Below are 115,343 nucleotides of genomic sequence, written 5' to 3'. Positions count from 1 at the left end.
AGTATCTTGTTCAGCAATTTCTTTTGAGTATTGCTCTGGGATTTCTTGGATAGCCCCAGCGTCTACCAATTTACCGAGTTGGTCATGTGGAAGTGAGAAGACATCTGCAGCAGTAGAAGCATCTTTAGTCAAGTTTTCTTGGGCATTTGGATCTTCCATTTCTACCATATCAACTTTGTAACCAGATTTCTTTTCAAACTGTGCTACTGTGTCTGAGTAAGATTTCTTAGCTCCAGTTGGTACCCAAAGTTTCAAGGTCTTGCTATCTGAACTTGAGCTCTTGCTTGAGTTTGACCCACAAGCCACCAAGAGCGACCCAGCCACGAGAAGTCCAGCACTACCAAGTAATACCTTTTGCCATTTTTTCATTTCTATTTCCTCCAGAAATTTAGTTTACGATAACCATTATGCAATCGCTTTCATCATTTGTCAAGTATTTTATAAAAAAATTTTAACTTTGTGCAAACGATTGCAAAACTAAATTGTATCGGTTATAATTGTTCTTGTATTTTACGACTATAAATATTTATGAGAATGAGAGGAAAATAATGGCTACAATTAAGGATGTTGCCCAAAAAGCAGGAGTAAGTCCTTCAACGGTTAGTAGGACCTTAAAAGATAATCCAGCCATTTCTGAAGAAACAAAAAACAAGGTGCGGGCGGCTATGGATGAATTAGGTTATGTCCCCAATCTTGCAGCTCAGATGTTGGCAACCGGCTTAACTCATAGTTTAGGTGTGATTCTTCCTCCTTTGGCGCATAGAGAAAATATCAGTCAACCCTTCTATATGGAAATTCTAACGGCTATCAATGAAGAAGCAAGTCGCAATTCTCAGGTCGTCAGTATTGCTACAGGTGCTAGTTTGGATGAATTGGTTAAACAAGTCGAACTCATGCATCGCCAAAAACGAGCTGATGGTTTCATTATTCTCTACTCTGAGAAGAATGATCCTGTTAAATCCTATCTCCTAAATGAAAAAGTTCCTTTTGTCGTCATTGGAGCTGCAGGTGATACAAAAGATAAGGTTACCTACATCGATAATGACAATAAGGCCTTAGGTAAGGAAGCAGTGACTTATTTATCATCTCATGGTCATAAAAAAATAGGTTTTATTACGGATGACCTTTTTGGTCAAGTAGGACAGGAACGTTATCGAGGTTATAAAGAAGCAGCAGATGAACTAGAATTAGAAATCTTACCTGAACTTGTATTTTCATCTAAAACAATCGATAAGCTAAAGAAGGAATTAGATAGATTTTCTCCAACAGCTTTGATTGTCAAGGATGACCTTATCGCCCTTCGTCTCATTCAATGGCTAAACAATGAAGGAATTAGAGTACCTGAAGATTATGCTATCATTTCCTTCAATAATTCTACTTTTGCAGAAATCATGCATCCGTTCTTGACCACTTTTGATATTAATATCCAAGAACTTGCTAAAGAAAGTGTACAAAGTCTTATGGGACTCCTTAAGTCAACTAAGAACAAGTCACAGAAAGTCATCATTCCATTTAAACTTATAGAAAGAGAAAGCGTCTTAACGCATTCATAATATCTTAAGGAGAATCTAAGTAGTTGGTTAGTAAATTAGCCGGCTACTTTTTTATTTTATGTAAGATGACTATTATCCGGAATTCACTAGAAGCATCGGCTTAAAAAAACTCTATCAAATTGTAAGCGTTTGTTTTTCGAACAATTATTCAAGAAAAAATAAAAAAATTTCTATTTTTTTGCTAAAAATTCTTGACTTGTGCAAACGTTTGCATTATAATCATAAGTGTAAAAAATAATTTGAGGTAAACTTTATGAACAAACGAGCAAGCGGTGTATTGATGCACATCACATCACTTCCAGGTGACTACGGGATCGGATCTTTCGGTCAAGCAGCCTATGACTTTGTTGATTTCTTGAAAGAAACAAAACAAACATACTGGCAGATCTTGCCACTTACTACAACAAGTTATGGGGACTCACCTTATCAATCATTCTCTGCGGTAGCGGGGAACACACACTTCATCGATTTGGATTTCCTTATTCGTGACAAGTTTCTAACTAAAGCTGATGTTAAAGGCGCTGACTTTGGATCAGATCCAGAGTTTATCGACTATGCTAAAGTTTATGAAGCACGTCGCCCAATCCTTGAAAAAGCAGTAAAAGCTATCTTGGCAGATAAAAAAGAAGCTAAAAAATTCGAAGCTTTTAAAACTAAAAATGTTAACTGGTTAGCAGATTATGCTGATTTCATGGCTATCAAAGAACACTTTGATAACAAAGCGCTTCAAGATTGGGATGATAAAAAAGCGGTTAAACGCGATGAGGCGACTCTTGAAAAACTTCGCAAAGAACTTGCTGATGTCATCACTTACCACCAAGTAGTGCAATACCTCTTCTTTAGCCAATGGGCAGAACTTAAAGCCTATGCTAACAAAAATGGTATTCAAATCATTGGTGACATGCCAATCTACATCTCAGCTGATAGTGTTGAAGTTTGGACTCAACCACACCTCTTCAAACTAGATGCCGAATGTAAACCACGTTACATTGCCGGAGTTCCACCAGATAACTTCTCAGCTACTGGTCAACTTTGGGGTAACCCAATCTACGCATGGGATAAACATAAAGCTGAAAATTATGCTTGGTGGGTATTCCGTATTCAAGAATCATTCAAACTTTATGATTACTTGCGTATCGACCACTTCAAAGGTTTCTCTGACTTCTGGGAAATTCCTGGTGGAGATGAAACTGCTGAAAATGGTGAATGGGTTCCTGGACCTGGTTATGACCTCTTCAAAGTGGTCAAAGAAGAATTGGGTGATCTTAAAATTATTGCCGAAGACCTTGGTAACATTGATGATAAGACACGTAAACTTCTTGCAGACTGTGGTTACCCTGGAATGAAGATTGTTCAATTTGGTTTCTACGATACTACTGGAAACAGCATTGATATTCCACATGTATACACACAACATTCAGTTGCTTACACAGGTACACATGATAACGAAGTAATCAACGGTTGGTACGACAACTTGACGCAAGAGCAACGTGATTACACTGATGCTTACATTAACCGTCGTCAAGGTGAACCAATTACACGTGCTCTCCTTCGCACACTCTTTGCTACAGTAAGCAACACAGCTATTGCGACTATGCAGGATATCCTTGATAAACCTGAAAATAGCCGTACAAACTTCCCTAACACAGTTGGTGAAAACTGGAAATGGCGTATGCTTCCAGGTGAAATCACTGTAGACAAGAAAGAATTTTTGACAGATATTACAGAAAGATATAATCGAGGTAATAAATAAAATGGCTACATTTACACAATATGTTGAAGCAAAAAACAAAAATCTTAAAGACCTTTCAAACGAAGAAATCTACTATCTTTTGTTGGAATTCGTAAAAGAAGCAGCTGCTCCAAAACCTAAAAACGATAGCAAACGTAAAGTTTACTACATCTCAGCTGAGTTCTTGATTGGTAAACTTTTGTCTAACAACTTGATCAACTTGGGCATCTACAAAGATGTTAAAGCTGAATTGGCTGCTGCTGGTAAATCAATCAGCGAAGTTGAAGACGTTGAACCAGAACCATCTCTTGGTAACGGTGGTTTGGGTCGTTTGGCTTCATGTTTCATCGACTCTATGGCAACACTTGGCATCAACGGTGAAGGTGTTGGGCTTAACTACCACTGTGGTCTTTTCAAACAAGTCTTCAAAGATAACAAACAAGATGCAGAACCAAACTACTGGATTGAAGATCAATCATGGTTGGTACCAACTGATATCTCTTATGATGTTCCATTCAAAAACTTCACATTGAAATCACGTTTGGACCGCTTGGATATCTTGGGTTACAAGAAAGAAACTAAGAACTACCTTAACCTCTTCGATATCAACGGTTTGGATTACGATTTGATTGAAAAAGGAATCACTTTTGATCAAGACGAAATCCAAAAGAACTTGACACTTTTCCTTTACCCAGACGACTCAACTCGTAAAGGTGAGCTCTTGCGTATTTACCAACAATACTTCATGGTATCAAACGCTGCTCAACTTTTGATTGACGAAGCTATCGAACGTGGTTCTAACCTTCACGACCTTCCAGATTACGCTTATGTACAAATCAACGATACTCACCCATCAATGGTAATTCCAGAATTGATCCGTCTTTTGACAGAAAAACATGGATTTGAATTTGATGAAGCAGTAGCTATCGTAAGCAAAATGGTTGGTTACACAAACCACACTATCTTGGCTGAAGCCCTTGAAAAATGGCCTCTTGACTACCTTGAAGAAGTCGTTCCACACCTTGTTGTTATCATCAAGAAATTGGATGCTATCATTCGTGAAAAATACGAAGATCCACGTGTTCAAATTATTGACGAACACAACCGTGTTCACATGGCTCACATGGACATCCACTTCTCTACAAGCGTTAACGGTGTAGCAGCACTTCACACAGAAATCCTTAAAGCTTCTGAGTTGAAACCATTCTACGACCTTTACCCAGAACGCTTCAACAACAAAACAAACGGTATTACATTCCGTCGTTGGTTGGAATTCTCAAACCAAGAACTTGCTGACTACATCAAAGAATTGATTGGTGATGGTTACCTTACTGACGCAACTCAATTGGAAAAATTAGCTGCCTTTGCTGATGATCCAGCAGTTCACAAACGTTTGGCTGAAATCAAATATGATAACAAGTTGTCACTTAAACGTTATCTTAAAGCCAACAAAGGTATTGAGCTTGATGAAAACTCAATCGTTGATACACAAATCAAACGTTTCCACGAATACAAACGTCAACAAATGAACGCTTTGTATGTCATCCACAAATACTTGGAAATCAAAAAAGGAAACCTTCCAAAACGTAAAATCACTATCATCTTTGGTGGTAAAGCAGCTCCTGCCTACGTTATTGCTCAAGACATCATCCACTTGATCTTGTCACTTTCTGAACTCATCAACAATGATCCAGAAGTAAGCAAATACCTCAACGTTCACTTGGTTGAAAACTACAACGTAACAGTTGCTGAACACCTCATCCCAGCAACAGATATCTCAGAACAAATCTCATTGGCTTCTAAAGAAGCTTCAGGTACAGGTAACATGAAATTCATGCTTAACGGTGCCCTTACACTTGGTACAATGGACGGTGCCAACGTTGAGATTGCTGAATTGGTAGGACCAGAAAACATCTTCACATTTGGTAAAGATTCTGATACAATCATCGACCTTTATGAAAAAGAAGGTTATGTACCACGTGATTACTACGAAAAAGATGCTAACATCAAAGCAGCTGTTGACTTTATCGTAAGCGAAGACCTCGTTAAAGTTGGAGATAAAGAACGCTTGGAACGTCTCCACAAAGAACTTATCTCTAAAGACTGGTTCATGACGTTGATTGACTTGGCTGAATACATCGACAAGAAAGAAGAAGTATATGCAGCTTACGAAGATCAAGATGCATGGAACAAAAAAGTTGTTTACAACATTGCTGAAGCAGGATTCTTCTCATCTGACCGTACAATCGAACAGTATGACAAAGACATCTGGCACACAAAATAATAATCTAGTTGCATAGAAGAAGAACAAGATCAGAAATGGTCTTGTTTTTTTGCATGAAAAAAACACAGCCAATAGATAAATTAGCTGTGTTTACATAAATAATGTTATGTTACCTATGAGTGATAATTCAGTATATCATTCATATAGGCTTCTTTATTTGATGAATCATAAGTTTTAGATGTTGAGTATTTTAGATAATGGATTTCATCTTTTGCAGTTCTTGATTTTTCTTGTAGGTAAGAATCTGTAATGGTAATCTTAAAATCCTCGCTCTTCCCTGTTAAATCGAGGCTTAGTGGAAAATTTGTAAATTCATCTGAGTAAAAAGCCATTTTATAAAAGTTGTACCTGTCACCTCTAAATGAATTTAAGTGAGGGAATTGTATATGGTAGATGCCATTCCAATAATTTCCATACTCTCTAATTTCGTAGTCATCGAAGAATTCCTGAATTCTTTCTTTGTTAGCAAAATCCTTATCAAAGGTAACAAAGGGAGCCTGCCAATCCCAGAGTGGGATGTCTCCTTCATTTCCGTAGATTATATAGCTTTGCATTTTTCCTGATTTAGGATTTTTCAACTGAAAGTGGTATTCACTGACACCATCTTTCACAGCCCCAGTTTGGTAGAGGGTATCACCAGGAACTATCATAAATAGGAAGTCCCTTAGATATAACTCGAAGTCAGCATCCATTGTTTTATCATGTAATCCAGGGAAACGCTGAATCATTTGTCTGTAATTCTCTGCATTCGAAAACCATTCTTCATCAAAACCCGGACCAACCTCAAAAACTTTACGGTCAAAATAGCGTTCATAACGGTCGAAAAAGTTTTCAGTAGAAGTTACCTGTCCAAATGGTAAAGTGATTTTGGTCTTATCAGTAAAAGTGATATGCAATAAAAGTCTGCGGGGATCAATTCCTTTATCGATATAATGGCCGACCTTATATGTAGACAGATTATCAGGGAAATCGTCTTTTCCGAAGTGTAGGACCTCAATCTCAATATCTTTGACAACTTTTCTTTGAGGTATTATCTTCTTAACGCTGTAATTATAGGCCTTGTAATAGTAATTGTTTTTATCGTAGAGATAAGGCTTATAAGCTCTTTGGTAGGCATTATAGAGAGACATTCCAAGAGCAACAAAAAGAAGCAGAACAAATGCTATTTTGACCTTTTTATTTATTTTACTGGTTAGCCTCGAGAAAAAGAGACTTAATTTACTAGGATTTTGTATCATTCCAAAACTCCCCATATATTTTTTACTATTATATCATGAAAATCCTTATACCTAAGGCGTCTTCGTGTACTTTGTCACCGTTTTCCTTTATAATATAAGTATCACATTACAAGAGGAGACCTCATGAAATATATTGTAAACACATCAAATGATCCTGCCTATAATATTGCTTTGGAAGCCTATGCCTTTCGTGAATTGGTGAATGAAGATGAACTGTTCATTCTTTGGATTAACCGTCCAGCTATCATTGTCGGTAAGCACCAAAATACCATTCAAGAGATTAACAAAGAATATACAGATGCTCATGGTATCAAGGTCGTTCGTCGTTTGTCTGGTGGTGGCGCTGTTTATCACGATTTGAATAACCTCAACTATACTATCATCTCTAATAAGGCAGATGAAGGGGCATTTGACTTTAAGACTTTCTCTCAACCAGTAATCGCGACACTTGCTGATTTGGGAGTTAAAGCTGAATTTACTGGCCGAAATGACCTTGAAATCGACGGTAAAAAGTTCTGTGGAAATGCTCAAGCTTACTATAAAGGTCGTATGATGCACCATGGTTGCTTGCTCTTTGACGTTGATATGTCCGTTCTTGGCCAAGCCCTCAAAGTCAGCAAAGACAAAATTGAATCAAAAGGTGTTAAATCTGTACGAGCTCGTGTAACAAACATCGTAGATGAATTACCAGAAAAAATCACAGTAAATGAATTCTCAGATAAAATCTTGGAAAAAATGAAGGAATTTTACCCTGACATGACTGAATACGTCCTTTCTGAGGATGAATTGGCTAAGATTCAAGAGTCTTATGAGAAGCAATTCAATACTTGGGACTGGACATACGGTCAATCACCAGAATACACAGTAGAGCGTAACGTTCGTTACCCAGCTGGTAAGATCTCAACTTACGCCAATGTTGAAAATTCTATCATTAAATCTGTTAAGATTTACGGAGATTTCTTTGGTATTGGAGATGTATCTGATATTGAAAACTTGCTGGTCGGTGTACCTTACGAGTACGAAGATGTCTTGGCTAAACTTAAAACCATTGACACAACACATTATTTCTCACGTATGACAACCGAGGACGTTGCAAAAGCTATCGTAGCTTAATCATTATTTGAACAATCTGGAAAACTCCAGGTTGTTTTTTCTTGGGAAAATTCTAAAAGTAAATAATACGTTATAAAGATTTTTAAAAGTCAAAGAACCATAAAGATTTTTTCAAAAGTTGGTTTAGGATTGATTTAGTGTGGTATTTATATATTTGGACATTAAACCTATAAAGTCTTTAAGTGAAAAACATCTTATAGCATCTTTCTGAAAAACTGTAATTTTCTTGAAAGAAAGATAAGGGTGTGATATACTTCTATTAAGTAATTTTGGAGAAAAAAACAAATGAAACGTGAACTCTTACTCGAAAAAATTGAAGAATACAAATCTCTTATGCCTTGGTTTGTCTTGGAGTATTATCAGTCTAAACTATCGGTTCCATATTCTTTTACGACCTTATACGAATACCTAAAGGAATATAAACGCTTTTTTGACTGGTTGATTGACTCAGGTATTTCAGATGCTCATGATATTGCCTCAATTGACATCAAAACCCTGGAAAATCTAACTAAAAAAGACATGGAGTCATTTGTGCTCTTTCTACGTGAACGTCCGTCCTTAAATACCTATTCCAAGAAACAGGGAGTTTCTCAAACAACCATTAACCGTACGCTTTCAGCTCTATCTAGTCTCTATAAGTATTTAACTGAGGAGGTCGAGGGTCCTGACGGTGAGCCATATTTCTATCGTAACGTCATGAAAAAAGTTTCTACTAAGAAAAAGAAAGAAACTCTAGCTGCACGTGCTGAGAATATCAAGCAGAAACTCTTTCTAGGCGATGAAACCATGGAATTTCTTGATTATGTCGAAAATGAATACGAAGTTAAGCTCTCAAATCGCGCAAAATCTTCGTTTTACAAGAATAAAGAACGTGATTTAGCGATAATAGCCTTGCTACTGGCTTCAGGGGTTCGACTTTCTGAGGCTGTTAACCTGGACCTTAAAGATATCAATCTGAAAATGATGGTCATTGATGTTACTCGAAAAGGTGGCAAACGAGACTCAGTTAATGTAGCAAGTTTTGCAAAACCTTATCTTGAAAATTATCTTAGTATCCGTGATAAACGCTATAAGGCTGAAAAGCAAGACCTTGCCCTATTTTTAACGGAATATCGAGGGGTTCCAAACCGTATTGATGCTTCAAGTATCGAAAAAATGGTTGCCAAATATTCTCAGGATTTCAAGATACGTGTGACTCCCCATAAACTACGACACACTCTGGCAACACGTCTTTATGATGCTACCAAGTCTCAAGTTTTAGTTAGCCACCAACTTGGCCATGCTTCCACTCAGGTCACTGATCTTTATACTCATATCGTCAATGATGAGCAAAAAAACGCTCTAGATAATTTATAATTACCCTAGTCTAACCATTCCTATTTGGAGTGGTTATTTTTTATTTTACATAAATTTAATTATGCTAAAATCATTTTATGACCATTCATAAACATAACTAAATTTATGTAAATATTACACACAAAAAACAAACTCTCCTTCATGGAAAGCTTGTTTTACTTATTAATAATCTTTAAGAGCTGATTCAACCTCAGCTTTTTCTTTTTCAATCAAGTCTACGCGTGCAGCAATTGTCTTAATTCCCATCAAGATATTACGTTCTAAGGCTTTATCACTTGTTTGTGGCTCGAAGAAAGCAATATATTGATCAAGACGTTCTTGTGTTTTAAAGATTCCAGCTGGGATATTAACAAAGCTATCAAAGCTCATATCGCCACCTAGAGCTGCCTTAATCCAATCCCAGTTATCTTTCGCCCAGTTCCAAACGGTTTCTTGTGCAAATGATTTGCTGAGGAAATTCATATACCATAGGTACAAATCTTGAGGTTTAACGACATGTTTGTCTTTAAGCTGACCTAGCACGTAGTCGAGACCTTCTTGGTTTTTAAGGTATGAAACTGCTTGAGTCAATTGACGACGGAAATTACTATCATTTGTTGTTACATATGCATTGACATAGTCTTCAACAAGAGTTAGACTGTTTTCTTGTTTCATTTGGTTAATGAGAACGAGACCACGGACACTTGCAGGGATGCTTTCAATGTTCTCTTTATGAGCTTGGAAAACACTTGCGGCCGCAAGGACTGCTGGTTGATAGTCTGCTTGAATCAAGTAGCTAAGAGCTGTTTGACGAACCATTTCGTCTTCATCTGATTCTCCATCTTTGGCATCGAAACCAAGACGCTCAAAGTCGTTTTGGAATTGACGACGTACTAAAGCCTTGTAATGCACTTCTGCTTCTGTATCCTCATCGATAAAGCGTTTCAAACCAGCGAGGATTTGAGACTTAGCTTGAGCAATCAAGAAGCTTTCTTCTTTTTCGACAAGATCAAGAAGAGCGACTAGGCTTTCATACGAGATACGGCCACTTTCAGCAAGAAGACGGCGTTCTTGCAAAATCTGAAGTTTACTTACAGTATCAAGGTTAGCAAATTCCTCTAAGAGGTGGTCCAAGAGTTCACCTTGATAATCTGTGATGTAATGTGCTGTATTTGCTGTATTAAGGCGAAGAGCTCCGTTATTTTCAGCAACAAGCTGGTTATAATTTGGAATCTCAATACGCTCTTCTGAGAGTGTGTCTGGGAGCCCCTTCCAGTTTGTGTTCAATGGAATCTCCCAAAGACGACCTTTATCTTCATGTTCACCAATGAAGAATTGTTTTTGACTAAGAATAAGAGTGTCGTCAACTACTTCTGCACTAACAACAGGGTAACCTGGCTGCTCCAACCAAGTATCCATGAAACTAGAGACATCTTTACCAGAAGCATCAGAGAGGGCATTCCAGAGATCTCGTCCAATAGTGTTGTTGTACTGATGTTTTTCGAAGTAAGCTTTAAGTCCTTTAGCAAAGGCTTCGTCACCTAACCAACGGCGAAGCATATGCATGAGACGGCTACCTTTAGCATAAACGATAGCACTATCAAAGAGGGTATTAATCTCATCTGGGTGATTGACTTCCATGTGGACAGACTGAACACCGTCTGTAGCATCACGTTGGAGGGCATGAGGCACACCAGTTGTTTGGAAATCTTCGAAGATATTCCAGCTAGGCTCAATGGCATCTACTGAAACATACTCCATCATATTGGCAAAGCTTTCGTTAAGCCAGAGATCATCCCACCATTTCATTGTAACAAGGTTACCGAACCATTGGTGAGCCAATTCGTGGGCAACCACAAGGGCTACTTGTTGACGACTTGCAGCTGAGCTATTTTCATCTACAAGAAGGTAAACTTCACGATAGGTAACAAGTCCCCAGTTTTCCATGGCACCTGCTGAGAAGTCAGGAAGTGCGAGATGGTATGACAATGGGATAGGATACTTGACTTGGAAGTAGTCTTCGTAGAAATCAATGACACGAACGGCAATATCAAGGGCAAAGTCAACGCTGTTTTCAGCTTGTGCAACTGTAGCGAAGACACCAACTTCAGTACCGTTTTGTGTTTTCGCTGTCTTACCTTGAAGAGCTCCAAAACCAAAGGCAAGGAGGTATGTAGACATACGAGGGGTTGTCTCAAAAGTCCAAACTCCAGTCTCTTCACGCAAATGGCTATTGATTTCAGGCATATTTGACAAAGCGATATCGCCTTCTTCAGCATCAAATTTCAATGAGAAATCAAAAGTAGCTTTAGCTTCTGGTTCATCAACAGATGGGAAGGCTTCACGCGCAAAATGAGATTCAAACTGCGTTGAAATAATTTCTTTTTTCTCACCATTGTAGGTGTAATATGATGGGTAAATCCCTGTCATATTATCTGTAATACGACCAGAGAATTCAATGACAAGCGTCAAAACACCGGTCTCTGGAAGTTCAATATGGAAGGCTTCGTTAGCATCATCCATTTGGAAGTTTAACGATTCATTATCCAAGAGAACGGAACTAATGGTAAGGTCTTTTTGGTGAAGGGAGATATGGTTATCAAGGGCTTCACCTGTAATGGCAACATTCCCTGTAAAGGTCTTTTCAGAACGATTAATGTCCAAGAAAAGATTGTAATTTTCAGGGATGAAACTTTCGATAAAACGAGCAACAGATGCTGTCATACGTATATACTCCTAATCTAACTTTTCGCATCGAAACAGACTGACAAATGTTTCGATATTAGACTCTTTTACAAAAGAAAAGGGTCTGAATTATTCAATACAAACTCATTATAACATAGATTGGAAGCTTTGCCTACAGTTCAATGATTTTACCAGATTTGAGGTAGACAACCCACTCGCAGAGATTGCGGGCATAGTCACCGATACGTTCCAAATACATAAGTACTTGGAAATATTCTTTGGCAGCGAAGGCAGCATCTGGATTCTTACGAACACCTTCTACTGTCATGGCTTGAATATCACGGAAATAGTTATCAATGATTTCATCTGAAGCTGCGATTTCATAAGCGCGTCGTTCGTCACTGTTCAAGTAAACATCTAGAGCATCTTCGACCATGTGGCGGACTGCTTTCCCCATTTTCTTGATTTCAGCTTCAATTTCAGTTAGACGCTCTTCACCTTTAATGCGGATGGTTGCTTTAGCGATAGCAACGGCATGGTCACCCATACGCTCAACGTCGCTAGATGCTTTAAGTGCGGTGATAACTGTACGCAAATCACTTGATACAGGTTGCTGTAGAGCAATAATTTCAAGTGATTTTTTCTCAAGTTTGGTTTCGTAGTTGTTGACGATTTCGTCATTTTCAATGACTTCCTTAGCCAAATCACGGTCATGGCTGATAAAGGCACGTACAGCTTTCTTAAGCTGAGCTGCAACCTCTGTACCCATAGCGTAAAATTGGTTGTGGAGTTTTTCTAATTCTTCTTCGAAGGGAGTTCGTAACATCATAATTTTTTTAGTAATCTGTCCTTTCTTAACCGAATTTACCGGTAATATAATCTTCAGTTTCTTTATGTTGTGGATTTAGGAACATGTCTTTCGTTGATGAATACTCGATGAGCTCTCCATCAAGGAAAAAGGCTGTTCGTTGTGAGATACGACTTGCCTGCTGCATAGAACGAGTGACTAGCAACAAGGTGTATTGTTCTTTAAGGTTATAGAGGGTTTCCTCAATCTTACCAGCGGATATAGGGTCGAGGGCCGACGTTGGTTCGTCAAGAAGGATGACCTTTGGAGATGTAGCTAGCACTCGTGCAATACAGACACGTTGTTGTTGCCCACCTGAAAGTCCAAGTGCTGAGTCATGGAGACGGTCTTTAACCTCTTCCCAGATTGAAGCACCCTTTAGTGATTCTTCTACTGCTTGATCAAGAACAGCCTTATCTTTGATACCATTGATACGAAGGCCATAAACCACGTTTTCATAGATTGACATTGGAAAAGGATTGGGTTGTTGGAAGACCATTCCGATTTCTTTACGGAGCTCAACGGTATCTGTTCGAGGACTGTAGACATTGTGACCGTTGTATGAAACAGCACCAGTAAGTGTCCATTCGGGATTTAAATCTCCCATTCGGTTGATAGAACGGAGCAAGGTTGATTTCCCGGATCCTGAAGGGCCGATAAGGGCTGTGATTTCATTTGGATAGAAATCCATTGTCACATTATTGAGGGCTTTTTTCTTATTGAAATACACCGATAAATCATTAATTGAAATGATTGGTTCAGTCATAAGTGCTCCTTTCTATCCAAAGCGTCCTGATACATAGTCACTGGTTGACTGTAGGGCAGCATCTTGGAAGATTTTCTTGGTTTTATCATATTCGATAAGATCACCAAGGTAGAAGAATGCTGTATAATCACTAGCTCGCGCTGCTTGTTGCATATTGTGCGTCACGATGATAATAGAGTAATCTTCCTTAAGTTCAAACATGGTCTCTTCGAGCTGCATAGTAGCTACAGGGTCCAATGAAGCTGCAGGTTCGTCCATGAGGAGAATCTGCGGTTTCACGGCAATAGCTCTTGCAATACAAAGACGTTGCTGCTGACCACCTGAGAGGGTGAAGGCAGATTTATGAAGGTCATCTTTAACTTGATCCCAAAGTCCAGCTTGCTTAAGTGATGTTTCAACAATCTCGTCCAAGGTTTGCTTATCTCTTACACCTTTACGTTCGTGAGCAAAGGTGATATTTCTGTAAATAGACTTTGCGAATGGATTTGGACGTTGGAAAACCATTCCAATATGTTTACGCATTTCATAAACATTGATATTACTTGCGTTAACATCGACTCCTTGATAAAGGATTTGTCCAGTAACCTTGGCAATATCAATCGTATCATTCATACGGTTTAGACTACGAAGAAAAGTTGATTTACCGCATCCTGAAGGCCCAATAAGAGCTGTGATTTTATTCTTCTCGAATTGCATGTCAATGCCTTTGATGGCTTCTTTTTGACCATAGTAGACATGCAAGTCTTTTGTTTCAAGAGCGAGCTCCTTCTCTGGGAAGGTGATAATATGACGCTCGTCCCAATTATATTTTGTCATAATAACTCCTTTAAGCGGATGTTAATTTCTTATGGAGGTAAGCTCCCAAACGACGTGCACCAAAGTTGAAAATCAGAATGAAAATCAAGAGCACTGCTGCTGAACCAGCAGATACTGCAGTGGCGTCAGGTGTCGTACCTTCTGAGTTGACCTTCCAGATGTGAACAGCAAGTGTCTCTGCTTGGCGGAAAATCGAAATTGGACTAGAGATGCTAAGCGGATTCCAGTCGCTCCAGTTAAGTGCTGGTGCAGATTGACCTGCTGTATAGATAAGCGCTGCTGCTTCTCCAAAAATACGACCAGAAGCAAGAACGATACCAGTAACAATACCAGGTAAGGCTTCTGGAACAACAACGTGACAGATAGTTTCCCATCGAGACAATCCTAGAGCTAGGCCAGCTTCACGTTGGGTATGGTGAACGGTTCTTAAGCTATCTTCAACCGTACGAGTCATTTGTGGCAAGTTAAAGACAGTTAAGGCCAAGGCACCTGATAGGATTGAAAATCCATACTGAAATTGAACAACGAAAATTAAATAACCGAAGAGTCCGACCACCACTGAAGGTAGTGAAGATAGGATTTCAATACAGGTACGGACAAAGTTGGTAAGTCGTCCTTTTTTAGCATATTCTGATAAGAAGATGCCAGCTCCCATTGAAAGAGGCACAGAAATAATCAAAGTAATAACCAATAGGAAGAATGAGTTGTAGAGTTGAACCCCAATTCCTCCACCAGCTTTGTAGGATGATGATCGACTAGTCAAGAAAGACCAGCTGATGTGTGGTATCCCGCGAACCAAGATATAGAGAATCAAGGCTGCCAGGATTGTTACAATAATGCCAGCAATCACATAAAGTGTGCTGATGGCAATTTTATCAATTTTTTTAGCGTTCATAATTTCTCTTTCTCTCACGGGTAATGAATTTCACCAACATATTGAAACCAAGACTCATCAATAAGAGCACCAAGGCGAGAGACCAAAGGACATTGTTTGAAACAGTACCCATGACTGTATTCCCGATTCCCATAGTCAAGACAGATGTCAATGTTGCTGCTGGTGTCGTTAAAGAAGTTGGAATAACGGCGGAATTTCCGACAACCATTTGGATGGCCAGAGCTTCACCAAAGGCACGGGCCATACCAAAGATAACGGCCGTGAAGATACCTGGTTTAGCCGCATTAAGTGTCACACGCCAAATCGTTTGCCAGCGTGTAGCCCCCATTGCTAGACTAGCTTCACGGTAGTGACGAGGCACTGCACGAAGCGTATCTGTTGTCATAAAGGTTACGGTTGGTAGAATCATGACGAACAAGACAAAGGTACCTGAAAGAATACCAAAACCTGTTCCACCAAAAATTAAGCGAACAAATGGAACCACGACTTGGAGACCAATAAATCCATAAACAACGGATGGAATCCCGACCAAAAGTTCAATAGCGGGTTGTAGGAATTTAGCCCCTTTAGGAGAAATCTCAGTCATAAAGATGGCTGCTCCAATGGCAAATGGGGTTGCAACCAAGGCTGAAAGCAAAGTCACTACGAATGATCCCAAAATCATTGGTAGAGCCCCGAATTTACCTTCAGATGGTGACCAATCACCACTAAAGAGAAACTCGACCAAGCTAACTTTATTGACAAAGAAAGTCGCCAGCCCTTTTTGAGCAACGAAAAGTAAAATCATCGCCACGATGAAAACAATCAAGGCCAGGCAAAGGAAAGTGATTGTTTTACCAAACTTCTCGAGGCGTGAATTTTTAGAGGGTGATGTTAATTGTTTCACCAATTCTTCATTTTTCATGCTTACTCCTCACTCTTCTTTGAGACTTTACCATCAGCATCCTTGGTAACTTTCATGCTATGGATGGAAATGTAACCCATTTTTGCGACGACGTTTTCTTGGACTTCGTCACTCATCATGTAATCTAAGAATTGTTTGGTATAGCTATCCGGTTTTCCCTTGGTATACATATGTTCGTAGGACCAAATCGGCCAATCGTTAGTTGCAACATTTTCAGCTTTGGGTTCAAATCCATTTAACTTCAATGTTTTAACAGAATCATCAAGGTAAGCAAATGATAGGTATGAAATAGCACCTGGTGTCTGAGCAACGATTGACTTAACCATACCGTTAGAATCTTGCTCTTGAGTACGGATTGGTGATTTACCATCCATAATCACTGCATCGAAAGTTGCGCGTGATCCTGAGCTAGCTGCACGGTTAATAATAGTAATCTCTAGGTCTTTACCACCAAGCTGTTTCCAGTTTGTGATTTCACCAGTGAAAATCTTACGCAGTTGTTCTGTTGTCAAGTTATCTACAGAGACTTCTTTGTTTGTAATAACTGCAATCCCAGCAACGGCAACTTGAAAGTCAACAAGCTTACTAGCATCAATTCCCGATTTTTCCTCGGCAAAAAGGTCACTGTTACCAATTTGAACGGCACCGGATTGTACTTGAGAAAGTCCAGTACCAGAACCGCCCCCCTGAACGTTAACGATATTGTCAGGGTTCTTTTCAGCGAACCCATCTGCTGCCGCCTCCACTAAGGGTTGAAGGGCCGTAGAACCAACTGCTGTAATGGACTGGCCACGGTCAATCCAAGAGGCACAGCCAGTTAAAACCAGCATGGCCATTGCCAGTGACAGAATCACTGCAAGGACTTTTGTTTTTTTCATTTTTGTCCTCCGACATTTTGTAACATAAGTAAGAAAGTGTCTCATAGATATGCTGTTAAAAGACACCTATCTAATTATAACAAGTATAGGATAACTAAGTCATATTAAAGTTTGGTTACAGGTTTTTAAATGTGAAATCTTAATCCTTTAGGATAGTAGTTTTTAACCGTATTTCCAACAACTTTAGCAAACCCAAAACCATTGCCGTCCACTAAAAGCTGATACCAACCGTTAGGATGTGTTTGATCTAGAGTAACCACATTACCAGAAACGTATTGGGCAAACTGGTCTTGACTTAGCTCTATACTTGAAACAACTTCATCAGATGTTAAAGCAATTCCAAGAGCAAAACTTGGTTCGAAACGTTTTTTCTTGAAGACACCAAGATGCAAACCGTTACGAGCGATTTTAACTTTAGAAAGGTCTGGGAGCCCTTTTGGAAGCAGGTAGAGATTGTCCCCAAAAACTTGCAGCAAACCATCCAGTCTAGTTTTAAGGTGTTTTTTTGCAAAATCTTCCCAAAGTTGCTTCTGCTCCTTGTTTAGGTTAGATTTTCCCTCTTTGATACGTGTTTGCTCAGGCACGCGCTTATCCTGGAATTTTACCACAAACTGGCCTTCACCTTTGAAATGGTGTGGATACATTCGAGCTGTTTCTGGAAAATCAATTCCATCACTCATGCCATTCAATTTAGGGATTGCCTCCAATTCAAGATCAGGATTATTTTCTAAAATCCAAGCAACAACACCTTCATTTTCTTCAGGAGACCAGGTGCAGGTTGAGTAGATCAATTGTCCACCAGGAGCGAGCATTTTCAAACCGTCTGATAAGATGTCCTTCTGTAATTGTGCCAGTTCACTAGGATACTCCTTATGCCAATATTGGATTGCATCAGGATCCTTACGAAACATTCCTTCTCCAGAACATGGTCCATCAAAGACAATCGTATCAAAATAATTTTTGAAAACTTTGGCTAGTTTATCAGTTGACGTGTTTGTCACAATAACATTTCTCGCTCCAAAACGCTCAATGTTTTCAACCAGAATTTTGCTACGCTTTGGATTGATTTCATTGCTGACAAGCAGTCCTGTATTATCTAGGTAACTAAGAAGATGAGTAGACTTTCCGCCTGGAGCAGCTGCCAAGTCTAAGACACGACTTCCCTTGGATGGAGCTGCCACTTGAGCAACCATTTGAGCAGCTGGTTCCTGAGAATAAACCAAACCAGTTGCATGGTCGGCAGATTTTCCGGAAATTTTACCGTAATGGCCCCAAGGTGTTTCAGGGATAGCATCAGGAAAGTCCTTCTGTTGCTTTTTCAAAGGGTTGGTACGGTAGGCGGATACGGCTTCTTGATCAAAAGATGCAAAGAAGTCCTCAGCTTCATCTCTAAGGAGGTTATTATATTTTTCTATAAAGTCTGATGGAAATTGCATAGTTTCCTTTCTATCAAAAAACTGGACTAACCAAGAGAACTTGCTGTTCTGATTTGTCCAGTATGGTTTTATGTTTCAAATTAATTTTCTGAGCCCATAATATGCTTGATTTCTTCAAGTCTGTCTTTAGGGACAAGCATCACAGCTTGACGACTAGAATAATCCAGTGGTTCTCCAGTAATGGTCTCAAGGTGATAACCCAATTTTTCTCCCATAATACTTGCTGCGGCATAGTCCCATGGGTAAATAACTGAAAAGTAAGCTAAAATTTGACCAGATAGGACTTTTGACATGCTTAAACCAGCACCACCGTAGACACGAACGCCTAAGGTCTTATCAATAAGGTCTTTTAAACCGTGAAAATTTTTAGCATACATAGCTCCATTGCTAGCGACTAGGCAACGGTCTAAAGGTCGGTTTTTATATGCTGGAAGCAACTTGTCATTACAATACACATCAAACTGGCCACCACCATAGAAAAGTTGATCAGCCATGACGTTATAAATGAGGCCAAATTTTCCTTGCCCCTCTTCATAGTAGGCAATCATAACACAAAAATTATCTTGTTGGACAATAAAATTGACCGTTCCATCAATAGGATCCAAGACCCAGACATTTCCATCTTTGATATTATGAACCAAGCCATTTTCTTCAGCGAAAATATTGTCTGAAGGGAAGGAGGATTTAATACGTGCCACGAGTAAATCTTGTGTTTGTTTGTCAATATTAGTTACTAAATCATCAAAAGCCGTCTTTTCTTCGACCGTGATAGTTTTACTCAAACTTTCTTTAATAAAAGCACCGGCTTCTTTGATGATTTCTTTGGCGAAAATCAGTTTATTTTCCAAGTGATACAAATCCTTTATCTTTTGCTTTAGCAGCTTTGACAGCTTGATAGGTTGAAAAACCGCTAGCTTCTTCAAAGGCCTTGTCTAGTTGTTTTTCAGGTGCTTTGCCTGGAACAACGGTTTTAAATGCCTTATAGGCTTGCAAGAGTTGGTCACGGTCAACCTTGCTCTCGTATGCTTTTTCTACCTGACTCAAAAAATGAAGCACTGTGGTAATTTCCTCAGTGCTCCATGATGGATCGAGTGGGTAGGAATAATTTCCTTTAGTCATTGTTACCCTCAATTTCAGCTCGAATGGTCGCTTGGCGCAATTCTTGCTTTCTATAATCACGAGGCAAAAAGGCACGAATTTCATCTTCGTTGAAACCAATTTGCATGCGTTTGGTGTCCATAATGATAGGTCGACGAAGAAGATTTGGGTATTCAGAAATCAATTGAATGAGTTCCTTGATGGTCAAATCATCCACATCGATATTCAGCTTCTGAAAGACTTTTGAACGAGTTGAAATGATATCTTCAGTACCATTTTTCGTGTAAGACAAAATCTTCATTAACTCATCGTGAGTTAATGGGCTCGTGATAATATTGTGTTCGTCAAAAGCAACTTCATGATTGGTCAACCAGGCTCGTGCTTTCCTACAGCTGGTGCAGCTAGGTGATAAAAATAAAGTTACCATGCAAACACCCCTTTCACTTTAACATTCCTAATCATTATACATTATTTGATTAGTTTTGGCTACGCTTTCTTAAAATTTTTCCGCGATTTTTTTATCGGCCTCCAGTTGAGCGCAAAGTTCCTCTATATTATTGAACTTAATCATATCACGGATATAATCTAGCCAAAAAACTTCGATTGTTTTTCCATAAATATCGCCTTCGAAATTAAAGATATTGGCTTCAAGGCGGAGTTCTGTTCCCCCAAAGGTAACGTTTTTACCTAGGCTAGTCATGGAACGATAGCGTTTACCATCAATCACCACATCAGCAACATAGACGCCATCAGCAGGGAGAAAAGTTCTGTCGATTGGTGCAAAATTAGCAGTTGGAAAACCAATGGTACGCCCACGGGCATCACCATGTACCACGATGCCACGTGTCGAGAATTCGTGGCCAAGAAGTTTATTAGCTTCTTTAACCTTACCTTCCCGAATTAATTGGCGCACACGTGTTGATGAAATTTTTTCGCCACCACTCTGCTGCTCCTCAATCACATGGACGGTACCTGAAAAATTACGGGCAAGATAGTCCACATCTGTTCGATGATGTCCAAACTTGTAATCAAAGCCCACAACAACCTCTTGAGCTTTTAAACGATCAATATAACGAGCAATAAAGTCATCCGAACTCGTTCGGGCAAAATCACTATTGAAATCTGTTAAATAAAGCTGATCTGTTCCATAGGCTTCAAAAAGATCACAACGTCTCTTGGGTGCTGTGATATGAAGGAGGAGATCATCCGTATACCGTTGAAAAGTCAGTTGAGGACTTTCATTAAAGGTAAGGACTGCTACTTCAAGCTGTTTGTCGTCAGCAATCTGGCGCGCCTTATCAAAAAGGACCTTATGACCACGATGAAGCGCATCGAAATAGCCTAAGACAAGGACTGTATCCTTTTCCTGATGGATATCTTTATAATCGTTAATAGAAGTTATTTTCATTGACTTAATACTTTTCTAGGTTTATAAACTTGATTTCGCTTTTCCATGATGGCTAGAACTTTGTCTCCTAAAAAGGCCGCAACCAAGGGTTCTTGGCTATCAATAGCAATAAAGCGACCAAATGAGATTTCTTTAGCATCATCTTCAGTGACCTGTACTGCTGGCAGATCCTGAACACCAAATTCGATGGGAAGGAGGAAGGATGTATCCCCTGCTTCTACCATTTCTGAAATTTGAGAGAGAGTTAGTGCCTTATCTAAGGTTAAACCAGCTGAGGCTGTTCGACGAAGAGCAGACATATGACTCGCGTAGCCGAGTTTAGCACCCAAATCAACAGATAAGGTACGGACATAAGTTCCCTTGCTACAAGCAACACGGAAGCTGAATCTCGCAGTGTCGTTTTCTAGCTCGATGGGTGAGGTACGGACAAATTCGGTAATGGTCACTTGACGTTGTGGACGTTCTACTTCTTCTCCAGCGCGTGCGTACTCATAAAGTTTCTTTCCGTTGACCTTAACTGCTGAGTACATAGGGGGAATTTGTGTGATTTCTCCCTCAAAACTAGCCATTGCTTTGTCAACAGTTTCTTCATCTAGCTCAGTTACTGGGGTAGTTTGGACGATTTCTCCACCAGCATCCTCGGTAGTTGTCGAAAAGCCAATGGTAATTTCTCCCTCATAGACCTTCCCTGCTTCAGTCATATATTCAATGACACGAGTCGCTTTTCCAACTGCTATAGGTAGGACACCAGTAACATCTGGATCAAGGGTACCACCATGTCCAATTTTTTTCTCTTGTAATATTTTGCGTAGTTTAAATACAGCATCATGACTGGTCATTCCAGCCTCTTTTTTTAGATTAATAATTCCTGAAATCATACTTTTAATTATATCAAAAGCAATCCTAAAGAGCTAGGTAGAAACATAAAGAGGCAGAGAGCAAAGTCTCTAACCTCTTACGGATTATAGTCATAAGCAGTCGCAGGACTGCTAGCTTTTTAATCAATATCTCTTTTAAGATCGCTTTCTAGTTCAAAGAAAGGTTTAATATCTTGCACATACTCTAGGACACCTTGAAAGTCTCCCTTGTCATCTCTAACAGCTGCATAGGTAACATAGACGAATTTTCCTAAACGTTCAGATTTGAACCACATTGGAACTTGGTCACGCTCTCCACTTCTTAGTAATTCAAAGATTTTATTGACCTTATCAAGCACTTTGGGCGGATGACAAAGTTCAACGTTTCGTCCAATTTGGCTAGGTGTTCGTTTAAAAACCATTTCACTAGCAGGAACATTATCATTATAGTATTGGAAAATATCGTCTTTATTGACGAAAGTGATTTCCAAAGGGAGATGGTTAAGAATGAGATTGGCCTGCTCCACAGAAAGATAACCATTGCCAAAAGGTTGCGTTGTTTCTCTATCTACGACAGTTTCAGTTTTTGGTTTTGGGGTGAAGCTGATGGTAAATTGTCCTTCCGGGGTATCAATAATTCGGGTATTGCCCGTATGTTCGTCAGTGCTCAGACCAGACTGTTCTTGCAATGTCTCCGTATTGTCTTCCTCAAAACGCTCACGCTTAGGTTTCCAAACGGCTGTAGGTTTTATAATTGCATAGCCATAGGCATCACTTTCTTCGGCAATTGAAAGCCAATCATCCTGCGTGAAGGTTTCAAGCAGAATCATAAGTAAGATAGCTTCTTCCTTGAAAATCATAGCTTCAAATTCTTCTGAAAAAGCTTCGAAGGACTTTGAAAATTCTTCTAAATCAGCATCTGGAAGTTCTTTTAGTTTAGCTTCTGCCGCTCTAAAAAGTTTTCGGATGTCATCGTCTACACCCCACATAACCTTTGGAGGAGAATCATGACCATAACGCTCCATTATTGGAAAGAAGAGCTTTTCTTTACGTGTGTAATGGTTATGAAATTGTCCCAATAAAGACATCTGATGTCTAAGCCCATTGAGTAGGTCAGATTTGAAATCTTCATTTTCAGGCTTACTAATGTTTTCGATGATACGTCGAATACGTAGGATAGCTGAACGTAGGGCTAAATTCTCTTGTTTAAACACATAGACAGGGTGGCCCTCTTGATCAGCGTCCGCCACTTCCACATCTGCAATAGCTCCTTTAAAGAGGTTAGCGTGGACATTACAAAGGCTCATAACATCTTCAAAGGTAACTCCATCTTCAGAAGACATCAATTCATGCTCCATCATAGAGATTTCAAGGGCAGATACTCCCTTGAAGTGTTGATTGAAGCGCTCTTGAACACTCTCAGGACTGGCTCCCTGGTGTAAATCAAGGAGAATTTCTTTGAGTATTTGAATACGATTGTTTTCCATATTAGTCTCCGATGACATCATAACCATTGAATAGTAAGGTTTGCTTGATTTTATCTAGGGGAATATTAGCTAACTTGGAGCCAGCTTTTAGACTGGTTACCTTACCGACAGTATTTAGCATAGCTGGGTTAGACAAGGGCTTAAAACCAAGGTCAATCAGTAAATCCTTAACCTCTGGATGTTCTTTTATGATTGTTGCGACTGGTTGTGATAAATCTATGGTGTTGGTAGTCATAATGACCTCCTAATAACATATTTGCTACTACCATTATACACGAGAATAATAAAAAAAGACCAACAAATCCTAGTTTGCTGGCTTTTAGTTAATTTCCAAATAGAGCTTCTGTAACATTATTCTGAATATTTTCCCACTCTTGCTCTGCACGAACCATCTTACGGTGGAAATCGGCACGACCACGTAGATAGGCCGCAATTTGGTAATCTTGCTTAACAATTGGTATCTCAGGAATCTTAATGTCCAAGAGGTCAGCTGTTGATAAATTGAGGACAGCCTTTCCCTTATCAGCATAATCCAAATAGGCACGACCAATATCTGTCTCAAGAAAGAACTTGATGTAAAAACCACGAAGTTTTTCCTTAGGTCGTAATACTGTGATATTTGATGAGGCAACAACTTCACGCTTGCCCTGATCTTCGAAAACAGCAACTTTTTGAACAGTTCCCTTAGATGCAATAAGCACATCTCCATCTTCTAAGAGAAAGCGTAAAAGTTTGCGGCGTTCCTCAGAAAATGTTTTTAGGTCATCGTAAGCAATGCCGTTGGGTGTCATATCCGATAGATTAATGACAGCGAATTCGCCAGGTTCTGCCTTAGCAGGGACAGCTTTTCCTTTAAATTGATCGACAACATCGCCTAAACGAACAAGTTTGTCTGTATTAGCTTCGTAATCGATAATCATTTGAGGTCTTTCTTTTTCAGACATCGAATCTCCTTTTTATATTTTACTATCCGTATTGAGTATTGCTATACAATAATAGCAAGAAGCTAATACTTTTGCAAGTAAAAACTGTAAGAAAGGCAAAAAAAGAGACCGGAGCCCCTTTCCCTTTTATAAGCTTTTAACTGCTGCTACTGCCGCTTCATAGTTTGGATCAGTATTGATATTGTCTAAATATTCGACATAAGTAATCTTGTTGTCAGCGTCTGCCACTAATACTGCACGCGCTAACAAGTGCCATTCTTCAATAAGGACACCATAGTCTTTACCAAAACTATTATCATAGTAGTCAGAGAGCATGATGGCATTTTCAAGGCCCTCAGCACCACACCAACGAGCTTGTGCAAATGGTAGGTCCACTGAAATAGTAATAACGACAGTATCATCTAGTTCTGACAATTCCTTGTTAAAGGTACGCGTTTGAGTTGAACAAATACCAGTATCGATCGATGGAACAATAGAGATAACTTTTTTCTTTCCTTCGAATTCTGAAAGTGATTTTTTCGTCAAATCTGTTGCTGTCAAGTTAAAGTCACGCAAGGTATCTCCAACTTGAAGTTGTTTGTCTTCTGCTACTGTAACTGTTTTTCCAATAAATGTTGGCATGCTAGTCCTCCAATACTTTTTTTACTATTGTACTGCAAATAGAGCAAGAAGCCTAAGTATTTGTTTAGAACTTTTCAAACAGTAGTTTAATTTTTTCAGCAATCACTGTATTAATTGCAGGAATGACTTCATCCGAAAAGTCTTTCAGATAGGGATAATCGCCAACTTGCACACCATATATAGCATTTTTGAAAAGAGAAATATCATTTTGGTCATTTCCAAAAGCTACAAACTCTCTGCCAAAGTGGTTTAAAACAGTACTAGCCTTAGTCACACCTTTAGGATTAATGTATAGACACCTTTCGATATCGTGGTAAGTAAGGTCTAAACATCCCAGTTTGTTTAGGTTAAATATAAGATCTTCTCGTATATCCTCATGCTCTGCAAGTGGAATAACAGCTTTAATGGGCTTATTAAGTTCTTGGACAGGCAGAATACTTGCTTTGTTTAATGGGTCAACATTTGAAAGGAAAGGAATCTGATTAGGATTTTGTATAGCATAATTAAAGGTATCATCAATAAAATAAGGGAGATTATAGGTATCACAGTAGCTAACAATCGTCCTGAGAGCATGGGAAGGTATTGTGTATTGAGATACTAAATATTCATCTTGAAAGACTTCGCCACCGTTTAAGCCAACTACTGTCAGTTTTTTCAATTCTCCCTCCAAAATACTAAGACAGTCTCTGTAAGAGCTTGCTGTTGCAAAAATAATCTCATGACCGTATTTTGGTGCTGTTAAAAGAACCTCTTGTAGTTCTTTTGACATGGTCATACCATCAAAACATAGGGTTCCATCCAAATCAAAAACAAATTTCATAGGGATAGTATAACAAAAAACCAGCTCTATAGCTGGTTTGAATGTTTAGTATCAAAATACTTAGATTTTATCAAGGGCTAGTTTTAAATCTTCAATCAAATCATCTGAGTTTTCCAAACCAACTGAGATGCGAATTTGATTTGGAGTGACACCACAAGCTAGCAAATCTGCTTCTGCCAATTGTTGGTGAGTTGTTGTTGCAGGGTGAACTACCAAAGATTTTGCGTCAGCTACATTAGCTAGGTCAGAGAAAATCTCAAGGTTATCAATTACCGTACGCGCCTCATCTTGCCCACCTTTAACATGGAAAGTGAAAATAGAACCTGGTCCTTTAGGGAAGTATTTTTGTGCCAAGTCATAGTAAGGACTTGATGGCAATCCAGGATAGTTCACTTTTTCAACTTTTGGATGATTTTCCAAAAAGTCTACGATTTTTTTCGTATTTTCGACGTGACGTTCTACACGAAGTGAAAGTGTTTCAAGTCCTTGTAAGAGCAAGAAAGCATTGAAAGGTGCCAAAGCAGCCCCTGTGTCACGCAAGAGTTGTGTACGAAGGGCAGTGATAAATGCTGCTGGACCAACATCACGTGTATAGCTGATATTGTGGTAAGATGGGTCTTCGTCAACCAGCTGTGGGAATTTTCCTGAAGCTTCCCAGTCAAATTTACCAGAATCGACGATAAGGCCACCAATAGTTGTTCCATGTCCACCGATAAACTTAGTCGCAGAATGAACCACGATATCTACACCATGGGAGATAACATTGATGAGATATGGAGTCCCAAAAGTATTGTCAGCAACCAATGGAATTTTATGACTGTGAGCAATTTCAGCAATTTTTTCAAAATCAGGAATGTTGATAAGCGGATTACCCAAAGACTCAATCAAGACTAGTTTGGTATTATCTTTGATAGCAGCTTCAATTTCTTCAGGATTGTCAACATCCACAAAAGTTGTTGTGACACCATAGCGTGGAAGAGTTTCTTTTAAGAGATTAAATGTTCCACCGTAGAGGGTTGTCGCAGCAACAACATGATCGCCAGCATGTGCCAAACCAAGGACCGCATAGGTGATTGCAGCCATACCTGAAGCCGTAGCCAAGGCACCAACACCACCTTCGAGGGCTGCGATACGTTCTTCAAGTACTGCTACTGTTGGATTGGTAATACGTGTGTAAATATTACCGGGTTTTCTAAGGGCAAAGAGATCTTCACCTTCTTGAGCATCGTCAAAGACATATGAAGTCGTTTGGTAAATTGGAACCGCACGTGATTTTGTTTCCTTATCAGGTGTTTGTCCAGCGTGTAATTGTAAGGTTTCAAATGAAAATTCTCGTGACATATGGGTGTCCTCCAAAACAAAAGTTGCCTTCATTCTACACCCAGAACAGCTAGCTGTCTAATAGAAATTTTTTATCAATGTGATAGGGAGGGCTTATAAAAAGGACCTTTCGGTCCCTTTCTATTTCTTCTCAATAGGTGCTACGCTTGCTAAAACCTTTTTAAGTCCCACTTCTGGGAATTTTATCTTAAGTTCTTGTGTCTTGCCACTTCCAGTTACTTCTAGAACGGTACCATCTCCCCACTTCTTGTGGTGAGCGATATCTCCGATTTCCCAGTCAGTAGCTGAATTGCCAGAGTCTGAAGTCTTACCAAAAGGTAGTCCGCCAGTAGCTTTTGAAAATGGCTGAGCGCCAGTATGTCTTTGAGGTTGTGCATTTGCTTTTCTGGTCTGAAGCGCTTGTTGTAGACTCATGCCTTGACCAAATTGTGTAGGTTCTTCCTTTGTAAAACGAACACCAAATGATGAATTGGCTGGACGTGCTAGACCTTGATATTGTAATAAATCATCTGAAATTTCACGCAAGAAACGGCTAGGACGATTATAGCTAGTCTTACCAAAAAGCGTACGTGTATTAGCGTTGGTAAGGAAAAGAATCTCTTCAGCACGGGTAATACCTACGTAAGCTAAGCGACGCTCTTCTTCGAGTTCTTCTGGATCCTCTGAAGCACGAGACAAAGGGAAGACCCCCTCTTCCATACCAATAAGAAAGACAACTGGGAATTCAAGTCCTTTAGCAGCATGGAGAGTCATCAAGGTTACTTCTGCTGCTTCCATATCACCATCGTCCGTATCAGCAATCAAGGCTAGATCGTTCAAGAAACGGCCTAAACGGTCAATACCAGTCTCATCTTCCGTACCATCGGTGTTGGTTTCATCAAAATCCTTAGTAACAGACATGAATTCTTCAATATTTTCAATGCGTGCTTGACTTTCAAGTGTTTGTTGCATAGAAAGAGCATCCAGATAGCCAGACTTATCTAAGACAGCCTCTACCGCTTCAGTAATACTTAGCCCGTCTAGCTGGTCACGTAGATTCAGAATCATGTTAGCAAAATCGTAAACGCCCTGAGCTGCTTTCCCCTTGATCGGTGACAACATAATATTAGCTGATGCATCTAGGAGACTCATGTTTTGCTCATAGGCAAAGGTGCGAATCTTTTCAAGCGTACCAGGCCCAACTCCACGTTTAGGTTCATTAACCACACGTTCAAAGCTAATATTATCCGCAGGATTGGCAATCAAGTTCAAGTAAGAAATGACATCACGAATTTCTTTACGGCTGTAGAACTTGGTACCTCCGACCATGGTATAAGGAATATTAGACTTGAGCAAGGCTTCTTCAATGGTACGAGACTGAGCATTGGTACGGTAAAGTACAGCGAAATCCTTGAAGTTTTTACCTTCTTCACGAATAATGTTATCAATAGTTGAAGCGACAAAAACAGCTTCATCACGCTCGTCATTAGCACGGTAATAAACGATTTGTTCACCGTCGTCATTTTGAGTCCAAAGTTTCTTAGGACGGCGGTTTCGGTTGTTCTTGATAACTTCATTGGCTGCTTGGAGAATTTTCTTGGTTGAACGGTAGTTTTCTTCCAAGAGAACTACCTTGGCTTCAGGATAGTCCTTTTCAAAGTCAAGGATGTTCTGCATATCAGCCCCACGCCAACCGTAGATTGATTGGTCCGCATCACCTACGACACAGATATTCTTGAAGCGAGATGCCAAGAGTTTTACCAACTGATACTGAGCATGGTTGGTATCTTGGTACTCATCCACGTGAATGTACTGATAACGCTGCTGATAATAGGCGAGAACATCAGGATTTTTGTCAAAGAGACGTAAAGTCATCATAATCAAATCGTCAAAATCCATAGCTTCACTACGACGGAGCTCTTCCTGATAGGCCTTGTAACATTTAGCAACGATTTGGGTGTACATATCACCAGCCTGGTGCTCATAGGCCACTTCATCCAATAGATCATTTTTGGCGTTGGAAATGGTCCCTAAGATGGCACGTTCATTCCACTTCTTAGGATCTAGGTTCAGATTCTTGAGAATACGTTTCATCAAAGTACGTTGTTCACCAGGATCTACGATAGTAAAGTTTCGGTTGTAGCCAATATGGTCTGCTTCACGACGAAGGATTCGCACACACATACTATGGAAGGTTGCAATTAAGGTTTCTGAAGTTGCTGGATTTAAAGCCATAGCACGTTCACGCATCTCACGAGCGGCCTTATTGGTAAAGGTAATGGCTAGGATATTCCAGGGATTGATCATTTTCTCGTCAATGAGGTAGGCAATGCGGTGGGTAAGCACACGTGTCTTCCCAGATCCTGCACCAGCCATAATCAATAAAGGCCCCTCAGTCGTTTGGACGGCTTCGGCCTGTTTGTCATTCATACCAGTTAATAATGGGTTCATTATATTCTCCATTCTCAAAAATAAGCTCTACTATTTTATCATTTTTTAGATAAAAATGCAGACCCTATTCATAATGCAAATGAAATAACTTTAGAAAATAATTGTTTGTTTTTATTTGGAAGTACTTTGCTTAAGATTACTGATATTCCTAGCTTTTTCTAGCTTTAGAGGAAGACATTCTAAAGAATAATATTCGGATTTTTATAGTTTTGATGAAAATTAGTGTTGACACTGTTCGGTTTTTTCGATAAGATAGAATCACAATAAAATAAGAACCGAGTGATGTCATCAGGATGACTGGTGATTGACGGACTTCTGGAGAGATCTTGAAGCAGCCTTAGCTGTAAACAAGACACCGAAGGGGCAAGGGGTAACAACCGAAACTCTCAGGTAAAAGGACAGAAAGCATCGCAAGTTTTTTAACTTGTAGTAATAGCTTTGTATTCTCAGAGGTCTGGTTAAGCCAAACCTCTTTTTTGACGTCTCGGTTAAAGGAGATTGTAAATTTATGTTAGAATTTTTTACTACCATTGATGATTTTGTCTGGGGTCCACCCCTTCTAGTTCTTCTTGTAGGAACTGGGGTTTACCTTACAATTCGCCTTGGTCTTTTGCAAGTACTTCGTCTTCCTAAAGCTTTTAAACTTATCTTTGCTGAAGATAAAGGGGAAGGTGATATTTCTAGTTTTGCAGCCCTCGCAACTGCTCTCGCAGCAACTGTTGGTACAGGGAACATTGTCGGTGTAGCTACTGCCATTAAAACTGGTGGACCTGGTGCCCTTTTCTGGATGTGGATTGCCGCTTTCTTTGGTATGGCAACCAAATATTCCGAAGGTCTTTTGGCTATTAAATTCCGTACACTTGACGACCAAGGCAATGTATCTGGTGGTCCAATGTATTACATCACACACGGTTTTTCTGGGAAATGGCAAACAATTGCTAAACCTTTGGCCTACTTCTTTGCCTTTGCAGGTGTCCTAGTTGCATGGTTGGGGATTGGTACTTTCTCTCAAGTTAACTCAATCACCGCCTCACTTCAAAACAGCTTTGACTGGTCACCAAAAATCGTAAGTATCTTACTTGCTCTTATAACTGCTGCCATCATTTTTGGTGGTATCCAATCTATCTCTAAAGTTTCTGAAAAGGTCGTACCATTTATGGCTGGACTTTATATCCTAGCAGCTCTTGTGGTTATCTTTACAAACTTTAATCAACTTTTACCGGTCCTTGAAATGGTCTTCCAATCTGCCTTTACTGGTAAAGCTGCCGTAGGTGGTTTTGCTGGTGCAACAGTCATGGTCGCTATGCGACTTGGTATTGCGCGTGGTGTCTTCTCAAATGAGTCAGGTCTTGGATCAGCTCCTATCGCTGCCGCTGCCGCTAAGACCGAAGAACCTGTTGAACAAGGTTTGATTTCGATGACAGGTACTTTCATTGATACGATTATCATCTGTACGCTTACAGGTCTTGCTATCCTTGTAACTGGTCAATGGTCAGGTAGCCTAGAAGGTGCCCCAATGACACAGGCAGCCTTCTCATCTGTTTTCGGAACTTTTGGTGAAATTGCCTTAACACTTTCTTTAGTTCTCTTTGCCTTTACAACAATCTTGGGTTGGTCTTACTACGGTGAACGTTGTTTCGAATTCATTTTCAAATCAACTAAATTCCTTCCACTCTACCGCCTCATTTTTGTGGTTATGGTTGCTCTTGGTGGTTACCTCACACTTGATGTTGTTTGGAAAATTGCGGATATCGTAAACGGCTTGATGGCATTGCCTAACTTGATTGCCCTCCTAGTCCTTTCACCAATCATCATTAAAGAAACCAAATCATACTTTGAACGCCACAAATAAACAAAAAGAGCTCAGGCTCTTTTTTCTTGGCTTTATCAGCACCAATCCTTGCGACTACTGCTCTTTTGCGTTACAATGAAATTAAATCATTTTAAAACTTATACAGAAAAAATCCAAAGGAATAACTATGTCAATTACCAAAGAATTTGATACGATTACTGCCATTTCAACGCCCTTAGGTGAAGGTGCTATCGGTATCGTTCGCTTATCTGGAACCGATGCTATTGCTATTGCTAATAAAGTTTTCAAAGGAAAAAATCTAGAATCAGTTACTTCACATACTATCAATTACGGCCATATTGTCGAAAATGAGGAAACCATTGATGAAGTCATGGTAAGTGTTATGCGTGCGCCAAAGACCTTTACGCGTGAGGATGTCGTGGAGATCAACACTCACGGTGGGGTTGCTGTGACTAATGAAATCCTCCAACTCCTTATTCGTTCTGGAGCTCGTATGGCTGAACCTGGAGAATTTACCAAACGTGCCTTTTTGAATGGTCGTGTGGACTTGACTCAGGCTGAAGCTGTCATGGATTTGATTCGTGCTAAGACTGATAAGGCTATGGCCGTTGCCGTCTCTCAACTTGATGGGTCGCTCAAGAATCTCATTAATAACACTCGTCAAGAAATCCTTAACACCTTGGCTCAAGTCGAAGTTAATATTGATTACCCAGAATATGATGATGTTGAAGAAGTTACCACAGCTCTTGTCCGTGAAAAAACACAAGAGTTCCAAGCACTTTTAGAAAATCTTCTTGCCACTGCTAAACGAGGAAAAATCCTACGAGAAGGCCTTTCAACGGCAATCATTGGTCGTCCAAATGTCGGAAAATCTAGTCTTCTTAACAATCTCCTACGCGAGGAGAAAGCTATCGTAACAGACATTGAAGGTACCACCCGTGATGTCATTGAAGAATACGTTAATATCAAGGGTGTTCCACTTAAGTTAATCGATACCGCTGGTATTCGAGACACAAATGATGTGGTTGAAAAGATTGGTGTTGAGCGTTCCAAGAAAGCTCTCGAAGAGGCTGACCTGGTTCTCCTTGTGCTTAATAGCTCTGAACCGTTAACAGAGCAAGACCGTACATTATTAGAAATCAGTCAAAATAGCAATCGCATCATTCTTCTAAATAAGACAGACCTACCACAAGCAATCCAAATGGAAGAGCTTCCCGAAGATGTCATTCCAATTTCAGTCCTCAAGAATGAAAATATTGACAAAATCGAAAATCGCATCAATCAGCTCTTCTTTGATAATGCTGGCCTAGTGGAGAAAGATGCTACTTATCTCTCAAATGCTCGTCATATTTCACTCATTGAAAAAGCTCTCGAAAGTCTTGAAGCAGTCAATCAAGGTCTTGAATTAGGCATGCCTGTTGACCTCTTACAGGTTGATATGACACGCACCTGGGAAGTTTTAGGAGAAATTACTGGTGACGCCGCCCCAGATGAACTCATTACACAACTCTTTAGTCAGTTCTGCCTAGGAAAATAAACATAACTAAATTTATGTAAAAAAGATGCTTAGTCATCTTTTTATTTTGCATACTTAAATACAGAAATAAAATTATGTAATCCAAAAAACTACCAATACTATAAGACGATTAACTCATGCTTTTTAAGAAAGAAAATGCTATTATGGTATTATCCTATGATTTTGAAAGGTTAATCATGAGTCAAGCAGCTACTGATACTGATTTTAAACATTTGATAGATTTTGATGATAACCTGCTTCCTTTTCGACTGGAGGAAACTATGGTCGAAAATGGACGCCCTGATATTCTATTTCATTGGCATCCTGAGCTTGAAATACAGTACGTTTATGAGGGGACAGCTCGCTATCATATTGATTATGACTATTTTGACAGTCAGGCTGGAGATATTTTTTTGATATGTCCTAATGAGCTTCATTCGATTCATCCCATAGATAATCAGTCTCATCATACTGATACTCTTCATTTTCATTTGGATATGTTGGGACAGTCTCTGGTGGATCTGCTTAGTCTCCGTTATCTTCAGCCCTTACAGAATTCCAATTTTAAGTTTAAACAATGTCTAAGACCGTCAGACGAGGGTTATACAGAAATTAAAGCTCTTCTTTTTGAGATTTTTAAGATGATTCGTCAGAAAGATCGTCACTATGAACTTCTTCTCAAGTCAAAACTAGAGGAATTAATCTATCTCTTCTACTTCTATCGCTTGGTAGAGCGAAAGACTTCTGATGATCATTATCGTAAGAATGAAAAAATTCGGGAAATTATTGATTACATTAACCAGCATTATGCTGAAAATCTCACTATTGATAAGTTGTCATTGCTTATGGGGTATAGTAAGACTCACTTTATGACGATTTTTAAGCAACAAACTGGTACCTCTTGTACCGAATTTATCATTCAAGCAAGACTTAATGCTGCTTGCGAAGAGCTCCGTAATAGTGTTAAACCAGTTTTGGAAATTGCTACTGATGTTGGTTTTAACAATTTATCAAATTTCAACCGTCAATTTAAACACTATTACGACCAAACACCAAGTCAGTATCGAAAAACACATAGCAACAACAAGAAAACAAAAAAGAGTTAGCCAAATGGTTAACTCTTTTTTTATCTGCAAACTTCTTAGTATTTCTCTTTACCTTTGTGTTTTCCACTAAGTCCAAAGAGAGTTAGCAACATACCGAGTCCGAGGAGTCCAGCGTGTGAGGCCTTATCACCTGTTGTAGGAAGAACTTCAGTTTGAGCAGAAGCTTCTGCCACTTTTTCTGTTTCTTTAAGTGCTTCGTTTCTTGTTGAAACGAAGAATACTTTACCATTAGGTGTCGTTACTACTTTAGATACAACTGGTTTAGTTGTTTTAAGGTCTTCAGCAAGGCTAGATGGCGTAACAGGACTCAATGGATTAAGTGTAGGGTCTTCTGCATTTTCTTTTTTGTTCAAGGCAGCAAAGTCAGCACTTGAAATAGAAATGGTACGTGAGTTTGGATTGATAACTGCATACTTAGAAAGGTCTGCATGTGTCAAGTAATCCGCAAAGACGGTATCCATTGAAGGACCTTCTTCACGAGGACCACCAAGCATTGTGAAGCCATCACCACCAGCAGCCAAGAAGTCATTCGTTACAAGGTAGTAAGTTTCATTAGTGTTGAGTGGTTTATAGGTACCAGTTTCTGGATCAAAAATGTCAATTGACAAGATACGTTTTTCTGCTGGAAGTGTTGTGTCATAATAAACACGAGCTCCTGATACTTGAAGGAAACCGCCAGATGGTTCAAGAAGTGGTTGACCATTTTCATCTAGAACAGTTTTACCACTTTCGTCAACTTGGAGAATAGAACCAAGAGATTTGACAAACATATCATGGATATTTTGACCTGTCACTTGAATTTGAGCAACTGAGTTACCAAATGGAAGAACGGCAATGATATCACCTTTAGTGATTGGTTTGTCTTTGGCAATTGTTTCACGAAGACCACCACCGTTTGTTACGGCAAGGTTAGACTTGTGTGTGAAGGCTGATTGTCCGTAATCTAAGAGAGAATCAGCGACAACATTACCAAGGTTAGTTTCGCGAACACGAACATCCATACGGTCACCACTAAGTTTAACTGGACTATTTTCGATAACTACTTTCGAAGAATCTGCCTTGTACTTAGCTTGAATGTCATCAATCATAGTTTTAACTGTTGGGTTAACTTGATAATTCTTCTTAGCTTCGTCGTGTGAAATCACGCCATGTGACAAGATACGGTCAGAATTATAAACGACGCGGCCGACATTGTTAAGGTAGCTACCAGTTTGGTTGTAAGTGACATTATCGCCGTATGTCGCTGTGTGAAGGGTGTGTGAGTGACCATCAAGGACAAGAACACGTTTTCCTTTCAAAGGGGCATAGTTTGAAAGAGCTTCTGCCAATGTTGATCCACGCCATTCAACTGGAGTTGTTGTATCTATACCCAAGTGACTAAGGACAATATAAGTCTTGTATTCCTTACCTTCAGCACGAGCATTTGATTCCACTTGGTCAACAACAGCTTTAACCTCAGTAATAGGATCGGTGAAAGAGACACCAGTGATATTACGTGGGTGTGTCTTAGTAGCTGTCTCTGGTGTAGTAACACCAATAACAACTACTTCATCTCCATCAACACCAGGTGTTTTGTCAACGATTGTAGATGGTTGGAAAAGACGTACGCCGTCCACATAAACGTTAGATGTGATGATTGGGAAATTGATTTGTTTGCTCAAACGACGCAATTGGTCAAGACCAAAATCGAACTCATGGTTACCCACTGTCATGGCATCAAAACCAACAGCATTCATGACGCTTGCCATGTCCTCACCCTTAGAGCTGTTTGAGATTGGAAGACCTTGGAATGAGTCCCCAGAGTCAAAGACAAGGGTTGTTCCTTTTGAACGAGAATCATTGACGATACCAGACAAAAGGGCATCACCAATAACTCCGTTACGATCATCTTCAACCATACGACCATGAACATCGTTGGTGTGAAGAACAGTTACAGTGTCGTTGCTGGCACTTGTGCTAGCATTTGTCACGACTTCTGTTGTAGGAGTTGCGGCTGCAGTTGCTGTTTCACTGGCTGTGGCAACTGGTGTTTCGCTTGTTTCAGCTGTTGAAGCAGTAACAACTGATGTTGAACTAGCTACTGGAGCTGCAGACTCGCTTGATGCAGTTGTTGCTGCAGTAGATGTCGCATTGGTAATTGCCTCTGTAGCTACTACTTCAGTGCTTGGTGCTGTTACAGCTGCATGAGTTTCTACCTCGTCAGCTTGGACAGCATTAGCCAAGATGGCAGTTGAGACGAGTAGGGTTGATAGTGTCGTTGCAACGACTGTTTTCTTCTTCATTCCAAAAGACCTTTCTGATTTTTAAATCGCTTTTATTATACCACATTTATAAGATTAGAATTAAATAAATTTCAATATTTCATTAGATATTCAAACAATTTTTTCAAAAATCAATAAGTAGCTAAACGTTTTTCAAGATAGCCTTCAAGCAGTTCTAAAGTAAAGCTCAAAGTCCAGTAAATAAGGGCGATTAGGATATACATAGACATGTAGTCATACTCACGCCCACCGATAATCTTAGCATTTTGGAAAATGTCAGGCACTGTAATCATAGCAGCCAATGAGGAACTCTTAACCATATCAATAATAACATTACCAAGAGGAGCTACTGCTATACGCATAGCCTGAGGTAAGATAATCCGACGGATAATAGACTTCTGAGGAAGACCAAGAGAGCGAGCTGCTTCCCACTGTCCCTTATCTACGGCAACTATGGATGAACGGAAAATCTCTGCCATATAAGCGGCACTAACACAGGAGAAGCCAATAAAGGCACAAAGAAGGGCAGGTAGCTGAACACCAACATAAGGCAAACCAAAGTAAAGAATGAAGAGCACGACCAACATAGGAACCCCACGCATGATGGAAATATAAATACGTGCTGGATACTTTAACCAAGGCTTTTGTGACATTCGCATGAAGGCAAGGATGATAGCAAAAACATTCCCAACCATAAAGCTTAAAAGCGAGATTCCTAAGGTATAAGGCAGACCTGATAGGACATAAGGAATGCTTTTTAGAATCAGTGAAAAATCAATAATCATAAGTCTAACTTTCTAAACATTTCTTTAGCAAATAAGCGATCCAATTGGATCGCTCATATTATTCAACATCAGAGATATCAATCTCAGTATAGTCAACTTTTGTTTTCTTTGTAACGTCTTGACCAGCAAAGAATTTCTCTGAAATCTTGGTAAGGGTACCATCTTTCTTCATATCTTTGATAGCTTTATTAACTTTTTCTTGAAGAGTTTTATTCTTCAATGACAAAGTAAAGCTTGTTGAGTAAGGGTTACTGTAGATACCGTCGTTGATCTTAACTGGGTACTTGTCTTTGATAGCGGCTACTGCCATCTTTTGCAAATAGTAATCGTTGACGATAACGTCTGTACGCCCATTTACCAAGTCTTGCATGTAAACGTCATTGGTAACATTATCATATACGACGAGTTCAGCACCCATTTTTTTGGCAATCTTCATGTACTTTGTACTTGCAGCACCGGCTGCCTTTTTGCCTTTGAGATCATTCCATGAAGAGATTCCAGAATTATCCGATTCACGAACGACCATTGAAGTGAAGGAATACTTGTATGGTTCAGAACGTAAGAATTTTTTAACATTCTTGTTGTCGTCTTCAAGTGAGTAGTTAGCGATATCGACTTGCCCACTATTTACAGCAGTAAGCATGCCATCTACACCCATCTCAGTGAATTCAATTTTCAACTTAAGACGTTTTCCAACTTCTTTGAGAATCTCAACGTCATAACCAGTCAAATTATTCTTATCATCGTGGTAGGTTTGTGGGTAAAGTGTTCCAGCAGTCGCAACCTTGATGCTCCCACGTTTCTCAATCTTTTCCCAGTTCTTCTCACCTGTACTCTGTGACGAGCATGCAACCAAAAAGACCGCAGCCAAGATTAGGCTAAAAACGGCGAAAAATCTCTTTTTCATCTATATATGTCTCCTTAAAACAAATAATGAAGTTAAGTTAAAAACTTATAATCTTAGACTACACTATTTGAAAGGGTTTTACAAAAATTTGAACCGAGAATGAGTATACCTAACTAAAAACCGAATCTTCTTCCAATTGTTGGGCCAGGTGTAAGAGGAGGTCTTCTCTTCCCTTGGCGGCTGTCAGTTGAACACCAAGGGACAGCCCTTGCCCATCACGATAAACAGGTAAAGAAATCGATGGTTGTCCCGTCAGGTTAGCTTGTTGAGTGAAAGGCGTCCAATCTAAACTATTCGCAAACATATCCCAAATAAGTTCTTGTTGCTTTGGCCAATCAAACTCAGACATATGCTTGAGTTGGTTCTGTAGGCTTTCAGAGAGGGCAAACTGCCCATGCTTAGGTGCCACATCCGCAACTGTAGGAGTCAGAAGAATATCGTAAGATTCATGAAAATTCGCCATCTGATGGCTATACTGGTCCCACTGAGTTAGGACTTTAGAGTAAACTTTGGCAGGAATCTTTTGACCAGATTGGAAAATAGCCCAAGTCATCAACTCCATATCTTCAAGCGTCATCTGACGTCCCAAACCAGCCTTTATACCATCAAACATGGCAGCCGTCTCAACACTATTCATAATGTAGTAAGACTGCATAGCTTCAATCCCATTCAAGGGCTGATAGGTGATTTCATGGACATGATGTCCTAGACTTTCTAATGCTCTAGCAGCCTTTTTTGTCGCCGCAATAGCAGATTCTGATACCTTACCACCGATAGGAGATACAGTCAAAAAAGCAATCTTCAAAGGTCTGACTGGTTGGTCTAAAGAATCTTTGCTGAGCTTTGGCAAGATAAATGGACTTTCCATCTGACACGTCTGCATATGATAAAGCAAGCGTTTTGTATCTCGAACAGACTTAGTCAAAGCAAACTGGACAGAGGCTCCCTGCCATCCACGAAACGAACCAGGACCGACTGGAATTCGTCCTCTGGTAGGCTTGAGACCGATTAGGCCGTTAAAGGAAGCTGGAATTCGAATAGAGCCCCCACCGTCACTAGCTGGGGCCAAAGGAGAAATGCCAGAGCTCACAAGAGCAGCCGCACCGCCACTTGAGCCACCAGCATTACGCCTCGCATCATCAGGTAGATTGACAGGACCGTGAACCTGAGCATCACTAATATTTTTGAAGCCAAACTCAGGAGTGCTAGAACGTCCTATAATAATAAAGCCCAATTCCTCAAGTTTCTTAACATAATTATCCGTTTCCTTAGCCCGATAACTTGTAAATAGGCGAGAACCCGCTGTTGACGGCTCACCAGCTTGCTCCTGCCCCAAATCCTTTAGGAAAATTGGGACACCAGCAAAAGGTTTATCTGAAAAGTCTCTAGTTTCTGCTTCTTCTAAAGCTTTCTCGTAACGTTGACTGACGATAGCATTGATTTTAGTATTCGTCCTCTCCGCTTCACTTATAGTATCCTTTACTAGTTCTCGGGGACTGACCGTCTTATTTCGCAAGGCCTCAGCCATTGCCGTTGCATCTGACCACTCATTTACTGACATCTTATATTCTCCCTGCTTCTATTATTTCCTAAATTATACTAAAAAAAGCGAAACGCCTGAAACGTTCCGCCTTCAATCATGATATTTAGTCTTGCCAAGTTTCTTGGTTTTCTTTAAATTTTTTCAAGAGTTGAAGTCCGTCTGCTGTGATGTAGCCTTGCACTTTAGCCACTTTGATTAACTCAGTGTAATTTGAAAGAGTAACCAATTTCACACCAGCATCAGCAAAGTTTTTCTCAGCTTTTGGCAATTCGTAAGTGAAGATAGCCACAACTCCGATAACATCAGCCCCTTCACGCTCTGCAGCTGCTACAGCATCAAGTACTGATCCACCAGTTGAAATCAAATCTTCAACAACAACCATTTTTTCGCCTTTAACCACACGACCTTCGATTTGGTTACCAGCACCGTGATCTTTTGGTTTGCTACGGATATAGGCAAATGGAAGGTTCATCTTGTCAGCGATGATAGCACCGTGAGGAATACCCGCAGTTGCAGTACCAGCAATCACTTCTACTTCAGGAAATTCTTCCTTAATTTTTTCCACAAAACCATTTTCGATAAGTGTACGAGTTTCTGGGTAAGACAAAGTAATACGGTTGTCTGTGTAGATTGGTGATTTGATTCCTGATGCCCATGTAAATGGTTCTTCAGGTTTAAGGTAAACAGCCTTGATATCAAGCAAGTCAGATGCGATTTGTGATGCTAATGTCATAATTATTATCCTCCGTAAAGCGTTTTCTACTCTTTCTCTTTATTATAACCTAATTCAATCTATTTTCCTATGAAATAAGGTCTTTTTGAAAATTTATTGACCGTTCCATTGAGCCTTGATGTCGTGATAAGCTGCTACTGGATCATCAGCTTGTGTAATTGGACGACCAACAACAATGTAATCTGAACCAATTTGACGCGCATCGGCAGGTGTCATGACACGTTTTTGGTCACCAACCGCTGCTCCTGCTGGACGAATACCAGGTGTCAAACAAACGAAATCTTCATTTGTTGCGTCTTTGATTTTTGCGACTTCGTGTGCTGAGCAAACAACACCATCAAGACCTGCTTCAGCAGTCTTCTTAGCATAATGAACCACTGATTCTTGAAGTGTCGTTTGGATATTTTGGAAATCACGCATCTGCTCTTCAGAGGTAGAGGTCAACTGAGTTACAGCAATCAAGATTGGACCTTCACCCAAGCCTTCACGCGCAGCCTTCATCATTTCCACACCACCAGCCGCATGCACATTTGTCATATCAACACCAAGGTTAGACAAAACACGCATTGCAGATTTGACAGTATTTGGAATATCGTGAAGCTTAAGGTCAAGGAAAACACTATGGCCAAGATCTTTAACATAGCGAACAATCTCTGGACCAGCCGCATAGTAAAGTTCCATACCAATCTTCACATAGAGCTTTTCATCAGCAGGAAACTTAGCAAGGAATGCCTTCACATCCTCAAAAGTCGGGAAATCAAGGGCAATAACAGGACGATTTTCTCTCATTTCTTATATCCTTTCACACAAAAAACCTCCGCCAGTCAGCGAAGGTTGCACGAAAACAGGGCAGACCCTACCCTTTAGTGATGCCGTAGCATCTCAGTACACCTTTCTCGCCTCTCTGGACTCGATTAAAGGTTCAGTTCAATTTGTTCCATTATAGCGCTTTTATATGGGAATGTCAAAGGGGGATGAAAGTAATTATACCTTTGTTAAATTCCTTAAAGAAGCTATTCTTATTCATTTCCCCAACAAGTCTGTTCGAACTTCTTTGCGTAAGTCTTCGAGTGTTGTGATACCGCACTTGTCCATAACTTCAGGGAGGCGGTCGATGATTTTAGGGCAGGCATATGGATCTGCGAAGTTGGCTGTTCCGACACCGATGGCTGAGGCACCAGCGATGAACATTTCGATGGCCGCTTCGGCACTGTCGACGCCACCCATACCGATAATTGGGAGGTCTGATGCTAGAGCAACTTGACGGATGAGTTTAAGGGCTACTGGGAAGACAGCTGGCCCTGACATACCACCTTGACCATTGGCAATGATAGGTTTGCGAGTAGCCAAGTCATAGCGTGTACCAACCAAGGTATTAATCATGGTAAAGCCTGTCGCACCGGCATCTTCGACTGCCTTGGCGACACTTGTGATATCAGTCACGCTCGGTGTCAGTTTGACATAGACGGGCACATCAGAGTGAGAGACACTGGCTTTTACTGCCGCGTAGGCAAGCTCTGGGACTTGTCCGATGAGAAGGCCGTTATTGCCATGGTCCACGTTTGGACAGGAGATATTGAGCTCGATAGCCTTGACGTTACTGGCTTTGGAAATCTTGTGAGAGACTTCCGCATATTCTTCGTTTGAAAATCCAGCCACATTGGCAATGATTGGCAGATCAGGATAATGCTCCTGCAACCAAGGGAGTTTTTCAGACAAGACAGCATCAACACCAGGGTTTTGCAAGCCAATGGCATTAAGCATGCCTGATGGCGTCTCAGCCACACGGGGTGTTGGATTACCAAAACGAGGGTTGGCAGTCGTTGCCTTAATCATGATAGAACCTAGTTTGTCCAAATTATAATACTTGGTATACTCTTGCCCAAAACCAAAGCAACCTGAGGCTGGAATAATAGGATTTTTCAAGTCAAGCCCTGGAAGGCTGATAGCTAATCGATTTTCTGATTTAGTCTCTGACATAGTAACCTCCTAGACGATGACTTTTCCGGTAGGGAAGACTGGTCCTTCCTCGCAAACACGAAGATTTTTGGCGTCAGATTCTCCTTTAACGTGAACCACACAGGCATAACAAGCACCCATACCACAAGCCATGCGAGCTTCCATAGAAACATAGGCATGAGGATGATTTTCAAACTTGCTATCGACATATTTAAGCATGCCTGGAGCTCCGCAACTGTAGACGGCATCTGGAGTCCAGGAGAAACCATCAATAACCGTTGAAACGTAACCCTTGATACCGTATGAACCGTCATCGGTCGTCACATAAACATCACCACAAGCTCTGAGCTTGTCCTCCAAGATGACGGCATCCTTATTGGCAAAACCAATCACTGATACAACTTCCACTCCCTTAGCCTTCAACTGCTTAGCCGTCTCAACCAAAGGTGGCACACCAATACCTCCACCAACTAGGAGGGCTTTCTGCCCAGCCTCAATAACGGAAATATCAAAACCATTTCCCTGAGGGCCCATGGTATCAATGGTTTGACCAGCTACCATCTTAGACAGAATGGCTGTCCCCTCACGCTCCACACGATAGACAATGGTTGCCTCTTTCTTGTCGTAGTCAATCTCTGAAATGGAAATCGGACGACGAAGGAGCTTGCTTGGATCTGGTACCTTGAGATGAACGAACTGTCCAACCTGCATATCCGCAACCATCTCTCCCTTAAGCACCATCTCGAAAATACGAGGTGCAATCTCACGCTGACTCACAATGGTTAAATCTTCAACTAAAATCATGACAACCCTTTCTAAACTGCAAAATGTCATCAAAAAAACCTCGCCACATGGCAAGGTCGCACAAAAAATTACAGGAGAACCCTGTTTTTTCACCTGTCCGACCTTTCAAGCCTCTCTGGACTCATTTAAAGGTTATTTTGTGATTATTATAACCGTTTTCAAGACGGATGTCAAAGGAGAAAAGAAAAAACCAAAGCTTATAAACTTAAGCTAAGGTCTCTCCAGCCTATAACTAGGCCCTCTGTTTGATACTTTCTCAATCATCTCATAGAGTAACATAAATTGTCAACATTCTTAACAATAGGTGTTAGAATTCTTGAACAAGAGTCTTAAATAAGATTATTTAAACAATCTGTCGTAAACCATAGTATGAGCCAACTGCTGACCATCGCCACCCAACAAATCAACCAAGGCGTAAGCAAAGGCTAATGCAGTTCCGGCACCACGGCTAGTGACAATATTGCCATCAACAACCACCAAGTCAGTTTGATGCTCGCCAGAAGCAATTTGTTCCTCAACACCTGGGAAACATGTGAATTTGCGACCTTCAAGAAGACCAGCACGTTCGAGAACAATTGGTGCCGCACAAATGGCAGCAACATATTTTCCAGCTTTTGCAGCCTCTTGAAGAGAGGCAATCAAAGTTTCGTTGTCGCGTAGATTAGTTGAGCCAGGCATACCTCCAGGAAGGACCACCAAGTCATAATCCGCAAAATTACCATCAAATACACCATCCATAGCAACTTGAATCCCATGTGAGCCAGTTACTGACGCACTTTCAAGTCCAAGCATGTTACAGTCAAACCCTGCTCGGCGGAAAACATCCACTGGGCTCAAGGCTTCGATTTCTTCAAATCCTTCCGCAAATACTACTGCTACTTTTGTCATGATATACCTCCAATTTGCTTATCACAAGATTCTATTACGCCTTAAATTATAGCAGTTTTAGAAGCAGGAAACAAACCATAAAAATGGCTCTTGAGCACGAAAAAAAGACAGTACAAGGACTGTCTTTGTCATCTTATCTAAACAAACTTGCTAGGATCCACAAGAGATAAATATGGGCTGGGTAGAAAATATAGAAGAAATTCTTGTTACCACTACCACGCTCACCATTATAGAAATACATAGGAATCGCAGCAAAAACCATCATCCACTGAACTCCTGTCGGATCAAAGAGATGGGCAATCACTGAAATAACAGCTAAGACAATGATTTGAGCCATGCGATTGGTACGGAAAATATAGAATAACAACCCCAAAATAACCATGACAAAGCCACCCTCAACCATGATAATACTTGGCACAAGTGACAAGATAAAGGCTACAATCTGCACAACGATTGGGTTTGCATGTGGCGTTTCAAATATGCCTGAAAGGATTACAACCGGAATAGATGAAAGAATCGGCAGGAGAAAGACACCAATCCCTTGAATCAACTCCTTGTTCGATTTATCGCGAAGCCCCTTAGCCAACAAATCCCAAGAGCAAATAAAAATCCCAGTGATAAAGAAGGTTGAAAAGGCATTGTTGGTTAAACCGATACTACCATTATGAAAAATACTACCAATGATGGCGTTGCCAATGATCATAAACCAACTCATGTAAAGCAGACGCCTGAGAAAAGCCATACGATCATGAGTGTAGTGAAAACTATCAGCAGCAAGAAAGAGGAAAATTGGGAAAGACAGACGTCCCAACATCGTCAACCATATAGGTGCCCCCATACTCCCGAACATCTGATAGATTTGGTCCAAAAACATAAGTACAACAGCTAGGTATTTCAAATTAGTCGCATTGCATATCTTTTTAATATCGTTCATTTAATGCTCCTTTAATTTTCAGCATATTAAATGATACCACAAGTCAGATATAAATTCAAAGGTATTCAGGATAATCTAAGCCATAACTTTTAACTATTTTAGCGGAACAATTTTTGTAATAAAGAATGGTTCATAATAATACCAAACTCAATTTCGACTACCCATCCCAAGCATTTTTACTCTCTTTGTGCTATAATAGTTAGGCAATATTTACGTTCATAACGTATGCAAATTATTTAAAAATAACTAACAAAGTTCATAAACTCTTCAAGTTTTTGAAATAACTTTTTTGCGAGCAGAGCGAGCAATTAACTGAGACTTTCCGCTGTGTTAAAAGCGCCTGAAACCTTCTAGTTTCAGGCGCTCGGAATTTTTGAGACGTTAGGTAGGCTCAAAAATTAGTCATGGAACTTTGTAAAAGTTCGCTGACGTCCGCCAACACCTAAGGAAAGTCTCACAGAAAATTTTATTTTTAAAATAAAACAATTATTATCAATAACAAGAAAGGAAGTACATCATGTCTTTTGACGGCTTTTTTCTTCATCATATGACGGCTGAGTTGCGTGAGCAGGTTCTCTACGGGCGTATTCAGAAGGTTAATCAGCCTTTTGAGCGTGAGTTGGTCCTGACTATTCGTAACAATCGTCAGAATTACAAGCTTCTGCTTTCGGCTCATCCTGTTTTTGGGCGTATTCAGACGACCAAGGCTGACTTGCCAAATCCACAGAATCCAAACACCTATACCATGATTATGCGGAAATACCTTCAAGGAGCGGTTATCGAGGATATCCAACAGTTGGAAAATGACCGTGTCCTTGAGATTTCTGTATCAAACAAAAACGAAATCGGTGACAGCGTCAAGGTTACTCTAGTTATGGAAATCATGGGGAAACACTCCAATATTATCCTGATTGACAAGAACGAAAGCAAAATCATTGAGTCTATCAAGCATGTTGGTTTCTCACAAAATAGTTACCGTACTATTCTGCCTGGATCTACCTATATTGCTCCTCCTAAGACAGACGCTAAGAATCCTTTTGATATTCCAGACGAAAAACTCTTTGAAATTCTACAAACAGAGGATTTGTCAGCTAGAAACCTTCAAAAACTTTTCCAAGGTTTGGGGCGTGACACGGCCAATGAATTATCAACCTTACTTGAGACTGATAAACTCAAGAATTTCCGTGCCTTCTTCAATCGTGAAGTAGAGCCAAACTTAACGGCTAAGGCATTTTCAGCTGTAAGATTCTCAGATAGTCAGGACCAACCTGAGTTTGAAACCCTGTCAGCCCTATTGGATTACTACTACTTGGACAAGGCGGCGCGTGACCGTGTGGCTCAACAAGCTAGTGATTTGATCCACCGAGTGCAAAATGAACTGGAAAAAAACAAGAAGAAACTTGTTAAACAGGAAAAAGAGCTTGCTGCGACTGAAAATGCTGAGGAGTTCCGTCAAAAAGGTGAGCTTTTGACCACCTACCTCAGCATGGTTCCAAATGACAAGGATAGTGTCGAGCTAGACAACTACTACACTGGTGAAAAGATTACCATTCCACTAAATGTAGCTCTAACGCCTAACCAAAATGCTCAGCGTTACTTCAAGAAATACCAGAAACTCAAGGAGGCTGTTAAGCACTTGACTGGTTTGATTGAGGAAACCAAGCAGACTATTGATTATTTGGAGAGTGTGGAATTCAGTCTTTCTCAAGCCAACATGGATGAAATCGAAGATATTCGTGAGGAGCTTGTTCAGGCTGGCTTTATGAAGCGTCGTTCAACTGACAAACGTCACAAACGCAAGAAACCTGAACAATATCTGGCTTCTGATGGTAAGACCATTATCATGGTTGGTCGTAACAACCTGCAAAATGAGGAGTTAACCTTCAAGATGGCTAAAAAGGGTGAGCTCTGGTTCCACGCCAAGGATATTCCAGGGAGTCACGTAGTTATCAAGGACAATCTTAACCCAACTGACGAGGTCAAGACCGATGCGGCTGAATTGGCAGCCTACTATTCTAAGGCTCGTCTATCAAACTTGGTTCAAGTGGATATGATTGATGTTAAGAAACTCAACAAACCAACGGCAGGTAAGCCTGGATTTGTAACTTATACGGGACAAAAGACCTTACGTGTCACACCAACTGAAGAAAAAATCGATAGCATGCGGATGAAGTAAATTTATCATTCTAACAAACCACTGGTTAATGCTAGTTTAACTGTAATGAAAAAAGGAACTTAGTAGGTTCCTTTTTTCATTACATTAGTAATTTATTTTATATTCAATACATATTCTTGTGATAATCTTGAATATTTTTTGTAAACTTAAAATTTTTGTAAAATCCAATCACACTACCTATTGTAAAACACAGAAAAATAAATGAAATCACCCATATTATTGAGTCTGAAGAAGCATCATTAGTTAATGGAATAGTAATTAAATACACAAGAAGTGCTATTGGTAAAAATGATGAAGTAACAGAAGCATTTTTGATACGTTTGTTGTCTTCAATACTGTTAATATCTACAAACCAGCCTATAGGAAGAAAACGCATCCAATATTTAAACTTTTGAGCTTCAGACTGGCTAACTTTTTCTGCGAACAAGTTTGTTATAACTTTATAATAAGGTAATGCTACTAAGTATGTAAGTTTTACAAAGAGTACAGAAAAGACGGTTAATAGACTTATAATCAACATTATATAACTAAAATCTTCATTGAATCTTGAATTTTTTGACATTTTCTTTCCTCATTCTATTTTTTAGATAAAATATTTGCGAACGTATTTATTGTTGTCATCTTATTATTATATGCCATCTGACGCTGCATCTCCTCAAAATGGTTATTCATCATGTATGCTTGCTTGTCTTGTTCATAGATATTTTGTGCTTCCGCTAAATTACAAGCACGACCTTGATCAATTAAGCTAACAATATAAATCAAAGCATTAGCATCTACATCAGCGCCACTTCTATGTCGAGCAGATACAAATGGAATGTTAGATTGCATTTGTAAGAAATAATCTCTAATTCTTAGTGCTTCTTCACATTTTTTTACCACTTCTTCTACTTTCGGCTTATTATCATTTCGACGCTTAAATGCAATATATACAGGGAACCAAAGCAGAGGTAGAGCCAAACAACATAACAAAAATTCGAAAGGTTTACTTAGGAAACCGAGTATTGATTGAGAAAGTGATCCTAAATCGTTAAAACGGTCAATAACAAAAAGTGTTCCAATTACTCTAAATATCCAACCAGCAACACTTAATTTTATAGCCCTTAAATCATCCTCTACTTGTTTGAGAAACCAAAAATAATTCATCACATCTTCGGCCCTAACTGCCCAAACCGCTGCATCAAAAGCAAGTATCCTACTTTTCCTAGGATCCGTATTTTCATTTGAAACAACATTTATGACACTATTGTATGGAACATATTTTTCCACATAAGCAAAGGTTTTGGAACCACCACCTTCACCATTAGATACCATATATGTTTGAAACTCCCCATCTTCTGTAACCGGTGTCCAAACTTTACTTACAATTTTTCCATAAAGATATGCTTCCCAACTAGTCACATCTTCGAAATTGGGTGAATGAAACTTTTTGGGGACAAATTCTAATGCATACTTTAACTCTGATTTTGCTTGTTCTATTTTTTCATAATCTGTCATTTTAAATCTCCTTTTCAGGTATTTTAACATATTGTGGATATAATCACAATATGAAGAGTTTAAATATTTACTTATAATCTAATAAAAGGAGTTGATGACGATTATAAGTTATGATCCACTTTGGAATACAATGAAAATTAAACAAATTTCGCAATATAAATTATTGAAATCTGGTATTGATAATAAGACACTAGATAGTCTAAAAAAAGATAAGAATATAACTCTATTGACTCTCGAAAAACTCTGTAGAATTTTAGATTGTAGTCCAAATGAAATCGTCAAATTTATCGATGAAACTCCAAATAATCACCATTAAAAAGTTTGGTTCAAAGTCACCCCAGTAAGTTAGAAAGAAAAAGTCTAACTTACTGGGGTGTTTTACTATTACCTATTTGATCTTTATAGACTAATTTTTATAAATATATAGATAGTTTTTCTACTCATTATTTCAATAAACTAAATTATTATATTATGCCCTTCATTCTTAACTTTACAGCTAAAAATAGTCTTCCTCAAGTTTTCATTACATTTTTCCGACGACTGTGCTAAACTATAAGGGTAATTACCAATATTAAAGGAGACTTTCAGTATGAAGGCTCTTATGTCATATACGAGTTCTGTTTTAGAATGGTTAGGGCGCTCTGTGGGGCTCTTAGTCTTCGGGCTATTATTTGTGACTGCTTTGCTCATTCGCACGACCATGATGACTGGATACTTTGAGTGGGCAGAGATTAGTAGCGTTCCTTGGTATGTTTATGTTTCAGGTGGTGTCATTCTGCTTTTGACACTTTTCTGGCGCAAAATCTTAAAGGAACTGACAACAAAGCAGATTTTCATCTTTTTTTCCGTTTGCTTTATGGTTTTTGGCCTACTTTTGATTTTTCTGACTAGTTTTGCTGGTCGAGACGATGCAGGTACTGTCTTTAAAGGGGCGGTCCAGTTTAATGCTGGCAACTTCTCCTTAATTAAACCAGGAGCCTACTTCTACCGCTATCCTCATCAGTTAGGATTGCTTAGTTTTGAACGCTTGGTTCTCTATCTGATTCCTTTGCCGGTCATCTCGGTTTTCTATGTATTGAATCTTGGCATGGTCATTGGTATGAACTATGCGACATGGAAAATCACGGATGAACTGTTTACGAAACCGTTAGTCAGTCGTTTGGCTGTCATCATGAGCTTTGGTTTTTTACCTCTAGTTTTCAACATTATGTTTGCTTACGGGCTCATGTATGGCTTGTTCTTCTCCAGTTTTGCTATTCTGTTTTTCTTACGCTATTTGAGGCATGGTAAGGTTAGAAACGCTATAGTTTCGGTGATTATGCTAACCTTGGCTTACTGGGTAAGAAACAATAATATTATTCTCATTGTTGCATTATCTGGTATTTTGATACTAATGACTCTCAGAGAGAAACGTTACCGCTATTTACTTTTGGTTTTGGCTTTCTTTGCCTTTCCGATTACCTTGCATAAAGCGACAACCAGTTACTATGAGATTACCACTCATCAAAAAATTCCTGGAACACCTCAGATTGCTTGGTTGGCCATGGGCTTACAGGACAAACCCGATTCTAAACGAATGCCAGGATGGTATACCGGCTATGTCCGTGACATTTATGCTAAGAAAAAGGGCAATATCGAAAAGATTGAAAAAAGCGCCAATCATCTTTTTGATAAGCGTGTTCAATACCTCCTAGCACATCCCGATGAGGCTAGTTGGTTTTTCAGAATCAAGTTTATCAGTTCCTGGACAGAGGGAAGCTTCCAGTCCATCTGGAACGGCCCAAGTAAAGACAAGTTTCAGCCTTTGTGGAATAGGTTTGCGACCTCTATCTATCACGATGGGACCCTGCATCTCTTTTTTGTGACCTATATGCAAGGCTATCTCCTGGTCCTATATCTTGGTGGTGCGTTCTACTATGCTTTCACTTATAAACGAATGGGAGATGGAGCAACACTGGGCCTCTATGCCTTCCTCTATCTTTTCGGTGGCATCCTCTTCCACCTCATATCAGAGACTAAGAGCCAGTACACCCTACCTTATATTTACTTACAAATTCCAATGATTGCGGCGGGTTACAATCATATGACACAAATACTTAGCCGCTATCTAAAAAATATGCAAAAGTCATCCTAGGATGGCTTTTTAACATTGTTTCACAATTACAATCTTGCTATAATAAGTCTATGAAAAATGCGTCAGTTGATCTTTTACGAGGCCCAATTCTGAGGTCTCTTTTAATCTTTGTCTTGCCTATCTTAGTGTCCAATATTTTCCAGCAACTCTACAATACTGCTGATGTCATGATTGTGGGTCGTTTTCTAGGTCCAGATGCCTTGGCTGCTGTAGGAGCTTCTTCTGCTATTTTTGATTTGGTTATCGGCTTTGCTCTTGGCGTTGGAAATGGTATGGGCGTTGTTATTGCACGTTATTATGGTGCCAAAGACTTTAGGAAACTTCGTCAGTCTGTGGCGGCCACCGTTGTGATTGGTTTAGGCTTAAGTGCCTTGGTTATGATTCTAGGGCATTTTGGTCTCTATCCTTTGCTTAGATTTTTAGGAACGCCTTCTTCTATTATTGGGCAGTCCTACCAGTATATTTCTATGATTGTGTCTTGTGTTGGGGTAAGCTTAGGATATAATCTTTGCGCCGGGCTTTTAAGGGCTGTTGGGGATAGTCTTACCGCCCTCTATTTTCTGATTTTTTCAGCTCTAGTCAATATCGTTTTAGACCTTTTCTTTATTACACAACTTCATCTTGGTGTTCAATCAGCAGGCTTAGCGACAATTATCTCACAGGGACTTTCAGCTATCCTCTGTCTTTACTATATTAAGAAAAAAGTGACCTTCCTTCTACCAAGCAAGTCAGACTTTGTTCTTGATTCAAGCCTTTATTTAGACCTTTTTGGACAAGGGATGGCCATGGGACTTATGAATTCCATTGTTTCTATTGGTACAGTGACTTTGCAGTATGCCATTAACGGTTTTGGCCCTCTTATCATCAGTGCTCAGGTTGCGGCAAGACGCATTATGTCCTTCGCAGTTCTCCCTTTGACCTCACTTGCTGCTGGGGTGACCACCTTTACCTCTCAGAATTTCGGGGCCAAACAGTTTAAACGCATAGTAGCTGGCTTAAAACAATCAAGTCTTGTTTCTATCACCTGGTCTGTCATTGCTTGTGCCCTTCTCTATATAGCAAGTCCCTTCTTGGCTGGTCTTATCTCTGGTTCTGATAATGCTGTGATTATTGACAATGCCAGTCGCTACCTCCGTATCAGTTCTCTCTTTTATCCTATTTTGGGGATGCTCTTTATTTTCAGAAATAGTCTCCAAGGCCTAGGTAAAAAACTCACACCTTTAACCTCTAGTTTCATTGAGCTTTTTGGAAAAATTCTCTTTGTTCTTTTGGTTATTCCTTCTATGGGCTACCTTGGCGTTATCCTATGCGAGCCCTTGATTTGGATTCCCATGACCATTCAGCTCTATTTTGCCTTGAGGAAACATATTAAACGTTTGTTTGTCAGTTAAACTTTTTTGAACATAGAAAAACGACCGTCATGGTCGTTTTTAGTTTAATTTAATCCCCATTCATCAGAAATCTGTTTCATAATAGCTTCTTGGGAGACAATCCCAAAGCCCAGCATGTAGGTTGAGTAGTCAGCATAGATGACCTTGTTATTTTGAACAGCCTTAAGGCTAGTCCAGACAGGGGTATTTTTAAGTTTGTTATCTAGGAGTTCTTGAGAATCCGCTTGAACAATCAGGAGGTCCGGATTAATGTCTTTTAATTTATCTGGATCGATAACTTGGAACATATCATCTGGATTGAAGGTTTCCGCTCGATTGAAATGATAAGTATCATAGAGATAACCAAAATGCCCGTAAGCATAATAACGGATGTCATTGTCAGTCACGCGCAGATACATGAGTTTCTGGTTGCCAAACTTGGCTTTGACATTCTCTGCGAAAACGGCCTCCCTAGCATCCAATCTATCGAGGTCCTTCTTCATCTCATCACGTTTATCAAAGATTTCTGCCACCTTGAGAGAGGTTTCATGATAGTCCCAATTTTCATCGGTGTTGATTTGGTAACCAACAGTCGGTGCAATTTCAGACAGCTCCTCGTAGAGGTCTTCCTGCTCGCCTGTCATAAGGATTAAATCAGGTTTTAACTCAGCAATCTTATCCAAATCTGGATTACCCTGCCAACCAACTGAAACCACTTTAGCATCCTTGTATTGTTTCTTAAAGAGGGTTGAAAATTCTTGACTATCAGCTTGACCAGTTGTCGCTCCTACTGGAGTAATATCCAGAGGATCTAAGATTTCGCCATAGAGGTTGTCGAGGATAACGATATGTTTTGGAGCTTTTTTCAACTCTGTCGTACCAAAATCATGGACAATCGTTTTCTCCTTAAAAGTCTGACTTGCTTTATTTGACTCTGCATTATGTCTAGACGTCATGTCTGGCAAGTAATACAGTAAAAGACCAGAAATGATGGCCAGAATAGCTAATAAATAAAGAAGATTTATTTTTTTCATGGCAACTCCTCGGTAAAATCGGATTAAATCGTTACTTTAAAGTTATCTTAAAACTTCTTTAATGTCAATCACTTACTGATTTGTTCAAGCCTATATTTTTGATTCTTTTGTTTTAACCATTAAAACAATCCTTCATTAGGATTGTTCAGCCCTAATAACAACCTTTTAGTTATCTGAACTGTGTTATAATGATAGATAACATTGGAGGGAAATTATGTTAGATCAGCTTTCATTTAAGGGACAATGGCGACAGTACCAACAGCGTGTTCTCGATAAAGCCGAAAGCTTTATGGAGGATGGTAAGATTCACTTGGTGGCTGCTCCTGGTTCTGGAAAAACAACCTTGGGAATTGAATTTATTCGACGTTTTGGTAAGCCAACTTTAATTTTAGTTCCAACAGTTACCATCCGTCAACAATGGGTAGATCGGATTAAACAAGCTTTTTTAAGTGATGCTAACCAAGCAGAGCAGATTATTTCACAGGATTTAAAAAATCCAAAAGTAATTACGGTTGCGACCTATCAGGCACTGCACAGTGCTATGAACCAAGTCGTGGGCAATAGTCTTATTGAAGACACAGATGATGAGGCTCAACAAGAGCATTTCGATTTTCAAGATTTCGATATTCGAAAAACCTTTGAGGACCTAGATTTAGGGACTCTTTGTTTGGATGAGTGCCATCATTTAAGAAACGAATGGTGGAAGAGTTTAGAGATTTTTCGTAAATCCTTTCCTAAAATTAAGATGATTTCCTTGACAGCAACACCCCCATACGAGGGAGAACCTGCACTTTGGGAACGTTATATTAGCATGTGTGGTGAGATTGATGAAGAAATTACAGTGCCTGAACTGGTTAAGGAAGGGACGCTCTGTCCTCACCAAGACTATGTCTACTTCGCCTTTCCAACAAAGGAAGAACGTGCACAATTGGACCGGTTTGAAAAGCAGAAACTTAACTTTCTAACTAAACTGTCTTCAGATATAAACTTTTCGAACACTATTCAGTCTAGTCCAGCACTAAGTGGCCAAATTGACGATGATGACCTATTGGCTAATCCTAAATATCTTTCTGCTATCCTGATTTTCTTACGGTCTAAAGAATTGCCTTTTCCTCAACGTTTTCAAGAACTTCTCGCTGCAAAAGCCTTGCCAACTTTTACGCTTGATTGGTTTGAAATCTTGCTTAATGGCATTATTTTTCAGGTTCCAAATTGGTTTGGATTTACTGAGGAAGCCTTTAACCAATTGAAAAGTGATTTGAAAGCAAACGGTCTTATCGAAAGAAATCAAGTTAAACTTATCCGGAATAAGAAACAAGATGTCCTGCTTAATCAATCATTGGGAAAACTCAATGCTGTTAGAGATATTTTTAAGGCAGAATATCAAGCTCTAGGAAATAATCTCCGTCAACTTGTTTTGACAGACTTTATACGTAAGGATTTTCAAATTCATTTAGGTGATAACAATGCTCAATTTACCCAATTAGGTGTCCTCTCTTACTTTGAATCTATTCGTAGAGAATTGATTGAACAGTCTTGGACGGTGCCTGTGGTTGTATTGACAGGAAGTTTAGTGGTTATTCCAACTTCAGCTAAAGAACATCTAGAGCGACTCATTCCTAATTCTCGTTTATCCTATGATGTTATTGGACAGTTGAGCCAAGAGGACTATCTTAAGGTCAGTATTTCTGGTTCCTATCATGATTTGGTTACTGCCCTTACCCAGCTTTTCCAAGAAGGACATATCCAGGTGGTTATTGGGACAAAGTCCTTGTTAGGCGAAGGTTGGGATGCACCTTGTGTTAACTCACTTATTTTAGCTAGTTTTGTTGGAAGTTTCATGCTAAGCAATCAGATGCGAGGTCGTGCCATCCGTGTTTGGCCTGACAATCCTAATAAAACAAGTAATATCTGGCATTTGGTTTCTATTAATTTATCACCAAAGAAATGGATTGAGATTCAAAATGCCGAAGAAAAATATGACGAGACATTAGAGCTACAATTGTATGGACTTAGTCCTGACCTAGACTTGTTAGAAAGGCGTATGACACAGTTTCTAGGTCTCCATTATCAAGAGCCCACTATCGAATCAGGCATTGATCGCCTTGACCTCAATCAAATAACTTTTAGTCAAAAGGGTCTAGAAAAACTTAATCAAAATGCCATTACACTTTCTCAAAAACGTCAGGAGCTTAAGGACCGTTGGCAACAAGCTCTCCCACTATATGAAGATATGGAAGTGGTCAACCAAGTTGAGATCGACAAACAATTTCTACCGTTGGCATACCTTAATGATTGGATGAAGGCCTTTCTTATTTTCCAAGCCTTTGCTGCCACTTATTTTATCATTGATGTAACAAAATACTTTATTGTTGGAAAGCCGTTTGTTCATAGTCTACCGATACTTCTACTTGCTCTTCTTCTACTGGCTGTCTTCTGGGGAAGATATTTTATCTACAGGAGTCCTTATAAACGGTTAGAAACATTTGGTAAAGCTATCCACCAAGCCCTTCTTGATTCAGGTCAGATTGAGACTGAAGAGTCTGCTCCTAGAGTGGTAAAAGATAGTAAACAGGTGATTTATAACGCTATCTATCTCAAGGGTGCTAGCATGAGGGAGAAAGAAATCTTTGCTCAGGCTTTGACTGAGTTTTTCGCTCCTATCGAAAATCAACGCTATATCTTAAAGTCTTGTCACAAGGTGAAAGATCAAACCGAATTTTTTGCCGTTCCAAGTATGTTTGAAAAGCGTAAGGCAGATGCAGAGTCTTTCCTCCGACACATCCAAAAAAGTGTAGGAAAATATAACCTCATTTATACGCGAAGTGTTCAAGGTCGTCCTATTCTTCTGGAAGCTCGTATCAAAGCACTTGGAAATAAGCAAGAACGTACCGTTACACATAAAAAAGTTATGTCAACTTTAGAATGATAAATAGACCTAACCACTTAAACCGTTTTTATCATGATATAATAAACCAAGGACACTATATTGGAGAATTCTATGACACTCACACACATTTTTTTCGACCTTGATGGGACTCTCGTTGATAGTTCTGAGGGAATCCACAATGGTTTTGTTCAAACCTTTGAAAGACTAGGCCTCCCTGTTCCTAGTGATCAGAAAATTCGTACCTTTATGGGACCACCTCTCGAAGTAACCTTTAAAGAAGAGATTAGTGAAGAAGGTGCTGACCAAGCTGTCAAAATTTATCGTGACTATTATGAGACTAAAGGGCAATTGGAGGCTCAGCTCTATGATGGCATAAAAGAAATCCTTCAACAACTTAGTCAAGCTTCTAGCAAGAGAATCTTTATTACAACTTCAAAAAATGAACCTATCGCTCTGGAGATGTGCCAACACCTTGGAATTACTGAATATTTTGATGGCATTTATGGATCTACTCCTAGTGCCTTTCATAAGGCTGATGTCTTGCAGCGTGCCATTACTGAAAATCAAGCACCTAAAGACCAGTCGGTCATTGTTGGTGATACCAAGTTCGACTTGATTGGTGGAAAAACGGTTGGCATCAAAACAATAGCGGTGACCTGGGGATTTGGGAAAAACGAAACCCTTTTGGCAGAAAATCCTGATTTTATAGCTGATACCACCCAAGAATTTTGTGATATTTTGAAATAATAATTTAAATCTAAAAAGAGCACGATTATATAGTCATGCTCTTTTTCTATTGAATTAGGATTACATCTGGACAATGATATCCAGACAAAGCTCTAAAGCCTTATCAAAAGCCTCTGAACCCCAATCTCGTTGATTGTAATTCTCTATATCTGCAAGGGAATCTGCAGTAAAGAGAAGTAAGCCCCAAATAGCTCCACGAAATTGAGCAACTGCTGCTAGTGCGGCACATTCCATCTCTACAACACTACAGCCCTCTTCAATACGATAGGAAATCTTGTCCGATGTCTCCCTATAAAAGCCATCTGTCGACCAGGTCATGACCTCTTCATAGGGGATTTTCTTTTGCTTTAAAGTTTTCTCAATGGCTACAAGAGCTTTTTCATTCATGTCTATATAGCGAGATGGCGCAACATAGTGGTAACTTGCACCTTCATCTCGCAAAGCTCTCGTCGGAATCAAAAAAACATTCTCTGGCATGTCTACCAAGACGCCACAAGTTCCAGTTGATATGATTTGCTTTACGCCATAACCAATTAGCCAATCAAGAAATTGTGCAGCTGCAGCTGATCCAACTGGAGCTTGAGCTAAGCAAATCTCCTCCCCGTTGTAAGTCATGACATAAACAGGATAGGTTTTGGTTGCAGAGACAAATTCACCAACTTTTTCAGCGCCAACAGAAGTCGCATAGCGATCGACTTCTTCCTCTAAAAAGCCGTAAACACACCTAGGCGGCAAGTCCAAACCTAAATCCTCATGGGTCGGCATAATCACAGCCTGAGGATTGTCATCAAACTCTAAAATTGGGATTTCATGTTTGTGTATCATCTGTTACCTCCTAAGTTTTAAGAATTATTATATCAAAAAATGCAAACTGATTATATGATTTCATAAAATCTTTTAGCTTATAATCAAGGAAAATAGATGATTAAATCATAACACCTAAAAAAAGGCATGAATCTGTTTTAGTCAGAAATATGTCTTTTTTGTGTTCTATTCAAGAAAGATTATTTCAATCAGCTTTTATTGTCTCACGAAAACCTCTGATGTTAAGTACCTATTCACGATACTCTGATGACTGTAGAAGAAGACAAAAAAATGGTACAGAATATTAAATGAATTCTGTACCATTTTTTTATTGAGTCTAATCAATTTTCGCAACATTGAGAAGCAGCGAGCTAGTCAAAACAGACACAGAACTAAGGGCCATAGCAAGACCTGCTAGTTCTGGATTGAGGGTCAATCCCAGTCCTACAAAGACTCCAGCAGCAATTGGAATCCCAAGGATATTGTAGATAGAGGCCCAGAAGAGATTGAGTAAGATCCTGCGGAAGGTCTTTTGACTCATGTCAAAGGCGCGCACAACGCCAAGCAAATCATTTTGCGTGAGCACGATGCCACCGGACTCGATCGCAATATCCGTTCCAGATCCCATAGCGATCCCCACATCCGCGATCGAGAGAGCTGGAGCATCATTGATCCCATCTCCAACAAACGCGACCTTGCTAGCTTCTTGCAGTTTTTGGATGGCGCTAGCTTTTTCTTGAGGAAGGACATCAGCAATGACGGTGTCAATTCCCACTTGCTTAGCAATAGCTTGGGCCACCCGTTCATTATCCCCCGTTAACATGACCGTTTTCAAGCCCCGTTCTTTGAGCTTTTTGATCGCTTCTTTTGAGCTGGCCTTCGGAGCATCTTGAATGGCAATCAAGCCAATCACTTGCCCATCCACAGCCAAATTGATCACTGTTTTGGCCTGCTCTTGCAACTCTACCATCCGTTTTTCAAGCTCCGGATCCATCGCTGTCCCGTCATGAAGTTTACCATTTCCCAAGGTCACCAACTGCTGGTCGATTTGACCTTGGACCCCTTTTCCTTCAATCGCTTGGAAGTTTTCCACAGGGGATAACACCAAACCTTTTTCTTCTGCTTGGGATAACACCGCTTGGGCTAGTGGATGTTCTGAAAAAGTTTCAAGACTAGCAGCCAGTGTCAAGACACGCGCTTCATCTCCTACAACATCGGTTACAAGTGGTTGGCCAATGGTAATGGTCCCTGTCTTATCAAACACAACGGTTTGAATCTTTTGCACTTCTTGAAGAACTGTTCCATTTTTAATCAGAACCCCCATCTTGGCACTACGGCCGGTTCCGACCATCAGGGCTGTTGGGGTTGCTAAACCAAGGGCACAAGGACAGGCAATAATGAGGACAGATACTGCATAGAGCATGGCCTCTTGAAGCGATGCGCCCAGAAGCACGGACCAAACCCAGAAAGTCGCAATGGCCAAAATCGTCACCACTGGAACAAAGATACCTGAAATCTTATCCGTCAAATCTTGAATAGGAGCACGACTGGATTGGGCCATTTTGACAAAGTCCACAATTTGAGATAAGAGGGTCTCACTACCGACTTTTTCAGCCTTAAAGAGAATGGTCCCATTGCTGTTGATAGTGGAGCCGATCACTGCATCACCAACTGATTTTTCCACAGGTAAGCTTTCACCTGTCACCATCGACTCATCAATGGTCGTACTCCCTTCTACAATCGTCCCATCAACCGCAATCTTTTCCCCAGGACGGACCCGAATCAAGTCATTAATTTGGATATCTTCTGCCGCCACCTCGACATAGTTCCCATCACGGAGAACTTGAGCCGTTTTTGCCTGCAAATCCAACAACTTTTCCACAGCCTCGGAGGCATTGTTACGCATCCGTTCTTCAAAGATTTGCCCTAAGAGGATAAAGAAGATGATAAAACCCGCAGCCTCAAAGTATACTGGCTGACCAGTAAAAAGGGCAAATACACTATAGACATAGGCTACCAGGGTTCCAAGAGCTACCAAGGTATCCATATTGGAATGGTGCTTCTTAAATGAGGCCCAGGCACTCTTGATAAAAGGTACTCCTGCTACCAACATGATCGGCGTTGTCGCTAGAAAAGTCCCCCAGCGACTGACTGGATGGGATACAAATCCTGCCCACATCCCGATCATCAAGATCAATAAAGGAAGGGTAAAGATACTAGTAATCCAAAAGCGACCCCGTAAACTTAAGACACGACGGCGTTTTTCCACAACCGTGTAGGAACCCTTTTGCATCTTCATTCCACATGAAAACTCAAAGAACCCTGTTTCTGTCGGGGTAAAGGATATCACCTTATCCACACCGACTTCCAAAGGCTCTAAAATCCCCTGATCTTCAAACAAAATTTCCTTGTAACAGCCGGAAGGATTGACCCGATGGAAGGTGATTTCAGCAGGGATTCCTTTCTGAAGTTGAAATTCTTTGGGACTATAGCCCTTTTCTGCTGTAATACGGATCTTTTGCACTCCGTTTTCCACAACTGCTTTTTGTTTTTCTACCATACCTACTCCTTTATTCCACAATCATTTGACCATGCATCATGTTCATTCCACATGAATACCCATATTCGCCCGCTTTTTCTGGCGTAATTTCAATGACATGTTTTTCACCTAAAGGCAAATCTTCATGAACGCCAAAATCTGGAAAGATCACTTGAGCCAGACATGAAGATGGATCCTTGCGATTAAAGATGATCCGGGCTGGAACATTCTTTTTCAGGACAATGGTTTCAGGCGAATAGCCCCCCATGACTTCGACTTCAATTTCTTGATAACCTGATTTCTGACGAGCGTGGCCGCTTACCTTTTCATGCTCTGCAAAGAACCACCAAGCAATAAAAGCAACCCCAAGTAAACAAACAATACTTATTAACAATCCAAACATGGAAATTCCTTCTTTCTATTACATACAATTGCAAGGGACTGTTTCGACAGCCTCAGCTTTCTTTTCTTCCAGGACCTGCTGTAGCTGATTAAGATCTGCAAGCGTAAAGTCACTCTCCTGAATCAAGTTTTCAAGCACCTGGACAATTCTTTTTGAGCAAACCTTGTCTTTCACATCCTCAACCACCAAGTCTAAACCCTGGTCCTGCTTCAACAAAGCCGAGTAGACAAAGGCTTTGCCAGATTTTTCTCTGGTCAGACAGCCTTTCTCCACCAAGCGGGTCAAGAGAGTCTTGATGGTCGACTTCGACCAGTCAAAGCGCTCGGACAAGACGGCGATCAAATCCGTGCTGGTCTGCTTGCCTTCCATCCAGATAATCTTCATGATGCGCCATTCCGCATTGGAAATTTGCATGACCTCTCCTTTTTAAATCTACATTTGTAAACCTTACAATGTTATTCTACTCCTAAGGTTTACATTTGTCAACCAAAAGTTTTAAAAAAAAACAAATCTTTCTTTGAAGATTTGTCTGGTTGGGCTTTTTCCACTCCCTATTTTTATCTCCCTAAATTGTCAAATTAAGTTAGATTTTTCATGTAACTCAGAAAAACTTGGTATGGTGTTTGATAATTCAAAGACTTCCTAGGAAGTCTATTTCTTTTATCAGCTGGAGGTGATAAATAATTTTGAGAAATATTCGTAAAATCCATTTGTTTAGGTAGTCCATTTCGTCTTAATAAGCCATTAGAATGTTCATTGAGACCTCGTTGCTCAGGACATCCTGTATCCGCAAAGAAAATATCAATGTCATGTGCATTCGAAATAGATTTCCAATTAGAAAATTCTTTTCCGCAATCAAAAGTGATCGACTTAATTCGTTACTCTATCACAATCATAGCCTTAATAGACTTGCGTTCATCCATATCTTTATAGGCTTGATTAATATCTTCCAATTTATAACTTGTCGTAAAGACTCGGCCTGGATTGATGTCGCCATCAAGAACAGCTTTTAACAAAACTTGTTTATCATAGGTTGTGACAGAGGCTGGTCCGCCACCAATCGTTGTATTTTGTCCAAAGGTTGATCCAATGGCACGATTTTCATAGTGTGGAACACCAACAAATCCCATGCGACCACCATTATGAAGCACGCCAAGAGCTTGATCTACCGCTGCTTCTGTACCGACACATTCGAGAGCTGCATCTGCTCCTCCCCCGAGGATTTCACGAACTTTGGCAATTCCTTTTTCGCCACGTTCAGCAACAACTGCTGTCGCTCCTGACTCCAAAGCCATTTTTTGACGATCTTCATGACGACTCATAAGGACAATTTGTGAAGCACCACGCATCTTAGCTGCGATGACAGCACATTGACCAACAGCCCCATCTCCGATAACGACCACCTTATCACCTTTTTGCACATTAGCCACACGCGCCGCATGGTAACCCGTCGGCATGACATCAGCCAGTGTCAAAAGTGACTTGAGCATGCCTTCACTATAATCTGAAGGTTGCCCAGGAATTTTGACAAGGGCCCAGTTGGCAAAGTGGAAACGGATATACTCAGCCTGCACGCCCCCAGACCAGTTATTACCTGGGTGGTTGTCACAAGAGCCATCAAAACCAGCACGACAGGCATCACACTGTCCACAACCATGTGTGAAAGGGGCAATGACAAAGTCACCTGGTTTTACTGTAGTAACTTCCTCGCCAACTTCTTCGACAATTCCGATAGCCTCATGACCGCTATTTCTATGTCCTTCTTCCATTTCCGGATTACGGTAACTCCAAAGGTCCGATCCACAAACGCAAGTACGTACTATCTTGATAATGGCATCATCTGCCTCTTGAATGCTTGGACGTTTGATTTCCTCAATGCCGACCTGCCCAGCTTTGGTATAAACTGCTGATTTCATTTAATAACCTCTATTCTTTCGTTACTGATAGTATATACTTTTTAACAAGAGATCGCTCACATCAAACACTCCCTATTACGGTCATATTTAGTTACTTAATCATATTTTTTTCCATACTTCTTTTCAAGCATTTTCTTTACTAGATATGGCATCTTGACATTCTCTCGACCTTTTTTAGCAATCAATTTTTTGACGAAATCAGGCATCTGAATATCTTCCTCCTCTTCTAAAATCTGTCCTGTGTTTGAAGGAGCTTCCAACTCATCAAAAGTCTCTAGCTGAGGATGATAGTAACGATAGTCACCGTCTATATGAGACTGAATGGTTGAAAGAAGGGCTTTAATCAAACGAGAATCGCTATTTGGCATAGGAGGACGGTGATAGGCCACACCAAGCTCATGACAAAGCTCCTTACACTCCACATCATTATCAAAAAGAACCTCAATATGCTCACTAATAAAAGCTATCGGGACAAAAATATAGTGGTCAGGGTGTTCCTTCTCATCATGAAGGTATTCTAAGACATCAGGTTTAATCCAAGGAATACCAATATCACTTTCACTCTGCCATGTATTGGTATACTGGTCTTCTTCAAGTCCTAAAATTTCCACAATCAAGCGAGTATTGTCATAAATCTGATCGATATAAGGATCGCCAAAATCAAGGGCTAAAACTGGGACACTATGAGCTGAAAAAATCACCTTATAGCTGTCATCTCTAATTTGATCTAAAATATTTCTAATCTCATCAGCCCAATAGTGAAGGAGTGAAGGTTCTTGGTACCAATCCTTGATAATTTGGAACCTAATCTGCTCACTTTCTAAAAATTTCTCATATCCCATGACAGAATAGTAAGAATAATGAGGCTCTAAAATCAAGCACAAACATTCTTCAATTCCGTCATTCTCCATCTCTTTGATTACATCAGTGATAAAAGGGCGGGAAAATTTATTAGCAAAGTAGACCGACGCTTGATTTCCAAGAGCAGAAGCAACCAAATCCACTTCTTCTCTAGTTATCCTTTGAAGTGGAGTTCCACCAATTCGGACGTAATTGTCATATAAAGTCTGAATTTCATGTGGTTCAGGACGAACACCACGCCGGATATTCGTGAAAAACTCTGCTACTCCTTCATAGGTAATCTCTTCTGGTGACCCAAAGGTCATCATCAACACAGCTCTCTTACTCATAATTACTCCTTGTTCTACATTTGTTCTATTTTATCATGAAAAGGTTTACTTTAGGGAACTTGGTATCAAAATAACTCTTAAAGGTAGACTCTAAGAGTTTAAAAACAAACCTTAATGATGGTGTTGCTGCTCACTTTCTGCTTCCAGCTCTTCGATATTTCGCTTGTGAGCTCGGTGGGTTGCCAAGTCTTCATCAACTTCGATGGTGACATTTTGAAAGCCACTCTCTTTGAGCAAGCCTCGGATAGACTCTTTACAGACCTCCATATGTTTGACATGGTCCAGACAAACATGGACAATAGCATTTTTCTCCAAGCCATCCATGGTCCAAAGATTAAGCTGATTGATACTAGCGACATTATCCAACTGCTCTAAATCATTCTTAACTTGCTTGATATCTACCCCTTCTGGAACTGCATCGAGGAAAATCCTGAGCGTGCTCCAAAAACGTGGAATGGCTTTTGATAGAATAAAGAGAGAAATGGCAAGGGACAGGAGCGGATCGAGGATATACCAGTCAGTATATCTGAGGACAATGGCCATTAAGATGACGGCCAACCAACCCAAGGTGTCTTCCAGAAAGTGCAGGCTGAGAATGGATTCGTTCTTGGTTTGTCCTTTGCGAATGACGAGACTCGCTAGCACATTGATACTGACGGCTATGATTCCTAGCCAGAGGATGCCCTCATCGTTGACAGGTTGTGGGTGAAAGATTTTCGTTATATTTTCCAAAATAACCAGAACGGACCCTGTCATGAGAATCACTGCCGTTACCATGGCCCCTAAAAGGCTAAAGCGCTTGTAGCCCAAGGTATAGCGGCTGTCTTCTTCACGATTGGAAATACTCTCCAAAAAGGCGGAGATCCCAATAGCGATCGCATCCCCCAAGTCATGGACCGAATCCGCAAGGACCGCACTGGATCCAAAAATCCCTCCTGCAATAAACTCAACAATGGCATAACTCAAATTCAAGAAAAAAGCGATCCAGACCGCATGTTTTGTCTTCATAATCCTATTTCCTTTGTTATAATAGATTCATGAACATCATGTTCATTATCATTATCTAACATTCACAACAGAAAGGATAGGGGCAAACCGTTTAGGGTGTACGTTACTGAACAGTTTGTTCGAAGTGTCCATATGACAGCACAGGATCGTCGCATCACCAAAACTCGAAAAGCCATCTATCATGCTTTCTTACACTTACTCAACCAAAAAGACTACGAAGCCATCACGGTTCAGGAAATCATTGATCTTGCTGATGTAGGACGCTCGACCTTTTACAGCCATTACGAGAGTAAGGAACTCTTGCTAGATGAACTCTGTCAAAAGCTCTTTCACCATCTCTTTGAGCGTGCTGAACACCTCTCCCCACAAGACTACCTGGCCCATATCTTTCAGCATTTCAAGAAAAATCAAGACCATGTGACCAGTCTCTTGCTCTCTAAAAACGATTATTTTATCCGGCAACTGCGAAAAGAGCTGGAACATGATGTCTACCCAATGGTAGCCGACGAACTCATCAAAGCCCATCCAACTCTCCCTCACTCTTACCTCAAACACTTGGTCGTCAGCCATTTCATCGAAACCCTCAGCTGGTGGTTGAAAAAAGGCAAGTCCTACACCGAACAAGAAGTGATTCAGTTTTATTTGGAGATTTTAAAAGTGGGGTCGAACTAGAAGGGAGTATTTTCAATGACCAGCGTGCAATTTTACTTTCTATTTCCATCACTCTTCATGCTTCACGAACTGGAAGAAATCGTTTGGATGCCATCCTTTATCAAAAAAATATCAATCCAGTATCCAAACAATCGAATCCTATCTTATTACACTCCTTTTGCTTTCAATGCCATTGTCTTGGAGCAATTTCTGTTCCTGCTTCTATCGCTTTTTCTTAGCTACCAGTTTAGCAACTATACCATTTACGCAACCATTGTGATTGCTTATATCTACCATGTATTAGGGCATCTAGTTCAGACAATTGTAATACAAAAATATGTTCCTGGCTTGTTAACGGGAATTCTAACGAGTGGGTTTACTCTATGCAATCTCAAAAATGAATTTCCAATTAAACTTTATGGTTACTCTCTTTTTACTTTATTGGTTATCATTTTAAATCTTGTAGTATCATTTATGATTCTTAATAAGATCAGTCATAAAAAATAGCATTCAGGCAATCATATTTAAGAAAGGAAACGTCTATGTCACTTTATCTCATCTTTAGCATCATCACTGTCTTCTTAGCTCTTGCTTTTGTCCTGCTTCATCTTGCTGCAGCTGTATCAGCTATTCTAAAAGGCAAAAAAAGCTTAGGAACTGGATTTATAATAATAGGTGCAATTGCTTGTATCTCATCCCTTCTTCTTGTTATAGTTAATCGTACCTTGGCATTTTATATATGGCTATTTGCTAGCTCGACAATTTGCGGGGGCGCTCTCCTAAATGGTCAAAATAACAAAAAATTCAATAAATCACACCACCAAATTCGTTTTGTCATTGACTTGATTATTACTTTTTTGCTATATGTTTGGCTATTTCTATTCCAATAATATGTGATTCTCACTTCTATAATACAATACAAAAATGCCTAGAGTACCAATCTAGGTCTTTTTAAGGATTTAGGTAAACGTACATTACTATCTTTATTCTAAATGTGATAATCATTGTCACTAGCTTCTACATAAGAGAAATAAACTCAAAAAGAGGACCCTACTGGATCCTCTTATTAATTGATAAACATAAGTACTAAGCTTTCTTAGCTGCCTTACTCCATTGGTACCAACCAACGAGACTGTTGATAAGGTAAATGAAACCAAAGGTTAACCACCAAAGTATACTAAATGATAGGTACTTGGTCCATCCAACCGTATCCAATTTACGAGCAACAAATTCCTGCTGTTCTTTTTTGAATTGGGCTTGATAAATCCAAACCAAGAGACCAATCGGCTGCATGATGGTGAAATAGAGTGTTGTCAAAACCTCACCGTAGAAGCCTTTTTGAAGGGCAAGAAAAAGATAAATGACGGAATTGATCAGACCAAAGGGATAGTTACTGGCACGACCTTCAGCTTCTCAAAGAGCAGAAAAAAGGTTAGTAAGGCTTGAGAGATGAATCATTTTAAAGGCAAACAATTCCAACAAGACGTCATCATTGTCGCTGTTGGTTACTACCTACGTTACAATCTGAGCTATCGTGAACTTCAGGAATTGCTTTATGACCGTGGAATAAATGTTTGTCACACTACGATTTATCGGTGGGTTCAAGAATACAGTAAAATCCTCTATCATCTCTGGAAAAAGAAAAATAAACAGTCCTTCTATTCGTGGAAAATGGATGAAACCTATATCAAAATTAAGGGGCGTTGGCATTATCTCTATCGAGCGATTGATGCGGACGGTTTAACATTGGATATCTGGTTACGAAAGAAACGAGATACTCAGGCGGCGTATGCTTTCTTAAAGCGACTCCATAAACAATTTGGACAACCTAGAGTCATCGTAACAGATAAAGCACCCCCTATAGGATCTGCATTTAGAAAATTACAGAGAAACGGATTATACACCAAAACAGAACATCGAACTGTGAAGTATCTGAACAATTTAATAGAACAAGATCATAGGCCAATTAAGCGACGGAATAAATTTTATCGAAGTCTCCGGACTGCCTCATCCACGATTAAGGGGATGGAGACCATTCGAGGAATATATAAAAAGAACCGAAGAAATGGTATATGATTATGACCATGAAACAAAGTAAAATCAAACCGAGTGATCTGAGGAAGCACCCGATGATCATGAAACGTTATTAAACACAAAAGTCACCCATGTGAGTTCTTGCCAGAAGCTGAAGTTAATCCTTCAACCTGGAAAACCCGCAGAGGTGACTTTTTCTATACATCTCGATTTTTCTGGCAATAATCATCAACCGATAAATATGTCTGTGAATCACCCAGCGACTCCGCTATGTCCATAATCCGCGGTGGTAGTAATCCCACTCGCTGGACAAGTTCGTGATCGCTGAACAATTCCCGTGGACTGCCGGCGAAGCCAAACTTCCCGTGTTCCATAACATACACCGACTCAAACTCGGCGGCGACCCAATCCATGTCATGGGTGATGGTCACAACTTGGTGGCCCGAATCAGCCAACTGATGGAAAATTGCGGTCAACTTGCGCCGGCTTTCCCAATCAAGCGACATCATCGGCTCATCAAATAAATAAATCGCCGGATCCACTGCCAAAACTGTGGCAACGCTCAACAGCTTGCGTTCCGACAATGACAGGTCATATGGACTTTCAGCTGTTTTATCATCCAAGCCAACTCTTTTTAGAGCAGCTAAAGCCCGCCTCGTAATCGTGTCGTGATCATCCATGACCTGCGCGACACTCCACTCCACCTCTCGTTGAACGGTCGGGTTGAAAAGCTGATCGTCAGGATTCTGAAAAGTAATCCCAACCTTCAGTAACTTTTCGACTGGTTTAAGATCATTAAAATTTTCTCCATCGATCTTAATCACACCGGTTTGTGGTGTCAGCAAGCCCGTCAACAATTTGAAGAGCGTTGATTTGCCGGCACCATTTTGGCCGACAATCGCCACCATCGGATCGGCGAAGTGTTTGTCTTCAACATCCAAGCTAAAGGACCGTTCCGGATAAGTGAACGTCAAGTGGTTCAGTTCAATTGTGGGCATAACGAACCTCCTTCAGATCAGCGTCATTCACCGGATACCGGCCATCAGCCAAGTGCCAATCCATTTTTTGAGCAAGTTGCTGGATTGTCGGGGCTTGAATCTGCCAGTCAGCTGCCAAATGATTAAACACCTCACCCGGCCTACCCTGGGCTACCATTTGACCCTCGTGCAGCACCCACACAACGTCGGCGACTTCGCACAAATCGTCAATTTCACTGGTGACAATGAAGACAGTCGTCTCTTTGACTTGGGCCAGCCATTGGAAAAATTGTCGGCGGCCAAGGGGATCCATCTGACTGGTCGGATCATCCATAATCAAAACAGCCGGGTTAGCCGCAATCGCCGTGGCAATTGCCAACCGCTGGCTCTGACCACCGGAAAGGCTCTCGGGACGCAAATTCAGCTGTTCAATCAGCCCCATTTGCGTGGCAACTTCTTCAACCCGTTTTTGAATCAGTCCTTCAGCCATTCCCTGATTAATCAAGTCAAAGGCGATTTCATCGGCAACCGTGTCTGCCAACCCGCTTAGTTGGCCAGCTGGATTTTGCAGTACAACTCCATTCATGGCATTATAAACGGGCCAATTGTCGGACACTCGCTGGCCAAACATGTGCCAGTCGCCCTCAATCTCAGCAGACATAATTTTGGGAATGACCCCTGCCAGCACACGGCACAAAGTCGATTTGCCGGAGTGGCTATTCCCGATAATCCCAACCACCTGGCCGGTATGAACCTCCGCGTTAATCTGACGCAGTTGTGGTTGCTCAGTACCCGGATAACGGGTAGTCAAATTTTCAATTACAATCCGTTTATCTTCGTCCATATCTTCCACCCAATCAATAAAATTGCCAATCCAGTCAGACCAATGTGCAGCGTCCGCGACAGGCGATACACGCGCTGGGAGGTTCTGACAGTCCGGTTGAGATTATCAAAACCTCTCAGTTGGAGAGAAATCGACCGCGTCATCGATTGATCCAAGGTCTTAATCACCAATGGAATTAGAACCGGCAGGACTGACTTTAATTTCTGAATCAACGTTTTTTGCGGATTGGTTCCGCGAACTTTTTGAGCCTGCTGGATTTTCCGCATATTTCGCATCATTTCCGGTAAAATATAACACACCGACATCAGAACGTAGACGGTTTTATAAGACAATCCGGACATTTCCAAATAGGCCGCGTTTTCTGAAATACTCGTGGTCACCATAAAAAAGCCACTGGTCAAAATAATCACCAATACTCGACAACCCAGAGTGGTGGCGTAAATCAGGCCTTCTTTGTAGAACGACACCCCAAGCACAGAAAACAGCACAGTTTGATTCCGACTGTAAAATAACCCTTGGATGATCAGCATGGTGCAAATCAGAAACAGGCTGAATCCTAGCGCCTTAAAGATGGTAGAACTCAATTTGGAAAATAACAATAGCAGTGTTGCGACAAGAATTAATCCGGCCTGAAGCAATAAATTCATACTGGTAAAGCTCAACAACGTCATGTCCAAGATGAACAAGAGCTTAGTAATCGGATCGATCACCTGGTACCACTTGAGCTTGACCCGTGGCGCTCCAGAAATCAATGTTTGATCAGTCATCATTTATCACCACTAAAGAAGTGCACCATCCGCTTCGGCAGCTGACGATAGATGAAGAATGCCAGGTAGGCCACGCAGACTTTATCCAAAATATCCAAGACAAACTCATCGGTAAATGAGGCCAGCCACACTGGTGCATGATTGGCGACCATTACCGCAAACAATGAGTCACCCCAAGCGATACCGGTCTGACCACCCCAAAAGATGACGTTGAGTGGCGTTGAAATGACAGCTGAAACGAAGGCAATAATAATAGCAGAAACAAATACTCGTCGCGCTGACGAGAACCACCCATTGGCGTGCAAAACTCCGACAGCAATCCCAATTCCGATGCTGGTAATCGCATACACGGTTGAAATTGGCGATAAGGTAAGCCCATAGATCACGTTGTTGATGAAACCACTGATGGCACCGGCAACCGGCCCAGCCAACATGCTGGCAAGAAAGGTTCCCAAAGACCCCAGCCAAACGGGTAACTTTAACCCCTCCGCCAAGGCTTTGGCAACATAGTTAATCCCCACGGCAGCGGGAATCAAAGTCATGGTGGCAGCACTTAACTTAAATTTCCACATACTGGTACGATGAATCGGTTCTGTTTTCATAATCTTCTCCTTTTGTTTTTAAAGAGCCGTGTCAGGAATGACTTTCGGACGCAACGCTCTATAGAATAGTTATTAGAACCATATAGTCACTTTACCATACCATCCGTAGTCGACATGAGTTAATATAGTAAAATTACTATTTTTAAAAGTTCATAGTCTTATAATACGCTTATTTTCAAAATTGTCAAGTCTTTTCTGAAAATTCTTTAAAAAATGTTGTGAAATTTAAAATGCCTAGCTGAGCTAGACATCTTTCGACTGGGATTTTGTTTTCATTACTGTCACTAATACTTCTACGTTTTCGTAATCGACAGAAATTTAGTCCATGACATAAATTTCTCCACGACTATAGAGGGCAGCCTTTCCTGCAAGATAAATCCGATTGCCCTCCAAACGACAAATGAGAAGTCCACTACTCTCAGAAGCTTGGTAGGCCCTAAAATCTTCTTGTGCCAACTTATTAGCCCACAAAGGAATGACATGACAGTGTCCTGAGCCACAGACTGGATCTTCCTTGACTGATAATTTTGGAGCGAAACTTCGTGTCACAGTATCATACTTGCTTCCTTTGGCAGTGATATTCAGGAGGAGCCCATCTAAAGCTTTTACTTTATCAAAATCTGGACTTGCATTAATGACATCATTTTCATGAGGTAAGACACAGACTAGATCTCTTCCAAGCCATGCTTCAAGCGGATGGACACCGATTGCTTCTTCCATCTCACTTGTGACTGCAACCTGTTGCATGGAGTATGCTGGAAAATTCAGCTCATAGTACTCATCTTTTTTTGGTAACTAAAAGTTCCCCACTCTGTGTTGCAAAAGTTAAACTTTCAACATCCTTTTCAATAAATCGAAAGAGAACAAAGGCTGTTGCCAAGGTAGCATGACCACACAAATCGATTTCCCCACCGGGAGTAAACCAACGTAATTCATAGTGGTCACCATTTTTAACCGTAAAAGCTGTCTCTGAAAGATTATTTTCTTTAGCAATATTCTGTAAAGTATCATCTGACAACCATTTATCTAGAAGACAAACAGCCGCCGGGTTCCCTTTGAAAACAGAATCTGTAAAAGCATCGACGATAAATTGTTGGATGGTATATTGACTCATTGACATGAAGGGCTCCTTAATTTGTTATCTTTATTATATCTGAAAATAGGATAGAAAACAGACAAATAGTAACTAAAAAAGTTAATTGAAAAAGTTACTTTTTGTGCAAATTTTTCATTAGTTCTTAATAACACCTTCTTTTACCAAGAAATCATGTGCGACTTGGGCAGCCGGTTTACCTTCTACTCCGACTTGGTAGTTCATCTGGCTCATTTGCTCTGCTGTGATTTTACCAGCTAACTTGTTTAGAATGCCTTCCAATTCTGGATGTTTCTTAAGAAGAGCTTCTTTCATGAGGGGAGCCCCTTGATATGGCGGGAAGAGTTGTTTGTCATCCTCTAGGGCCACAAGGTCATAGCGAGCAAGCTCGGCATCCGTTGAGTAGGCATCTGTTATCTGGATTTCACCAGACTGGATCGCCTGGTAGCGAAGGGCTGGCTCCATGGTGGAGACTTGTAGATTAAGACCATAGACTTTCTGCAAGCCCTTGTTCCCATCCTCTCGATCATTAAACTCTAGCGTAAATCCCGCCTTGAGTTGTCCTTCCACCTTTTTCAAATCTGAAATGGTCTTGAGGCCATACTCTTGGGCAATTTTCTTAGGCACAGCGACAGCATAGGTATTCTGATAAGCCATGGGTTTGAGCAAGGCTAGGTTGTCTTGTTTCTTGATTCCATCTCGAGCTGCTTTGTAGACTGCTTCTGGATCATGGTCGACTTGCGGCGCCGGCTTGAGGAGACTTTCGGTCACGGTCCCTGTAAACTCTGGATAGATAGCAATATCCCCTTTTTTCAGTGCTTCATAGAGGAAGGTAGTCTTACCAAAATTTGGTTTAACAGTCACTGTCATGTCCGTGTTTTCTTCGATCAAAATCTTGTACATATTGGCTAGAATTTCCGGTTCAGGACCCAACTTCCCAGCGATGACCAGATTTTCTTTTTCCGGTTTGGGAAGAAGACTTGGCGTATAAGATACTCCTAATCCAATAAGCATTACCGCAAAAGCCGCAAAGATGGTCCGCAATTTGGCCTTTTCCATCCATTTGAGAAGAAGGTTAAAGGCGATGGCTAAGAAGGCAGAAGACAGGGCACCAATCAAAATCAGACTGGCATTATTGCGGTCAATCCCTAGAAGGATAAAGGAACCGAGTCCCCCTGCTCCAATCAAGGCAGCTAGGGTAGCCGTCCCGATAATCATCACAGCTGCTGTCCGAATCCCAGACATGATAACGGGCATGGCCAAGGGAATCTCGAACTTCTTGAGTCGCTCCCACTTGGTCATCCCAAAGGCGATTCCCGCTTCTTCAAGGCTTGGGTCAATCCCTTGTAAACCGGTGATGGTATTTTGAAGGATGGGGAAAATGGCATAGATGACGAGAGCTGTCAAGGCCGGAAGTGTCCCAATCCCCATGATGGGAATGAAGAGCCCCAAAAGGGCCATGGAAGGAATGGTCTGGAAGATCCCAGCTACCTGTAAAACCCAGTTGCTGGCTCTCTTGCGTGTACTTAAATAAATAGCCAGAGGGACCGCCAGAAAAATCGCAAGGAGCAAGGTCAGTAACGACAGTTGCAAGTGTTGGCAAAGGGCTGTGAGCCAGTCTCCAAAACGCTCTTGAAAGGTTGCAAGTAGTTTAGACATGGTGAGCACCTCCAAACAAATCTGCCACAAAGTCGTTGGCTGGTTGGGCTAGAATGGTATCAGAATCCGCTACCTGCACAATCTCTCCTTCTTGCAACACTGCAATCCTGTCCCCTAATTTTAAGGCTTCGTCTGTGTCATGGGTCACGAAAATAGTCGTCATACAAAATTCTTTGTGCAAGTCTTTGGTGAGAGCCTGTAGCTGTTTGCGAGAAATAGCATCCAAGGCTGAAAAGGGCTCGTCCATCAATAGAATCTTTGGCTCTGCAATGATGGCCCGCACAATCCCAATCCGTTGTTGCTCCCCACCAGATAACTCACTTGGCTTACGATTTGCATACTCTGCAGCAGGCAGACCAATCTTGTCCAAGAGTTCTTCAGTTTTAGTGGCTATTTGTCTTTTAGTCCACCCTTTCATCTCTGGAATTAAAGCAATATTCTCAGCGACAGTTAGATTTGGAAAGAGGGCAATGGCCTGCAAAACATAACCAGTAGAAAGACGTAACCCTCGTTCATCATAGTCCTTGATGCGTTTTCCGTCCATATAAATATTGCCATCTGTCGGCTCCAAAAGACGATTGATCATCTTGAGCATAGTGGTCTTTCCAGACCCTGAAGGACCCACTAGCACCATGAATTCTCCATTTTCAATGCGGAGATTGACATCTTTTAAAATGTCTGTATCCGTGTAGCGCAGGACTACATTTTTATATTCAATCATATTATTCCTCAATTTTCACAATTACTTTCCCGAAGGACTGGCTACTTTCAAGATAGGTGTGCGCTTCTTGTATCTCTTCTAGCTTATAAACCTTCTCAGGCCGGACATCCACTTGATACAATTCCACAAAATCAATCAACTCTTGGAGCATTTCATTTGAAACATTCCCCGAATAAAAGGTCGTTAAATAAACATTCTTCGCCAATTCAACAATTGGATCAAAATCAGCCAAGGTCCACTGACCACCTAATTGACCACAAGAGCAGATAATTCCTCCTTCACTTAAGTGATGGATACTATCTTTGATATGGCGAGGTCCCACTAGATCTAGAATTTTTGTGAAAGACTCCTCACTTTGCAAAACGCCATCCTTCTCCAAAATCACCTGATCAAATCCAACCACCTTCAATTGGTCTTCCTTGGCTAAATTTCGGCTAGTTCCTACCAAGTGAATCTCAGGAAATTTTCCTTTAAGCAGTTTAGCAAAAGCAATTCCTACACCACTGGTTGCTCCGCGAACTAACACGCAATCTTTCTCCTCAATCTTGAGATTAAGAAAAGAGCCAAAAGCTGTGTAATAGGTCTCAGGAAGGGCAATCAAGCTTTCCAAATCAAGTTCTGTCTTGATTGGATAAATTTGCTCATTTGGGAGAAGTGTATACTCTGCATAACCTCCATCAAAAACTCGCCCCATCTCCCCCATAATGGAAATGATTTGCTGTCCAATCTTCAAATCCGGTCGTGTCGTTTGTTCCACAAGACCGACACACTCAATTCCTAACACACGAGGAAATTGAACTGACGGCGATAAACCCTGACGGGTAAAAATTTCACTGTGATTGATACCAAATCCTTGAATTTTCACCAAGGTCCAACCGGCCTTCAAAATTGGTTTTTGTCGTTCGACAACTTCTAATACCTCTGGTCCACCTGGACTGCTCACAACAACTGCTTTCATAAGGTACTCCCTATTTTTTTAAAGTTCTTTCTCTTTAGCTTTTAGATTTGAGATTATACGCTCTTGATACTCCTCAAATTCTTGGATTTCGTTATCCGAAAAGCCTTGGTAGAATATCTCTCCCAGTTCCTGACTGACGCGATCTCCAATTTCTTTTTGCGTCCAACCTAAATCCGTCAAGACTACAAACTTCTTGCGCTTGTCCTGGTCACTCTGTTCAATCTTAACCAAGCCTTGCTCGACCAACTTCTTTATCATGCTAGTCAATGTGTTATTAGCTAGTCCCGTTGTTAGAGCAATATCAGTTGCAGTTGCCCTTCCTTGCTCTTTTTGCCATAAGACTGTTAAAATTTTCCCCTGTTCACTTCTGTATTGAGCATCTGGTTCCTTGCTCAAGAGTTTTTGAAAGATACGCCCATTCAACAAGCGTATCTGTAAAGCTTGGTATCCCCCTTGCATCTTGTCCATTTTGTCTCCTTTTTATTTCTATATCGAAATATCACAGTCATTGTATCACTGTTCGTTACATCTGTCAATTATTTCGATATCGAAATAATTATAAAAACAAAAAAACTTTCCTAATCATCAAGGAAAGTTCTAACTATAATCGATTGATAGCTTTAAAATATTTTATTCAGCCTTGGTAATATCTTCACGCATCTCATCGACATTGAATTTAGCAAAGAGATACTGACGGTCTTGAACTGGGAAACGTTGGTCGAGTTGGTCAACTGGACCAACTTCGATAATACCATTTTCAATAACAAAGTCCATAACGTGACCACCGAATGTCAAGTCGTCTGAAATAAAATGAAGGTGATAACCAGCAACACTCACACCGTGAAACATTTCTGGCGTCCAAATACCAACGATGGTACCTGAAATATCATCTACCTCGTACTCAGGTTGGCGAGTGGCAACATCAGCAAACTTAATATCCGCATTTGATTTAGGAATCATGCGCACGTGCATGTGTTTAAAATGACCCTTAATTTTGATAGAACGGAAGAGATTAACCCCATCATAGTAAGATTCAATACGATCCTCAAGTTCTTTATCAGTCATTTCATAACGTTGACGGAAGATAACTTCAGCTTGGTGAGGTACGACTGCTGCATAGGGAACTTTTTCATCTGGAGAAACTTCTACCACTTCGACTTTACCTTCAGAGCCTTTAGCTTGATAGGCTTTACCATCAAGAACAATCAACTCCCCATCAATAGAATCTAATGTTCCAAGACCCAAGTCTCCATGCTCCAACAATTCTCCAACTGTTAAAGTACCTCCATAAAGCCCAGCCATCAAGGCTCCCAAAGTATTATATTGAAATAATTTTATGGCTTCAGACATGTCTACACCCTCTTTTTAGTAAAATTCATCTGGCAAAATAGTTTCGCCGAGTTTAATATTATCTTTATAGTCGATTGGAACATCAATAAGGACTGGTCCATCTACAGCTTGAGCCAAGGCTTCTTGGAGCAAGCTAGAAAACTCCTCTTTACTTGTTGCACGATAACCTTTCGCTCCAAAGCTCTCAGCATATTTTACAAAATCTACAGGACCAAAGTCAACCCCAGATGAACGACCGTACTTCATTTCTTCCTGGAATTCCACCATATTATAATGCCCATCATTCCAGATAATATGGACAATTGGCAATTTCAATCGAACTGCTGTCTCCAATTCTTGTGCTGAGAAAAGGAAACCACCGTCGCCAGAAACAGAAATGACTTTTGTCTTAGGACGAACCAAAGCTGCAGAGATGGCCCACGGAAGAGCAACCCCCAAAGTTTGCATCCCATTTGAGAAAAGCAAATGACGTGGTTCATAAGATTTGAAATAGCGAGCCATCCAGATATAGTGACTACCAACGTCAACGGTAACTGTCATATCATCATCCGTTTGTTCTTGTAAAACTTCAATTAAATCGAGTGGGTGTACGGTACCTTCTTCAGGCTGACGGTCAAATTTAACATCTTCGACGACTGTATTTTTTAACCCTTTTAGATATTCAACTGATCCTTCAGGTAATTTGTAGCCTTGAATAGCTGGCAAGAGCAAATCTAAGGTTGCTTCTACATTACCAATCAATTCACGTTCTGGCTGGAAGTAAGTATCCACCTCAGCAGGTTCAACATCAATTACGATAATACGTGCTGAAATTTCAGCATTCCAGTTACGTGCTTCATACTCAATTGGGTCATAACCAATGGCAATAATCAAGTCCGACTTCTTAAGCAACATGTCCCCCGGTTGGTTACGGAAAAGACCTACACGACCAAAGAAAGTATCCTCTTCAAGGTCACGTGACACGATACCAGCACCTTGGAAAGTTTCAACAACTGGTAATTTAACATGTTTCAAAATCTGGCGAATAGAGTAAGTTACAGCTTCTGATGAAGCGCCGTTCCCTAAAAGTAAGACTGGCAATACGGCATTTTTTATCGCCTGTGCGAGATAGTTAATATCAGAAACAGATGCTGAACCAAGTTTTGGATCCGTCATAGGCTTGATAGCCTTAACACTGACCAGAGCATCAGTCACGTCTTGAGGAATTGAAATAAAGCTTGCACCCGGTTTCCCTGACTTAGCATGGCGATAGGCATTAGCAACCGTTTCAGAAAGGGTATTAGCATCATGTACTTCAGCAGCATACTTGGTAATCGGTTCAAGCATAGCAACGTTATTCATTGATTGATGGGCACGTTTCAAAAGATCTGCACGCTTAACCTGACCACCAATAGCAAGAACAGGATCTCCTTCATCTGTCGCTGTTACCAAACCAGTAGCCAAATTTGAGACACCTGGACCAGATGTTACCAATACTACACCGGGTTTCCCTGTGATACGTCCAACACCTTGAGCCATAAAAGCAGCATTTTGCTCATGACGGGCAACAATCAATTCAGGTCCCTTATCTTCCAAGGTATCAAAAACCCTATCGATTTTTGCACCTGGAATCCCAAAGACATAATCAACATCATGGTTGATCAAACTATCAACCACTAAATCCGCACCATACAATTGCTTTTCTTCTGACATGAACACAGTCCTTCTGGCCCTAAAATGATAGAGCCAATTTTCCTTTCAAGTATAAGTCACAAAGTGTCAAAGTCTGCTCGTTTTTTCACAAACTTTTATCACTTCACAATTCTGTTATCATTATAGCACAGTTTTCAGACAATCTTGTGAAAAAAAGATTGTGAAATTTTGAACTTCCATCGCAAAAAGAAACACCCGATTACTATCAGATGTTCATGAATTTTTTACCTTAGCAAACTCTCGATTAAGATAATTTTGCAAGCCTTCAAAAATCTCTATTAACTGGAGATAATTAGACAAGCTTGAGCGATCAGGGATATCTACGACATCCAAAGAAATGCGTTCCAAGTCCTTTTCATAGAGAATGCGGAAGGAAATCACTGCTTGATCAGAAAAATAATTCTCCCCTGCCAAAATGTAGCATTCATAGATGATGCCAACAGGATTCGCAACCTTCAACTCAATACGAACTGCGCCTAACCCCAAGGCCTCCACTTGCTGAAAACGCTCCAGAATAGCCTGTCGCTGACTGGGGATAAAACTCATGATATCCATAGTGGCCCTCCCAAGATTCCTTTTTGTCTATTATAGCCTAAAGCTGAGAAAAATGCTTGTGATGGGTTTGTAGAAGCCACATAGACATTCAAGAATACTTAGTCGCCCCCTTTGTAGTCTCTAAAGTCTGACTTAATACTGGAATCATAATCATGTTTATCTACCCACTCCTTAATATCAGCAAACGAATGAATTTCCTTCCTAATACCAGCACCGTCCTCTACAGAAATTACAATTGCTTGCTCTCCATTTGTTCCCAACCAATGTAAAATATCATTGGTCTGCTCTTCAGGGGAAAAATAGATTTGTGATTGTTTGTCGTACTCTCTATCTCTATAGGACTCATATTGAGCCAATTTCTTTTTATAGGCATCATATTTCCTATCATAATCTTTTTGGGCTTTTTGACGTGCTTTTTCGTAAGCTCGATAATCTTTCTGATAGTCTTGTTCTGCCTTCTTATTAAGAATGTCACTAAAACTTAAAGGTTTAATAGGAAAAATAGAATCAGGAAAAACATTAAATTCTGGAACTTTCTTTGGCTGGCTTGGTTTATTAGGTAGGCTGCTTTTCACTGGCTCAGTTGGACCGACCGGAAAATCTCCCTCCTTACCTTGACGGGTCAATACTTTAAATTTCTTTAAGGTATTACTGTTTGTTGTTGTCTGATTAACAGCCTCTTCGTAAATAGGCTTAACTTCAGAATTTTCATTAAATAGATTAATTTGATTCTCTTGTTTTGAAGTATCTACATTATCAATCTCTAGGATCACATTTAGATGAGCTGATAAATGATTGTTTGTTTGAGCAGGAGACATTCTTAAAAGCTCATCCAAGTTTCCTTCTCTCTTTAAATATCCCCACATGTTGCTATCATTCACCTGATTACGAGCAGAACTCTTATCACCAAAATAAAGCATTTCATCCTTACTGTAAGAATAATCTGGTAGGTCTCTAGTTAAAAATTGATTCGTATCTAAATTGTAAGCAAATTGCTTATCGTTTTGAGAATTCTCCAAGAAAACATAATCGTAACCATCAATCGCTCTTAAAGACACAACCAACTCCTTAATATCTTTAAAATCTTTTATTTTCTTCAAATATGGGGTCAAATTAATAATTTTCTTTTTAAAATCTTTGTTAATATCATAAACTACCAAATGAGCTTGATGCAGACTACTCATGGTATCGTAATAGCGAACAAAATGATTTCTACCAATCAACTCAGTCGCTACGTTATCTTCAGAATTATAGTAAGTAGGTTCTTCCTGACTAATGGCAACATACTGATGGCGGCTGCCAAAAATCTCATTGTCAGTTACCTTATCCGCTTTTAAAGCAATCTGTAATTCCTCTACAGCTTTTTCGTGAAATTTATGTTTGACATAAGCATTTCCTAAAAAGAAAAGTGTGAGTAGAGTCGCAGTATAAATCCTTCCACGCTTCGAGAAAGGAAATCTTAAAATCTTCTTTATCATAACTTTTTTACAAAAATAGCCAGAACATCACATTCTGACTATTACTCTTATTTCTCATCTTCGTCCATTGAAAGTACTGACAAGAAGGCTTCTTGTGGGACTTCAACCGAACCGATGGCTTTCATACGTTTCTTACCAGCTTTTTGTTTTTCGAGAAGTTTACGTTTACGTGAAACGTCACCACCGTAACACTTAGCCAAGACGTTTTTACGAAGGGCTTTGATATCTGTGCGGGCAACGATTTTTTGACCGATAGCCGCTTGGATAGGCACCTCGAATTGTTGACGTGGAATAATTTTCTTAAGCTTATCAACGATAAGTTTTCCACGCTCATAGGCAAATTCCTTGTGGACGATGAAGCTAAGGGCATCGACCTTGTCACCATTAAGGAGAATATCCATTTTCACCAATTGTGAACGACGGTATTCTGACAATTCATAGTCAAAGCTTGCATAACCACGTGTAGATGATTTCAATTTATCAAAGAAATCAAAGACGATTTCAGCAAGTGGAATTTGATAGATAACGTTCACACGATTATCATCAATGTATTCCATGGTTTCAAAATCACCACGTTTACGTTGTGCCAACTCCATAACCGCACCAACATATTCTTGAGGAACCATGATTTGTGCTTTAACATAAGGTTCTTCGATAGCATCAATGCGTGTAGGATCTGGGAATTCAGATGGGTTAGACACTTCAAGCATCTCTCCGTCAGTAGTGTTAACATGGTAAACTACCGATGGTGCTGTCATAATGAGGTCGATGTTAAACTCACGTTCCAAGCGCTCTTGGATAACATCCATGTGAAGAAGACCCAAGAAACCACAACGGAAACCAAAACCAAGGGCTTGAGACGTTTCAGGCTCAAATTGAAGACTGGCATCGTTCAACTGAAGTTTTTCAAGGGCTTCACGCAAATCGTTATATTTATTTGACTCAATTGGGTAAAGACCTGCAAACACCATTGGGTTCATTTGCTTATAGCCATGGAGTGGCTCTGCAGCTGGATTATCTGCAAGTGTCACGGTATCACCGACACGGGTATCCGCAACAGTCTTAATTGAGGCTGCGATATAACCAACATCTCCTGTCGCAAGGTAATCACGACCAACAGCTTTAGGTGTGAAGATACCAACCTCAGTAACATCAAAGGTCTTACCATTAGACATCATTTGAATCTTATCGCCTGGTTTAACCATTCCGTTAACCACACGCACTTGGAGGATAACCCCACGGTAAGCATCGTAAACAGAGTCAAAGATAAGGGCTTGGAGAGGCGCTTCAACATCACCTTGAGGTGCAGGAACTTTCTCAACGATTTGTTCGAGAATCTCTTCAATACCAATACCAGCCTTAGCTGACGCAAGCACAGCCTCAGAAGCATCTAGTCCGATAACATCTTCAACCTCTGTACGCACACGCTCAGGATCTGCAGCTGGAAGGTCAATTTTATTGATAACTGGTAAGATTTCCAAGTCATTATCTAGTGCCAAGTAAACATTGGCAAGTGTTTGTGCTTCAATTCCTTGAGCTGCATCCACCACCAAGATGGCACCCTCACAGGCAGCAAGAGAACGTGACACCTCATAAGTAAAGTCCACGTGTCCCGGTGTGTCGATAAGGTGGAAAATGTATGTTTCGCCATCTTTAGCAGTATAGTTAAGCTCAATGGCATTTAGTTTAATAGTGATTCCACGTTCACGCTCAAGGTCCATGCTATCAAGGAGTTGCGCCTGCATCTCACGACTTGACACTGTTTCAGTCTTTTCCAAGATACGGTCAGCAAGCGTTGATTTCCCATGGTCAATATGGGCAATAATAGAGAAGTTACGAATCTTCTCCTGTCGTTGTTTTAATTCTTCAATATTTGGCATTTTTATCTTTCCTAGTTCTTACTTGTGATTATAAAAAAACTAATCGTTACCTTCTATTATACAAAAAAGACAGGCTTTTGCCTATCTCTAATATCTGCTTTCTGACTGCATTTAGTCCTTATTATTTCTTAAAAGTATCGTTGTAGTGCTTATTAATAATTGCTGAACGCTTGTTTTCTGTTGAACTACTTGAAAATGGACCTAAACCACAGGCTAGTACAACAACTCCTAATAGAATAAGGCAATAAAATGGATGCTCAACAATATAGTGTAAAATGTCTGACATAGGAAGGCTCCTCTCAAATCATAATTAATTACGATTATATTATCAGAAATATTATGTTTTATCAAGCAAAAAAGAGAGCCTTTCGCTCTCCCTTTCAATCTTAATGGAATTGCATACCACCATCAACGATGATAGTTTGACCTGTGATGTAGTTTGAGTCAGGTCCAGCAAGGAAGCTAACTGCTGCTGCTACGTCTTCAGGTTCAGACAAACGTTTGAGGGTAATATCTTTAGCAAAAGTTTGCATACCCCATTCATCATCTTTACCAGCATTTTTACCAACTTCGTGGGCAATGTCAAACATCATTGGAGTCTTAACGATACCTGGTGCATAAGCATTGACAGTGATGCCTGAATCAGCCAAATCACGCGCCAAAGTTTGAGTAATACCACGCACTGCGAATTTAGTACCACCATATACAGTCAAGTTAGGGTTACCAACGACACCAGCCTGAGATGTTGCATTGATGATTTTACCACCATGACCGAGTGCTTTAAATTGTGCTTGTGCAGCTTGAGCACCCCAAATAACACCACCGACATTGATGTTAAATGTACGTTGGAACTGTTCTTCAGTAATTGTATCAAGAGGTGTTGTTGGAGCCACACCGGCATTATTAACAACAACATTCAAATCGCCAAAGTGATCAACAACTTTTTGGAAAGCAGCTGCTACTTCAGCTTGTTTAGATACATCAGCTACAACTGCAAATGCTTTATCTGCTGACAATTCAGCAACCGCTTTTTCTGCAGTTTCAGCGTTGTAGTCCAATACTCCGACTTTAAAACCATCTTCAACCAAACGTTTTGCAATCGCAAAACCAATACCTTGACCTGCACCTGTAACAATAGCAACTTTTGACATACGAAATCCTCCTCTACCAATTAGAGTCACTAGCTTAATAAGAAGCCTTATCTCAATTGGAATACGATAAGTTAGTCAAGTTCTGGCAAAGTCATTTTCATAGGCTTTGTCTTAACTCAATTAAAATTCTACTCCTTTATGAAAACGTTGTCAAGTAATTATCAAACTTTTCTGAAAACAAATAAGACCACCCTTGGGTGACCTTATTCCTATTATTCTTCAAATTCAAAACCTAGTGCTTCCATATCGTCCAAGCCACCCAAGTTAGTCACCTTAGTATAGCCTCGCTCTTTAAGAACTGATGCAGCAAATTCTGCACGAGGTCCCATTTTACAATAGAGGTAAATGGAAGCGTCTTTTTCAGCTAGAATGTCAGCAGAGAAAAACTGGGTGTGAGGTATTAAGCGAGCACCCTTTACATGACCTTCTGCATACTCTTCTGGACTCCTGACATCAATTAACAGTCCACCCTTAGCTAAATCAGATTGAATCTGTACTAAATCCATCTTACTCACCAAACCAAATCTGAATTTCTCGAGCCGCAGATTCTTCTGAATCAGAGCCATGAACGATATTCGAAATCATATCCCCATCTGGTGCTGTTGCAAAGTCTCCACGAATCGTTCCAGGTGCAGCATCACCCGGATTGGTTGCTCCCATCATATCACGCCATGACTTGATAACACCAGGGCCAGACATAATACCAATAACTGCCGAGCCACTCATCATGAATTCTGCAATACTAGGGAAAAATGGTTTATCAACCAATTGGGCATAATGTTCTTTAAGACGTTCTTCGTCAAGCATCAGCATCTCCATACGCTCAATAACGAAGCCACGACGTTCAATACGATCAATCACTTGACCAATTAGATGGCGTTTAACAGCATCTGGTTTAATAATAAAGAATGTTTTTTGCATGTTCTCAACCTTCATCGTTTTTTTCCATTTTACCATAGGAAGTATCATTTTGCAGGGTAAAACCTTATATAGTCTTAAACTATGCCCTCAGAAAGAAATTAACTATTTTTCATTAGTCTAGATAAGAAGTACTATAGACATAAATAGACATTTCGAGGTAAATACAATGACAAAATCTAAATTCCAATTAGTCGGTTCTCTTCTTCGTCCTGCGGATCTCCGTAAATATAAGGACGAAATCGAGCATCGTGACGACATCCAGTATCCTTTCTATGATGCCTTTCCTGGTTATCAAGAAACTGAAACTGCAGATATTAAGCAAATTGTGGCTGACCAAAAAGCTAACGGTATTGACATCCTTACTGATGGTGAGTTTGGACGTTCTATGTGGCATTTAGACTTTGTCTGGGGATTTAAAGGAATTGAACGCTACATTGCTGAGCATGGCTACACTTTTAAAGACCATGATGGTGGTCAATATGAAACACGTAAAGATATCGGTATTCGCATCACTGAGCCGCTCTCAGGTAAGAACCACCATTACCTAGATATCTATAAATTGGTTAAGGCTGAAGCTGGTGATGAAGATACCAAACAAACTATCTGGGGTCCTGCTCATGCCTACACTGAACTTGCTATCTTTGACCGTTTGGCTGGTCCTGGACAAGTCTATGAAACAAATGAAGACCTCAGAAAAGGTATCATTAATGCCTATAAAGAATTCTTGGAAGAATACAAGGCTGTCGGTGGAAAAATCGTTCAATTTGACGACTGTCTCTGGGAACTCTTTGACCCATCAAACCCTGCAAGTTTCTTTGCGGAAGGTAATTCTGATTTGGCAGAATTGGCTGATGAGTTTGTAGCTATCAATAACGAGGTTGTAGACTATGCTCACGAAATTGGTTTAACGGTTTGGACACACAACTGTCGTGGTAACTATGAAAGCCGTTCTGCTGCCGAAGGAACTTACGAAGCCATTGCTAAGAAGTTCTTGGCAGAGCAACACTATGATCGTTTCTTCCTTGAGTGGGATAGCGACACCGCTGGTGATATCAAAGCTCTCGAAGCCCTCAAAGACAGCAAAGCTGAAGTTGTACTAGGACTTTTGTCTTCTAAAACTACTGACCTTGATGACGAAGAACGTGTCCTCGATTTGCTTGAAAAAGCGAGTCAAATCCTTCCAAAAGAACGTCTCTTCCTCTCTCACCAATGTGGTTTCGCCTCATGTGACTCAGGTAATGAGTTGGCAACACCACAACAATGGACTAAAATAAAACAAGGTCAAGAAATCGCTAAGAAATTCTTTGGTTAATTGAATACTTTTAAACATTAAAATCCCTTGCCGTATTCGGTAAGGGATTTTAATGTTGTCTATGCTTGAATAAAAGGTTGTAAATCTTTAAGAGCTCGCTCAGCAATTTTTTCATAGCGCTCTTTCTTGTCACGAATACGTGGCCCTTCCAACTCTTTGATAATACCAAAGTTAACATTCATTGGTTGGAAATGTTTACTTTCAGCATGTGTCACATAATATGGCAGACTCCCGATAGCTGTTGTGTGAGGGAAGATAACCTCATCTTCACCCATAAAGAGACGGGCAGCATTGATGCCGGCAACCAAACCTGAAGCAGCCGATTCAACATAACCTTCAACACCAGTCATTTGTCCCGCAAAGAACAAGTTAGGGTTTGATTTTGATTGGAAGGTCTGTTTAAGCAAGTTTGGCGAATCCATGTAAGAGTTGCGGTGCATTACCCCGTATCGCACAAATTCAGCGTTTTCAAGACCTGGAATCATTTGGAAGACACGCTTTTGCTCTCCCCATTTGAGGTGGGTTTGGAAACCAACAATATTATAGAGACTACCAGCCGCATTGTCCTGACGAAGCTGAACAACCGCATAAGGTGTCTTGAAGTCACCATCACGTGGACCCTTATAATCCTCAGGATACTCCAAACCAACTGGTTTCATAGGACCATAGAGCATTGTCTTGATACCACGTTTAGCCATAACCTCGATAGGCATACAGCCCTCGAAATACTTTTCTTTTTCAAAAGAATTCAAAGGAGCTTCTTCAGCTGTTGTCAAGGCCTCGTGGAATGCCATGAACTCTTCCTTGGTCATTGGACAGTTTAGATAAGCTGCTTCACCCTTGTCATAGCGTGACTTAAGGTAAACCTTGTTCATATCGATAGTCGATTTATCAACGATTGGTGCAGCGGCATCATAGAAATAGAAGCCATCTCCACCGTTAAGCTCATGAATTTTTTCAGCTAGAGCATCAGAAGTCAATGGTCCTGAAGCAATAACTGTAATGGCATCATCAGGAATTTCTGTGATTTCTTCACGGATAACTTCAATTAATGGATGATTTTCAATTTCCGCTGTAACAGCTTCTGCATAGCCTTCACGGTCCACCGCCATAGCACCACCTGCTGGCACACGGTGAGCTTCTCCATTTCGCATAATGATAGAGTCCAAACGACGCATTTCTTCTTTAAGAAGCCCTACAGCGTTGGTCAAGCTATCTCCACGGAAAGAGTTAGAGCAAACCAATTCTGCAAAATTTGTTGTCTTATGCTGCGGTGTTGCTTTGACCCCACGCATTTCATAAAGTTTTACCGGAATACCACGTTTGGCAATCTGATAAGCCGCCTCGGAGCCGGCCAAACCAGCTCCAATCACGTTAATATAATCTGCTTTTGATTGAGACATGACACTAATACCTCTTTGGAAACAAGATTAAATCCTATCTCCACAAATCTTTCTTCATTTTTACTCTTAGTAGTATAGCAAAAAACTCCTCGTCTGGCGACTAGGAGTCATCTGAGTTTAAAGAGGTAAAATGATAGTTACTTTAGCACCACACGTTGTATGGTCATTTGAAAGAGAAAGGCTACCATGGTGTAACCGAACTATATCATTGGCAATAGTCAGACCAAGTCCGCTGTGATTGCGACTCTGTCTACTTTTATCTTCCTGATAAAAGAGCTGAGTCGCCTTTTCAAGAGATTCAAGGGAAAATCCAGGTCCAGAATCAAGGCAGATAAACTTGAATTCATCAGATGCGATTTTGGTGAACAAGGTTAACTGACTGCCACTAGGTGTATGCTCCACCGCATTCGAAACGATATTCATAATAGCTCGATTCAACAAGGGCCTATCCCAATGGCCTATGATTTCTTTCTCAATTTCTTTCTTGTCAAATACTACATTAATTTGTTTCGTTTGTGCTAGTGACAAGGTTTGATCGTAAATGTCTTCAACAAATTCCCTAACCGAAATGTCTTCAAGCTTCAAGGTTTTCTTCAAACTCGTTTTGTTGAGTTCGGACAACTCTTGAACATAGGAATCAACCTGTGCAATCCCTTTTTGAAAATGTTCTAACAAGTCCGTTTGTTCTTCATCTAAGGTCGTCATAGCTAAGAGTTCTGCATTGCCCCGAGCAACTGTCAATGGTGTCTTCAGGTCATGAGTTAAGGCTGAAATCTGATTTTGCTTATCCTTTTCTGCCTTCCAATTTTCCATCAAAGAGTCACGGAGTGCTACCCTCATATGATCCAAACCATTTAAAACCTGGTTAAACTCAGTAATTTTAGATTTGGACGTTTGAAAATCCAAGTCTTGCTCTGCTATTTTCTCTGTTGCCTTCAATATTGGTCTCAACTCTCGACTCAATTTACTAGCATAGTAAAAAGTTAAAGTAATAAATATGAGTAGGATAGACACAATCATTGAGCCAATCATCAATAGGTTAGCATTGGGAAAGTGCTGGTTCATCCACTCATTACGATACCGAGGTGATAGTTGATAATTGACAATGACGATGCCATCTGACCGTTCAAATGACTGAAAATAGCCATATTTGCCACCATGAGCATTCTTGAATTGGTAATCTAGCAAGGATTCTTCTTGCAAGTTAACTGGCATGTTAGACTTTTTAAGTTTAAAATCTCTAGTCAAGAAGACATAGCTTGTACCATCAGGCAAAACATTTGGATTAAAGACCTTAGAAGTTTCAATATCATTCCTGACGACAGACAAATCACTTTCTACCTGATTTGCTGGAAACACAACGCCAAAACGATAAGACAAGCTGAACAAAGACAAAATAAGCAGGCTACTGATTGCTGATAGAACTGTAAGACTGACGACATAAGATATCAAGATTGTTCTTAGAGAGTGTTCTCTTTTTTTAATTAGTGCCACTTGTAACCAATCCCCCAGACTGTTTCAATAGGATTTTGCCCAACATCTTTGAGCTTTGCACGGATATTTTTGATATGTTCGGCCACTGCTGTCGGACTCCCTTTATCCTCATAGCCGTACAAATGCGTGTAGATTTGTTCTTTGGAAAAGACTTGGCCCTTATTTTCAGCCAGAAACTGACAAATACCATATTCTGACTTAGTCAAATCTAACAACTGATTCTCAACATAAAGCTCCTGAGCAGACAAATCAAACTGAATATTTCCAATTAATAGCTTATGGTGGCGCTCACGATGTTCACGTCTCAAGTGTGCAGCCACACGCGCTTGAAGTTCTTTAACCCCAAATGGCTTGCAAATATAATCATCAGCACCATAAGTCAAGCCTTGAACAATATCAGCCTCTTGCGTTTTGGCTGTAATAAAGAGTATAGGACAATCCACCTGATCACGAATCTCATGACAAAACTGGAGACCGTCAACATCAGGCATCATGATATCCAGTAAAATCAAGTCAAACTGTGGCAACGAGTTCTTATCCAAATCTAAAACACTTGTAAGTCCCGTCACCTTATGATTTTGGAGCTCTAAAGCCTTTACAACCAATTGAACAATATCTTCCTGATCATCAACAACAAGTATCTGAGCCATAATCTTTCCTTTCGTACAAAGTTACCCTTATCATATCATCTATAGAAGATAACTGACAAGGCGTAGAGTAGATAAATCTATTAATAAGATTTTGAATTTATTGGCAAAAAACAAATAAATAACAAAGTCACCCCAACAATCCATAAAGGTAGGGAATTGAGTTGGCTCCAATCATTAAGGATAAGGCTATTGATAGGTAAAACAATAGGAAGCCAATGAGTAGACAAGAAAACTTTATTACTAGCAAAAATAATAAAAATAATTTCAACCATAGAGATAATAATATTACTAACACTGTTCAGACTCACTTGTATAAAGTAGTGAAAATGATTAAGAAAGACTATTAACATCCAACTTGATAGACTTACTACAAATCCATTCACACTATTCATAAGAAGGAGGTTTATGATAAGCCAACTAAATAAAGAAGGTAGGCTAAGGGTTAGGTCTACTATCAAAAGTTTAGCCAACCATAAACGTCTTTGCTTAGGGTAACTCGATATTTCTTGATAATGATTAGCGTATTTTTCTTGTTCAATCCCTAAAATTGACAAAAATGATGTCATTAGCGGATAGCATAAAAAAGATAATATGGCTAAATTAGTTAGAGAAAAACCATTAGGAACGAAGCTCACATACATTGGAATTGTAATGATCTCTAAGACAGCAAAACTGAGAATAAGATAAAGACCGAAAGTATTCTTTAATTTAAGTAACTCACTCCTTAGCATTTAATTGTCTCCTTTGCAGTGAAAAAGATAAAAGCAATGTCACTACTATTGATAGCATCATCGTAAGTAACACCTGAAAAATGCTAGTATGATTCGTATTTACAATAATATCCCCGGATGGTTTAAGGTTTAATAAAAATTGAGCTATTTTATAGTGATAGGTATAGGGGAAAACAAACCAGAGTGGACTCTGAGCAATAAAGGGTGCTATTAAAAGACAAACCAATGTATTAAGAGCTAATAGGATGAATTGACTCATGTATTTAGACATCAGATAAAGTAAAGGAATGTTCCATAAAGTTGTCAACCAAATTAAGATTAAGGAAATAGCTGTTTTAGGAATATTTATTGGAATAAAATCTGTGTAAATAAATGCAACGAGACTGAGGAAAGCTAGTAAGAATAAACTAGCAATCAATGTTCTCATTCCTATAAGCACCATTTTCATCAAGATAATTTTCCAAGTGAAATATACATTTGTAACATTTTGAAAATGCCCAGCCTGGTCTTCTAAACGTCTATCAACTATAAACAAAACACCATTTACAAGATATAAAAAGATAGCTTCCCACCAATAAACCGAGAAAGGAACAAAAATCTGTAACCCTCCCATTAAAAAGGCTATAAGAACGGTTAAAAATGGTATGATGATTAAGAATTTAGTCGTTCCTAAATGTTGTAATTTAAGCAATTCCGAATAGAATATCTTTTGCATATCACTAACCCCCATGAACAATTTTAAAGAAGAGTCTCTCAAGACTATCTACATTTTTGTTTTCACCATCATATTGAATTTTACCTTTGTCGAGAATAAGAATATGATCAGCAACCTTACTAATTTCTATAAGTTGATGACTGGAAACCAGAATTGTCATTCCTTTTGCTTTCAAGGAACGAATAAGGTTTAGCAATTCATTTATACCGTCAGGATCAAGTCCATTAGTAGGCTCATCTAGAATTAAAAATTGGGGATTAGTTAAAATAGCCATACCAATCCCAAGTCGTTGCTTCATACCTAATGAAAATTTACCGGCTTTTTTCTTTCCAGTATTTGAAAGACCAATTATTTCTAAGGTTTCATAAATTTTGGAATCAGGAATATCATATAACAACGCTTTTGTTTTTAGATTATCAAAAGCCGAAAGATTGTGATAAATTGCAGGTGTTTCGATTAATGCACCTAATAAATGTTTGTTTTTGGATGATCCATCAAATCGAATTTCTCCACTACTTTTTTGGACTAAGCCAAAAAGAATTTTCATCAGAGTTGACTTACCAGCACCATTTACTCCTAATAGACCAGAAACTGTTCCAGATTCAATTGTAATTGTGATGTTGTCTAAAATAGTCTTATCTTTGTAGGATTTTGAAAGTTGTTTAACAGTTATTTCCATTTGCACACCTCTTTTAGAATAGTTGTGTTTTCAATATAAGCTTATATTTATCTAATATCAGAAAATCACTTACTCTCCTTTCTTTTCATGCTTAGTATAAAAAACAAATTTAAGGAAAGTTTCAGTTTTTCTGATAAAATACAAAAAAACTATCCCAAGTTTTAACTTGAGATAGCTTTCTTTATTTAACAATAGATTCTTTGTAGTCACACTCTTCGTTGCTACAGATAACTTGCTTGCCGCCACCACGGACTTTCTTCTCGACAAGATAATCGCCTGATTTAGGACAGTTACGTCCAACAGGGATATCCCACGACGTAAATTCACAGTCAGGATAGCGATCACATCCATAAAAGACACGATTTCGTTTTGTCTTACGTTCGATGACCTGACCTTTACCACAGGTTGGACAAGTAACGCCAATTTCTTTGGTAATGGCTTTAGTATTGTGACAGTCGGGGAAGTTACTACATGCGTAGAACTTACCGTATCGACCAAGTTTGATGACCATTGGGTGACCACAGAGGTCACAATCAAAACCGGCAGGCTCATCCTTGATTTGGATTTTTTCAATACCTTCTTCAGCTTTTTCCAATTCTTTTTGGAATGGTTTGAAGAATTCATCAATAACCTTTTGCCATTGTTCCTTACCGATTTCAACTTTATCGAGTTTTCCTTCCATCTCGGCCGTGAATTTAACATCCACGATGTCAGGGAAGAATTCGACGATTAAGCTATTAACGATTTCACCAAGCTCTGTTGGTTCAAAACGTTTAGCTACCAATTTGACGTAGTAACGACGTTGAATAACATCAAGTGTCGGTGCATAAGTTGACGGACGACCAACACCATTTTCTTCCAGCGTCTTAATCAGAGTCGCTTCAGAATAGCGAGCAGGTGGTTGCGTGAAGTGTTGTTCAGGCGTTGTCACAACCTTCTTAACCGTATCACCTTCAGCCATATCAGGAAGCATCTTGTTCTTATCAGAATCGTTGTAAACGGCCATATAACCATCGAACTTGATTTGGCTACCATTTGCAGTGAAAATGACTCCGTTTTGAGACAAGGTCACCTTCATCGTATCAAATACTGCAGCTGTCATTTGACTCGCTACAAAACGATTCCAAATAAGAGTATAAAGCTTGAGTTGGTCCTTATCCAAATACTTAGCGATGCTTTCTGGTGTTTGGAAAACATTTGACGGACGAATAGCCTCATGGGCATCTTGTGCTCCCGAACTATTTTTCACCTTGCTGCCATGTTTTGAATACTTAGAACCAAAGCGTTCTGTAATAAATTCAGCAGCCTGGTTTTGAGCCACTGGACTGATACGTGTTGAGTCTGTACGCATATAGGTAATCAAACCTTGAGCGCCTGAACCAAGATTAATCCCTTCATACAACTGTTGGGCAACCATCATGGTCTTACGTGTACGGAAGTTAATCTTATTTGCAGCATCCTGTTGGAGAGATGAAGTTGTATATGGCAATGGCGCATTACGACGACGTTCTTTTTTCTCCACTTTATCAACGTTAAAGTCATCACTTGTGATACGAGAGAGAACGGCTTGAACATCGTCATTATTGTTGAGCTTAAGCTTTTTACCATCCAAGCCATAGAAGCTAGCCTGAAACTTCTTAGCACCCTTCTTAAAAGCACCATCAATAGTCCAGTATTCTTCTGGTTTAAAGGCCTTAATTTCATTTTCACGGTCAATAATAAGCTTAAGCGCTACTGATTGTACACGACCTGCAGAAAGACCTTTCTTAACCTTCTTCCATAGAAGCGGTGAAATAGAGTAACCCACAATACGGTCCAAGACACGACGAGCTTGTTGGGCATCTACCAAGTCCATGTCAATGGCGCGTGGCTCTACAAAGGCATTTTTTACCGCATCTTTAGTGATTTCGTTAAAAACGACACGATTCTTATCATCTGGCTCTAATCCAAGAATATGTGACAAATGCCATGAAATGGCTTCCCCTTCACGGTCCGGGTCACTTGCGAGAAAGACTTGCTTGGCTTTTTTAGCTTCTTTCTTCAATTCATTGATAAGAGGTCCCTTACCTCGAATATTAATGTACTGAGGTTCGTAGTTGTTTTCAAAATCAATCGACATACTTGATTTTTTCAAATCACGGATATGCCCAACAGAGGCTACAACTTTATAATTGCGGCCAAGATACTTCTCAATCGTTTTCGCTTTAGCAGGAGACTCCACGATGACCAAATTTTTCTTTGGTGTCGCTCTCTTTTTAGTCGCCTTTTTGGCTGTCGTTTTCTTTGTTGTTTTAGTTTTCGTTTTTGTTGTCGTTGCTGTCGCCATAGACTATTTCCTTATAATGTTATAAACTGGCTGCGCCACTCATCTGTCTAAAATCTAGTCACAAGACATTAAAAAATGAAACATCTTGGACCGAGCAACTAACATGATACCTTCCTTTTCTTTAACTGTCAATTAAAAACTTTTTCTCTATAGGAGAACTTTGATTTTTAAGAAAACTCTGAAAGGATGTCAAACCCTGTCGTAATGCACTTTGCGCCCTCTTGAATTAAGTGATGGCATCCGTCTGATTTTCCATCTAAAATATTTCCTGGAATAGCAAAAACATCTCTACCTTCTTCCATGGCACGCTCACAAGTAATCAGACTTCCTGAGCGAAGTTTTGCTTCTACGACCATAACTCCTTGACACAATCCAGAAATAATCCGATTGCGTTCAGGAAAGTGGTACTTGAGAGGCTGTTCACCCGGTCCATATTCTGTAAGAACTAAATGATTTTTGGCCATATAGTCCTGCAAAGCTTTATTTTCTTTAGGATAATAAACATCAAGTCCGGTCCCGATAACTGCAATGGTGTTCCCCTTATTTTTCAAGGCCTCCATATGCGCACAAGTATCAATCCCACGCGCCAATCCACTCACAATAGTAAAATGATTCCCAAGTTCACTAACAATTTTGCGAACGGACTGTTTGCCTGTTTCAGAACACTTTCTTGCCCCAACAACAGCTAGCTTTGGTTTACTCAGTAAATCAAGATTCCCCTGATAATAAAGGAGGACAGGAGGATTATAGGTATGCTTCAGCTCAATGGGATATTCTTTATCAAAAATCGATAACGTAGAAAAACGTTCAAACTGTTCTTTGAGTTGCTTAATATCTAAACTCTTATACTTTTCCATAAAAAGAACGGCATTTTTAGACTTGGATACCACTGCCATATCACGTAAACTCAATTTTCTATCTTGAGTCTTTTGATAGTCCAAAATATTTAAGATATTCAAATTCGTCAACCCAGCGGCTTTAAGTTTAAAAAGTTCAAAATTATTCATATAGATACCTCCTTTTCATTATTCGTAACAGAAAAGAAAAAAGCTCCATTATGGAACTTTCCGTGATTACAAATCATTTTCAGAAGCAAAATAAGACGCCGCTCCCAGTAGGTTACTATCGTTATGGAATTGACAGGCTTGAATAGTTATGGGCTCAAGACCTAATTCAGACTTATCCTTAAATAACTCCTCATAGGCATCGCTTATTCCTTCTATTAAAGTACCTTGCCTACTGATACCACCACCGATAACAACTTTCTCCAGCCTAAAGAAGCTCTGTAAATTTAGCACAAGAACAGCAATTTCATGACAATAGTCTTTAAATAAAAGATTTAGGTCTTCCGACTGATTTCCCTCTATAGCTGAGAATACGGCTGGACCATCGTCTTGATTTAACCTAAGTAATTGACTGGCTTCATGAACAAAGCCTACTGCAGACCCCTTATTATCGACAAGACTTACTAAGCCATGCATAAACAATTCCCACTGGAAAGGTAGAGAGGTTTGACTCATGCTTTGGGGACTTGGAGCTCGCAGATATTGGGTGACTGACAGAGGTGATAACAAGACCTCCTGTGAGACAAGTCCTAAACCAACACCCGTACCTAAAACCAAGGCTGCCCCACAATCTAAATCTTGTAGACTTCCATATCTGGCTTCAGCCAAAGCTGCCGCATCAGCATCATTGATAACCTTTACAGGCAGTTGAAATGTTTTAGTCAATCGTGACCCAAGAGGAATAGCCGTTAAATATGGGATAAGACCTCCCTTGAAAATGAAGCCACGTTTACTATTTATTTCTCCTGGGCACGCAATGGCAATCCCAGAAATGATATCCTTGTGAGACGAGACAATATGCTCTAAAGTCAACCAAAAGTCGTCTAACGTTGGTGGTGTTGGAACTTTAGATTGATTGCTTATCTTAAAATCATCATCAACTAACCCAAACTTGATAAAGGTTCCTCCAATATCAATAGCTAAAATCACGCCACTTCACCTACTTTTTATTATTGACTTTATGGGTTCAAAGCTTCTTCTATGAATTGGAGTAACACCAAAGTTATCTATGCCAGACAGATGATCCTTAGTACCATAGCCTGCATTTTTGGCAAATGCGTAACCAGGAAACTCCTGATCATAATCAGCCATCATCTTATCCCGGGTTACCTTTGCTACGATAGATGCTGCCGCAATTGATAAAGAATTAGCATCCCCTTTTATAATTGATGTTTGTCCTATTGGTAAGTCCAAAGTCATGGCATCAATTAACAAATGTTCTGGTTTGGGACTAAGTTTTTCAATAGCTTCAGCCATAGCAAGCTTGGTTGCTTCATAAATATTAACATCGTCAATCACATGATTGTCCTTTATACCAATCCCGACAGCTACCGCTTCCTTCATGACCTGCTTATAAATAGCTTCATGTTTTGATTTTGGTATTTTTTTACTATCATTAAGACCTTTTATTTTGCAAAGCTTTGGTAAAATAACCGCTGCAGCTACCACTGGCCCAGCCAAAGGGCCACGTCCAACTTCATCAACACCTGCAATGAGTTCAACTCCCTGAGCATAAAGCGATTTTTCATAACTGAGCATCATCTCTAAGCGTTCTTCCTCAGCAATCTCAGCTAGGATAGCTTTACGGCGTTGCTTAATGGCAGTCTGTACACCAGCTCGACTGTCTTCCTCAAAACTTGCCCATCGATGATCGTCAAGGTCTGTCAAAGTGGCCAATTGCTCTTTGACTTCTTTAATTGTCGCCATCAGTATCGACCCCAACAATATCAAGTGTGTAACGTCCTAGTTTTCCATCACGAACTTCTTTGACAAATAGATTATAGAAACGGTCATAATCTTCACGGAAGCCAAGTTTTCGAGTCATTTCCATAATGATTTCTGGTGCCTCTTCTTCAAGGTCAATCCCTTTAAAGCGTTCCTCTAAACGTTCAGGATAGTAAGTTTTAAAATAGTTGAGTCCAAATATCGTCACTTCATCCATTGGCAATAGCTGGTCCTTGATGGCACCAGTCAAAGCGAGTTTCAATCCAACCAATTCATCTTCAAACTTAGGCCACAAAATACCTGGAGTATCAAGAATTTCCAAGTCTTTATTAGACTTCAACCACTGTTGACCTTTTGTAACGCCGGGTTTATTTCCTACAACAGCAATCTTTTTACCAGCTAAGCGGTTCATTAAGGTAGATTTCCCTGCATTTGGAATCCCAATAATCATGGTTCGTAAGGTCTCTTTCTGAATACCGCGTTCACGTAGCCGTTGAATCTTGTCAGCCATAAGACTCTTAGCAGCGTCTGTTACCAATTTAACTGTAGATTGTTCCTTGGAATTGATGGCCAAGGTTTTAATCCCTTGACTCTTAAAATAGGTACGCCATTCTTTCGTACGATTACTGTCAGCCAGGTCAGCCTTATTGAGAATTAGAAGCTTTGGTTTATCGCCAACAATTTTGGTCAGCATAGGGTTCTGACTCGAAAGTGGCAAACGTGCATCCACTAAAATTGTAACAAAATCAACATGTTTAAGGTTCTCCTGAACCTGTCGACGGGCCTTAGACATGTGACCTGGAAACCATTGAATAGTAGCCATATATGTTTCTCCTTTTGTATTCTTAGCAAAATATCATTTAAAATCTTTAAAAAAAGCCAAATCATTGGCTTTGCTTTACTTAGTATTATAACAGATTTAATTTGAGATGCCCAATTGATAAAAGTTGCCTACCCCTCAACAGGCATAAAGTTACCAACAATCTTACCAATGATTCGAGGATCTTCGTCATAGGGTGCAAACTTATCACCATAACGTTTATTGAGAGAAACTAAACGAAGGCCCTCTTCCTCACGATAGACCTTTTTGATATAGGTTTGACCATCCCAGTCTACAGCATAAACAGCTCCATCATAATCAAAGCCTGTTTGTTTGATTAGCACTACTTCTCCATTTAGGTAGGTAGGTTCCATAGAGTCTCCAAATACCCATGACGCAAAATCATGATCTAATTCTTCATCATAGAAAACTTCATCGTAATTGCCATCACCAAAGTAGGTATAACCCGTTCCGGCTGACAAACGCTCGAAAACTTTGTAAGAATATAACGGAATAACAGGTGCCTTCTGCTTTTCTGCTTCTTGCTCCTCCAAGAGAGCCTTAGTGAGTCGCAAAGCTTCCTGACGATTTTCCTCATTTAATTCCAAGTACACTTCTACAATCTCATGTTCAGATAGAAAATATGTCTCAGCTACACCAAAAAGTTCAGCCAATACTGATAGATTCTTTTGATTTGGTTTCGTCTTACCATTTTCCCAGTTAAAATAAGAGGAGCGAGAAATTCCTAGATGCTTAGCCACTGCTGCCTGACTCATTCCTTGTGCTTCTCGAATTTCCTTAAGTCGTTGTCCTGAAAACATAGCTACCTCCGTAAGTTAATAAACTAACATAAGTTTATCAAAAAAAGCAGTTAACTTCAAGTGAAACTAACTACTTTTACAATTCTCTTTTGTATTATTCTTTAACTAAAAATCCTAGATGGTTTAGTGCCTCTTCTATATAAGCCATATCCTGTTCACTATCTGCTTCGACAAGATGGTAATGAACACCATTTGTTAAATCAGATAAGGGACGAAAGTCATTTGACGATGATTGATCTAAAAAATGACTAACATCTCGACGACAAGTCAATTTCAACAAAGTCTGAATTTCTCCGTAAACTGGATGATCTATCATGATATTTTGAATACGTCCTCCATTATCAACAATAGCCAAAAGCTCATCTTTCATATCTAACACAGTATGATTCACCTTAAACAGCCTACGTATATAACAATTGTCATCGCTACTTTTATAGATATAGCCCCTATTAGTTGAAATAATCTGGGCACCATCTGCACGTAAGAGGGCAATATCTTGAACAATGATTTGACGTGTCACACCAAAATGCTCCGCCAAACTTTGTCCATTCATTGCTTCTTTAGCTCCCTTTAAGAGTGCCAATAATTCTTCTTTTCGATTTGAAGCCATAGACAAACCCTCCCTCTTTCAACTAGCGTATTTTTCGAATACTTTTGAAAATCGTTAATGCTATTACATAGTCTATCATACTATGGATAATAGTGCCAAAACCAACTAAAACAAAAAGAACATAGAACAGTTTTTGGAAATCCTCACCAGTTACAGAATAAAAAATCACGCAAGCAAGAACTTCACCTAAGGCATGGATAAGTCCTAAAACAAAGTTGAAAAGTAATGATGATTTATGGTTTTCTATCGTTTGTGGAAATTTTTTCAAATAGAGTGCGCCTAAAAAACCAAATATAATATGAGAAAAGGCTCTAAAAACAACCACAATCGGATAGCCCGCCATAAAGTATCCCAAACTAGAAGCTAAGATAACAAAAGCTGCTACCCAGGGCGATATAAACATAGCTAGAAATATTGGAACATGACTCCCCAAAGTATACGAAGCCGGTGGGATGATTAGTTTAATTGGCATAATACTTGGGATAAGGATAGCAATTGCAGTTAATAAAGCTGCAAAGGTCATTTCTTGAATTCTCTTTTTAGGTTTCATTATTTACTCCTTTTACTGTATATACATTAGTATATTACAGTGTATAGTTATATAAGTCAATAATTTTCAGAAAAAAACACTAGAGCAAAGTGCCCTAGCGTTCTAAGTTTCTTATTTACGTTTTTTCTTAGCTTTCTTCATCTTGTTGGCTTGACGCTTCATCGCATGTTTCATGGCAAAGGAACCGACCTTACCTTTAAGACCACCACCAAGCATTTGACTAAGGTCCATATCACCAAGGTCTGGCATACCTGCGCCACCCATCATGCCTTCAAGAGCAGACATGTCCATATTACCCATATCAGGCATATTGGGCATGTTTTTTGGAAGATTATTTGGGTTAAGACCCATTTGACGCATCATTTGCTCCATATCACCAGACATAACACCTTGCATCATTTGTTTGGCTTGGTTGAAGTCTTTAATAAACTTGTTTACTTCAATAAAGGTATTCCCTGAACCATTTGCAATACGGCGACGACGACTTGGTGTCAAAAGATCTGGATTTTCACGCTCTTCTGGTGTCATTGATGATACAATGGCACGCTTGCGTGCAATCTGTTTCTCGTCTACTTTAACATTAGCCAAGGCTGGATTGTTAGCCATACCTGGCAACATCTTAAGCAAATCCTCCATAGGACCCATATTTTGCACTTGGTCTAATTGGTCGATGAAGTCATTGAAGTCAAAGGTGTTTTCACGCATCTTTTCAGCCAACTCAAGAGATTTTTTCTCGTCGTACTCTTGAGAAGCTTTTTCAATAAGGGTAAGAAGGTCACCCATACCTAAGATACGGCTTGACATACGGTCTGGGTGGAAAGTCTCAATATCTGTGATTTTCTCACCAGTACCTGTGAATTTAATTGGCTTACCAGTAATCTCACGAATAGAAAGAGCCGCACCACCACGTGTGTCACCGTCAATTTTAGTAAGAACGACACCTGTGATATCTAGTTGTTCATTGAACTCCTTGGCAACGTTAGCAGCTTCCTGACCAATCATGCTATCTACAACCAAGAGAATTTCGTTTGGATGAGCAAAATCTTTAATATCATGCAATTCTTGCATGAGAGTCTCGTCAATCTGCAAACGACCAGCCGTATCAATCAAGACATAGTCATTCTTATTGGCACGCGCTTGTTCCAAACCATTTTTGACAATCTCAACCGCCGGTGTCTCTGTACCCATATCAAAAACAGGAACATTGATTTGTTGTCCCAAAGTCTTCAACTGGTCAATGGCTGCAGGACGATAGATATCCGCCGCAATCATCATTGGACGGGCTTCTTGTTCTTTAATCAGCTTATTAGCCAATTTACCAGCAAAGGTTGTTTTACCAGCCCCTTGGAGACCAACCATCATTATGATAGTTGGAATCTTTGGAGATTTCTCAATTTCAGATGTTTCAGACCCAAGAATATCTGTCAATTCTTCATTAACAATCTTGATGATTTGTTGCGAAGCATCAAGAGTATCAATGATTTCGTGACCTACAGCACGTTCACGAACACGTTTAATGAATGTCTTAACAACTGGTAGGGCTACGTCTGCTTCAAGAAGTGCCAAACGAATCTCTTTAGTGACTTCTTGAACTTCTTTCTCTGAAAGTTTTCCTTTACGTCTTAAATTTTTGAAAACGCCTTGCAAGCGTTCCGTTAAGCTTTCAAAAGCCATATGTCATTTCCTCTCTTACTTTCTGCTTGGGTCTAATCTCTATTATCGATACTGCTGAGCACAGCAATTTGTTCCTGAAGATAGCTATCGTCTGGGTATTTTTCCATGATATCATCAAATATTTGGCTACGAACAATGTAATCTGAATACATATGTAGTTTCATCTCGTAAGCTTCTAAAATCTTCTCAGTACGCTTGATGTTATCATATACAGCCTGACGACTCACACCAAATTCCTCGGCAATTTCTGCCAAACTATAATCATCCGCATAATATAGCTCAATATAGTTCATCTGCTTATCTGTTAACAAGGCTGCATAGAACTCAAACAAGGCATTCATGCGATTGGTTTTTTCAATTTCCATAAGCTCCATTTTACCATAAAATCATGGTGTTAGCACGATTCTTGTGCAGAAAAAAGCCGTGACTGTTAATTGTTCTCCAAATAAAATTCAAAACGGTCGCCAACATAGTAACTTCGTACATATTCGAAAGCCTGCCCGTCTTGGAGGAAGGAAATCTGTGTCAAACTCAAGAGAGCATCACCAATCTTAACCTTTAGGTGCTTGGCTAGACTACTATTGGCCAAACTGGCTGATATGGTCTGCTGACTTTTCCCTATTTCATAGCCATTATCAGTTAAGGTTTTGAAGAAGTGTTCGGTAATTTCTGATTCCTTAAAACCTCGGATAATTTTCTCAGGGATACTAGCAATCTCATAGGCAACTGGAATGTCATCGGCAAAGCGAACACGTTCCATACGAATGACATAGGACTGCGGTAAAACACCTAAATTCTTGATTTCAAACTCATTTGGATGTACACGTTGATAAGAAATAAGCTCACTAGATGGTTTCTTGCCTTGGGATTTGACAATCTCCGTAAAACTCGTAGTTCCACGCATCTTTTCCTTAACTCGACTACTAGCCACAAAAGTTCCACTGCCTGGTTTACGCTCTAAAATCCCCTCGTCTACTAAAAGTGTTATGGCCTGACGCACAGTCATCCGACTCACATCAAAAGTCTCGCAAAGATCTCGCTCGCTAGGGAGACGTTGCCCGATTTTCCAAGTGCCATCATCAACATCTTCCTTAATCTTATCATGTATGCGAATGTACGCTGGTAACATCTAATACCCCCTTCTGTACCCCTATTTTACAAAAAAAGTAACAGAATTGTAAAGATGAGTATGATACTTACAGTTTCTCGTATAAATCTAGGTGCTAAGTCCATAAATTTGTGATACAATGATTGCATAAGAAAGAGTCCATGTGTGACGTAAAAAGAAAGGGTAATAATGACTGACATTTCTACTTTGAATGATGTGCAGAAAATCATTGTTCTAGACTATGGTAGCCAATACAATCAGCTGATTGCACGTCGTATTCGTGAATTTGGTGTTTTCTCTGAATTGAAGAGCCATAAAATTACCGCTGATGAAGTCCGTGCCATCAATCCTATCGGTATCGTACTTTCTGGTGGTCCTAACTCTGTTTATGCCGAAGATGCATTTGGTATTGACGAAGAAATTTTCGAGCTAGGTATCCCAATTCTTGGTATCTGTTACGGAATGCAACTTTTGACCCACAAACTCGGTGGTAAAGTTGTTCCAGCTGGTGAAGCAGGTAACCGTGAGTATGGCCAATCAACACTTCGCCTTCGTGCCCAATCACAGCTCTTTGCTGAAACTCCTGAAGAACAAGTCGTTCTAATGAGCCACGGTGATGCTGTTACAGAAATTCCAGAAGGTTTCCATCTTGTTGGTGACTCAGTGGATTGCCCATTCGCTGCGATGGAAGATACCGAGAAAAACTTCTATGGTATCCAATTCCACCCAGAAGTTCGTCACTCTGTATATGGTAACGACATTTTGAAAAACTTTGCTTTTGGTATCTGTGGTGCCAAAGGTGACTGGTCAATGGCTAACTTCGTAGATATGCAAATTGCACAAATCCGTGAAACAGTTGGTGACCGTAAAGTCCTTCTTGGACTCTCAGGTGGGGTTGACTCATCTGTTGTTGGTGTCCTTTTGCAAAAAGCTATCGGTGATCAATTGACATGTATCTTCGTTGACCACGGTCTTCTCCGTAAAGGTGAAGGTGACCAAGTTATGGAGATGCTTGGAGGTAAATTTGGCCTCAACATTATCCGTGTTGATGCTTCTAAACGCTTCCTAGACCTCTTGGCTGGTGTTGATGATCCTGAGAAAAAACGTAAAATCATTGGTAACGAGTTTGTTTACGTCTTTGATGACGAAGCAAGCAAACTTAAAGGTGTAGACTTCCTAGCTCAAGGAACGCTCTATACTGATATTATTGAATCAGGTACTGAGACAGCTCAAACAATCAAATCTCACCACAACGTTGGTGGTCTTCCAGAAGACATGCAATTTGAATTGATTGAACCACTTAATACCCTCTTTAAAGACGAAGTTCGTGCCCTTGGTACTGAAATGGGAATGCCTGATGAAGTCGTTTGGCGTCAACCTTTCCCAGGACCAGGACTTGCCATCCGCGTTATGGGTGAAATCACTGAAGAGAAACTTGAAACCGTTCGTGAGTCTGATGCTATCCTTCGTGAAGAAATTGCCAAAGCTGGTCTTGATCGTGATGTATGGCAATACTTCACTGTTAACACAGGCGTTCGTTCTGTCGGTGTTATGGGTGATGGCCGTACTTACGACTACACTATCGCTATCCGTGCTATCACTTCAATCGACGGTATGACAGCTGACTTTGCGAAACTTCCATGGGAAGTTCTTCAAAAGATTTCTGTTCGAATCGTTAACGAAGTTGACCACGTTAACCGTATTGTCTACGATATTACAAGTAAACCACCTGCAACTGTAGAGTGGGAATAAAATATAAACCTAATTTAAAGTGACTTGATTGATTTAACAGCATTTTGAATTGTTTTAAAACGCTAAAATCTAATTAATTATATTTGGTTCCCCACCAAATACCCCACCAGAATTTCTTTCTGGTGGGGATTTTTTATATCTTAATTACAAAAATAAATCAATAAGCAATGTTATGGGGTCAGAAAAATTTTTGCTTTTCTGATGTTCAATACTAACTCTTACATCATACCTAGATAATGGGGTAAAATCAAAACTCTCTGATAGTTATTTATTTGTAAAAAAATTCACTTTAATCATTTGCTATATTTCCTTCATTCACATTTAGCCCATAAATTTCAAAATCATGGTAGGATCCATTATAGAACTCGAATTGGGAAATTTCGCTTTCCTTTTTAAAACCTAAACTGATTGGTATAAACTTACTTTTAACATTCTCAACATCTATATAAATCAAAAGCTTATCAATTTTAAATTTGGATGGAATGATTTTTATTAATTGTTTTAATCCCTGCTTTACAAAACCTTGATTTTCATATTTTTCTGATATCCAATATCCAATTTCAGCTTGATGTTTTTGTAAATCAATATTATGTATATCTATCATCCCTACTGGTGTCTGATTGACGCAAATTGTTAACATAAATAACTCATTACGCTCCATTTTTTCACGTGCATACTTTATAAACGCTCTTTCATTTTCAATACTTTTCATTTCTTCCACCCAAGGAAGCCACATAGCAAGACGTTCTCGTTCAATAGAAACAATCTCATATAACCCTTCACTATGGCTATCGGATATATATAAAAGTTGGCATCGTTTCCCACGTGATTTAAATTCTATGAATAGTTTCGAGTCCAAGTTGGTAGAATCCACTTCATACTCCTTGTTATAAATGATAATATTCTTTAACTCTTTATTTACGAAATCATTATATAACTTTTTTACTACTTTTCAAATAAATAAAATTTTGTCTATCTTTTTGAGGACAGAACACATTACAACAACAAATGAATTAAGGTAAAACTAAAAGGACCTAGTCCTATATAGTAGAGAACTAAATCCTTCACTTAAATTATTTGTCTAACTTTCTAATATCAGTTCAAGTTTACACCACTCGACTCTTCACATAGTCAGAGTAGCATAGATAGGTGTTTGCTTACTTAGTGAAATCCAATACTTTACGTCCTTGAATTTCACCTTTTTCCATTTGGTCAAAGACCTCTACCGCTGTATCAACAGGAACAGTTTCAACAACTGGCACTACCAAGCCTTGTGCACCGAAGTCGAAGGCTTCTTCCAAGTCCTTACGTGTACCTACAAGAGATCCAACAACACGGATACCATCTAGGACGGTTTTAACAATTGAAAGCTCCATGTATTCAGATGGTAGACCAACGGCAACAACTGTACCACCGGCACGTACACTATCGACAGCTTGATTGAAGGCAACTTTAGAAACAGCGGTTACAACAGCACTGTGTGTACCACCAGTTTTTTCTTGGATATAACCCGCTACATCTTCAACTTCTTTACCGTTCACAACTAAGTCAGCACCAGATTCTTTAGCCAAATCAAGTTTATCTTGGTTGATATCAACAGCCACTACTCGTGCATTGAAAACTTTCTTAGCATATTGAATAGCCAAATTACCTAGTCCTCCAGCACCATAAATAGCTACCCATTGACCAGGTTCAACTTTAGCTTCTTTAATAGCTTTATAGGTTGTAACTCCCGCACAAGTAATAGATGAAGCTTGAGCTGGATTAAGTCCTTCTGGAACTTTCACAGCATAGTCTGCAGTAACTAAAGCATAGTCACTCATACCACCGTCAACACTATAACCAGCATTTTTTACAGAACGGCAGAGTGTTTCGCGACCAGTCGTACAATATTCACAATGGCCACACCCTTCGAAGAACCAAGCAATTGATACACGGTCACCTTTTTTAAGTGTTTCAACACCTTCACCAACTTCTTCGACAATACCAATACCTTCGTGACCTAGTATACGACCTGGTACTTGACCAAAGTCTCCATGAGCTACGTGAAGGTCAGTATGGCAGACACCGCAATATTCAACTTTAACCAAAGCTTGACCATGACCAACTACAGATGGTTTTTCATGATCAACAACTTCAACACCTGTGCTTGCTTGATTAACAACAACTGCTCTCATTTTTATTACCTCCATATGATAACTTTTAACACCTTCATTATAGCACTTGCACAAGTGTTGTCAACGCTTACATAATATTTTTCTTAGATTTCGAAAAACTTCATAAAAATCCTGTTTTCAAGTCAAAAATACACTATTTCTTTGACTAAATTAATATCATTCAATCATTTCCAAGATACCTATACTGTCTTACGGGTATCTTGGAATCCAAAAGACTAACTTCAAAATGGAAATAATGATTGCGTCCATCTCTGGCATTCTCTTTATTTAATAGAAAATAATTCTTTTGACTGATAGCCATCTCCCTCATAATATCATCCGTCAAAAAGGTTAAGGGAATATCCATGGCAGAATAACGATAAAAGTCTTCTTCAAATTTTAAATAGCTATCAGAAAAATAATCAATTTGAAGTTTATCATCATAAATTTTTCTCTTCCTCATCTATGGTCTCAACCCCCAAACTAATTTCTAATATATCCTTTGTTCGAATACATTTATGTCGCTTGCAAGATTTTATAGTAACTTGATTAAAATCCAAGTCAACCACATAGCCACTACATCTACAGCGCCTACCTTGATCCTTTATCTGGAAACTTCCCAATAATTGACCTGAATAAAGCTGGTTTAATAAAGTAAACTTCTCTAAATCATCCAAATGACTCCTAAGATTTTCTTTAGTCTTATCTTCATGTAGGGAGCTTGTATGTTCTGATAAGAAAAAGCCCATCCACTTCATCATTCCCCTGTCTTGATGTTCCCTAGCTGATTGAAAGGGAAGGTAACTACGGTCTATCATTTTAAGCCATCTAATCCTCCAGCAGAGTGTCCACCAATAAGCTTACTTCGAGCAAGACTCCTAGACGCCTCCTGTAAAGCAGTTGCTTTTTGAATGGTCGTAAAGCCAAATTCCTGTCGAATACTGTCTATAGCTGCCTGAAGCCTTTCTTCTTTATCAATGTCATCTGGATTATCAAATAAAGAAAGAATTTGAAGCCTTTCATCTACAAAATTTGCATAAGAGACACTGACACTTCGAACAGTCCCTCCTTGATATTTCTTCCTAAAGAGTTCAATAACATGGCTTATTAGTACTCTTGTATTGTTAGCAGGTTCAATCTTCATCTGTGCTTGTAACGAACGCTTGCTCTCTAACTTTGAAAATCCAATGCTAATGGAAACTTGACAAGCTTTCTTATGGGCTCGTCTTAACCTAATGGCTACCTGCTCTGCCATCTCTCTTAGAATCAATTCAATATCAGCTTGACGCTCATAGTCTCGTGGCAAGATTTGAGAATTTCCTAAGCCATGTGACTTTGGTTTATAAGGTTGATGAACATTACTCTCATCAATACCGTTAGCATGAAAAAAGAGGTCTAAGCCCACAATACCTAACTCCTTTTTAAGAGTATCAGGATTGCTATTAGCAAGTTCTCGAATAGAGAAAATCCCCAACTTGTTTAAACGCTTCTCCATCCGCTTTCCAATTCCCCAGAAATCGGTCATATGGGGAATATTCCAAACCTTAGTCTCGACATCTTCATAGGACCAGTTGGCTCTCATCGTAGCCGTATGTTTGGCCTCATTATCAAGCGCTAACTTGGCCAATAAGGGATTGCTGTTAGACATCCCAACTGTCGAGTAAATACCTGTCTCCCTCCAAATATCTCTTTGAATACGCCCTGAAATCATATCTAACTTATCTTTTCTTGTAACTGTTCTATCGGGAATAAAGTAATTCAGTGACGACGTGAGATCAATGAAACCCTCATCAATGGAATAAGGAAGAATGTCTTCAACACTGGCATAATTCTGGAAAATGTGTTGAATTTGGATATTCTTTTTTATATAGAGGTCCATTCTAGGAGGAACGATAAAGGTAACCTTGGCCCAAGATTCGATGTAATTTACAAAATCTCTATCCGTTGGAAGTCCCTGCTTTTTGGCATTATAATAGTGAAACTTACGAGAATGAATGTCAAAAGGTAAGTCATAAGAACGACTAACATTTGACTTGCCAAAAACCTGCTTAAATATGGGTGAGGAGGCTAGTATCAAACCATTAGCATTTTCAGCCCTACTCATCACACATAGAGAAGTCTTAAGAGGGTGTAACCCACGTTCAACACACTCTACACTCGCATAGAAAGATTTCATATCTACAAAAGCAATATCACTTTTCGGTTCTCTTGAATAATCAAAATATCCCATGCTTACCCTTTCGTTAGTTTATAAACTAACATTAGTATAAAATATAACTTGTTTTATTTCAAGTATTTTCCACAAAAAAATAACAACATCCCTTCTAGAATGTTGTTATCCTTCTATTTTTTCCCTTTAACTTGGTCGGTGGCAACATCTTCGCCAAACCATTTGTCAGAAATCTTTTGGAATTCTCCATTTTTATAAAGGGTTCTAAATCCTTGATTGATTTTTTTAATAAGTGTCTTATCTGCCTTACGAGCACCTACAGCAAAGCTTTCACCCTCGTAACCAGCAGGCATAACGTTATACTGATCCAGAACTCCTGATTTTTCTAAGTAGTAATTAGCATACACACGGTCAATCAATAGGCCGTCAATACGTCCACTATCAAGGTCAATCAAGGCCTGAGTAAAGGTCGAATATTGGACTGCTTTTTGGTTGGTCACGATATCCTTCAAAATCTTCGGAGAAGCATTGAAAGCATCATAACCGGAAGAGCCTGCTTGGGCACCTAAGGTCTTACCTGCCATTCCTGCAACAGAATCAATTCCCGAAGACTTTTTGGTTACCAGTACTTGTTCATTGACCATATAAGGCACTGTAAAGTCTGCAGACTGCTTACGCTCATCCGTGACCGAGTAACCATTCCAAATAAGATCAATTGTCCCATTCTTCAGTTCTGTTTCTTTCATATCCCAGTCAATAGCCTGCCATTCGACATCGATACCATACAATTTAAAAACTGCAGTGGCAAGATCAATATCAAAACCAACATAGCTACCATCCTTTTCCTCATATCCCATAGGAACAAAGGTCGCATCAAAACCAATTTTGATTTTCTTTTCTTTGGTATAGGTTTGCCACTGATCTTTCTGAGTTGCAAAATGTGAGCGCGAGCTACAAGCTGATAGCGCAAACAAAGGCAAAATGACAAGACAGCCTAGCAAAATCGTTTTTACTATTTTTTTCATGGAAAATCCTCACTATTTTGGATTGATAGTGACAATCTCATCGGCGATGTGCTGTGCAAACTGCATATCATGAGTGATAACGATTTGCGTAATCCCAGTCTCACGATTCTGCAAAATCAATTTCTCAACTTCTTGACGCAACTCAGGGTCAAGAGCTGATGTTGGTTCATCATAGCCGACAATTTTCGGATCAATCATCATAGCACGCGCAAATGCAACACGTTGTTTTTGTCCCCCAGAAAGAGAGTAAGGATAAGCATTTCCGTGAGCTCCAAGACCTAAACGGTCAAGTAGGGCTTGAGCTTTTTTCTGGGCATCTTCCTTAGACATTCCCATCGTCTTAATTGGCGAAAGCGTTAGGTTATCTAAGACTGTCAAGTGCGGAAACAGTTGGAAATCTTGGAAGACAAAACCTAGCAAGTTACGACTTTCCATCTGATCCAAAGGAATCTCTTCATTTTCATAAATAATTTGTCCTGAATCAATGGTTTCAAGTCCTGCTAGCATACGCAAGAGAGTCGTTTTACCACCACCAGATGGTCCGACAATAGCTAAGATTTTCCCTTCTTCGACAGTTAGGTTATAGTTATCAAAAATTTTGTGTTGACCAAATTGCTTGGAAATATTTTTTAATTCTAACATAAGGTCTCCTATTTATAATAGTTGAATTTCTTTTCGATGTGTTTTGAAGCCACAGTCACCACACCCACAAGGATAAGATAGATAGCTCCAGCCACAAACATCGGTGCTAAGGTCGCATCACGGTTCGCAGCGGTACGACTCTCCAAAAGAAGGTCTCCAACCCCAAGCACATAAACCAATGATGAATCCTTAACCAAGTTAATAATCTCGTTGAAGATACTTGGCAAGACAATCTTGACTACCTGAGGAAGGATAATGTAGCGGATGGTTTGGAAAGGACTAAGTTTAAGCATTTTTGCTGCTTCATATTGTCCTTTCGGAATAGCCAAGATTCCTCCACGGAAAATCTCTGCGAAATAAGCTGCATAATTAAGCGTAAAAGCAAGAATAGCGGCTGGCAGACGGTCAAAGACAATCCCAACACTTGGAAGAACGTAATAAACGAAGATCAATTGTAAAAGGAGGGGTGTTCCACGCATAATCCAAACATAAAGGGTTAGCAACCAATTTAAAGGTTTGAATTTAATCTGCATTAAGAAAGCAAGTACAATCCCTAATGGAATCGACAGTACGATAACAATGAAGAATACTTGAAGTGTGACTACCGCACCGTTCAAAAGGGCTGGTAATACTTCCAAAACGTATGACATATAAACTCCTATAATTATTTAGTATTGTTGAATATTATACCAAATTATTTAAAAAAATGATATAAGATTTTGAAAATAGTAAAAAGGAGTGCGACTAGACCCATTTTTCAAAATGAGTTCATAGTCACACTCCTGAGAGACTTAAATAGTCTGTCCTGAGAAACAAACAATACTTAAGTCTAGCATCTCTAAAGCTTATTTTAGATTTTCTTAACAAATTCAGATTTAAGTTTCATAGCACCAAAACCATCAATCTTACAATCAATGTTGTGGTCACCTTCAACCAAACGAATATTTTTAACACGTGTGCCTTGTTTAATATCTTTTGGCGCACCTTTAACTTTCAAATCTTTGATAACTGTAACAGTGTCACCGTCAGCAAGACGTGTGCCATTGCTATCAAGAACCACAAGCCCTTCTTCTTCTGCAACTTCGTTTGGATCCCACTCATAGGCACATTCAGGACATACAAGTAAGATTCCATCTTCATAAACATACTCTGAGTTACATTTTGGACAATTTGGTAATGACATAATTCTCTCCTAAGATTGTGATATAGATACTATTCTACTTTAGATTTCCTAATTAAGCAAGGGTGAAAACGATAAAAACAAACAACATCCCTTACACTGTAAGAGATGTTGGTATTTTTATTCAACAGTAACTGATTTAGCTAAGTTACGTGGTTTATCAACGTCGAGTCCACGATGGAGTGTTGCAAAATAAGCAATCAATTGTGTCGGTACAACCATTGAAATTGGTGACAAGTAAGGGTGAACGTTATTAAGAACGATGTCATCGCCTTCTTTAGCAACATTTTCCTCAGCAATAGTCAACACTTTAGCACCACGTGCTGCAACCTCTTGGATATTACCACGAGTGTGGCTAGCAAGAACAGCGTCAGACAAGAGGGCAATAACAGGTGTACCATCTTCGATCAAAGCAATTGTTCCGTGTTTCAACTCACCTGCTGCAAAACCTTCACATTGGATATATGAGATTTCTTTCAATTTAAGACTAGCTTCCATAGCAACGTAGTAATCTTGACCACGACCAATATAGAAAGCATTACGTGTTTCTGCAAGAAGAGCTGCCACTTTCTCGTCAATAACTTCTTTTTCAGAGAGTGTTGATTCGATAGATTGTGCTACAAGTGACAATTCATGTACCAAGTCGAAAGCTTTAGCTTTTTCATTACCATTAGCCTCACCAACTGCTTTAGCCAAGAAGGCAAGAGCTGCAATCTGAGCAGACCATGTTATAGCCATCACCAAGACCAATCAAAAGTGGTGATTTGTTTTTTGCCACGTAAATTGTTGAGGCATCTTCAGAATCCATGAGGGCAAAGGCATATGATCCACGGATAATGTGAAGAGCTTTCTTGAATGCTTCAAGAGTTGACAAACCATCTTCTTCAACGAATTTTCCAATCAAGTGAACTGCAATTTCAGTATCGGTTTGACCTTTGAAATCGTGACCAGCAAGGTATTCTTCCTTAATTTCAAGATAGTTTTCAATAACACCATTGTGAACCAAAACAAAACGTTCTGTTTCTGAGCGGTGTGGGTGAGCATTGTCCTCTGTTGGTTTACCGTGAGTTGCCCAACGAGTATGTCCAATACCGGCTGTGCCTTCTACTCCTTCAGTTTTAGCAGCAAGTTCCGCAATACGGCCAACAGCCTTAACCAATTGACTAGATGCATCGCCCGCTACAAAGATACCAGCTGAATCATAACCACGGTATTCTAGCTTTTCAAGTCCTTGAATCAAGATATCAGTTGCATTTGTGTTACCTACAACACCAACAATTCCACACATATTTTTAATAATAACCTCAGATCAAAGAGGTCATGTCTCCTTCATTTAAAATTGGTATAGTCAATAAGCTCTTTAAAAAGCTTAACGAGGACAGTATATTCCATATATTTGACATTGTCAAGCATAAAAATTGGTATAGTCCTAAAAAGACTTTTTACTCGCCTCTTATCCTAAGGAATAATCCTTAAAATATGCTATAATAAGGCTATGCGAATTCAACAATTACATTATATTATCAAAATCGTCGAAACCGGCTCAATGAATGAAGCTGCAAAACAACTTTTCATTACGCAACCAAGTCTTTCAAATGCTGTTCGTGACTTGGAAAGAGAAATGGGAATTGATATCTTTATCCGTAACCCTAAGGGAATCACCTTAACCAAGGATGGCGTTGAATTTCTCTCTTATGCCCGTCAGGTAGTGGAACAAACGAATCTCTTGGAAGAACGCTACAAGAGTCATACAGAGACACGTGAATTGTTTAGTGTTTCCTCTCAACACTACGCTTTTGTTGTCAATGCCTTCGTCTCACTTCTCAAAAGAGCTGATATGACACGTTACGAGCTCTTCTTACGTGAAACACGTACTTACGAAATTATTGAGGACGTTAAGAACTTCCGTTCAGAAATTGGTGTTCTCTTCCTTAACAGCTATAACCGAGATGTCTTGACTAAGATGTTTGATGACAACCGTCTCACATATACCAGTCTCTTCAAAGCTAGACCGCATATCTTTGTCAGCAAGTCAAATCCATTGGCTAAGCATGAAGTTGTCTCTTTGGAAGATTTAGAAGACTTTCCATACCTTAGTTACGACCAAGGGATTCATAATTCCTTCTACTATTCTGAAGAGATTCTCTCTCAGATTCCCCATAAAAAGTCCATCGTGGTTTCAGACCGCGCGACACTCTTCAACCTATTAATCGGTTTGGATGGTTACACCATTGCTACAGGTATTTTAAATAGTAATTTGAATGGTGATAACATTGTCTCTATCCCGCTTGATATTGATGATGAGATTGATATTGTTTACTTGAAGCATGAAAAGGCAACCCTCTCTAAAATGGGAGAAAAATTCCTAGATAACCTCGTTAAAGAAGTCACTTTTGACAACTAATAGATGTTAGTCCCCAGCACAGAATGTTGGGGACTTTTTATCACCCAAACTATCCAATTTGGTGCACAAAAAAAGAGCCTTTCGACTCTCATTGTTATTTATAATTTTTATAGCTTGCCCAAGCCTCATCTATAGATAAGGTCTCAGCATCTGTGTATGAGCCTCTATAGCTGTTCCAAACAAGGCCACTTGTTGACCCAGTTGCTTGGGTAACTGGAGCTTGATCGTAGGCAGTCAAACCATAGTATGCAATAATGCTATTTAATTTAGAAGCGTAAAGACTGTCAGTTGCATAAGTTCCTGTCAGTGCTTGGGTGGCATCTGCATAACTACTTGTATTTGATTTCCATGTGCCAGCATAAGTTGATGACGTCATCAAAGCAGCATAATCGGCTAAAGAATCGCTTAGACTTCCATAAGAACGGAAAGGTTCATCAATCTCATAAGTCTTCCCTGTACCATCGTCTTCCCATGTACGCATGGTCACAGAATTCCCATTATAAGTGCCCTTAATCCCGAAGAAGTTGTAATAAGGAGCTTGACTCAGACCTGACTGACCTGAATTTGATTCCAGAATGGCTTGAGCAATTAGAACAGAAGCATAGATATTGTAATCTTGACCAATCTGTCTAGCAGTCTCTCCGATACTATCAATAAAAGCCGTCGTAGTTTGATTGTAGGCAGCTTCAGCTTTAGCATTAACACTGTTATCATTTTTTCTATCCGTTGTGAAAGCTAGAACCAAAAAAAGTGAACACACAAAAGCTCCCACAATAAAAATCATATACTTCTTTAAATGACGATACATACAACCCTTCCTTCATAAGATTTTCGATTATAATATTTTAATACTATTCTATCAGAAATAACACTCCTTAGCAAGTTATAGGGATAGTTTCTCCTCAAAACTATCCCTAACAACACCTTTACATATCCTAAATAATAAGATATAATGTGGGTAATTTTTAAGGAGATGAAAAATGAAAATCAAATCATTCTTACCTGGTATAAGTATTGCAATACTTATTTCGCTTGTAGCCTGGACTCTTGGAGTCTTATTTCCTATTATTGGAGGGCCTGTCATTGGTCTTTTCATTGGCCTCTTGCTTGGCATTGTAGTGACAGACTCTGAAAAGCTCAAAACTGGGATGCAGTTTACATCAAAAAAAGTATTACAATACGCTGTTATTCTTCTAGGATTTGGGCTAAACCTTTCTCAAGTTTTCCAAGTTGGCTTAACCTCACTTCCTATCATTTTAGCCACTATTGCTACGGCACTCGTTACTGCTTACTTCATCCAAAAGCTATTTAAGTTAGATAGCGAAATTACTACTTTAGTAGGGGTTGGTTCTTCAATCTGTGGAGGTTCTGCTATTGCTGCAACTGCACCTGTAATCAAGGCAAAAGATGAATCTATTGCAACAGCAATCTCGGTAATTTTCTTTTTTAACATCTTAGCGGCTTTAATCTTTCCTCACTTGGGATCTTGGTTGGGACTTAGTAATCAAGGCTTTGCCATATTTGCTGGAACAGCTGTCAACGATACTTCTTCTGTAACTGCTACAGCTAGTTCTTGGGATAGCTTACATGGAACATCTATCCTAGAGCAAGCAACAATTGTTAAATTGACTCGAACACTTGCTATCATCCCAATAACTCTTGGTCTATCTGTATGGCAGTCACAAAAGGATAATACAAAGGAAGCATTCTCGCTAAGCAAAGCAGTCCCTAACTTTATCCTTTGGTTCCTTTTGGCCTCACTGATTACAACTGTTGCAATGTCACTCGGTGTAACACCTGCCGTCTTTTCACCATTAAAAGACCTTTCAAAATTTATGATTATTATGGCAATGACAGCTATCGGTTTCCAAACAAATCTCAAAAAACTAATCACTAAAGGAGGCTCAGCACTTCTAGTGGGAGGAGTCTGTTGGTTATTAATTAGTCTTGCTTCTCTTCTCATGCAAAAGATATTAGGACTTTGGTAAAAGACATCTAAAAAACTCACAATCTGGCTAAGACTGTGAGTTTTTATTATAGAATCATTTTTTATACTCAAAGACATAGGTTTGGATAACCTTATCCCCATCGTTTGTTACTTTCAAATCTACATTGTAGCTCTTAGTTTCACCACTAATATCCTGAACCTTATAATCACCATCTTTTTTTACAGAAGAGGTGGTCTGTCCTGAATAATGCCTAACTTCAAGGCCTGAAGCTCCATCTAGAGAAAAAGGAATGAGCCCGTTTAAAGAATATAGCCCATACAAAATAAGACATAAAAAGCTCAGCGACACAAGGCTCACCAAATAATATTTAACAAAATCCCCCAATTTAAATCCCTGCTTACTCACTTAGCTATTATCTTCCTTTAACTTAACGTTATTTTTATTAGAGCATTTTCAAATTTTATTTTACACACATTTGGGTATTTTGTCAAATTATTTGATATTTAAAATAGAACCTAATTTTTCTATATGATAAATTGCAAGAATAAGTGCAACATTTACTCGAACTCATCCTCTAGAGCTTCACAAGCAGTTCTGTAAGCTAA

The 115,343-nt window shown here is 39.7% G+C and carries 109 protein-coding genes, 4 pseudogenes and 1 riboswitch (1 of these 114 running past the window's edge); of the genes and pseudogenes, 22 read left to right on the top strand and 91 right to left on the bottom strand.

The features are described 5' to 3' along the window. Nucleotides 1–369, bottom strand: partial view of an extracellular solute-binding protein gene (locus H7T93_RS04870; RefSeq protein ID WP_002884898.1) — the 5' end (the start) only. 879 nt of this gene lie to the left of the window's left edge; only the first 369 of its 1,248 coding nucleotides appear in the window; its start codon is at nt 367–369; its stop codon lies off the left edge, out of view. Nucleotides 370–548: 179 nt separating this feature from the next. On the opposite strand from H7T93_RS04870, the gene H7T93_RS04865 reads away from it, so the two are divergent. The 3 genes from H7T93_RS04865 to glgP all read left to right on the top strand — a co-directional run bounded on the left by H7T93_RS04865 (nt 549) and on the right by glgP (nt 5,569). Continuing rightward, nucleotides 549–1,553, top strand: a complete 1,005-nt coding sequence (locus H7T93_RS04865) for a LacI family DNA-binding transcriptional regulator (RefSeq protein WP_048790305.1) — start codon at nt 549–551, stop codon at nt 1,551–1,553. Nucleotides 1,554–1,806: 253 nt separating this feature from the next. Next, nucleotides 1,807–3,306: a 4-alpha-glucanotransferase gene (malQ, locus tag H7T93_RS04860; RefSeq protein ID WP_048790304.1), complete on the top strand. Its 1,500-nt coding sequence runs from the start codon at nt 1,807–1,809 to the stop codon at nt 3,304–3,306. 1 nt (nt 3,307) lies between these two features. Continuing rightward, nucleotides 3,308–5,569 (top strand): glycogen/starch/alpha-glucan family phosphorylase, encoded by a 2,262-nt coding sequence (gene glgP, locus H7T93_RS04855; protein ID WP_022496654.1) that lies wholly within the window; start codon nt 3,308–3,310, stop codon nt 5,567–5,569. A gap of 113 nt (nt 5,570–5,682) precedes the next feature. Here the strand turns inward: glgP and H7T93_RS04850 are convergent, their stop codons facing one another. Further along, a complete protein-coding gene (locus tag H7T93_RS04850; protein ID WP_175057595.1) occupies nt 5,683–6,822 on the bottom strand; it encodes a hypothetical protein in 1,140 nt (379 codons plus the stop codon). 108 nt (nt 6,823–6,930) lie between these two features. Here H7T93_RS04850 and H7T93_RS04845 point away from each other — a divergent pair, with 108 nt between their 5' ends. Both H7T93_RS04845 and xerS read left to right on the top strand, forming a co-directional pair. Next, nucleotides 6,931–7,920 carry a lipoate--protein ligase gene (locus H7T93_RS04845; protein WP_014634486.1) on the top strand — a complete coding sequence of 330 codons (990 nt, stop codon included), beginning with the start codon at nt 6,931–6,933 and terminating at the stop codon, nt 7,918–7,920. A gap of 285 nt (nt 7,921–8,205) precedes the next feature. Continuing rightward, nucleotides 8,206–9,276 (top strand): tyrosine recombinase XerS, encoded by a 1,071-nt coding sequence (gene xerS / locus H7T93_RS04840; protein ID WP_155213113.1) that lies wholly within the window; start codon nt 8,206–8,208, stop codon nt 9,274–9,276. A gap of 162 nt (nt 9,277–9,438) precedes the next feature. On the opposite strand, the gene H7T93_RS04835 is transcribed toward xerS, so the two are convergent. The 20 genes from H7T93_RS04835 to pcrA form a co-directional block, all read right to left on the bottom strand. After that, entirely contained in the window at nt 9,439–11,979 is a 2,541-nt protein-coding gene (locus H7T93_RS04835; protein ID WP_148512692.1) for a M1 family metallopeptidase, read from the bottom strand. 133 nt (nt 11,980–12,112) lie between these two features. Beyond that, a complete protein-coding gene (gene phoU, locus H7T93_RS04830) occupies nt 12,113–12,766 on the bottom strand; it encodes a phosphate signaling complex protein PhoU (protein WP_004182526.1) in 654 nt (217 codons plus the stop codon). 28 nt (nt 12,767–12,794) lie between these two features. After that, nucleotides 12,795–13,553, bottom strand: coding sequence for a phosphate ABC transporter ATP-binding protein PstB (pstB, locus tag H7T93_RS04825; RefSeq protein WP_002890956.1), 759 nt, complete (start codon nt 13,551–13,553; stop codon nt 12,795–12,797). A 12-nt stretch (nt 13,554–13,565) separates the two neighbouring features. Then, entirely contained in the window at nt 13,566–14,369 is an 804-nt protein-coding gene (gene pstB / locus H7T93_RS04820; RefSeq protein ID WP_048790301.1) for a phosphate ABC transporter ATP-binding protein PstB, read from the bottom strand. A gap of 10 nt (nt 14,370–14,379) precedes the next feature. Next, a complete protein-coding gene (pstA, locus tag H7T93_RS04815) occupies nt 14,380–15,264 on the bottom strand; it encodes a phosphate ABC transporter permease PstA (protein WP_013990602.1) in 885 nt (294 codons plus the stop codon). Continuing rightward, nucleotides 15,254–16,168: a phosphate ABC transporter permease subunit PstC gene (pstC, locus tag H7T93_RS04810; RefSeq protein WP_002890959.1), complete on the bottom strand. Its 915-nt coding sequence runs from the start codon at nt 16,166–16,168 to the stop codon at nt 15,254–15,256. The genes pstA and pstC overlap by 11 nt, the downstream gene beginning before the upstream one ends. A 2-nt stretch (nt 16,169–16,170) precedes the next feature. After that, nucleotides 16,171–17,046: a phosphate ABC transporter substrate-binding protein PstS family protein gene (locus H7T93_RS04805; protein ID WP_139724285.1), complete on the bottom strand. Its 876-nt coding sequence runs from the start codon at nt 17,044–17,046 to the stop codon at nt 16,171–16,173. A gap of 125 nt (nt 17,047–17,171) precedes the next feature. Then, nucleotides 17,172–18,482: an RsmF rRNA methyltransferase first C-terminal domain-containing protein gene (locus H7T93_RS04800; RefSeq protein ID WP_175057596.1), complete on the bottom strand. Its 1,311-nt coding sequence runs from the start codon at nt 18,480–18,482 to the stop codon at nt 17,172–17,174. Between the two features lie 80 nt (nt 18,483–18,562). Beyond that, nucleotides 18,563–19,330, bottom strand: coding sequence for an inositol monophosphatase family protein (locus tag H7T93_RS04795; protein WP_073689717.1), 768 nt, complete (start codon nt 19,328–19,330; stop codon nt 18,563–18,565). After that, complete coding sequence (locus H7T93_RS04790; RefSeq protein WP_004182521.1) at nt 19,320–19,601, bottom strand: UPF0223 family protein; 282 nt, start codon at nt 19,599–19,601, stop codon at nt 19,320–19,322. The genes H7T93_RS04795 and H7T93_RS04790 overlap by 11 nt, the downstream gene beginning before the upstream one ends. After that, nucleotides 19,594–20,007 (bottom strand): Spx/MgsR family RNA polymerase-binding regulatory protein, encoded by a 414-nt coding sequence (locus tag H7T93_RS04785; protein WP_201041640.1) that lies wholly within the window; start codon nt 20,005–20,007, stop codon nt 19,594–19,596. The genes H7T93_RS04790 and H7T93_RS04785 overlap by 8 nt, the downstream gene beginning before the upstream one ends. Before the next feature lie 69 nt (nt 20,008–20,076). After that, nucleotides 20,077–20,988, bottom strand: coding sequence for a bifunctional riboflavin kinase/FAD synthetase (locus tag H7T93_RS04780; protein WP_201041639.1), 912 nt, complete (start codon nt 20,986–20,988; stop codon nt 20,077–20,079). Beyond that, on the bottom strand, nt 20,985–21,866 hold the full coding sequence (truB, locus tag H7T93_RS04775) for a tRNA pseudouridine(55) synthase TruB (protein WP_004182518.1): 882 nt from the start codon (nt 21,864–21,866) through the stop codon (nt 20,985–20,987). The genes H7T93_RS04780 and truB overlap by 4 nt, the downstream gene beginning before the upstream one ends. 119 nt (nt 21,867–21,985) lie before the next feature. Beyond that, nucleotides 21,986–23,332, bottom strand: a complete 1,347-nt coding sequence (locus tag H7T93_RS04770) for a DUF438 domain-containing protein (protein ID WP_004182517.1) — start codon at nt 23,330–23,332, stop codon at nt 21,986–21,988. Between the two features lies 1 nt (nt 23,333). After that, nucleotides 23,334–23,567, bottom strand: coding sequence for a DUF1858 domain-containing protein (locus H7T93_RS04765; protein WP_004182516.1), 234 nt, complete (start codon nt 23,565–23,567; stop codon nt 23,334–23,336). Nucleotides 23,568–23,655: 88 nt separating this feature from the next. After that, nucleotides 23,656–24,276: a restriction endonuclease subunit S gene (locus H7T93_RS04760; RefSeq protein WP_004182515.1), complete on the bottom strand. Its 621-nt coding sequence runs from the start codon at nt 24,274–24,276 to the stop codon at nt 23,656–23,658. A 126-nt stretch (nt 24,277–24,402) separates the two neighbouring features. After that, nucleotides 24,403–24,897, bottom strand: coding sequence for a thiol peroxidase (gene tpx / locus H7T93_RS04755; RefSeq protein WP_014634498.1), 495 nt, complete (start codon nt 24,895–24,897; stop codon nt 24,403–24,405). 64 nt (nt 24,898–24,961) lie between these two features. Beyond that, nucleotides 24,962–25,717, bottom strand: a complete 756-nt coding sequence (locus H7T93_RS04750) for an HAD hydrolase family protein (RefSeq protein WP_129852232.1) — start codon at nt 25,715–25,717, stop codon at nt 24,962–24,964. Nucleotides 25,718–25,777: 60 nt separating this feature from the next. Then, nucleotides 25,778–27,058: an O-acetylhomoserine aminocarboxypropyltransferase/cysteine synthase family protein gene (locus tag H7T93_RS04745; RefSeq protein ID WP_129852233.1), complete on the bottom strand. Its 1,281-nt coding sequence runs from the start codon at nt 27,056–27,058 to the stop codon at nt 25,778–25,780. Between the two features lie 120 nt (nt 27,059–27,178). Continuing rightward, a complete protein-coding gene (gene pcrA / locus H7T93_RS04740; RefSeq protein ID WP_201041638.1) occupies nt 27,179–29,488 on the bottom strand; it encodes a DNA helicase PcrA in 2,310 nt (769 codons plus the stop codon). Between the two features lie 305 nt (nt 29,489–29,793). Further along, nucleotides 29,794–29,900: riboswitch (glycine riboswitch) on the top strand. Nucleotides 29,901–29,996: 96 nt separating this feature from the next. On the opposite strand from pcrA, the gene H7T93_RS04735 reads away from it, so the two are divergent. The 3 genes from H7T93_RS04735 (at nt 29,997) to H7T93_RS04725 (ending at nt 33,923) form a co-directional block, all read left to right on the top strand. Then, nucleotides 29,997–31,340 carry an alanine/glycine:cation symporter family protein gene (locus H7T93_RS04735; protein WP_201041637.1) on the top strand — a complete coding sequence of 448 codons (1,344 nt, stop codon included), beginning with the start codon at nt 29,997–29,999 and terminating at the stop codon, nt 31,338–31,340. A 127-nt stretch (nt 31,341–31,467) separates the two neighbouring features. Then, nucleotides 31,468–32,838 carry a tRNA uridine-5-carboxymethylaminomethyl(34) synthesis GTPase MnmE gene (gene mnmE, locus H7T93_RS04730; RefSeq protein ID WP_175057602.1) on the top strand — a complete coding sequence of 457 codons (1,371 nt, stop codon included), beginning with the start codon at nt 31,468–31,470 and terminating at the stop codon, nt 32,836–32,838. A gap of 176 nt (nt 32,839–33,014) precedes the next feature. Next, nucleotides 33,015–33,923 (top strand): AraC family transcriptional regulator, encoded by a 909-nt coding sequence (locus H7T93_RS04725; protein WP_070577269.1) that lies wholly within the window; start codon nt 33,015–33,017, stop codon nt 33,921–33,923. Nucleotides 33,924–33,958: 35 nt separating this feature from the next. Here the strand turns inward: H7T93_RS04725 and nt5e are convergent, their stop codons facing one another. The 10 genes from nt5e to H7T93_RS04670 form a co-directional block, all read right to left on the bottom strand. Then, nucleotides 33,959–36,205 carry a cell surface ecto-5'-nucleotidase Nt5e gene (gene nt5e / locus H7T93_RS04720; protein ID WP_175057603.1) on the bottom strand — a complete coding sequence of 749 codons (2,247 nt, stop codon included), beginning with the start codon at nt 36,203–36,205 and terminating at the stop codon, nt 33,959–33,961. A gap of 110 nt (nt 36,206–36,315) precedes the next feature. Next, entirely contained in the window at nt 36,316–36,969 is a 654-nt protein-coding gene (locus H7T93_RS04715) for an amino acid ABC transporter permease (protein ID WP_002890981.1), read from the bottom strand. Between the two features lie 58 nt (nt 36,970–37,027). Beyond that, nucleotides 37,028–37,876 (bottom strand): transporter substrate-binding domain-containing protein, encoded by an 849-nt coding sequence (locus tag H7T93_RS04710; RefSeq protein WP_145516869.1) that lies wholly within the window; start codon nt 37,874–37,876, stop codon nt 37,028–37,030. 109 nt (nt 37,877–37,985) lie between these two features. Next, a complete protein-coding gene (locus tag H7T93_RS04705) occupies nt 37,986–39,437 on the bottom strand; it encodes an amidase (RefSeq protein WP_195519868.1) in 1,452 nt (483 codons plus the stop codon). Between the two features lie 85 nt (nt 39,438–39,522). Then, nucleotides 39,523–40,152, bottom strand: coding sequence for an orotate phosphoribosyltransferase (gene pyrE / locus H7T93_RS04700; RefSeq protein WP_004182503.1), 630 nt, complete (start codon nt 40,150–40,152; stop codon nt 39,523–39,525). Between the two features lie 93 nt (nt 40,153–40,245). Then, nucleotides 40,246–40,941 carry an orotidine-5'-phosphate decarboxylase gene (gene pyrF / locus H7T93_RS04695; protein ID WP_175057605.1) on the bottom strand — a complete coding sequence of 232 codons (696 nt, stop codon included), beginning with the start codon at nt 40,939–40,941 and terminating at the stop codon, nt 40,246–40,248. A 234-nt stretch (nt 40,942–41,175) separates the two neighbouring features. Next, entirely contained in the window at nt 41,176–42,132 is a 957-nt protein-coding gene (locus H7T93_RS04690) for a dihydroorotate dehydrogenase (RefSeq protein WP_175057606.1), read from the bottom strand. A 9-nt stretch (nt 42,133–42,141) separates the two neighbouring features. Beyond that, nucleotides 42,142–42,915: a dihydroorotate dehydrogenase electron transfer subunit gene (locus H7T93_RS04685; RefSeq protein WP_229103919.1), complete on the bottom strand. Its 774-nt coding sequence runs from the start codon at nt 42,913–42,915 to the stop codon at nt 42,142–42,144. Between the two features lie 339 nt (nt 42,916–43,254). Beyond that, nucleotides 43,255–43,803, bottom strand: a complete 549-nt coding sequence (locus tag H7T93_RS04675) for a DJ-1 family glyoxalase III (protein ID WP_037603244.1) — start codon at nt 43,801–43,803, stop codon at nt 43,255–43,257. 133 nt (nt 43,804–43,936) lie between these two features. Then, the gene (locus H7T93_RS04670) at nt 43,937–44,737 is read right to left on the bottom strand and encodes a TraX family protein (RefSeq protein ID WP_002891001.1); all 801 of its coding nucleotides are present in this window, start codon (nt 44,735–44,737) and stop codon (nt 43,937–43,939) included. Nucleotides 44,738–45,254: 517 nt separating this feature from the next. Between H7T93_RS04670 and H7T93_RS04665 the strand changes: the two genes are divergently transcribed. Continuing rightward, nucleotides 45,255–46,913 carry an NFACT family protein gene (locus H7T93_RS04665; RefSeq protein WP_002891002.1) on the top strand — a complete coding sequence of 553 codons (1,659 nt, stop codon included), beginning with the start codon at nt 45,255–45,257 and terminating at the stop codon, nt 46,911–46,913. A gap of 103 nt (nt 46,914–47,016) precedes the next feature. On the opposite strand, the gene H7T93_RS09975 is transcribed toward H7T93_RS04665, so the two are convergent. Beyond that, nucleotides 47,017–47,475 carry a hypothetical protein gene (locus H7T93_RS09975; protein WP_227039225.1) on the bottom strand — a complete coding sequence of 153 codons (459 nt, stop codon included), beginning with the start codon at nt 47,473–47,475 and terminating at the stop codon, nt 47,017–47,019. Between the two features lie 14 nt (nt 47,476–47,489). Continuing rightward, complete coding sequence (locus tag H7T93_RS04655; protein ID WP_201041636.1) at nt 47,490–48,410, bottom strand: hypothetical protein; 921 nt, start codon at nt 48,408–48,410, stop codon at nt 47,490–47,492. 94 nt (nt 48,411–48,504) lie between these two features. Here H7T93_RS04655 and H7T93_RS04650 point away from each other — a divergent pair, with 94 nt between their 5' ends. The 3 genes from H7T93_RS04650 to H7T93_RS04640 all read left to right on the top strand — a co-directional run bounded on the left by H7T93_RS04650 (nt 48,505) and on the right by H7T93_RS04640 (nt 51,935). Continuing rightward, nucleotides 48,505–48,726 (top strand): helix-turn-helix domain-containing protein, encoded by a 222-nt coding sequence (locus H7T93_RS04650; protein ID WP_227039223.1) that lies wholly within the window; start codon nt 48,505–48,507, stop codon nt 48,724–48,726. A 273-nt stretch (nt 48,727–48,999) separates the two neighbouring features. Next, nucleotides 49,000–50,544, top strand: coding sequence for a hypothetical protein (locus H7T93_RS04645; protein WP_201041634.1), 1,545 nt, complete (start codon nt 49,000–49,002; stop codon nt 50,542–50,544). Nucleotides 50,545–50,594: 50 nt separating this feature from the next. Next, complete coding sequence (locus H7T93_RS04640) at nt 50,595–51,935, top strand: MATE family efflux transporter (protein ID WP_201041633.1); 1,341 nt, start codon at nt 50,595–50,597, stop codon at nt 51,933–51,935. A gap of 44 nt (nt 51,936–51,979) precedes the next feature. Here H7T93_RS04640 and H7T93_RS04635 read toward each other — a convergent pair whose 3' ends face one another. Further along, on the bottom strand, nt 51,980–52,948 hold the full coding sequence (locus H7T93_RS04635) for an ABC transporter substrate-binding protein (RefSeq protein WP_038676071.1): 969 nt from the start codon (nt 52,946–52,948) through the stop codon (nt 51,980–51,982). Nucleotides 52,949–53,162: 214 nt separating this feature from the next. Here H7T93_RS04635 and H7T93_RS04630 point away from each other — a divergent pair, with 214 nt between their 5' ends. Both H7T93_RS04630 and H7T93_RS04625 read left to right on the top strand, forming a co-directional pair. Beyond that, on the top strand, nt 53,163–55,877 hold the full coding sequence (locus H7T93_RS04630) for a DEAD/DEAH box helicase family protein (RefSeq protein ID WP_201041632.1): 2,715 nt from the start codon (nt 53,163–53,165) through the stop codon (nt 55,875–55,877). Between the two features lie 72 nt (nt 55,878–55,949). Continuing rightward, the gene (locus H7T93_RS04625; RefSeq protein WP_060775864.1) at nt 55,950–56,585 is read left to right on the top strand and encodes an HAD hydrolase-like protein; all 636 of its coding nucleotides are present in this window, start codon (nt 55,950–55,952) and stop codon (nt 56,583–56,585) included. Between the two features lie 60 nt (nt 56,586–56,645). Here H7T93_RS04625 and H7T93_RS04620 read toward each other — a convergent pair whose 3' ends face one another. The 8 genes and pseudogenes from H7T93_RS04620 to H7T93_RS04585 all read right to left on the bottom strand — a co-directional run bounded on the left by H7T93_RS04620 (nt 56,646) and on the right by H7T93_RS04585 (nt 64,445). Continuing rightward, nucleotides 56,646–57,410, bottom strand: coding sequence for a nucleoside phosphorylase (locus H7T93_RS04620; RefSeq protein ID WP_038676074.1), 765 nt, complete (start codon nt 57,408–57,410; stop codon nt 56,646–56,648). 316 nt (nt 57,411–57,726) lie between these two features. Then, nucleotides 57,727–59,949 (bottom strand): heavy metal translocating P-type ATPase, encoded by a 2,223-nt coding sequence (locus tag H7T93_RS04615; protein WP_260313906.1) that lies wholly within the window; start codon nt 59,947–59,949, stop codon nt 57,727–57,729. Nucleotides 59,950–59,959: 10 nt separating this feature from the next. Continuing rightward, entirely contained in the window at nt 59,960–60,331 is a 372-nt protein-coding gene (locus tag H7T93_RS04610) for a cupredoxin domain-containing protein (protein ID WP_002891015.1), read from the bottom strand. 18 nt (nt 60,332–60,349) lie between these two features. Further along, entirely contained in the window at nt 60,350–60,745 is a 396-nt protein-coding gene (locus H7T93_RS04605) for a CopY/TcrY family copper transport repressor (protein ID WP_003013309.1), read from the bottom strand. Nucleotides 60,746–60,909: 164 nt separating this feature from the next. Next, nucleotides 60,910–61,203 (bottom strand): annotated as a pseudogene (locus H7T93_RS04600) (IS30 family transposase); the annotation flags it as partial. A gap of 6 nt (nt 61,204–61,209) precedes the next feature. Further along, the gene (locus H7T93_RS04595) at nt 61,210–62,247 is read right to left on the bottom strand and encodes a zinc-binding dehydrogenase (protein WP_073688762.1); all 1,038 of its coding nucleotides are present in this window, start codon (nt 62,245–62,247) and stop codon (nt 61,210–61,212) included. A 95-nt stretch (nt 62,248–62,342) separates the two neighbouring features. Next, nucleotides 62,343–63,437, bottom strand: a complete 1,095-nt coding sequence (gene hemH, locus H7T93_RS04590) for a ferrochelatase (protein WP_201041630.1) — start codon at nt 63,435–63,437, stop codon at nt 62,343–62,345. 111 nt (nt 63,438–63,548) lie between these two features. Further along, nucleotides 63,549–64,445, bottom strand: coding sequence for a cation diffusion facilitator family transporter (locus H7T93_RS04585; protein WP_201041629.1), 897 nt, complete (start codon nt 64,443–64,445; stop codon nt 63,549–63,551). Nucleotides 64,446–64,577: 132 nt separating this feature from the next. Between H7T93_RS04585 and H7T93_RS04580 the strand changes: the two genes are divergently transcribed. Genes H7T93_RS04580 through H7T93_RS04570 form a run of 3 tightly spaced genes read left to right on the top strand, consistent with a single transcriptional unit; the run spans nt 64,578 to nt 65,986 of the window. Then, nucleotides 64,578–65,117, top strand: coding sequence for a TetR/AcrR family transcriptional regulator (locus H7T93_RS04580; RefSeq protein WP_207185604.1), 540 nt, complete (start codon nt 64,578–64,580; stop codon nt 65,115–65,117). Nucleotides 65,118–65,132: 15 nt separating this feature from the next. Continuing rightward, nucleotides 65,133–65,603, top strand: a complete 471-nt coding sequence (locus H7T93_RS04575) for an HXXEE domain-containing protein (protein WP_195917935.1) — start codon at nt 65,133–65,135, stop codon at nt 65,601–65,603. Between the two features lie 35 nt (nt 65,604–65,638). Continuing rightward, nucleotides 65,639–65,986, top strand: a complete 348-nt coding sequence (locus H7T93_RS04570) for a hypothetical protein (protein WP_195917934.1) — start codon at nt 65,639–65,641, stop codon at nt 65,984–65,986. Between the two features lie 196 nt (nt 65,987–66,182). Here the strand turns inward: H7T93_RS04570 and pnuC are convergent. Beyond that, nucleotides 66,183–66,506: pseudogene (gene pnuC / locus H7T93_RS04565) on the bottom strand (nicotinamide riboside transporter PnuC); the annotation flags it as partial. 39 nt (nt 66,507–66,545) lie between these two features. Here pnuC and H7T93_RS04560 point away from each other — a divergent pair. Continuing rightward, nucleotides 66,546–67,172, top strand: coding sequence for an IS6 family transposase (locus H7T93_RS04560; protein ID WP_195917933.1), 627 nt, complete (start codon nt 66,546–66,548; stop codon nt 67,170–67,172). Nucleotides 67,173–67,327: 155 nt separating this feature from the next. Here H7T93_RS04560 and H7T93_RS04555 read toward each other — a convergent pair whose 3' ends face one another. The 18 genes and pseudogenes from H7T93_RS04555 to ndk form a co-directional block, all read right to left on the bottom strand. Beyond that, complete coding sequence (locus H7T93_RS04555; protein WP_195917932.1) at nt 67,328–68,128, bottom strand: energy-coupling factor ABC transporter ATP-binding protein; 801 nt, start codon at nt 68,126–68,128, stop codon at nt 67,328–67,330. Continuing rightward, entirely contained in the window at nt 68,115–68,951 is an 837-nt protein-coding gene (locus H7T93_RS04550) for an ABC transporter ATP-binding protein (RefSeq protein ID WP_195917931.1), read from the bottom strand. Before H7T93_RS04550 ends, H7T93_RS04555 begins: the two co-directional genes overlap by 14 nt. Further along, a complete protein-coding gene (locus H7T93_RS04545; RefSeq protein ID WP_002885125.1) occupies nt 68,927–69,718 on the bottom strand; it encodes an energy-coupling factor transporter transmembrane component T in 792 nt (263 codons plus the stop codon). The genes H7T93_RS04550 and H7T93_RS04545 overlap by 25 nt, the downstream gene beginning before the upstream one ends. After that, nucleotides 69,718–70,320: a membrane protein gene (locus H7T93_RS04540; RefSeq protein ID WP_002884905.1), complete on the bottom strand. Its 603-nt coding sequence runs from the start codon at nt 70,318–70,320 to the stop codon at nt 69,718–69,720. The genes H7T93_RS04545 and H7T93_RS04540 overlap by 1 nt, the downstream gene beginning before the upstream one ends. Nucleotides 70,321–70,638: 318 nt before the next feature. Beyond that, nucleotides 70,639–71,440, bottom strand: a pseudogene (locus H7T93_RS04535) (PhzF family phenazine biosynthesis protein). A 111-nt stretch (nt 71,441–71,551) separates the two neighbouring features. Continuing rightward, nucleotides 71,552–73,072: an ABC transporter permease/substrate-binding protein gene (locus tag H7T93_RS04530; protein ID WP_037603204.1), complete on the bottom strand. Its 1,521-nt coding sequence runs from the start codon at nt 73,070–73,072 to the stop codon at nt 71,552–71,554. Further along, the gene (locus H7T93_RS04525; RefSeq protein ID WP_037603202.1) at nt 73,065–73,793 is read right to left on the bottom strand and encodes an ABC transporter ATP-binding protein; all 729 of its coding nucleotides are present in this window, start codon (nt 73,791–73,793) and stop codon (nt 73,065–73,067) included. The genes H7T93_RS04530 and H7T93_RS04525 overlap by 8 nt, the downstream gene beginning before the upstream one ends. Nucleotide 73,794: 1 nt before the next feature. Next, nucleotides 73,795–74,751 (bottom strand): zinc-binding dehydrogenase, encoded by a 957-nt coding sequence (locus H7T93_RS04520; protein WP_037603200.1) that lies wholly within the window; start codon nt 74,749–74,751, stop codon nt 73,795–73,797. Nucleotides 74,752–74,769: 18 nt separating this feature from the next. After that, nucleotides 74,770–75,219: a MarR family winged helix-turn-helix transcriptional regulator gene (locus H7T93_RS04515; RefSeq protein WP_037603199.1), complete on the bottom strand. Its 450-nt coding sequence runs from the start codon at nt 75,217–75,219 to the stop codon at nt 74,770–74,772. A gap of 162 nt (nt 75,220–75,381) precedes the next feature. Beyond that, nucleotides 75,382–76,101 (bottom strand): acetolactate decarboxylase, encoded by a 720-nt coding sequence (budA, locus tag H7T93_RS04510; RefSeq protein WP_002891043.1) that lies wholly within the window; start codon nt 76,099–76,101, stop codon nt 75,382–75,384. Nucleotides 76,102–76,116: 15 nt separating this feature from the next. After that, complete coding sequence (alsS, locus tag H7T93_RS04505; RefSeq protein WP_037603197.1) at nt 76,117–77,793, bottom strand: acetolactate synthase AlsS; 1,677 nt, start codon at nt 77,791–77,793, stop codon at nt 76,117–76,119. A gap of 213 nt (nt 77,794–78,006) precedes the next feature. After that, nucleotides 78,007–78,348 carry a hypothetical protein gene (locus H7T93_RS04500; protein WP_037603195.1) on the bottom strand — a complete coding sequence of 114 codons (342 nt, stop codon included), beginning with the start codon at nt 78,346–78,348 and terminating at the stop codon, nt 78,007–78,009. Nucleotides 78,349–78,446: 98 nt separating this feature from the next. Continuing rightward, a complete protein-coding gene (locus H7T93_RS04495) occupies nt 78,447–79,826 on the bottom strand; it encodes a hypothetical protein (RefSeq protein ID WP_037603193.1) in 1,380 nt (459 codons plus the stop codon). Between the two features lie 47 nt (nt 79,827–79,873). After that, on the bottom strand, nt 79,874–81,706 hold the full coding sequence (gene lepA, locus H7T93_RS04490; protein WP_003092624.1) for a translation elongation factor 4: 1,833 nt from the start codon (nt 81,704–81,706) through the stop codon (nt 79,874–79,876). Between the two features lie 121 nt (nt 81,707–81,827). Beyond that, the gene (locus tag H7T93_RS04485) at nt 81,828–81,992 is read right to left on the bottom strand and encodes a hypothetical protein (protein WP_002883920.1); all 165 of its coding nucleotides are present in this window, start codon (nt 81,990–81,992) and stop codon (nt 81,828–81,830) included. A 100-nt stretch (nt 81,993–82,092) separates the two neighbouring features. Beyond that, the gene (locus H7T93_RS04480) at nt 82,093–82,857 is read right to left on the bottom strand and encodes a (S)-acetoin forming diacetyl reductase (protein ID WP_002883902.1); all 765 of its coding nucleotides are present in this window, start codon (nt 82,855–82,857) and stop codon (nt 82,093–82,095) included. A 212-nt stretch (nt 82,858–83,069) separates the two neighbouring features. After that, nucleotides 83,070–83,363 carry a rhodanese-like domain-containing protein gene (locus H7T93_RS04475; protein WP_037603190.1) on the bottom strand — a complete coding sequence of 98 codons (294 nt, stop codon included), beginning with the start codon at nt 83,361–83,363 and terminating at the stop codon, nt 83,070–83,072. 1 nt (nt 83,364) lies between these two features. Beyond that, on the bottom strand, nt 83,365–83,778 hold the full coding sequence (ndk, locus tag H7T93_RS04470; protein ID WP_171968068.1) for a nucleoside-diphosphate kinase: 414 nt from the start codon (nt 83,776–83,778) through the stop codon (nt 83,365–83,367). Between the two features lie 166 nt (nt 83,779–83,944). On the opposite strand from ndk, the gene H7T93_RS04465 reads away from it, so the two are divergent. Beyond that, nucleotides 83,945–85,090: a cobalamin-independent methionine synthase II family protein gene (locus tag H7T93_RS04465; RefSeq protein ID WP_175057609.1), complete on the top strand. Its 1,146-nt coding sequence runs from the start codon at nt 83,945–83,947 to the stop codon at nt 85,088–85,090. Between the two features lie 59 nt (nt 85,091–85,149). Here H7T93_RS04465 and trmFO read toward each other — a convergent pair whose 3' ends face one another. The 17 genes from trmFO to H7T93_RS04380 all read right to left on the bottom strand — a co-directional run bounded on the left by trmFO (nt 85,150) and on the right by H7T93_RS04380 (nt 101,481). Beyond that, nucleotides 85,150–86,493: a methylenetetrahydrofolate--tRNA-(uracil(54)-C(5))-methyltransferase (FADH(2)-oxidizing) TrmFO gene (trmFO, locus tag H7T93_RS04460; protein ID WP_175057610.1), complete on the bottom strand. Its 1,344-nt coding sequence runs from the start codon at nt 86,491–86,493 to the stop codon at nt 85,150–85,152. Nucleotides 86,494–86,610: 117 nt separating this feature from the next. Then, nucleotides 86,611–87,987 carry a sensor histidine kinase gene (locus tag H7T93_RS04455; protein WP_105291375.1) on the bottom strand — a complete coding sequence of 459 codons (1,377 nt, stop codon included), beginning with the start codon at nt 87,985–87,987 and terminating at the stop codon, nt 86,611–86,613. Beyond that, the gene (locus H7T93_RS04450; protein WP_080610559.1) at nt 87,978–88,637 is read right to left on the bottom strand and encodes a response regulator transcription factor; all 660 of its coding nucleotides are present in this window, start codon (nt 88,635–88,637) and stop codon (nt 87,978–87,980) included. The genes H7T93_RS04455 and H7T93_RS04450 overlap by 10 nt, the downstream gene beginning before the upstream one ends. Nucleotides 88,638–88,717: 80 nt before the next feature. Beyond that, a complete protein-coding gene (locus H7T93_RS04445; protein WP_080610560.1) occupies nt 88,718–89,368 on the bottom strand; it encodes a nisG in 651 nt (216 codons plus the stop codon). Further along, nucleotides 89,355–90,098, bottom strand: coding sequence for a lantibiotic ABC transporter permease (locus H7T93_RS04440; RefSeq protein ID WP_080610561.1), 744 nt, complete (start codon nt 90,096–90,098; stop codon nt 89,355–89,357). Before H7T93_RS04440 ends, H7T93_RS04445 begins: the two co-directional genes overlap by 14 nt. Next, complete coding sequence (locus tag H7T93_RS04435; protein WP_175057611.1) at nt 90,088–90,762, bottom strand: ATP-binding cassette domain-containing protein; 675 nt, start codon at nt 90,760–90,762, stop codon at nt 90,088–90,090. Before H7T93_RS04435 ends, H7T93_RS04440 begins: the two co-directional genes overlap by 11 nt. Before the next feature lie 181 nt (nt 90,763–90,943). Then, nucleotides 90,944–93,088, bottom strand: a complete 2,145-nt coding sequence (gene topA / locus H7T93_RS04430) for a type I DNA topoisomerase (protein WP_014633069.1) — start codon at nt 93,086–93,088, stop codon at nt 90,944–90,946. A gap of 167 nt (nt 93,089–93,255) precedes the next feature. Beyond that, nucleotides 93,256–94,095, bottom strand: a complete 840-nt coding sequence (dprA, locus tag H7T93_RS04425) for a DNA-processing protein DprA (RefSeq protein ID WP_049545391.1) — start codon at nt 94,093–94,095, stop codon at nt 93,256–93,258. Between the two features lie 66 nt (nt 94,096–94,161). Next, a complete protein-coding gene (locus H7T93_RS04420; RefSeq protein WP_175057612.1) occupies nt 94,162–95,082 on the bottom strand; it encodes an ROK family protein in 921 nt (306 codons plus the stop codon). 6 nt (nt 95,083–95,088) lie between these two features. Next, nucleotides 95,089–95,859, bottom strand: coding sequence for a ribonuclease HII (locus tag H7T93_RS04415; RefSeq protein WP_155211957.1), 771 nt, complete (start codon nt 95,857–95,859; stop codon nt 95,089–95,091). Then, nucleotides 95,846–96,700, bottom strand: coding sequence for a ribosome biogenesis GTPase YlqF (gene ylqF / locus H7T93_RS04410; RefSeq protein ID WP_021144074.1), 855 nt, complete (start codon nt 96,698–96,700; stop codon nt 95,846–95,848). The genes H7T93_RS04415 and ylqF overlap by 14 nt, the downstream gene beginning before the upstream one ends. A 128-nt stretch (nt 96,701–96,828) precedes the next feature. Further along, nucleotides 96,829–97,518, bottom strand: a complete 690-nt coding sequence (locus H7T93_RS04405) for an XRE family transcriptional regulator (RefSeq protein WP_002891070.1) — start codon at nt 97,516–97,518, stop codon at nt 96,829–96,831. A 94-nt stretch (nt 97,519–97,612) separates the two neighbouring features. Next, nucleotides 97,613–98,128, bottom strand: a complete 516-nt coding sequence (locus tag H7T93_RS04400; RefSeq protein WP_008534751.1) for a transcription repressor NadR — start codon at nt 98,126–98,128, stop codon at nt 97,613–97,615. 22 nt (nt 98,129–98,150) lie between these two features. Beyond that, complete coding sequence (locus H7T93_RS04395) at nt 98,151–98,678, bottom strand: ECF transporter S component (RefSeq protein WP_008534752.1); 528 nt, start codon at nt 98,676–98,678, stop codon at nt 98,151–98,153. 111 nt (nt 98,679–98,789) lie between these two features. Continuing rightward, nucleotides 98,790–100,352, bottom strand: a complete 1,563-nt coding sequence (gene ffh / locus H7T93_RS04390; protein ID WP_155211959.1) for a signal recognition particle protein — start codon at nt 100,350–100,352, stop codon at nt 98,790–98,792. A 32-nt stretch (nt 100,353–100,384) separates the two neighbouring features. Continuing rightward, the gene (locus tag H7T93_RS04385) at nt 100,385–100,717 is read right to left on the bottom strand and encodes a putative DNA-binding protein (protein WP_002883908.1); all 333 of its coding nucleotides are present in this window, start codon (nt 100,715–100,717) and stop codon (nt 100,385–100,387) included. Between the two features lie 65 nt (nt 100,718–100,782). Further along, nucleotides 100,783–101,481, bottom strand: coding sequence for a GntR family transcriptional regulator (locus tag H7T93_RS04380; RefSeq protein ID WP_008534754.1), 699 nt, complete (start codon nt 101,479–101,481; stop codon nt 100,783–100,785). Between the two features lie 168 nt (nt 101,482–101,649). On the opposite strand from H7T93_RS04380, the gene guaA reads away from it, so the two are divergent. After that, on the top strand, nt 101,650–103,212 hold the full coding sequence (guaA, locus tag H7T93_RS04375) for a glutamine-hydrolyzing GMP synthase (RefSeq protein WP_155211961.1): 1,563 nt from the start codon (nt 101,650–101,652) through the stop codon (nt 103,210–103,212). A gap of 289 nt (nt 103,213–103,501) precedes the next feature. Here guaA and H7T93_RS04370 read toward each other — a convergent pair whose 3' ends face one another. The 10 genes and pseudogenes from H7T93_RS04370 to H7T93_RS04325 all read right to left on the bottom strand — a co-directional run bounded on the left by H7T93_RS04370 (nt 103,502) and on the right by H7T93_RS04325 (nt 111,673). Next, nucleotides 103,502–104,086 carry a GNAT family N-acetyltransferase gene (locus H7T93_RS04370; protein ID WP_002891076.1) on the bottom strand — a complete coding sequence of 195 codons (585 nt, stop codon included), beginning with the start codon at nt 104,084–104,086 and terminating at the stop codon, nt 103,502–103,504. 283 nt (nt 104,087–104,369) lie between these two features. Then, a complete protein-coding gene (gene adhP, locus H7T93_RS04365; RefSeq protein ID WP_037611373.1) occupies nt 104,370–105,389 on the bottom strand; it encodes an alcohol dehydrogenase AdhP in 1,020 nt (339 codons plus the stop codon). 160 nt (nt 105,390–105,549) lie between these two features. Continuing rightward, nucleotides 105,550–105,831 carry a DUF5960 family protein gene (locus H7T93_RS04360; protein ID WP_201041628.1) on the bottom strand — a complete coding sequence of 94 codons (282 nt, stop codon included), beginning with the start codon at nt 105,829–105,831 and terminating at the stop codon, nt 105,550–105,552. Beyond that, on the bottom strand, nt 105,809–106,186 hold the full coding sequence (locus H7T93_RS04355) for a hypothetical protein (protein ID WP_014634573.1): 378 nt from the start codon (nt 106,184–106,186) through the stop codon (nt 105,809–105,811). The genes H7T93_RS04360 and H7T93_RS04355 overlap by 23 nt, the downstream gene beginning before the upstream one ends. Then, a complete protein-coding gene (locus tag H7T93_RS04350) occupies nt 106,183–107,598 on the bottom strand; it encodes a Y-family DNA polymerase (RefSeq protein WP_048790511.1) in 1,416 nt (471 codons plus the stop codon). The genes H7T93_RS04355 and H7T93_RS04350 overlap by 4 nt, the downstream gene beginning before the upstream one ends. A gap of 113 nt (nt 107,599–107,711) precedes the next feature. After that, entirely contained in the window at nt 107,712–108,563 is an 852-nt protein-coding gene (locus tag H7T93_RS04345; RefSeq protein ID WP_002891085.1) for an amino acid ABC transporter substrate-binding protein, read from the bottom strand. 12 nt (nt 108,564–108,575) lie between these two features. Further along, the gene (locus H7T93_RS04340) at nt 108,576–109,205 is read right to left on the bottom strand and encodes an amino acid ABC transporter ATP-binding protein (RefSeq protein ID WP_002891086.1); all 630 of its coding nucleotides are present in this window, start codon (nt 109,203–109,205) and stop codon (nt 108,576–108,578) included. An 8-nt stretch (nt 109,206–109,213) separates the two neighbouring features. After that, entirely contained in the window at nt 109,214–109,855 is a 642-nt protein-coding gene (locus H7T93_RS04335; RefSeq protein ID WP_002891087.1) for an amino acid ABC transporter permease, read from the bottom strand. A 200-nt stretch (nt 109,856–110,055) separates the two neighbouring features. Beyond that, complete coding sequence (locus H7T93_RS04330; RefSeq protein WP_002891088.1) at nt 110,056–110,388, bottom strand: zinc ribbon domain-containing protein YjdM; 333 nt, start codon at nt 110,386–110,388, stop codon at nt 110,056–110,058. Between the two features lie 117 nt (nt 110,389–110,505). Next, nucleotides 110,506–111,673, bottom strand: a pseudogene (locus H7T93_RS04325) (SIS domain-containing protein). Between the two features lie 207 nt (nt 111,674–111,880). On the opposite strand from H7T93_RS04325, the gene H7T93_RS04320 reads away from it, so the two are divergent. Next, nucleotides 111,881–112,789: a LysR family transcriptional regulator gene (locus tag H7T93_RS04320; protein ID WP_002891090.1), complete on the top strand. Its 909-nt coding sequence runs from the start codon at nt 111,881–111,883 to the stop codon at nt 112,787–112,789. Nucleotides 112,790–112,883: 94 nt separating this feature from the next. Here the strand turns inward: H7T93_RS04320 and H7T93_RS04315 are convergent, their stop codons facing one another. Continuing rightward, a complete protein-coding gene (locus tag H7T93_RS04315) occupies nt 112,884–113,597 on the bottom strand; it encodes a glycoside hydrolase family 73 protein (protein WP_070656088.1) in 714 nt (237 codons plus the stop codon). A gap of 172 nt (nt 113,598–113,769) precedes the next feature. On the opposite strand from H7T93_RS04315, the gene H7T93_RS04310 reads away from it, so the two are divergent. Continuing rightward, complete coding sequence (locus H7T93_RS04310) at nt 113,770–114,777, top strand: YeiH family protein (protein ID WP_145516820.1); 1,008 nt, start codon at nt 113,770–113,772, stop codon at nt 114,775–114,777. Nucleotides 114,778–114,831: 54 nt separating this feature from the next. On the opposite strand, the gene H7T93_RS04305 is transcribed toward H7T93_RS04310, so the two are convergent. Beyond that, nucleotides 114,832–115,143: a hypothetical protein gene (locus tag H7T93_RS04305; protein WP_037603153.1), complete on the bottom strand. Its 312-nt coding sequence runs from the start codon at nt 115,141–115,143 to the stop codon at nt 114,832–114,834. Nucleotides 115,144–115,343 lie beyond the last annotated feature (200 nt).

Origin of the sequence: Streptococcus sp. 9.1 (assembly GCF_016648815.1) — a bacterium.
GTDB lineage: Bacteria > Bacillota > Bacilli > Lactobacillales > Streptococcaceae > Streptococcus > Streptococcus salivarius_E.
The sequence above is the reverse complement of the archived record's forward strand: the minus strand, read 5'-3'. Positions and strand labels throughout refer to the sequence as shown.

What these genes read in the sequence shown, in the direction of transcription:
- H7T93_RS04865 (WP_048790305.1), top strand. Translation starts at nt 549, where the DNA reads ATGGCTACAATTAAGGATGTTGCCCAAAAAGCAGGAGTAAGTCCTTCA.
- malQ (WP_048790304.1), top strand. Translation starts at nt 1,807, where the DNA reads ATGAACAAACGAGCAAGCGGTGTATTGATGCACATCACATCACTTCCA.
- glgP (WP_022496654.1), top strand. Translation starts at nt 3,308, where the DNA reads ATGGCTACATTTACACAATATGTTGAAGCAAAAAACAAAAATCTTAAA.
- H7T93_RS04850 (WP_175057595.1), bottom strand. Translation starts at nt 6,822, where the DNA reads ATGGGGAGTTTTGGAATGATACAAAATCCTAGTAAATTAAGTCTCTTT.
- H7T93_RS04845 (WP_014634486.1), top strand. Translation starts at nt 6,931, where the DNA reads ATGAAATATATTGTAAACACATCAAATGATCCTGCCTATAATATTGCT.
- xerS (WP_155213113.1), top strand. Translation starts at nt 8,206, where the DNA reads ATGAAACGTGAACTCTTACTCGAAAAAATTGAAGAATACAAATCTCTT.
- H7T93_RS04835 (WP_148512692.1), bottom strand. Translation starts at nt 11,979, where the DNA reads ATGACAGCATCTGTTGCTCGTTTTATCGAAAGTTTCATCCCTGAAAAT.
- phoU (WP_004182526.1), bottom strand. Translation starts at nt 12,766, where the DNA reads ATGTTACGAACTCCCTTCGAAGAAGAATTAGAAAAACTCCACAACCAA.
- pstB (WP_002890956.1), bottom strand. Translation starts at nt 13,553, where the DNA reads ATGACTGAACCAATCATTTCAATTAATGATTTATCGGTGTATTTCAAT.
- pstB (WP_048790301.1), bottom strand. Translation starts at nt 14,369, where the DNA reads ATGACAAAATATAATTGGGACGAGCGTCATATTATCACCTTCCCAGAG.
- pstA (WP_013990602.1), bottom strand. Translation starts at nt 15,264, where the DNA reads ATGAACGCTAAAAAAATTGATAAAATTGCCATCAGCACACTTTATGTG.
- pstC (WP_002890959.1), bottom strand. Translation starts at nt 16,168, where the DNA reads ATGAAAAATGAAGAATTGGTGAAACAATTAACATCACCCTCTAAAAAT.
- H7T93_RS04805 (WP_139724285.1), bottom strand. Translation starts at nt 17,046, where the DNA reads ATGAAAAAAACAAAAGTCCTTGCAGTGATTCTGTCACTGGCAATGGCC.
- H7T93_RS04800 (WP_175057596.1), bottom strand. Translation starts at nt 18,482, where the DNA reads ATGCAATTTCCATCAGACTTTATAGAAAAATATAATAACCTCCTTAGA.
- H7T93_RS04790 (WP_004182521.1), bottom strand. Translation starts at nt 19,601, where the DNA reads ATGACTAAAGGAAATTATTCCTACCCACTCGATCCATCATGGAGCACT.
- H7T93_RS04785 (WP_201041640.1), bottom strand. Translation starts at nt 20,007, where the DNA reads ATGGTAACTTTATTTTTATCACCTAGCTGCACCAGCTGTAGGAAAGCA.
- H7T93_RS04780 (WP_201041639.1), bottom strand. Translation starts at nt 20,988, where the DNA reads ATGAAAATAACTTCTATTAACGATTATAAAGATATCCATCAGGAAAAG.
- truB (WP_004182518.1), bottom strand. Translation starts at nt 21,866, where the DNA reads ATGATTTCAGGAATTATTAATCTAAAAAAAGAGGCTGGAATGACCAGT.
- H7T93_RS04770 (WP_004182517.1), bottom strand. Translation starts at nt 23,332, where the DNA reads ATGGAAAACAATCGTATTCAAATACTCAAAGAAATTCTCCTTGATTTA.
- H7T93_RS04765 (WP_004182516.1), bottom strand. Translation starts at nt 23,567, where the DNA reads ATGACTACCAACACCATAGATTTATCACAACCAGTCGCAACAATCATA.
- H7T93_RS04760 (WP_004182515.1), bottom strand. Translation starts at nt 24,276, where the DNA reads ATGTCTGAAAAAGAAAGACCTCAAATGATTATCGATTACGAAGCTAAT.
- tpx (WP_014634498.1), bottom strand. Translation starts at nt 24,897, where the DNA reads ATGCCAACATTTATTGGAAAAACAGTTACAGTAGCAGAAGACAAACAA.
- H7T93_RS04750 (WP_129852232.1), bottom strand. Translation starts at nt 25,717, where the DNA reads ATGAAATTTGTTTTTGATTTGGATGGAACCCTATGTTTTGATGGTATG.
- H7T93_RS04745 (WP_129852233.1), bottom strand. Translation starts at nt 27,058, where the DNA reads ATGTCACGAGAATTTTCATTTGAAACCTTACAATTACACGCTGGACAA.
- pcrA (WP_201041638.1), bottom strand. Translation starts at nt 29,488, where the DNA reads ATGAACCCATTATTAACTGGTATGAATGACAAACAGGCCGAAGCCGTC.
- H7T93_RS04735 (WP_201041637.1), top strand. Translation starts at nt 29,997, where the DNA reads ATGTTAGAATTTTTTACTACCATTGATGATTTTGTCTGGGGTCCACCC.
- mnmE (WP_175057602.1), top strand. Translation starts at nt 31,468, where the DNA reads ATGTCAATTACCAAAGAATTTGATACGATTACTGCCATTTCAACGCCC.
- H7T93_RS04725 (WP_070577269.1), top strand. Translation starts at nt 33,015, where the DNA reads ATGAGTCAAGCAGCTACTGATACTGATTTTAAACATTTGATAGATTTT.
- nt5e (WP_175057603.1), bottom strand. Translation starts at nt 36,205, where the DNA reads ATGAAGAAGAAAACAGTCGTTGCAACGACACTATCAACCCTACTCGTC.
- H7T93_RS04715 (WP_002890981.1), bottom strand. Translation starts at nt 36,969, where the DNA reads ATGATTATTGATTTTTCACTGATTCTAAAAAGCATTCCTTATGTCCTA.
- H7T93_RS04710 (WP_145516869.1), bottom strand. Translation starts at nt 37,876, where the DNA reads ATGAAAAAGAGATTTTTCGCCGTTTTTAGCCTAATCTTGGCTGCGGTC.
- H7T93_RS04705 (WP_195519868.1), bottom strand. Translation starts at nt 39,437, where the DNA reads ATGTCAGTAAATGAGTGGTCAGATGCAACGGCAATGGCTGAGGCCTTG.
- pyrE (WP_004182503.1), bottom strand. Translation starts at nt 40,152, where the DNA reads ATGACATTAGCATCACAAATCGCATCTGACTTGCTTGATATCAAGGCT.
- pyrF (WP_175057605.1), bottom strand. Translation starts at nt 40,941, where the DNA reads ATGAGAGAAAATCGTCCTGTTATTGCCCTTGATTTCCCGACTTTTGAG.
- H7T93_RS04690 (WP_175057606.1), bottom strand. Translation starts at nt 42,132, where the DNA reads ATGTCAGAGACTAAATCAGAAAATCGATTAGCTATCAGCCTTCCAGGG.
- H7T93_RS04685 (WP_229103919.1), bottom strand. Translation starts at nt 42,915, where the DNA reads ATGATTTTAGTTGAAGATTTAACCATTGTGAGTCAGCGTGAGATTGCA.
- H7T93_RS04675 (WP_037603244.1), bottom strand. Translation starts at nt 43,803, where the DNA reads ATGACAAAAGTAGCAGTAGTATTTGCGGAAGGATTTGAAGAAATCGAA.
- H7T93_RS04670 (WP_002891001.1), bottom strand. Translation starts at nt 44,737, where the DNA reads ATGAACGATATTAAAAAGATATGCAATGCGACTAATTTGAAATACCTA.
- H7T93_RS04665 (WP_002891002.1), top strand. Translation starts at nt 45,255, where the DNA reads ATGTCTTTTGACGGCTTTTTTCTTCATCATATGACGGCTGAGTTGCGT.
- H7T93_RS09975 (WP_227039225.1), bottom strand. Translation starts at nt 47,475, where the DNA reads ATGTCAAAAAATTCAAGATTCAATGAAGATTTTAGTTATATAATGTTG.
- H7T93_RS04655 (WP_201041636.1), bottom strand. Translation starts at nt 48,410, where the DNA reads ATGACAGATTATGAAAAAATAGAACAAGCAAAATCAGAGTTAAAGTAT.
- H7T93_RS04650 (WP_227039223.1), top strand. Translation starts at nt 48,505, where the DNA reads ATGACGATTATAAGTTATGATCCACTTTGGAATACAATGAAAATTAAA.
- H7T93_RS04645 (WP_201041634.1), top strand. Translation starts at nt 49,000, where the DNA reads ATGAAGGCTCTTATGTCATATACGAGTTCTGTTTTAGAATGGTTAGGG.
- H7T93_RS04640 (WP_201041633.1), top strand. Translation starts at nt 50,595, where the DNA reads ATGAAAAATGCGTCAGTTGATCTTTTACGAGGCCCAATTCTGAGGTCT.
- H7T93_RS04635 (WP_038676071.1), bottom strand. Translation starts at nt 52,948, where the DNA reads ATGAAAAAAATAAATCTTCTTTATTTATTAGCTATTCTGGCCATCATT.
- H7T93_RS04630 (WP_201041632.1), top strand. Translation starts at nt 53,163, where the DNA reads ATGTTAGATCAGCTTTCATTTAAGGGACAATGGCGACAGTACCAACAG.
- H7T93_RS04625 (WP_060775864.1), top strand. Translation starts at nt 55,950, where the DNA reads ATGACACTCACACACATTTTTTTCGACCTTGATGGGACTCTCGTTGAT.
- H7T93_RS04620 (WP_038676074.1), bottom strand. Translation starts at nt 57,410, where the DNA reads ATGATACACAAACATGAAATCCCAATTTTAGAGTTTGATGACAATCCT.
- H7T93_RS04615 (WP_260313906.1), bottom strand. Translation starts at nt 59,949, where the DNA reads ATGGTAGAAAAACAAAAAGCAGTTGTGGAAAACGGAGTGCAAAAGATC.
- H7T93_RS04610 (WP_002891015.1), bottom strand. Translation starts at nt 60,331, where the DNA reads ATGTTTGGATTGTTAATAAGTATTGTTTGTTTACTTGGGGTTGCTTTT.
- H7T93_RS04605 (WP_003013309.1), bottom strand. Translation starts at nt 60,745, where the DNA reads ATGCAAATTTCCAATGCGGAATGGCGCATCATGAAGATTATCTGGATG.
- H7T93_RS04595 (WP_073688762.1), bottom strand. Translation starts at nt 62,247, where the DNA reads ATGAAATCAGCAGTTTATACCAAAGCTGGGCAGGTCGGCATTGAGGAA.
- hemH (WP_201041630.1), bottom strand. Translation starts at nt 63,437, where the DNA reads ATGAGTAAGAGAGCTGTGTTGATGATGACCTTTGGGTCACCAGAAGAG.
- H7T93_RS04585 (WP_201041629.1), bottom strand. Translation starts at nt 64,445, where the DNA reads ATGAAGACAAAACATGCGGTCTGGATCGCTTTTTTCTTGAATTTGAGT.
- H7T93_RS04580 (WP_207185604.1), top strand. Translation starts at nt 64,578, where the DNA reads ATGACAGCACAGGATCGTCGCATCACCAAAACTCGAAAAGCCATCTAT.
- H7T93_RS04575 (WP_195917935.1), top strand. Translation starts at nt 65,133, where the DNA reads ATGACCAGCGTGCAATTTTACTTTCTATTTCCATCACTCTTCATGCTT.
- H7T93_RS04570 (WP_195917934.1), top strand. Translation starts at nt 65,639, where the DNA reads ATGTCACTTTATCTCATCTTTAGCATCATCACTGTCTTCTTAGCTCTT.
- H7T93_RS04560 (WP_195917933.1), top strand. Translation starts at nt 66,546, where the DNA reads ATGAATCATTTTAAAGGCAAACAATTCCAACAAGACGTCATCATTGTC.
- H7T93_RS04555 (WP_195917932.1), bottom strand. Translation starts at nt 68,128, where the DNA reads ATGCCCACAATTGAACTGAACCACTTGACGTTCACTTATCCGGAACGG.
- H7T93_RS04550 (WP_195917931.1), bottom strand. Translation starts at nt 68,951, where the DNA reads ATGGACGAAGATAAACGGATTGTAATTGAAAATTTGACTACCCGTTAT.
- H7T93_RS04545 (WP_002885125.1), bottom strand. Translation starts at nt 69,718, where the DNA reads ATGACTGATCAAACATTGATTTCTGGAGCGCCACGGGTCAAGCTCAAG.
- H7T93_RS04540 (WP_002884905.1), bottom strand. Translation starts at nt 70,320, where the DNA reads ATGAAAACAGAACCGATTCATCGTACCAGTATGTGGAAATTTAAGTTA.
- H7T93_RS04530 (WP_037603204.1), bottom strand. Translation starts at nt 73,072, where the DNA reads ATGTCTAAACTACTTGCAACCTTTCAAGAGCGTTTTGGAGACTGGCTC.
- H7T93_RS04525 (WP_037603202.1), bottom strand. Translation starts at nt 73,793, where the DNA reads ATGATTGAATATAAAAATGTAGTCCTGCGCTACACGGATACAGACATT.
- H7T93_RS04520 (WP_037603200.1), bottom strand. Translation starts at nt 74,751, where the DNA reads ATGAAAGCAGTTGTTGTGAGCAGTCCAGGTGGACCAGAGGTATTAGAA.
- H7T93_RS04515 (WP_037603199.1), bottom strand. Translation starts at nt 75,219, where the DNA reads ATGGACAAGATGCAAGGGGGATACCAAGCTTTACAGATACGCTTGTTG.
- budA (WP_002891043.1), bottom strand. Translation starts at nt 76,101, where the DNA reads ATGTCTGAAGCCATAAAATTATTTCAATATAATACTTTGGGAGCCTTG.
- alsS (WP_037603197.1), bottom strand. Translation starts at nt 77,793, where the DNA reads ATGTCAGAAGAAAAGCAATTGTATGGTGCGGATTTAGTGGTTGATAGT.
- H7T93_RS04500 (WP_037603195.1), bottom strand. Translation starts at nt 78,348, where the DNA reads ATGGATATCATGAGTTTTATCCCCAGTCAGCGACAGGCTATTCTGGAG.
- H7T93_RS04495 (WP_037603193.1), bottom strand. Translation starts at nt 79,826, where the DNA reads ATGATAAAGAAGATTTTAAGATTTCCTTTCTCGAAGCGTGGAAGGATT.
- lepA (WP_003092624.1), bottom strand. Translation starts at nt 81,706, where the DNA reads ATGCCAAATATTGAAGAATTAAAACAACGACAGGAGAAGATTCGTAAC.
- H7T93_RS04485 (WP_002883920.1), bottom strand. Translation starts at nt 81,992, where the DNA reads ATGTCAGACATTTTACACTATATTGTTGAGCATCCATTTTATTGCCTT.
- H7T93_RS04480 (WP_002883902.1), bottom strand. Translation starts at nt 82,857, where the DNA reads ATGTCAAAAGTTGCTATTGTTACAGGTGCAGGTCAAGGTATTGGTTTT.
- H7T93_RS04475 (WP_037603190.1), bottom strand. Translation starts at nt 83,363, where the DNA reads ATGGATTTAGTACAGATTCAATCTGATTTAGCTAAGGGTGGACTGTTA.
- ndk (WP_171968068.1), bottom strand. Translation starts at nt 83,778, where the DNA reads ATGCAAAAAACATTCTTTATTATTAAACCAGATGCTGTTAAACGCCAT.
- H7T93_RS04465 (WP_175057609.1), top strand. Translation starts at nt 83,945, where the DNA reads ATGACAAAATCTAAATTCCAATTAGTCGGTTCTCTTCTTCGTCCTGCG.
- trmFO (WP_175057610.1), bottom strand. Translation starts at nt 86,493, where the DNA reads ATGTCTCAATCAAAAGCAGATTATATTAACGTGATTGGAGCTGGTTTG.
- H7T93_RS04450 (WP_080610559.1), bottom strand. Translation starts at nt 88,637, where the DNA reads ATGGCTCAGATACTTGTTGTTGATGATCAGGAAGATATTGTTCAATTG.
- H7T93_RS04445 (WP_080610560.1), bottom strand. Translation starts at nt 89,368, where the DNA reads ATGCTAAGGAGTGAGTTACTTAAATTAAAGAATACTTTCGGTCTTTAT.
- H7T93_RS04440 (WP_080610561.1), bottom strand. Translation starts at nt 90,098, where the DNA reads ATGGGGGTTAGTGATATGCAAAAGATATTCTATTCGGAATTGCTTAAA.
- H7T93_RS04435 (WP_175057611.1), bottom strand. Translation starts at nt 90,762, where the DNA reads ATGGAAATAACTGTTAAACAACTTTCAAAATCCTACAAAGATAAGACT.
- topA (WP_014633069.1), bottom strand. Translation starts at nt 93,088, where the DNA reads ATGGCGACAGCAACGACAACAAAAACGAAAACTAAAACAACAAAGAAA.
- dprA (WP_049545391.1), bottom strand. Translation starts at nt 94,095, where the DNA reads ATGAATAATTTTGAACTTTTTAAACTTAAAGCCGCTGGGTTGACGAAT.
- H7T93_RS04415 (WP_155211957.1), bottom strand. Translation starts at nt 95,859, where the DNA reads ATGGCGACAATTAAAGAAGTCAAAGAGCAATTGGCCACTTTGACAGAC.
- ylqF (WP_021144074.1), bottom strand. Translation starts at nt 96,700, where the DNA reads ATGGCTACTATTCAATGGTTTCCAGGTCACATGTCTAAGGCCCGTCGA.
- H7T93_RS04405 (WP_002891070.1), bottom strand. Translation starts at nt 97,518, where the DNA reads ATGTTTTCAGGACAACGACTTAAGGAAATTCGAGAAGCACAAGGAATG.
- H7T93_RS04400 (WP_008534751.1), bottom strand. Translation starts at nt 98,128, where the DNA reads ATGGCTTCAAATCGAAAAGAAGAATTATTGGCACTCTTAAAGGGAGCT.
- H7T93_RS04395 (WP_008534752.1), bottom strand. Translation starts at nt 98,678, where the DNA reads ATGAAACCTAAAAAGAGAATTCAAGAAATGACCTTTGCAGCTTTATTA.
- ffh (WP_155211959.1), bottom strand. Translation starts at nt 100,352, where the DNA reads ATGGCTTTTGAAAGCTTAACGGAACGCTTGCAAGGCGTTTTCAAAAAT.
- H7T93_RS04385 (WP_002883908.1), bottom strand. Translation starts at nt 100,717, where the DNA reads ATGGAAATTGAAAAAACCAATCGCATGAATGCCTTGTTTGAGTTCTAT.
- H7T93_RS04380 (WP_008534754.1), bottom strand. Translation starts at nt 101,481, where the DNA reads ATGTTACCAGCGTACATTCGCATACATGATAAGATTAAGGAAGATGTT.
- guaA (WP_155211961.1), top strand. Translation starts at nt 101,650, where the DNA reads ATGACTGACATTTCTACTTTGAATGATGTGCAGAAAATCATTGTTCTA.
- adhP (WP_037611373.1), bottom strand. Translation starts at nt 105,389, where the DNA reads ATGAGAGCAGTTGTTGTTAATCAAGCAAGCACAGGTGTTGAAGTTGTT.
- H7T93_RS04360 (WP_201041628.1), bottom strand. Translation starts at nt 105,831, where the DNA reads ATGAGGAAGAGAAAAATTTATGATGATAAACTTCAAATTGATTATTTT.
- H7T93_RS04355 (WP_014634573.1), bottom strand. Translation starts at nt 106,186, where the DNA reads ATGATAGACCGTAGTTACCTTCCCTTTCAATCAGCTAGGGAACATCAA.
- H7T93_RS04350 (WP_048790511.1), bottom strand. Translation starts at nt 107,598, where the DNA reads ATGGGATATTTTGATTATTCAAGAGAACCGAAAAGTGATATTGCTTTT.
- H7T93_RS04345 (WP_002891085.1), bottom strand. Translation starts at nt 108,563, where the DNA reads ATGAAAAAAATAGTAAAAACGATTTTGCTAGGCTGTCTTGTCATTTTG.
- H7T93_RS04340 (WP_002891086.1), bottom strand. Translation starts at nt 109,205, where the DNA reads ATGTTAGAATTAAAAAATATTTCCAAGCAATTTGGTCAACACAAAATT.
- H7T93_RS04335 (WP_002891087.1), bottom strand. Translation starts at nt 109,855, where the DNA reads ATGTCATACGTTTTGGAAGTATTACCAGCCCTTTTGAACGGTGCGGTA.
- H7T93_RS04330 (WP_002891088.1), bottom strand. Translation starts at nt 110,388, where the DNA reads ATGTCATTACCAAATTGTCCAAAATGTAACTCAGAGTATGTTTATGAA.
- H7T93_RS04320 (WP_002891090.1), top strand. Translation starts at nt 111,881, where the DNA reads ATGCGAATTCAACAATTACATTATATTATCAAAATCGTCGAAACCGGC.
- H7T93_RS04315 (WP_070656088.1), bottom strand. Translation starts at nt 113,597, where the DNA reads ATGTATCGTCATTTAAAGAAGTATATGATTTTTATTGTGGGAGCTTTT.
- H7T93_RS04310 (WP_145516820.1), top strand. Translation starts at nt 113,770, where the DNA reads ATGAAAATCAAATCATTCTTACCTGGTATAAGTATTGCAATACTTATT.